Below are 115343 nucleotides of genomic sequence, written 5' to 3' on the forward strand. Positions count from 1 at the left end.
AGCCACTCCGGCATGGCATGGCCGGCGGCGGCCCGCAGCACCAGTACATCGCTGCCGCGCAGGCTGATCGAGGCATAGCCGCATTCGGCCAGCAAGGGTTGCAGGCGGGTATGCAGGGCCAGGACATCCTTGCTGCGGCGAGCGAGCAGGGCGCGCCAAGGCAAGTCGGCGGCTTCCACCCGCACGGCGGCGTGCTTGAGCTCCGGTTGGAAGGACTGCCGGTCCACCGTCGCCAGGCTGGTTTCGTTGATGCCGCCGCTGCCGAGGAAGCGGCCGTTCCAATGCATGGCGGCGAAAACGCTGCCGCTGCTCAGTTCGTCCGACAGCTGCAGCGGTAGCACCAGCTGTCCGCGCTTGCTGCTTACCTTGAGCAGGTCGCCAGCCTTGAATCCGCGCCGCTCGGCATCCAGCGGATGCATGCTCAGCGATGGCTCCGGTGCGTGTTCGAATAGTTGCGGCAGTCGGCCGGTACGGCTCATGCCGTGCCACTGGTCGCGCAGGCGGCCCGTCAGCAAGTGGAAGGGGTAGCGGGCATTGGTCGGTTCCGCCAGCGGCTGGAAAGCGGTGGGCTTGAACCGGGCCAAGCCGTCGGCGTGCGCGAATACGCCATCGGTGTAGCGGCGGGCCTGCCCCTGCGCCGCACCGGCCGGCAAGGGCCATTGCTGCGGCCCCGCCCGTTCCAGCATGGCGTAGGACAGACCGCCGATATCGAGGTCGCGCCCCTCCGTCAAGGCGCGATGTTCGGCAAAGATGGCTTCGGGCGTGGCATAGCCGAAACGGGAAAGTTGCGCCGGACGCAGCAGCACCTCCAAGCGGCGTGCCACTTCGCAGGCGATCCACCAGTCGGGACGGGTTTCCCCCGGTGCAGGCACCGCCTCGCGCACGCGCGAAATACGCCGTTCGGAGTTGGTGACCGTTCCGCTCTTTTCGCCCCAGGTGGTGGCCGGTAACAGCACGTCGGCGTAGGCGGCGGTATCGGTATCGGCGAAGGCTTCCTGCAAGACAACGAATTCGGCCTTGCCTAGCGCTTCGCGCACGCTGTTCAGATCCGGCATCGAGTGGGCGGGATTGGTACAGGCAATCCATATGGCCTTGATTTCGCCGCGCCGCAGCGCATCGAACATCGCCACCGCCGGGGTGCCCGGCCGCCCGGATAGTGCCGGTACGCCCCAGAAATGGGCGACCTCGGCGCGGTGCCCGGCATTGTCGATATCGCGGTGGGCGGCCAGCATGGTGGCCATGCCGCCCACTTCGCGCCCGCCCATGGCGTTCGGCTGGCCGGTCAGAGAAAAGGGGCCCGCACCGGGCCGGCCGATCTGCCCACAAGCGAGGTGCAGATTGATCAGGGCCAGGTTCTTGTCGGTACCGTGCGCCGACTGGTTCAAGCCCATGCAGTACAGCGACAAGCTGGCGGGGCTGCGGCCGAACCATTCGGCTGCCTGGATCAGGTCGGCTTCGAGGATGCCGCACATCTCTGCCGCGAGACGCGGCGTATAGTCCCGCACCACTTGCTTGAGCGCGGCAAAGCCGTCGGTATGGGCGGCGATATAGGCCGGTGCGGTCAGGCCTTCCCAGATCAGGTGGTGCAGCATGCCGTTGAACAGGGCGACATCGCTGCCGGGCGTGATCTGCAGATGCAGATCGGCCATGGCCGCCGTATCCGTGCGGCGCGGGTCGATCACGATCCAGCGGGTGGCGGGCCGGCGCGCCTTGGCGTCCTCCAGCCGGCGGAACAGCACCGGATGCGCATAAGCCATATTGCTGCCGGCGAACAGTACGCAGTCGGCCAGCTCCAGGTCCTCATAGCAGGTGGGAGGGCCGTCGGCGCCCAAGGCCTGCTTGTAGGCAGTGACCGAGCTGGACATGCATAGGCGGGAATTGGTATCGATATTATTGGTACCGATCACGCCCTTGGCCAGCTTGTTGAAGACGTAATAATCCTCGGTCAGCAATTGGCCGGACACATAGAAGGCCACCGCATCGGGACCGTGCTGCCGCACGATATCGGCGAACCGCTCGGCCGCGGTATCGAGCGCGCTATCCCAATCGGTACGCTGGCGGGGCGACTCGCGGCTTAGCCGCATCTCCGGGTAGAGCGCCCGGCCGGTAAGGCTTTGCGCGGTTTGCGCCAGGGTCAGGCCCTTGGTGCACAGGCGGCCGAAGTTGGCCGGGTGCGACGGGTCCCCCCGTACGCCGGTGATGCGATCGCCTTCGCTCTCGATCAGCACGCCGCAGCCCACGCCGCAATAGCAGCAGGTGGAGCGCGTCAGGGTTGGCTGGGTCCGCTCCGCGTCAGCCATCAGCACAGCCCCAGAAATACATCGCCGGCTTCCACCTTGACCGCGAAACGCCGGGCACAACCCTGATCGGGCGCTTTGGCGGTGCCGCTGGCCAGGTCGATGGCCCAGCCGTGCAGCGGGCAGGTCACCGTCTCGCCGTGCACGATGCCTTGCGATAGCGGTCCACCCTTGTGGGGGCATTGGTCGAGGAGGGCAAAGACGGCGTCGGTCTCGGTACGGAATACCGCCAGGTCACCGTTCGCCCGCTTCACCACGCGGCTGCCCAGGCGGGGGATGTCGTCCAGGGAGCAAAGGCGTATCCACGGTGCATTTATCGGCATATTCATGGTGGGTCTCTCAGGCAATGACGGTGAGGGGGATGAATTCCTGCTTTTGCGTGCCGGCGATACGCGCGGCCCAGGGGTCCGGCAAGCCGTCCAGCGAATACAGCAGCCGTTCGTACAGGGCGCGCCGGTTAGCCGCGTCCGTCACCACGCGTGCCTGTACATAGGGCAGGCCGACACGCGCCAGGTAGTGGACGGTACGGTCCAGGTAATAGGCTTCCTCGCGGTAGAGTTGCAGGAAGGCGCCGCTGTACTCCTTGACCTCTTCGGCGCTGGCGACCTTGGCGAAGAACTGCGCCACTTCGGTCTTGATTCCGCCGTTGCCGCCCACGTACAGCTCCCAGCCGCTCTCCACCGCGACGATGCCGACATCCTTGATGCCCGCTTCGGCGCAGTTGCGCGGGCAGCCCGAGACGGCCAGCTTGACCTTGTGGGGGCTCCACATATTCGCCAGCAGGGTTTCCAGCTCGATGCCCATGCGGGTGCTGTTCTGGGTACCGAAGCGGCAGAACTCGCTGCCTACGCAGGTCTTGACCGTACGGATGGACTTGCCGTAGGCATGCCCGGATTGCATGCCCAGGTCGCGCCAGACATCGACCAGGTCTTCTTTTTTTATGCCCAGCAGGTCGATGCGCTGGCCGCCGGTGACCTTGACCATGGGTACCGCATATTTGTCCGCCACATCGGCAATACGCCGCAGCTCGGCGGAGTTGGTCACGCCGCCCTTCATCTGCGGGATCACCGAAAAACTGCCGTCCTTCTGGATATTGGCGTGCACCCGTTCATTGACGAAACGGCTCTGCGGATCGTCGATCGCCTCATGGGGCCAGCTGGACAGCAGGTAGTAGTTCACCGCCGGCCGGCAGGTGGCGCAGCCGTTCGGCGTGCGCCAGGCCAGCAAATCGTAGACGGCGCGATGGCTGAGCGGCTTGTGTTCCCTGATCGCCTGCCGCAGCTCGCCATGGTTGAGATCGGTGCAGGCGCAAACGGCACGGGTCTTGGGGGCTTCCTGGTAGCCTGCGCCCAGGCAATTCATCAGCACCTGCTCGACCAGGCCGGTGCAAGACCCGCAGGAGCTGGAGGCCTTGGTATGCTGCTTGACCTCGTCCAGCGAAGTCAGGCCCTTTTCGCGGATCGCCTTGACGATGGCGCCCTTGCAAACACCATTGCAACCGCACACCTCGTCGCTGTCGGACAAGGCCGCGGCCCGGTCCTGGCCGCTCCCGCCCGACTCCGACAGGCTGGCTTCGCCGAACATCAACTGCTCGCGCACGGCCGCGATGGATTTACCTTCCCGCAGGAGTTTGAAGTACCAGGCGCCGTCGTCGGTATCGCCATATAGGCAGGCACCCACCAATTTGTCGTCGCGGATCACCAGCTTCTTGTAGACGCCGCCGGCCGGATCGGACAGCAGGATCTCCTCGCTGCCTTCACCGCCCATGAAATCGCCCGCGCTGAACAGCTCGATGCCGGTCACCTTGAGCTTGGTCGATAGCACCGAGCCCTGGTAGCGGCCAATGCCGAAGCGGGCCAGATGGTTGGCGCAGACCTTGGCTTGCTCGAACAGCGGTGCGACCAGGCCATAGGCGATGCCGCGATGGCTGACGCACTCGCCTACCGCGTAAATGCGGGGGTCGAAGGTCTGCATCGCATCGCTGACGACGATGCCGCGATTGCAGTGCAGGCCGGCCGCCTCGGCCAGCTCGGTATGCGGGCGGATGCCGACCGCCATGACCACCAGATCGGCGGGGATGGTCTCGCCGTCCTTGAAGCGCAGCGCCGCCACCCGGCCCGACTCGCCCGCCAGCAAGGCTTCGGTATGCTTGTTCAGCGCAAAGCGAAGCCCGCGCGCTTCCAGCGACTGCTGCAACAGGCGTCCGGCGGCTTCATCCAGTTGGCGCTCCAGCAGCCAGTCGCCGATATGGATCACGGTCACTTCCATGCCGCGCAGCATCAAGCCATTGGCCGCTTCCAGCCCCAGCAGGCCACCACCGATCACCACCGCATGCCGGTGCAGGCTGGCCGCCGCGATCATCTGCTCGGTATCGTGGATATCGCGATAGCTGATCACGCCGGGCAGATCCTTGCCGGGAATGGGCAGGATAAAGGGCTTGGAACCGGTGGCGACCAAGAGGCGGTCATACGGTGTTTCGGTCCCATCCTCGGCAATGACCCGGCGCCGGATCCGATCTATCCGCACTACCTTGTTGTGCAGGTGCAGGGTGATGCCATGCTCCCGATACCAAGCCAGCGGATTGAGGATGATCTCTTCGATGGTCCGCTCGCCGGCCAGCACCGGCGACAGCAGGATACGGTTGTAGTTCGGGTGCGGCTCTTCGCCGAATACGGTGATGTCGTAGAGATCGGGCTGCAGTTTCAGCAGTTCTTCCAGCGTGCGGATACCCGCCATGCCGTTGCCGATCACCACCAGTTTTTGCTTGTCCATGGCGTCTCTTCCTTAAACCTTGGCGCCGGCGATATGCAGCGCGCCCCAGGTGTTGCGCCAGCGATGCTTGACCGCCAGCAGGCCCAGCCAAGCGCACAGGCTTAGCGCGGCGAACAGGCTCAAGCCCGGACCGTAACCGCCGCTCAGCTGTTTGGAGTAGCCCAGCCCGGCGGCCAGGCAGAAACCGCCGATACCGCCTGCCATGCCGACCAGGCCGGTCATCACGCCCAGCTCCGCGCTGAAACGTTGCGGGACCAACTGGAAGACCGCGCCATTCCCCATTCCCAGCCACAGCATGCCGGTCACCAGGGCCACCAGCGCCATCCAGGCCCGCGGCGGCTCCAGCGACAGCAGCAACAGGCAGATGGACGCCAGCAGATAGATCACCGACAAGGAACGGATGCCGCCGACCCGATCGGCCACCATGCCGCCGATGGGACGCATCAGCGAGCCGGCAAACACGCATACGGCCGTATAGATACCGGCCTGGACCGGATCCAGCCCGTATTGGTCGTTGAAATAGACGGTGAGCGAGGAGGCCAGGCCGGAGAAGCCGCCGAAAGTGACCCCATAAAGAAACATGAACCACCAGGCATCACGCTCCTTCAATACTTTCAGGTATTCGGACAGGCGTTTTGGCGGCGGACAGGCCGGACTGTCCTTCGCGTAGGCCATATAGATCAGGAAGACCACCATCAAGGGCAGCAGCGCCAGGCCGAACACGGCATTCCAGCCATACAGCTTGGCCAGGCCTGGGGCGAACAAGGCCGCGATGGCCGTGCCGGAGTTGCCGGCGCCCGCGATGCCCATGGCCGCCCCCTGGTAGTGGGGCGGATACCAGCGCGAAGCCAGCGGAAGGGCCGCGGCGAACGAGGCGCCCGCCACGCCGAGAAAGACCGCCAGCAGCATCACCTGGCTAAAGCTATGCACACCCAGCAGCCAGGCGACGGCAAGCGCGGCCATCACCAGCAACTGGCCGATGGCGCCGGCCAGCTTGGGTTTGAGATGGTCGACCAATACGCCCATCACCAGCCGCAGCAGCGCGCCGGCCAGCAAGGGGGTAGCCACCATCAGGCCTTTCTCGGCCGGGCTCAGGCCCAGGTCCCTGGCGATATGGATGGCCAACGGACCCAGTAGCACCCAGACCATGAAGGCCAGGTCGAAATAGAGGAAGGCCGACAACAGGGTCGGGAGATGGCCTGCCCGCCAAAAGGATTTATCCATTGCATGACGCCCCGGTAAGTTGCGGTCTGCTCGCGCAGACCCAAAACAAAAACGGCGTCCGCACGCAATCATGCCGATTGCGTGCGGACGCCGTTGTCCGTGCCGGTAGGCCGCCGTCATTGGCGGCTCCGGCTGTGTAGGGGCCGCGCGCCGTTGCGCTGCCGTGCTACTTACCTAGCAGGGGCCATGCCAGCGTGGAATAAGGGGATAAAAGACCATGGCAGCAGGAGGGGCGGGGATGCACGACTTTATTTTGTGCACTGCAGCAGTGCGCAACCGCCTGACCCTGCACCGAACTGAAGCGCCTGGCGGCTAAGCCTGTATGGGGAATTGGGCCGCATAGCCGGCCGGATCGCTGCCATCCCAGGCAATCCCGTCGATCAGGATGCTGCGGCGCAAAGGACTAGCCGGTATGGCAATGCCCAAGCTATCGGCGGCCTCGCGGTACAGCGCCAGCTGGTTCACCTTGGCCGCCACCGCCTGCATATCCACCGCTTCCGGCAGCATGCCCCAGCGACGGTACTGGCTGAGAAACCAAAGTCCATCCGACAGATAGGGGAAATTCACTTCGCCCCCGCCATGAAAGCGCAGCGGCCGGGTCGCGGCGGACAGCGGCGTCCGGCCGTGATCGCCCAGCATGCGTGGTGCGATCACGGAACTGGGCAGATTGAGATAGGCCGGCTGAGCCAGTTCGACGGCGATACTGCGGCGTTGTTCGGGATCGTCCAGCCAGCGGCAGGCCGCCAGCAAGGTCGCGGTCAGGGCGCGCGCGGTATTGGGGTAGCGGCGGATAAAGTCGGCGCGGCAGGCCAGTACTTTCTCCGGATGGTCGGGCCAGATCTCGCCACTGCCCACCAGCGTACGGCCGCTGCCATCGGCCGCCACCACCGCATGCCAAGGCTCGCCCGCGCAAAAGCCATCCAATTCGGCGGCAGCCAGCGCAGCCGGCATCAGCGGCGGGGGCAGCGCCATGCTGCGCACGTCGCGCAAGGGATGCAGGCCCTGCGCGGCCAACCAGTAGTACAGCCACATGGCATGGGTCCCGGTCGGGAAGGTATGGGCGAAGTGCGCTGCCGCCGGCCGATCCGCCAGCGCGGCCTGCAAGGAGCCGCATCGCTGCACCTCGGCGGCCAGGCTATTCGACAGGCTGATGGCCTGGCCGTTCTGGTTCAAGTTCAGCAGGATGGCCATATCGGCTTGCGGGCCGCCCAACCCCAACTGTACGCCGTAGACCAGGCCGTATAAGGCCTGTGCGGCATGCAGCTCGCCGCTCAGCAGCTTGTCGCGGATGGCGGCCCAGGACGGTTGCCGGCGTAGGGTCAAATTGAGCCCGTAAGGCCGGCCCAGGTCCAGCCACTTGGCCGCCACCAGGGGCGCGCAATCGCTCAGCGGCATGAATCCAAGCTGCAGATGCGGCAGTTCCGGCGCATCGGAGCCGGCGATATGGGTATGGGACATAGGCTACTCCGCCTCGCCGAACAGATCGGCCAGGGCAATGATCTGGCGGGCCACCTGGCCCAGCCGGGCCCCCTGTTGCATGGCCTTGTTGCGCAAGGATTGGTAGGCCTGCTCCTCGCTCATCCCGCGTTTATCCATCAGCACGCCCTTGGCCCGGTCGATCAGCTTCCGCTCCGCCAGGCGTTGCTCCGCTTCGGCCAGCTTTCCCCGCAGCCTGGCCTCCTCGGCAAAGCGCGCCAGCGCCACATCGAGAATGGGCGCCAGGCGGGACGGCGCCAGGCCATCCACCACATAGGCGGTGACGCCGGCTGCAACGGCGGTGCGTATCAAGGCCTGGTCCGCGTCGGGCGTGAACATCACCACCGGGCGGGGGGCTGCGCTATTCATCACGGCAAGCTGTTCCAGCGTATCGCGCGAGGGAGATTCGGTATCGATGATGACTACATCGGGCCGGCCTTCCTCGACCGCTTTCAGCATAGCCCGGGGAGAGGCGACTGCCTGCAGCACCTGGTAGCCGTGTGCCTCCAGGCCCTGGCAGAGTTCGGCGATCGGTTTGGCGGTGTCGTTGACCAGCAGTATGCGGAGCATGGCGGCTAAGGGAGGGGGATGCCCTTACCAAGCACGAAGCGGACCAGCGCAATCATGCTAATCGACTAATAAATATATGAAACTAAATCTTTATATCGACCGCACTACCTGCTCTATTGCAAGCACACAATTACATGAAGAAGTGCCATGCGGGACAGACACCGCGACGGCAACTTCACGACACGTGGATATGGCGCGGTGGAAAGTTGCGCGAAAACGGTGTCCACGACTGCTAGGGGGGAGGAATGCAATGACAGATCCCGGCGAATGGGCCCAGATCGAGAATCCGGATGCCATCGTGCTGACCACGCTGGACGGTAAGGTCGTGCAATGGAATGCGGGTGCGCAGGCGGTATTTGGCTACACAGCAGACGAGGCAACTAGTGTGGTGTACCTGAAATAGCATTAATTAATAACTTTGCCTGCACGAGCAATGGCCTCAAGGATTGAATCTGCGCTTTTGCGCCATACAAAGGGCTTCGGGTTGGTGTTGTGGATGTCCAAGTAGTGGCGGATTGACTGCTCTAGATCGGCGACGCTGCTGTGGGCACTACGCTTGATCCACTTCTCACTGATTTGTGAGAAAAAACGCTCCACAAGGTTGAGCCAGGAGGCCGAAGTTGGCGTGAAGTGCAGATGGTAGCGTGGCCTGCTGGCGAACCAGGCACGCACCTTCTCCGTCTTGTGCGTCCCGTAATTGTCCATGATCAGGTGGATATCCAGGTCTGCCGGTACGCTTGCGTCGATGGTATTGAGGAACTGCAGAAATTCGACGCTCCGGTGGCGACGTTTGAGTTGGCCAATGACCTTGCCAGTGGCCACATCCAGAGCTGCGAACAGCGAAGTCGTCCCGTGCCGCTTGTAATCGTGTGTCCGGGTTTCTGCTTTGCCGAACGTAAGCGGAAGTGAAGGCTGCGTTCTATCCAGTGCCTGAATCTGGCTCTTCTCATCCACGCAGAGCACCAAGGCACGATCCGGCGGGGCGAGGTACAAGCCCACCACATCGCGGACCTTATCGACAAAATTCGGATCGGTGGAAAACTTGAACGTCTCCAGCCGATGGGGCTTGAGCCCGAACGCGTGCCAAATGCGCTGCACTGTGGACGCCGACACGCCTGTTGCCTTGCTCATCGTGCGCACGCTCCAGTGCGTCGCGTCAGTAGGCTTACTGTTCCGGACACGATCAATCACCGCCTGAACGTGTTCGTCTAGCACCGTGCGAGGCCGCCCCGACCTCGGTGCATCGGTCAGCCCTGCCAGACCATACGACTCGTACCGACGACGCCACCTTGAGACGGTCTGCGCAGTGGTATCCAGCCGCTTCGCGATCTCTTTGCCTCCTTCGCCGTCAGCACAACTGAGCACAATCTGAATTCGTAGCTTCTCATCGGCCGGCGCCTTGCGCAGCGCCAAACGTGCATTCAGCTCTCTGCGCTGCTCTTCGGATAGTTCCAGCTTCTTGATCGGGCGGCCCGTTCTGGTCATCGTCATAGTCTCCATGAGCTATTGAACTACGACAATTATACCAAATATTTAATTAATTCTACTTTTGAGACACCACACTAGCAGAAGCTATGTGGAGTTGATCGCCCCCGCCGACCAGCAAGCTACTGAGCATGCCGAGTTGGCGCTAGCCGTGGAGCGTGGCGCTACCATTCGCGAAGCGTTGCGGCGGAGAAAGGATGGCTCACTGGTGTATGTGGCCGTGACCGCTAAAACCATCGCCAACAGGCAGGGTGAATTGGCATTTATCCTCTTCAGCGAGAAGGACATTACCGAGCTGAAGGTCCTACGGATGTCCAAGCTCATTGAGTCGCGCTTTGGCGAACTGCTCGAATCCACCCCCGATGGCATCATCATGGCGGGCGCCACCGGGCGGGTGATCATTGCAAACGGTCAGGCGGAGCGCATGTTTGGCTATGAAGCGGGAGAATTGCGCGGGAAGCCGATCGAAATATTGCTGCCTGACCGCTACCGCGCTGCCCACATAAATCATCGATCCGGCTATTTCGGCCAACCGAAGACTCGTTCCATGGGGGCGGGCCTGGCATTGTTTGGCCGCAGAAAGGATAGTCTGGAGTTCCCCGTTGAAATCAGTCTAAGCCCACTGAAGACGGAAGAGGGGACACTGGTCATAAGCGCGATACGGGATATCAGTGAACGGCGCCACTTTGAACGTGTTTTGCAAGAGAAGAACATCGAGCTGGAAGCGGCAGCCGAAGCCAAGGATCATTTCCTGGCTAATATGTCGCACGAGTTGCGCACACCGCTTAATGCCATCATCGGCTTTACCGGCACCCTATTGATGCGCCTTGCTGGCCCCCTGACCGTTGATCAGGAAAAGCAACTGCAAACGGTTTCCGGTAGTGCCAAACACCTACTTTCACTGATCAACGATCTCCTGGACCTGGCCAAGATCGAGTCGGGCAAGGTCGAGTTGAGCTTTGTGCCTGTTGCCTGTGCGGAATTGATTGCAGAAGTGGCAGCCGTGCTACGTCCATTGGCCGAGAAGAAAGGCGTGCACTTCGTCACGGACGTTACCGACGAAACCTTGATAGTCCAGTCAGACCGGCGGGCTCTGAGTCAGATCGTCATCAATCTGGCCAACAATGCCATTAAATTTACCGACAGTGGCGGGCGAGTGACCGTCGTGCTGCGCCGCGCCCAACACAATGGCCAGCGCGCTACCGAAGTCAGCATCATCGATACGGGCTGCGGCATTCGGCCAGAGGATCTATCCAGCCTCTTTCAAGCATTCGCGCAGTTGGATTCATCCTCAACAAGACATCATGAGGGTACTGGCCTGGGCCTGCATCTGTCGCAGAAACTGGCTGCGCTCCTAGGGGGGCACATCAGCCTGCATAGCGAATTCGGCAAGGGCAGCACCTTTGTGCTTGTACTTCTCGAGCAAATTTCGTGAGCGTCCATGCGGTACCGTGGTGGCTGCGGCGAACGATGCGCCTATGCACTTCACAGACCGCGAGGTAACACCTGATGGCACGTGTACTCGTCATTGAAGACAACCCGGACAACCTGGAGTTGATGACCTATCTGCTCAAGGCGTTTGGCTACTCTGTATTGACCGCTGTGGATGGTGAAGCCGGCATCGCGCGGATTGCGCAAGAAAAGCCGGACCTGGTGGTGTGCGACATTCATCTTCCCAAGGCTGATGGCTACGAGGTCGCCCGACGCACCAAGGCCGACCCATCGCTGGCGGGCATCCCCATGGTGGCTGTCACCGCTTTGGCCATGGTTGGCGATCGAGACCGCGTGTTGGCGGCCGGGTTTGATGGCTACCTGACCAAGCCCATTGATCCCCAAACATTCATTGGCGATTTGGAAGGGTATTTTTTGCAGCCGTGCGCGCAGGTGGCAACCGTGGCTTGGACGGAGAACGTTGTCGCTGAGCAGCTGCCACGCTGCGATGCCAAGGTGCTGCTGGTGGACGACCTTCCGGTGAACCGCGAGCTACTACGAAGCATCCTGGAGCCATTGGGCTATCGGCTACGCATGGCTGCCGACGCCCACGAAGCTTACGCCCTGGCGTGCCAGGAAAAGCCGGACCTCATCCTCTCGGACCTTTTGATGCCGCGGCAGGATGGCCTTGCCTTCATTCGGCAAGTCAAGGGAGATCCTGGCCTGGCGGATGTGCCATTTGTCTTGCTGAGTTCGTCCGATTGGGGCGTCAAGGATCGCCATGCCGCGCTGGAGTTGGGGGCTGCCCGCTTTATCCAACGACCTATCGAACCGCGGCATTTGCTGGATGAAATTGCCGCTTGCCTCCAATCGGCCAAGGAATCAAAGCATGGCCACCATACTGATCGTTGACGACCGCGCCATCAATCGCCAGTTCCTCGGCAGCTTACTGGGCTATGGGGGGCATGTCATTGTGGAGGCGGCGGACGGCATCGAGGCGCTGGAGGTGGCTGACAAGCAGCCCCTCGACCTAGTGATTTCCGATGTCCTGATGCCCAATATGGATGGCGTAGAGTTGGCGAAACAGCTGCATGCCCATCCTTTGTTATCGAACGTTCCCATCCTCTTCTATACCGCCACCTACCGTGTCAACGACGCTCGCGATCTTGCCTCGACCTGCGGCGTCGTTGGTGTGCTACCCAAGCCGTCGGAGCCGCAGGTCATCGTCGATACGGTCACCAAAATCCTGAGAGGATCACGGCATGCCGGCACACGATCATTCCCGCACGCCGACCAGCCTGAAGAGGCAGGCCCTTTCGACCCGAACGCCGAGCAGCTCGCATCCGCCCTGCTAAGGACGGGCGACTTGCAGATGCACTTACGCCAGGCGTTGGAGCAGGGCTTGGTGCAAGTAGGTGAAGTACCGAAGGGTGGTGGCTGGTTGTCTGCATTCAACGATGTCCAAGACATAAGCCTTCGGCTGTCCGCACTCCTCGAAGTCGGCTTGGAGCTCAGTACGGAACACGAACCGCAAGATCTGATCAAGCTGTGTTGCCGTGCAGCGCAAGACATTCTCAGTGCGCGTTTTGCGGCGATCGGAATAATCGAGGACGACAAGCTTGTACTCAGTGCCACGCGGGGCTTGCCGGCGGAGGCAAGTGCCGAGATGCGCCACATGGATCCTTGCAGCGGCGTGCTCGGCGCCGCCCTATCGACTTCGAAGCTCTGCCGCGTATACGACTGGGATGGCACCGTCGTCGAACTCGGCTTGCCCCCCGCGCATCCACCGATCACGCACATGCTGGTCGTACCGCTGTCTACGGCGAGTCGAACGCTTGGATGGATCTACTTTGGCGATAAGCTCAATGGCGCACGTTTCAATGACTCCGACGAGCAACTTGCTACCACCTTGGCAGTACAGTTGACGCAAGCCTACAAAAATCTATCGATGCTGGAACAAGTTCGATGGAATGCCGCTCAGTTGCAGGCGGAAGTTGACGTACGCAAGGCAGCCCTGGCCGCGCTTGCCCAAAGCGAGCAGCGATTCAGGCAAATCGCGGAGAACTTGAAGGAAGTGCTGTTTCTGATCGATCCGGAGGAAGCGAATAATTTCTACGTCAGTCCTGCCTACGAGACAATCTGGCAGCAGTCCTGCCAGACCCTGCGCGAGCGCCCCCTCGCCTGGATGGACATCATCCATGAGGATGACCTCGAAGCAATCAAGCAAAGCAATGCCCGGCGCCAAATCACTGGCTTGATAGACATTGAATATCGCATCGTGCGCCCGGACGGCAGCATGCGTTGGATAGCAACCCACGGGTTTCCGATTTTCGACGGGGCGGGCAAGCTCCACCGCATTGCGGGTATTGCCGAGGACATCAGCGAACGTAAGCAGTATGAGCAACGGATCATCCGTCTTAGCCGTATCCAGAGTGTCCTGTCCGGAATCAACGCTGCCATTATCCGCATTCATGATAGGCAGGCATTGTTTGAAGAATCGTGCCGCATTGCGGTCGAATACGGCGGCTTCCAGATGTCGTGGATAGGTACGATGGATCCGGTCTCTCGCCACATGATCCCGCATGCGTCCGCCGGTATGTCCGAAGAAATTTTCGACATGCTTTGCCAATTCACCCGCAGTAAAACAATCGATAGCCTTACGCTATACAACCAGGCGCTACGCAGCGGCGAGGCAGTGCTGCTCAATCACCTTGCCGATGCCACGGATAATCCCGTTCATCAGGCGGCCTGGCTTGCTGGGTGCCGCTCGGTCGTCAAGTTACCGATCCGGCCTGGACGGGCCGACAGCGGCGTGCTGGCAATGCTGTCCACCGAGTCGGACTTTTATGATGTGGAGGAGCAGCGGCTGCTTAATGAGATGGCCGGCGATATCAGCTTTGGCCTGGAGTGCATCGAAAAAGAAGAGCGCCTGAGCTATCTGGCGTACTTCGATCCCTTGACGGACCTTCCCCACAGCGCCTTGTTCCAAGACCGTCTGAATCAGATGCTGCAAGGCTTCAACCCAAACGATGGGCATGTTGCCGTAATCGTTTTCGACCTGGATCATTTTACCTACATCAACGACACGTTTGGTCGCCACGTTGGCGATGCAGTACTTAAACACGTCGCTGATTGCTTGAGCATCATCCTGCCGGAATCGCAGCTGATTTCCCGCATCGGTGCCGACACCTTCGCCGTCGCCCTGAGCTGCCGCCAAGCGGGTGAGGAAGCGGGGCTATTGGCTAGAAGTCTTCTGCCTGCCCTGGCAACGCCCGTCTTACTGCTTGGTCAGGAGATCAATCTGACGGCCCACACGGGCATCGCACTCTATCCGGGAGATGGGGATAGCGCCGCCGACCTGTTCAAAAATGCCGAAGCCGCGCTGATGCGTGCGCGCGAGTCGAGCGTAGAATATTTGTATTACCGCCCGGAAATCAACGCCAGCGTGGCCCGCTCGATGGTAATGGAGCGCGAACTACGCGCGGCCGTGACGCAGCAGCAGTTCCTTGTCTACTACCAGCCTAAGCTGGACCTCAATACTGGCCGCATCATTGCGGCGGAAGCCTTGGTGCGTTGGAGCCATCCCGAGCGGGGCTTGGTGTCGCCAGCCACCTTTATCCCCTTGGCGGAAGAAACTGGCCTGATCGTGCAGATCGGCGAGTGGGTGTTACGTACGGTTTGCGCACAACAGGCCTTATGGCAGTCCTTGCATATCCCCATTGTGCCGGTGGCGGTCAATTTATCGGCATTGCAATGCCAACGTGGCGACATACAGGAAGTCATCAGGCAAACGCTGACTGAAAACAAATTAGAGGCAAAGTACCTGACACTGGAATTGACGGAGTCCGCGGTCATCCAAGACCCGACGGAAACCGTGCGGCTGATGACCGGTTTACGCAAACTGGGGCTCCATATTGCATTGGATGACTTTGGCACCGGCTATTCCTCGCTTGCTTATCTCAAACGCTTTCCATTCAGCCTGGTTAAGATTGACCACTCATTTATCGCGGATATCACCCGCAGTGCCGAGGATGCAGCCATTGCACGGACCGTTATCGCGATGGCGCATCAACTTAATATGAAGGTGATCGCCGAGGGCGTGGAAACCTTGGCCCAGCTCAACTACTTACGCGACCATGGCTGTGACGAAATACAAGGCTTTTATTTCAGTCCGCCGGTATCGGCCGCGGACTTCGAAACCATGTTGCGCGAAGGACGGCGCATGGAGCTGCCTTTGCCGTCTACCCCGGACGAGCGAACCTTACTGCTGGTAGACGATGAAATAGCACTTCTGTCGTCTTTGCAACGTATGCTGCGGCATGACGGATACCGCATTCTGACCGCACTGAGTGGTCCTGACGCACTCGAGCAACTTGCCCTGAACAAAGTACAGGTAATCGTCTCGGACCAGCGCATGCCCGATATGTCGGGCACGCAATTCCTCGAAATCGTGAAGGAGCTTTACCCGGATACGGTACGTATTATCTTGTCGGGTTACACGGACTTGCAGGTTGTCACCGATTCCGTCAATCGCGGTGCGGTATTCAAGTTCTTGACCAAGCCTTGGGATGACGATCTGCTGCGCGACCAAATACGCGATGCATTCAGGCGGCATCGTGCTGCCGTGAGCCACTAGCTCACCGCGCGCAAACCACGCAATTTTTTGGCATTGTCGGCTGCGATCCGCCGAAAGCCTTGGCTGATCAGACCACGCTGCTCGACTTCCCCCCAAAGCCGCAAGGCAAGATCGCGGGCCGCATCCCAGCATGCGCTGGTGCGCATCGTGGCGGGAGGCGGATCGAAGCGGTAATCGCGCAACTCGCCATTGAACGGTGCATAGGCCATGGGGAGCATGTCGTAGATCGGCGCAGCCTGGAAACGACAATTCGCCAGGCTGGCGTGGTTCACCGTGCCGTGGAAGGAAAGAATGCCCATATGGCGGTCCGTGTTGGCGATCAAGCCGCCGAACACGTCGAGCAATGCCACCAGCTCCCTGTCCCCACCGCTGATCAGCCGTGCCTGGCTCAATGCGTCCGCAAGCGCGGTCCAGCTTGGCGCGGAACCGAGATAATGCATCATCAGGGCATGCGCCGAATATAATGCCCGGCGACCGCGCGCGCCGACGCGGTCGAATCGATCCACTTCCAAAAATACCCGGCCATCGGCTTGCAGGATACGGCTGTTCGCAGCCAGGCCATTGCAGTATGTATTCAAGGTCCGCAGCGCCAGATGCTCCGCCACCAACAGATCCGCCCAACGCTCTCCGGCTTGGGTGTTACGCTTGGGTGAAAATTTCACCCACACCCAGCGATGGCGGAGCCCATCCTGAAGTAGGGCGGAGAATTTCGGTTGTGCGCCAGCAGCGCTTGAGCCAGGCGAGCCATTACTTATGACCGCCTCGGCCAACTTCGGGTACATCGCCGGACAGTCCGCTACCTGAATGGCGTGGGCCGACTCCTGCAGGTATCGGCCCACGGCTACGTCGCCGATAATCAGGTCGCCAATGACGTCCTCGCCGCGCATGGACAAGGCAAGCAGCGTCTGGTCGTCGTCCCAGTCCGACAGCCTATCCGGCAGGTCCAGTTCAGGAAAATTTCGTGGAAACGCACGGTCCATCAAGCCCTGTGGGCGCATGTCCCGGATAAAGAACGGCAAGCCATCGGTAACGACGGTATCGCCATTCGCGGCGGCGAACAACCATTGCTTATTTACCAAAGGGTAAAGGCACCCCGCCGGCACGGCAGCACCGGCCTCGTCGATGCGCATGACCGGCAAAGGACACGCAAGCCGCGCCGGCTGGCGCGTAGCGTGGTAACGACTGGCTCGGGCGTGACCACTGGGGAGCACGCTGCCTTCATCCTTCAAGCGCTGCAGCAAACGGGAAAGCGTGGGTTGGCTAATTGCAAGCGCATTGCACAGCGCAGGCGCGGTTTGCACGCCGTTGCGCAGGAGGTGGAGCAAGTGCGCGGCGATCAGTGGATGAGCAGGCATCTGCTGCAAGAATTGAATAGATACTGTATAGATACAGTACGAAATAAACACATCAATATCAATAACTTGATTTCAATATCCTGATGTTTGACGAATAGACTGATTACCGCATGCCAAGACGCTGGCACCATGATTCTTGCCAACCATACCGATGTAAAAAAGAAGTGTTATGCAATCCTTCGAAAGCAGCACCGTGTTCGGCGTGGAGTTCTTGGACATATCACGGGAAATAGGATGGAGGCCATTGTGGACAGTTCAAAAAAAGCGCGCAATTCAACGCTATCGATCTGCTCTTTTGCCGGTGTCGCGGTATGCTCCCGCCCGATCGATACATCCTTTAACCACCGGCCCACCTTGCCGGGCGCGATATTCGGGAGCCGACATGCTAGCTTTGCCATGGATAGCCATTTTCCTCGCTGCGCCGACCACCTCGCTTTTCAATCTTCGCTGGCTGGGGCTGGCCTTGCTAACCGTCGGCTATGGCGCCGCGTTGATAAACGGGCAGCTCGGCATCGTGGCCACGCTTCCCATCGCGCTACTGGCCTTGGCCGCATACGCCGTATCGCCGCAACGAAAAGCGTACTTCCGCTACCTGGGCCATGCGCTGTACCTGATCCTGGCCATCGCCCTGTGCCTGCACAAGCTGCCAGGCTTTCAAAACGTGCTGGTGATCGACGCACAGCGTTTTACCGCCGACGCCCAGCCGTTCACGATGTATCTGAACCTCGACAAGCCCTTGGCCGGCTTCTGGTTGCTGCTGGTACTGCCTTGGATACGCCCGGTTCACGACCTCCTGCGGGCACTGAAATGGGGCGCGGCCTGCTTGCTCGCTACGGCATCGATTGGATTCGCGACTGCCTTGCTGCTGGGCGTAGTTGCGTGGGCACCCAAACTACCGTCCGACAGCGGAATCTGGCTGCTGAACAATCTATTCCTGGTCACCTTGACCGAAGAGGCCTTGTTCCGTGGCTATATCCAGGGCGGCCTGGGACGGCTGCTCGAGCGGCATGCCCACGGTGCCACGCTTGCTCTGGTGATCGCTTCGCTCTTGTTCGGGCTGGCACATGCCGGGGGCGGCTGGCAGATGATCGTACTCGCCGGTATCGCAGGCCTAGGCTATGGTTTGGCATTTCAACGCGGTGGCCTGCTGGCCGCCTGGCTGACACACTTCGGCTTCAATGCCTTGCATTTCTTCCTGTTCACCTACCCGCTGCTTGAATTGGCGAAACACTAAGCCAGCTTGCCATTTTCTTGTCATTTTCCTCCTGAGTTCCTGCGAAATCGCTCGGTATTCTGCACTTCATCGCAACCGGCAAGCCGATCCGGCGATGAAAATCAGAACAACCCACTCAGGAGAAATCGCATGTCCAATACGATGCCTATCCCCACCAGACTCTCCGCAGCCGTGCTGGCGCTTGGCCTGCTGGGCGGCGCGCTGCCGGCCGCGGCGGTCAGCGTGAATCCCGGCCTGAACGATACGCAACTGGCCAATGCGCTTGCGCCGGTCATGCAGTTCGCCGGGGGTGAAACGCGCTTTCCGATTTCTATCGAATCGTTTTATCAACACTCGGTGCTGAAGGATAAATTCGGCAACATCCTGAAGTCCTATCCGAAAACCGTTACCGAAATGACCACGGTTACCGGCACGAACCTCGGCAACAAAGACGATTACTACCTGGATATCGACGCCAGCGCCGATGGCGCCAACTATGACGGCAATGCGCCCATCTATGCCCACGTGGTGAAATACAGCAAGAATGGCGTGAACTACCGCGAAGCGCAATTTGCGGCACTCTACGGCTACAACGACTGCGAAATGTTCCGCTCCCACTCCAAGAAATTTGTGTGGGACAAAATGAGCAAGTACAACTTTGCGTGGTGCAATTTCGGTCGCCACCCCGGCGATTGGGAACATATGAGCGTGCGCATCAATGCCGCTACCGGCGAAGTCACCGACGTCTATATGAACGCCCATGGCAAGCAGCAACGGCTGGCGCCCAAGGATGTCACCTGGGTAAACAATCGCCCCAAGGTCTATGTCGCGCAGAATTCCCACGGCACCCACCCCGGTACCGAGTTCTATTCCTCGTCGACCATCATCGATAGCGATTGGAGCTGGGCATCGTCCGGTTTCGCCACGCCGGCAGGGCTGTATAGCCTGAAGGTCGGCGACCTGACCGACAATAACGGCAAGACCTGGGATACTTCGGGCAAGGTTCGCATGCTGGCCACCGCGGACGGCAGCTCTCCCACGAACCCCATTACCGAGTTCCCCGGCCGCTGGGGCAGGATCAATGTGGACAATACCAACGTACAGAGCCCACGTGGCAATGTCCCGCACGTAAAAGACGGCGATATGGTGGGCTTGGCGACCTTTATCTTCAAGGCGTCGCCGTTGTTGAACGATTACAAGACCGGTACCGGCCCATCGGGCCCCTGGCAGACCGGCTGGTGGGATGGTGAAGACAACTGATCCACTGACTGGTTGACTGCAAAACTTGCTGAAGCACAAGGCGGCCTCCAAGGCCGCCTCTGTGGCGTGGCAATGCGCCTCGCATGGATGGAGATTTGGATGCATCACCCTGGATTGAGAACCAAACTGATGGTCTCGCTGGTCAGTTTTGGTTTGCTGATCGTCGCTACCATGTACTTCACCGTTCGGTGGGGCTTCGAGCAGGGTTTTACCGCCTTTATCGACCATAGCCAGCGCCAGATGGCCATTGGGCTGCAATATATGCTGCAGACCCGTTACGCCACGCCGGAGAAGTGGCGTCAAATCCTGGAGTCACCCCCCGCTTGGCGTAGCGCGATGGAGAGCATCGTGCCCAATATGCCCGAGCCCCCGCGCGGCAAGGAAAGGCCGCCCTCGGCGATGCCCAGCCAGCAAGCCGGCGGATCGCCGCCCCAGCTCCCCCACCGTCCACAAGTCCCCATCGTGTTGCTGGACGAACAGCAGCGGGTATTGATGGGACCGCGTTTTCCCATCGACAAGTTGGAGAAATTTCCCATCCGCGGCACCGACGGCCACTTGTACGGCTATCTCGGGCGCATGCCGGTACGCAGCGATGCCAAGTTCAATAGTGCGGACAATGTGTTTTTCAGCAGCTTGCAGCGGCTTTTGCTGGTGGGCTGCGGTGCTGCCGCCATGCTGGCGATCATTCTGTCCTGGCCGCTGTCCCGGCTGTTGCTGCGGCCGGTACAGCGGATAGACGAAGCCTTGGCGCGCCTGGCGGCACGCGACAACAGCGTACGCCTGCCTACCGGTTCAAATGACGAGCTCGGCCGGCTCGCCGTCAACGTCAACCGGCTTGCCGCGAGCTTGCAGGAGCATTCCGACGCCCAGCAACAGTGGCTGACCGACCTTGCCCATGAGCTGCGCACCCCGCTCAGTGTGCTGCAGGGCGAGTTGGAGGCCTTGCAGGAAGGGGTGCGCCATTACGACCAATCCATCAATCAACAGCTGGGCGGCCAGGTAGCACGTATGTCCAAGCTGGTGGACGAGTTGAAGGAGCTGCTGCTCAGCGACCGGGCGGCCATGCGCTATGAGTTCCGGCCCATCGACCTGTGCGAATTGCTGCGGGATGAGCTGGATGGTCTGCGCAGCCATTTCGAGCGCATCGGCATTCGCATCCAACTCGATGTCTCGCCCCATGCGCACATGCAGGGGGATGCCGACAAGCTCGCGCAAATGATCGTCAACCTGGGCCAGAATAGCCTGAGATATACCGACTCGCCGGGCGTGCTGGATATTCGCCTGCACCGTACCGCAACCGGTTGGCGGCTGCTTTGGCAAGACAGCGCGCCGGGTGTGCCGGAAGAGGCGCTGCCACATCTGTTCGAGCGCTTCTACCGCGTCGATGCCAGCCGCCACCGCGCGACCGGTGGCACCGGCCTGGGCCTGGCCATCGTGGCGAATATCGTCCACGCCCATGACGGCACGATCCATGCAGGCCATAGCCCCTTGGGCGGCCTGTGCCTGACCATCGACTTACCTTCTCTGGAAGCCTGATCTTGAACCGCGTACTGATAGTGGAAGACGAAGAACGGTTGGCGGGCCTATTGCAGGATTTTCTGCGCCAGGCGGGCTTCCAAACGCATTGGCTCGACGACGGCGGCGCGGTACTGCCTTGGGTCGCGGCGAATACGCCGGATGCCATCATCCTGGACTTGATGCTGCCCAATGTGGATGGCCTGAGCATCTGCCGCGAAATCCGCCGCCATAGCGATGTACCCATCCTGATCACCACCGCGCGCGTCGAGGAGATCGACCGCTTGCTGGGTCTTGAGCTGGGCGCCGACGACTATATCTGCAAGCCGTACAGCATGCGCGAGACCGTGGCGCGAATCAAAGCCGTACTGCGGCGGCGTACGCCCGGTCTGCCGGCAATCGATACGCCCCTGCAATTCGAAGACGAGAAGCTGCGCGCCACCCTCAAGGGGCAGGTGCTCGGCCTCACCCAGATCGAATACCAGTTGCTACGCTTGATGGCCCAATCCCCCGGCCGCATCTTTTCCCGCGACGCACTGATGGACAAGATCTACCACGATAATCGCGTGGTGGCGGATCGCACCGTGGATAGCCATGTAAAGAAGCTGCGCCGCAAAATGGCTGAAGGGGAGGCCGCACATGAGTACATTCAGTCGGTGTACGGGGTCGGTTATAAATTCGAACCGCCGGAAGGCTGAGAGGGTGGGCTAGCCACCCTGCGTGCAGCATCAATGTGCGATGGCGATCTTGCCGAAATGCCGCCCGCCCGCGCTGAGTTCGGCATACGCGCTGCTGGTTTCGGCGATGCCGAAAACCCGGTCGATGACCGGCACGATGCGGTGCGCGGCAATCGCCCGCGTCGCCTCGGCCAGATCGGCAACCGAACCGGTGTTGTTGCCGACGATCCGCAATGCCTTGACGATAATGGGCAGCATATCGATGGACGCTGCGGTGCCACCGATAAATCCGACCGTAAATACGGTGCCGCCAACGGTGGCAGCATTGAGCGAACGCGCAAAATTCGCCCCGCCGACCGTCTCCACGACCAAATCGGCGCCACGGCCTTCGGTAAGCTCGAGCACTTCCTCATCCCAAGCCGGCATAGCGCGATAATTGATGAGATGGTCGGCTCCCAACTGGCGCGCACGCGCCAATTTTTCGTCGGATGACGAGGCGAGAATGACGGTCGCGCCGGCAGCCTTGGCGAACTGCAGGGCAAAGATGCTGACCCCACCGGTTCCCAACAGCACAACCACCGATCCAGGCCGTACCTGAGCCGAGCGCACGCCATTCCAGGCGGTCGTGGCGGCAATGGGGAGCGCCGCGCCGTGAACAAAGTCGAGGTGCGCAGGCAGGGCGACCAGGCTGGCGACCGGTACGGCCACGTACTCGGCCAAGGAGCCGGGCAAGTTGACGCCACGTAGCGCGGCCACATTGTGTGGCGTGATGCCCCCACCTTGCCAGTTCGGCATGAAGTGCGGGATCACCCGGTCGCCAAGCGACAGCCCGCTGACTCCTTCGCCCAATACCGCTACTTCGCCCGCACCGTCGGCAACCGGAATCATCGGAAAACCCGACGCAGGAAAGTGCCCTGTCGCAACGGCCACATCCAGGAAGTTCAGGGTCGCGGCACGCAGGCGCACCAGCACCTCGCCGCGGCCGACCTTAGGCTCGGGCAACTCGGTCTGGCGGAAGGCATTCAGCGCGGGAGCGGTGAGTTCGATGGCTTTCATGTTTTTCTCCTCAAATTGGATAGGGAAGGGTGGCCGGCTGCTTTTTGTCATCCCCCGTGACGGCAGGAACAGCGTCAGTTTCATTTGGTATTGATGCGAGATAAACTGCGTTTCTATTGATACATTTGAAAGTCTGAGTGCTTAATGGACTTGCTGGACAGCATGAAGGTGTATGTTTTGGCGGTGGAAAGAGGCAGCCTGAGTGCCGCTGCCGTGGCTTGCGGCATCTCGGCAACGATGGCGGGCAACCACCTGCGGACGCTGGAGAAGCGGCTGGGTATGCAATTGCTCAACCGGACCACCCGACGCCAGCACCTGACCACGTTCGGCGAGGACTATTACACCCGCTGCAAGGAAATCCTCCGGCTGGTGGCCGAGACCGATGCGCAGGCGCAGAACCTGCAGCTGGCGCCTGCCGGCAAATTGCGCATCACCGCACCCGTTACCTTCGGCACGGAAGCGCTGATGCCGGCCTTGTCGGTGTATATGGCGCGCCACCCCGAGGTGAGCATCGATGCGGCCTTGTGCGACCGGGTGGTGGATCTGGTGGAGGAGGGCTTCGAAGCGGCCATCCGGATCGGCCAGCTACCGGACTCGTCGCTGATCGCGAAGCCCCTCTCGCCGTACCGTTTGATGATCTGCGCGTCGCCGGACTACCTGGCGCGCCGGGGGACGCCATGCCAGCCGCAGGACCTGAGCCGCCACGAGTGCATTTCCTTCAGCCATGTGGCCGTGGCACAGTGGCGCTTGATGGATAAGGATGACATCTGCAGCGTGCCCGTCTCGGGTAGGCTGCAAGTCAATCACGGCCAGGCGCTACGGGTGGCAGCCCTGCATGGCCTTGGCATCGTGCTGCAACCCGCGATTCTGATGGAAGCGGATATCCAGGCTGGCCACCTGGTCCAGCTCCTGCCATCCTACGAACTACCTAGCCGTCCCATGCATATTGTTTACCTGCCGGATCGCTACCGTTCCCCCAAGCTGCGTAGCTTTGTGGATTTCATGGTGGAGCGGTTTGGCTGAGAGGCACACGCGAGTTCCCTATGAGTACGATACCGCACGGACTTGGGTGCCGCTCGCGGCGACACTCCGCTATGGAATCACCATCGAAGCACACCCCCTCGACTGACGACATCGACGACCTTGCGCGGCTGCTCGGCGCAGACCTGGCGAATGGACTCACCGCAGGCGAAGCGCAGCGACGACTTGCGCAAAACGGACCCAACGAACTTCTTGCCACCCCCCGGATCGCCACTTGGCGCCGCGTGCTATCGCATTTCCAAGACCCCCTTATCTATCTCTTGCTGGGAGCGATCGTGATTTCGCTGACAGCTTGGGTATTCGAGGGACGGGAAGGTTGGCCCGTGGATGCAATCGTTATCGCTTTGATTGTCGTCCTGAACGGGGTGCTGGGCCATGTGCAGGAAGCCAAGGCGCACGACGCCGTGGCCGCATTGGCCCGAATGAACGCACCGGCCGCATCCGTCGTGCGCGATGGCCAGGTGCAGCGCGTACAGAGCGTGGAGTTGGTAAAGGGAGATATGCTGGTGCTGGCCGAGGGCGATGCCATCGCGGCCGATGCCCGCCTGGTCCAGGCCGCGTCCCTGCGCGTACAGGAGAGTTCACTGACCGGTGAGAGCGAGGCAGCGCTCAAGGACCCCGCGACGCTACCTGGTCCAGCGGCATTGGGCGACCAGCGCAATATGGTCTTCAACGGTACTTTTGTCGCACAGGGAAACGGTCGCGCCGTGGTCGTCGCCACGGGCATGTCCACGCAGATGGGTTCGATTGCAGGCATGCTCGCTGCCACGGTCCAGCAGCCTACACCGCTGGAAAAGGAGATCGCCCACATCGGCCGCATGCTCGGCATCGCGGTACTGGTCATCGCCGTCGTCGTGGTGGGCACGGTCCTGCTGATCGCCAAGCCGGCCAGTATCGGCGAAGTCATCGGCGTGCTACTGCTCGGTGTCGCCCTGGCGGTTGCGGCGGTGCCCGAAGGGCTCCCGGCCATCCTCTCCGTCGTATTGGCGCTGGGGGTTCAGCGCATGGCCCGGCACAACGCGATCATCAAGAACCTCTCGTCGGTCGAGACCCTGGGGGCCACCTCGGTCATCTGTTCGGACAAGACGGGAACGCTGACCCGCTCGGAAATGACTATCGTGCGCGTGATGACCGCCTCTGGCGAGACGGACATCACGGGTGGGGGATACGCACCGGAAGGCCAGGTGGAATACAAAGGTGCCCGCTTGCAATCCGGTCCCGTCCTTGCCGAGCATATCGCGCTGCTGAGCGGCGGCAGCCTGGCGGGCAATGCGTCACTGCGGCAGGTGGAAGGGGGGGCATGGGAAGCTCACGGCGACCCTACGGAGGCGGCGTTTCTGGTGGCGGAGCGCAAGCTGGGCATCACCGAACGGCGCGAGCGGCGGTTCCAGCGCATCGGCGAAATCCCGTTCACCTCCGAGCGCAAGATGATGTCGACGATAGAGCTGGACCATGAGCACGGCGACGAGCGGGTATTGATCTGCAAAGGCGCACCCGACGTCCTGCTGGGGCAATGCACGCGGGTGAGGGTAGGGGTGGAAGTTGTCGCGCTTGATGAAGCGCTGCGCGCGAAGTTCCTTGCGGACGTCGACACCCTCTCCAGCGCCGCATTGCGTACGCTCGCGGTCGCCTATCGCCCGCTCGCCGCGGACGAGGATGCGCAAGCAACGGAGTCACTGGAACGGGACCTTATCTTCGTGGGCACCGCGGGCATCATCGATCCGCCGCGCGAGGAAGCGGCGGTGGCGATTCGCGAAGCGCGTCGCGCCGGCATCCGGGTCATCATGATCACGGGCGATCACCCGCTTACCGCGACGCGCATCGCAGCCGACCTGGGGCTGGTGGACGCCGGGGCGGTGGCGCTAAGCGGAACCGAGCTTGACCGGCTCGACGACGCGGCCTTTGCCGAAGCGGTACGCCACACCTCGGTCTACGCCCGCGTCGCGCCGGCACACAAGCTGCGCATCGTGGATGCCCTGCAGGCCGACGGGAGCATCGTCGCCATGACGGGGGACGGCGTGAACGATGCGCCGGCCCTGAAGGCGGCCGATATCGGCGTGGCGATGGGTATCACCGGCACCGAAGTGGCAAAGGGCGCGGCCAGGATGATCCTGGCCGACGACAACTTTGCGACCATCGTCGAGGCGGTGCGCGAGGGGCGCGGCATCTTCGACAACATCCGCAAATTCCTGCGCTATCTTTTGTCCTCCAATATGGGCGAGGTGCTGACGGTTTTTCTGGGAGTGGTGGGCGCAGGCGTCATCGGCCTGACGACCGCGGACGGTGCGCTGGTGCTGCCATTGCTGGCAACCCAGATCCTCTGGCTCAACCTGATCACCGACTCATGGCCTGCGCTGGCGATGGGAATCGACCCTGCCGGCGACGACGTCATGGCGCGCAAGCCCCGCCAATCGGGCGAGCGGGTGATCGATGCCGACATGTGGTGGGGCGTGGTCGCGATCGGCGCGGTCGTGGCGGTGGTGACACTGCTCACGATGGACATGTATCTGCCGGGCGGATTGATCGAAGGCGAGCGAGACCTTGCCAACGCACGCACGGCTGGATTCACCGTGCTGGTATTCGCACATTTATTCAATTGCTTCAATGCCCGTTCGGAAACCGCCAGTGCATTCACCCATCCAACGACCAACCGCTGGCTCTGGGGCGCGGTTGCGCTTTCCGGCATATTGCAGGTGGGGGTGGTGCACCTCGATCTACTGAACCTGGCCTTCGGCACCGCACCGTTGACGCTGGACCAGTGGCTGGTCTGCGGCGCGATGGGGAGTGTCGTACTGTGGTTCAGTGAATTACGTAAGTTTTTGAGAAGACGCGCAAAAAAATAGCGTAGTCGTCCCATGCATATGGTTTACCTGCCGGATCGCTACCGTTAACCAAAAATGCGAAGCTTTGTGGATTTCATGGTGGAGCGATTTGGCTGGGAGGCTCAAACTGCGTCAATGGATTTCCAATGGAATGGAAGGATAAATGATGGCCATACACTTAATGGCGGATTTGGAAAGCGATAAGCAGCGATTTATCACCCGTGCTCGTCAGTCAGGAAAGGTTTGGGGTTTACGGTGGAAAGAAGACGGGGAGGATAAGTGGGCCTATTGCTTATCCAATAACACCGAAGGCGACGACGATTTGGAATCGGACATTAGCGTGTTCGTATTCTGGTCTGATCAAGCCTATGCGCGCCGTCACGCCGTGGCGGAATGGGCAAAGTACGTAGCCACATCAATCGAACTCGATGAATTCATTGAATACTGGCTAAGCAATATGCAAGAAGAGGGAGTATTGGTTGGTGTGAATTTCAATGCCGAGCTTGCGGGTATCGAACTTGAGCCTGCAGTGCTGGCCGAGGCTCTGGCGGGGTAACAAAACATTGAGCGCATCTGGCATTTGCCACATCTAAAATTTCTATTTAATTGAATTTACAAAACAAAACTGCCCATATGCGTTTATTCGATTACGTTGCAATGACGTGTCCATTACCTGCCGCACATCCATGCGTATCAGATTATTGCTGGCCAGATCAAACTCGGCAATATAAGTATTGACGGCGAGCGCCGTGGCCAATATCTGCGCTCCGCTGGTACCAATCGGATTATGATTCAAGTGGAGCGCGGTAAGGCCGGTGTTGATTCGCGTGGGTTGAGTTAGATACTTTTAATCCCGCTATGTTAACAACATGCATGGTATGTAAACTCTCAGGGAGGCCCGGTGAAATATAGATCAGCGAGTCTCTCGGATCGCTGAAAAAATCAATCCTCTCATTTTATATTCAGGCCCTCGCTGATAGCCGTCTTCTGTGTTTCATGCGATACTTTCTCATTTTTCTTACCAGGTTGACCTGTCCGGGGAATACATCCACCAGCCAGCCGGCATGCCAAGATATCAACATGTTAGTTCTTTAAGGTAAGCAAGTGAGCAACCTGCATATTGAAACGCCGTTATTGGAATCGCGCCCTTTAAGCGTCCTCTCAGGCCGAGCCATATGGCTCAAGCTCGATGCCTTGCAACCACCCGGATCTTTCAAGATTCGCGGCATCGGCCATGCCTGTACGGTATACCAGAGCCAAGGTGCCCAGCGCTTCGTCTCATCGTCCGGTGGTAACGCCGGTATTGCTGTCGCCTATGCCGGGCGTCGCCTCGGCATTCCCGTGACGGTAGTCGTGCCGGAGACGACCACGGAAAGAGCCAAGGAGTTGCTCCGGCTGGAGGGGGCGGAGGTCTTGGTACACGGCGGTTCATGGCAAGAGGCCAATCAGTTCGCACAAACCTTGCTTGGGCCGACCGACGCCTTTCTACATCCTTTTGATAATGCGTTGCTATGGCATGGCCATGCCACCATGATCGATGAAGTCGCCCGAACGCCATTCAAGCCGGATGCCGTAGTACTGGCAGTGGGAGGAGGGGCTTGCTTGCCGGTGTCGTCGAGGGGCTACAGCGCAATCAGTGGGGGGACGTTCCGGTACTGGCGGTAGAGACCGAAGGCGCCGCTTCATTTAATGCGGTGGTCCGCGCGGGCCGTACGGTGGAGTTGGAGCGTATCAATAGCGTTGCAACATCCCTAGCCGCGAAACGAGTGTGTGAGCAGGCATTGCTTTGTGCCAATTCACATCCCATCCATAGCCTCGTCGTAACGGATCATAGTGCCGTCACTGCCTGCGAGCGCTTTTTGGCGGATCATCGCGTTCTGGTTGAACCAGCTTGTGGGGCAGCGCTTGCTGCGGTCTATGACCAAGCGCCAGAACTGGCTAGATACAACAAAGTGTTGGTGATCGTGTGTGGTGGGGCTACGACTACCATTGATCAAATCCGTACTTGGGCAGCGCAGCTGGATAAACCGTAAAACCGCACCGATTATTGCATGCCAGGCTGAACGCATTTCCAGAAAGAAAAAGCGACGGCGAGACGGGTGCCAAGACTATTTGGTTCGGTATCTACAATTGACCACCTTGGCACCCATCATGCCCGATGCTTTGATGAGCTGCTTAATGAGGTAGCATTGCCGTTTTCTCCGACATTTTTTTCTCTTGTGTTAATCGATCGATTTCCGGTCGCAATTGCTCGTAGGATGCATATTCGGCGTTACTCAGCGTAAAGTAATTGAGCGCATACAAAGAACCTAAGCGTATTGAGGGGTCTTCGTTAGCGTTACGCAAAATATTGAACAGCGGCGCTTTGAAGCCTTCAGAGCGAATGTTGCCGCTGATGATCATATCGAGCGCCACCTGCCGTACTTGTGGTGCGCTATCGGCAAGCCCTTGATTGACATTGGGTGTTAAGGTTTCTCCTGACTTGTTCCATTGCAAGAGCGCCATGAGACTTGTAGCACGTATGTTCGGATCGGAATGTTGTGTCAGGTTACGTACGCGTTCAACCATTGCGCGCGACTCCGCAGGTTCAATTATCCCCGGTTGCATTAAGTTGAGTAGCGCACCAGACAGCACAGAGGGGTCTTGTTCCTGTTCAAGCGTTTGTGCAACCAGGCGATAGCTTTCCGCCGTATGGGGAAGCGAAGCCATGAGGCCGAAGCCTTCACGTCGCTGCGTAATATTGTTGCTGCTTGCAAGACGCACGGCGAACGCTTGTACATCTGGCGCAGCATTACCATTCAAGAGTGTTTGCAATCTGTCTCGCATTTCGGCGTCTGGTTCCTGTGTAAGGCGGCGCATCACCTGCATGCGTGCCGTAGCATCGGTCTGCAATGTCTGCATGAGTGTGTTCCATGCTTCTGGGTCTGGGTCGTCACGGTGGGCAGCAAGCGCACGGTTAAGCGCATCTTCAAAAGAAGTCGGCACGCCACGCGTAGCACGCACAACTGCGTGCTGTATGCGTTGTACGATCGGTTGAGCAACCGGGGCTTCAGGAAGAAAGGGGGGTACCGCCTTACTCTCGATAGTAAGCGGGGAAGGTGAACCATCTTTGACGGCCCAGGCCGTGCCAAAGCCCATGCTTGCAGCAAGCGCAGCAAAACTGGCTACATACGAAGTCGAATAAGTACGCATTGAATTACCCCCCAAATCGCACGCGTAGAGGTGCTGCGAGCAGCAAGTCCTTTCGCATGCGAGGCTGATTTTATAAGTTGAATCTGTCCATAAGACACCACCCTTTGGGACCACAATACTCTGATCCCAAAGGGTGAAGCGTGGTTTACAGCGAACGTCTATACCAGTGCTGGAAGTTACCGCCATTGCATCCGAGCGTATAAGTATTACCGGCAGCATTGCTGTCCAAACATCTCAATGTCGAGACGTTGGTCATGCGCCATGAGCCACCGCCGTTGCTGACATAGGTATGACGCCAGCGTTGATAGTTACCGCCATTGCATCCGAGCGTGTAAGTATGACCGGACGTATTGCTGTCCAGGCAGCGATTGGTTGCCACATTCCTCATCTCTATGCCATAAGAATTGAAATAAAGATTCCAGCGCTGATAATTACCTGAATTGCACCCCATCGTGTATACAGAGCCGCTCCAATTGCTGTCTAGGCAAAGAAGCGTGGCAACATTGGTGAATTCACTTGCCGCGTGGGCAGTGCCCGGAATCAATACCTGAATGGCTGCTGCCACCACTGTGCTGAAAAAAACTTTCCTCCTGATTGTTCGCATTTTTAGCTCCTTGGTTGATGCAGGTTAGCGCTTATGCGTCTTACAAGCGCGCAGCGGTACAAACACTCGTTACAGCACAAAAGCGGCAAACCGAGCATCCATTTGGCCTTTAAAGGCCAGGGGCCTCATTTCTTTGAGGCAAAGGATTTTGATGCAGGCTTCCGCTGCTAATTACCTTAGAACCTGTTTTCAAAGTGTCAACATCCATCGTGTCATGCAGTCTTGGCCGCGCATGGAAAATCTGGAATTTCATTTTATTGAGGCGATGCCGACGGCGTTGGCAGTAACGACTTGGTGCGCCGAATGATGCCGCCACAGAACGCCTCGGTAACGAAATTGGTTTTCAATCTACGCCAAGACAAAGATGGACGCATCCTCCAGATTGGGGAGTCGTCGCGGAGACGGAAGAGTAGGGGGGCTGGGTCACCATTTGGATCAGGCGCGGCCAACGGAAAGTCAAGGCGGCTGGTAAAAATGATAGGCGTGCTCCGCGAAGGTATGGATATAGATTCCGCCATCTCCCGGGTAATGGACTGATTGGTGGGCTTAAGTTAACTTATGAGTGAATGAGAATTATAAATTTATAAATGAATATAATAGAATACATATGCCCTCTTGTTGACATTGCCTTCCATTGTCTTCAATAAATTATTCGGTGCTGAAGATAATCCTGGCCCCGGCCCTGCCGTTTTCGTCAAGCCGCCTTGACCGGCATCGCCGACAAGCCCGGCGAAGTAGGCCGCGGCGACGAGGGCGGCATATGCGACAGGCTGTGCGCCTGCGTACCACGGGGAGAGGCCGCGGCAGGAGGGGAAGGTGGAGGGGGGTGGCGCGACTCGGACGACATATTGGAACCCCGCGTAGTGCGAGCCCCCTTGTGCACATGCACCTGGCTGTCCCCGCTGCCGGCTGCAGAGTTGCCCGAGCTATCCGCCCGGCCGCGTTTTCGGCCCACTACTTCTACGTTGGCGCTTGCCTTGGCCGCTGATTTGCCTCCTCGTCTGTCCACCGGTTTCCCCCAGTCATCCTTTGAACGCTGGCCGGCAGCTTTGCCACTTGTGCAAGCCGCTCAGCACCGCCGTGCCGTGCGCAAGAACCATGCCCTGAGGTATACGCGGCGAGGGCTTGATTTTGCTGGGGGTAGGCGGTGACATCGGTCGGCCAGGGGGTAGAAAAACACCCGAAGCGGGTGGGAAAACACTCGATTAGGGTAATGAAATATGACCATTACACAGACAGGGTGTTGCGGAGTACCAATTGTGTAGGCCAAGCTGAGATTGCCGGTCCCCAGCCATTTCAAAACTTCCGGTCTGCCTCGCGTCCTTGCGACACGATGCTGGCTTTCCAAGCACCAGGCCTGGCTCGTCTCGCCGCCGGTGGGAAAAGCTGGCAAGCACCCCGCCGGCCGGCTACTCTCGCTACAGATCTAGCTCATGCCGCTTGCACGCGCACTGGTCGTGGTCGGCGCCGGCACAGGACCAGGTGTTGTCGCTGGCTACTTCGCATTGTTCATCGACGGCTTCATCGCCAATGCCGCTGGACCGACGAAATGCGCTCACCCATGACACCCCTGAAGTGCTTCCGACAATGAAAGACGCCGTCGAATATTTTTACAGGCTGCGCTACCTTGCGAGAACCTTAGGTGAGGCTGCTAGCGCACCCTAGCCGGCGGCCGCTGGAACAAATGCAGCACGTGAGAGGGAAGGGGGCCTGTCAGTAATTTCGTGTTCAAGGCATGAAGAAAGCGTTGATTGAAAGGGCGCTCGGCGCCGAGATGAACCATCATCTTGGCTATCTACCCGGTGCCGCCAAGCCGATCACCTCTACCAATCAACGCAACGGCAGGGACGCCAAGACCATCCTGACCGAGGACGGCCCTGACTCCTCAAGAAGGTCTTTTACCCACCTCGGGTATCCACACCCTTTTCAAAACATAAATCAGTCTGTCCGCTTACTGCCTGCTGATCTGGTTATCATTACCCGAGCTCTGCACCTGCGGCTTTTGTCCATTCAATGCCTGTGCCCACCTGACCTGGTTATCGTTACCCACCACCTGCACCTTGCCCAGTTGCTCTATCGTAATCTGGTTTTCATTCCCGTTCACATTGACCTGGGGGCAAGCTCCGCTGAGGCTGATCTGGTTACCATTGCCCTGTATGCTCACAGGCTGACCATTGCATTGCGTAGATTTGCTCATGTCATTACCCATTATGTGTCCGCCATCAATGCGCCTAGCTTGCTTACCGGCGCCATTGCTCTGAACCGCATTCACGCTCGCCCCAGGCGCTTTGACATTCACATTTGCATTGGCACCGTTATCCTGCGTCTTGACACTGATGCCCGGCATCGTCACCGATACATCACCGGCATAAGCATTGTAGGCACTGCTGCTTGCCAATAGTAAAACCGCGAGTATATGTTTTTGGATTGTCATCGCTCTGCCTTATTGCATCTCAAAGAGTTCGGGTTGTCTGACTAAACTGATGCCAGTAGACAGGGTGCCTGCCGGCGACGCAAGGTGTAGTATTTACATTTTGAGTACCCGTGTTATCGGCAGCCGAAGCGGAAATCTCTATTTGGCCTGCAACAGTAGATCGCCCCTCCACTTAGAGCTGCTAACAAAACCTCGGGGAACAAAGCAACCAGCTGCCTTGCCTGATGGGGCATGAAGCGAGCTCTCATCAGCCAGCAATTATGGAAGTCACTGCAGCCGCTGCTGCCCGTCCAGCCACGTTCACGCCAATGAGGCCGTCCGCGCCTGGATGATCGAGCGGCCTTCAATGGCATTCTTTTCGTCCTGAGCACGGGCATTCCTTGGGAGGATTTACCTAAGGAGATGGGCTTCGGTAGCGGCATGACCTGTTGGCGGCGCCTGCGAGAGTGGCAAGCCCAAGGTTTATGGGAGCGCCTGCATCTAGCCTTACTCACCCAATTGCGACAGCACGACCAGATCGATTGGAGCCGTGCCAGTATTGATGGCGCCAGTGTCGCCAGCCCCCGGGGGGCGAACAGACTGGACCGAACCCAACAGATAGAGGCAAGCTAGGCAGCAAGCGCCATATCGTTGTGGATCGCCGAGGCGTTCCATTGGCAGTGCTGGTCACATGGGCAAACCGGCATGATTCGATAGCGTTCGAACCCTTGTTGGATTTGTTGCCCTCCGTTCCCGGGCTAGCTGGCCGACCTCGGCGCCGACCTGACAAGCTCCATGCCGATAATGGGTATGACTTCCCACGTTGTCGGGCCTATCTCCGCAAGCGGGGCACGCTGGCGCGAATTGCCAGGCGGGGCGTCGAAAGCAGCGAGCGGCTGGGCCAGCACCGCTGGGTGGTGGAGCGGACGCATGCCTGGTTCGCTGGCTTTGGGAAGCTACGCATCCGCTTTGAGCGAAGTCTCGATACGCATTACGCCTTGCTCAAGCTGGCGTGTTCGTTGATTTGTTTGCGTTTTGTGAATAGGTTTTGTTAGCGGCTCTTAACCCTTTATCCAGTTTTCGACGACCAGTCCGGGATAAGCTGCAAAGTCGCTCTCATTGTTCGTTACAAGCGTCGCACCCAACGACATCGCATGCGCAGCGATAAGTTTGTCCAAATGATCCGATTTCCTATCTCGCGTTGCCTTGCGGGCAGGGCCATAGAAACGAGCCGCATTGCCTTCAAACGGCTTCACCTCGATCAGTTCAATGAGTGCATCAAGGTTTTGTCGTTCCCGCTCGGAATCGGCGCACACTGATACACCAAACTCCAATTCTGCCAAGGTGATGGCAGAGATCACCACGTCGCCGACATAGCATTGAGCGAAACGTTGCGACACTGCCTCAGGCTGATTCTTCATCAGGTAGATGCACATATTGGTATCGAGCATGTAACGAGGCATCAAATCGTATCCCTTTCGTCTTGGTCATGCTCCCCTCGACCTTCGGCCATGAATTCCGGCGAAAATCTGGCAAACCGCTCCATGAGGCCTGCGAGAGATTGCCGCGCAGGGCGAATGCGCAACTCGTCGCCGACGCGCTCAATCTCCAACTCGATATCGGTGCGAGGGTAGGAGAGTTCAGCCGGGATGCGTACAGCCTGTGAGTTGCCGTTGCGGAAAATTTTCGTGGTGTGCAAAGCATCCTCACTGCAGTGTGTACATGGATGTACTGTAGCATCAAACCAAAGTGTGCGGATGGAAAGTCATTGAGTGCGGAAGTCGCTCGGCCTGTTTGACCGCATCCAGGTCGCGTATCCGGTCAAACAGACCGCGTTCGCCACGTGAATGCGGTTCTCGACTTCCTGCAGGTCCAGTCGTTCTACAGCAACGAGCCGGTACTTCAATGGCTCTCAGCTTGAGAAAGTGACACGCATGTCCTTGCGCCTGACCGCAAGCTCGTTACGCGTATTGGCGTTTTCCACGACCGCTCCCATATGTTGACCCGTTGTGCCGTTGCTCTTCTGAACCGTTAACGCGGCCTGGGTGGTGCTTGCCAAATAGCCGGAAGTCCAGCCTTTGAAACCCATGCTGTTGCGCAATTCTTTATGCAGCTTCGCAGCGAAACTGTTATGTACGTCCGAGACTTCGGCAAGGCTCCCTGCCCGGAAGCGGCTTTGCCAATCCGTGTTTTCACGCCCATAGTTTTTTCCGGCACCGCCCCAGCATGAGTTGACTCGTACATCGGCTTGGGGCGGTAGTTTCATCTTTGAAAGCATACGGCTTACGTCACCGACCCGAGCCTCTTCTCTTGTATCGCTCTGGAGCCTGGAAGATTCGCCGCCGGGTGCGCCGTGGGCCTGCACATAGACGCGCGGCTGTGTGGCACTTACTCCGCGAAAGTCGGCTAGCGCACGATTGGTTCGCTTACTAAGAGGAGTTCCGGCTTCGGCCCCACTGATACCCTGGCTGCCAAAGCGGCCGCCCCAGGATGCGTTGGCCAAGTGTTCCGCTGCGCGGTAGCGGTGAGATGCGGCGGAACTGAAGAACGACGGTATGTATAGGCTGCGCCGCTCGGCCACAGCCCGGTCATAGAAGCTGGCCCGCTGGGCATCATCTTTAAACACCGGGGTAATGCCAGCTTTCCCTCTGGAGAACTTATGCGCAGTCATGCCGACCGCGTTGGCGAAGAAATTTTCGGTATCGCGGTGAGGCGATACCATGAAGTACTGGGCCGGATGAGCGGGTGGCGGTTGTTTTTTGCGCTTCATGTTTCCTCCTTATGGCTTGCCTTGTTTGGACTTGTCCATTTCATCAGTCGCCCCTTCTTTTGATTGGGGGCTCTTGCGACTCTGCGCAAAAGGCATGCCAACACTCCCGCACCTCAAACCCTGAGTTGCACGGAGGGAGGACGGAGAAGCCTGGGCAAGAAATTGCCCAATTGGGGTAGGAAAGCACCCGACTTCCTGCAACGATGTCTCGGTGTGTCGCCGGCACCAATTGGGAACCGGACATGATTGACCAGACCGTCGCCCAGTAACGTGGTACATGACGATGATCCACCAGTACAGGACCGCGCAGCGTGGCAGGCACGACAGGATGGTTATAGGAAAGTTGGACTAAAACACGCAACACTCTAGAAACTACCGTACTTTCGCATAATGTTTATTATGTCAAGTTGACGACAGGATTGAGCTACACGACAGCCGGCAAGACGTTTTGCTGTTAGTGAACACAACCAAGTGTTCCACTAAAGGGTTTGCTATGCCGATGTCACTCGTCACCCTTCGACACCTATGGCCACTCGCCCTACTTTCCGTCTCGCATTCCGCTGTCGCGCAAAGCGTTGCGGCGAAGTGTGCCGACCCCGTCACACCCATGCCCCCGTCGGTGTTGTATGGCATGTTGTATCACGACGTCGAACTTTCCGGCCTTTACCCCGATAGCAAGGCATTCGCCGACATGGTGGCGATCCGTCCACCACAGCAGATCGCGGAGGAATATGCGAATAGGAAGAATACAGCTGACTTTGAGCTGAAGGAGTTTATCGAAACGCATTTCACCCCGTCGGCACGGCAATCCAATCACTATGTCCCCGTTGCAAAGCAAGGCATCACCGCGCATATCGACACGTTGTGGCAATTTCTTCGCCGCGATCCCGGCGTAAATACGCACCCCTGCTCATCATTGCTGCCGCTTTTCTACCCTTACCTCGTGGCGGGTGGCCGTTTTGATGAAATCTACTACTGGGACTCGTACTTCATCATGCTGGGTCTGGTACGGAGTGACCGTCGGGATTTAATGAAGGACGGGCTGCGCAACATTGCGGACTTGATCGATCGCTATGGACACGTCCCCAATGGAAATCGTTCCTACTACCTAAGCCGCTCGCAACCACCACTCTTTGCGCAAATGGTGCAACTCGCCGCGGTATACGAAGGCGATCGCGTATATCTGCAATATCTACCCGCCCTGAACAGAGAGTATGCATATTGGATGGATGGCCAGGGGCTGATCGCTCCCGGCGCCACTTGGCGTCATCTCGTGCGCCTTAGCAAAGGTACATGGTTGAACCGCCATTGGGACGATCTCGCGACACCTCGCGACGAGTCTTACCGGGAGGACCTGATCACCGCGCAGGAGGCACCCCGACGCAAGCAGGAAGATATGTGGCGTAATCTTCGCGCGGCAGCCGAAACTGGATGGGATTTCAGTTCACGTTGGTTTGCCGATGGCAAAACGCTTGCAACGATTGAGGTCGTCTCGCTGATTCCGGTGGATTTGAACTGTTTACTTGCCGATCACGAACGTACGCTTGCAAGGGCATACCGCCTACAGGGTGATTTCAAGCAGATGGCGAACTTCGAACGGCGTGCGGCGGTACGCATTCGTGCGATTCGCAGGCTACTGTGGGACCGCCAGCTTGGGGCGTACGGCGATTACAACTTCATAAGCAAGCGGCTCACGCATCGGCTGAGCGCCGCCACCGTCTATCCGCTCTACTTCGGCATAGCGACCAAGGCACAGGCGCGCGCCATCGCATCAACATTGCGCGCCCGGCTGCTGCGACCCGGCGGCCTTGCCACTACGACGGTCTGCACGGGACAGCAATGGGATGAACCCAATGGCTGGGCGCCATTGCAGTATCTTGCAGTAATGGGCCTCGCTGTATCCGGCAGCAGGCCGCCTCGCGGAACCCATTTTGCCCTCCACAGCCCAATTGCGGTAGGATTGTGACTATAGGCAATGACCATAGGAGCATGTACATGGAAGCAACAATTGGAGCCGGTGAATTCAAAGCGCGTTGCTTGAAACTCATTGATGATGTTGCAGCGACCAGAGAGCCTCTTGTCATCACCAAGCACGGGGTCGCAGTGGCGAAGCTGGTACCCATTCCCTCGGAAACCCGGCTGTTCGGCGCCTTGAAAGGCAGTGTCCGTGCTACGGACGATATCGTTTCGCCACTAGATAACGACTGGGAGGCGACGCTTTGACCGTTCTAATCGATACGCATGTGTTGGTTTGGTTATTGGAGGGCAACCGATGTCTATCACCAAATGCCCTCCAGCTCATCGATGAGGCCGCGGCAAGGAACACGCTCCGCGTCGCAGCGATCACACCATGGGAAATCGCGATGTTGGTCAGCAAAGGAAGACTTGCACTGGATCGTGATGTAGGCGAATGGATAGAACAAGCGATGGCATTGCCTGGCATCAAACTGACCCAGCTCGATCCTGCGATCGCGGTGGCAAGCACTCGACTACCGTGGAATTGCCACCCCGATCCAGCGGATCGGATGATTGTTGCAACGGCAAGGCATCTGGAGGCGCTATTGATAACGGAGGATAGCTTGCTGCTCGGCTATGCCGAACAGGGGCACTTCAATGCGAAGAGGGCCTGTAAGTGACGCCCGCACGGAACAATATTCTCCCTTTATCCCTACCCTACCCCGCATAGGAAACCTCGACCCATGGCTTGACTTGACCAAATTACCGAAAAGCCTGAGCCTTACGTCTCCGCACTGCCATCAGTGCAGCACGCGCACCACGCTCCCCCGCCAGCAGCGCTCCGGCACCGACTGCACTTCAGCGTAATTGCCATGGTGATCTCTGGCCACGCTTGCAATGAAAAACGGTGAGGCTACAGTTCGAGTACTACTGTTGTCCCGTCCGTGCGGAATCACTTTACGCCATGCTGCCAGGGAACCTCTCATCATTACCAAGCATGGAGTTGCAGTGGCAAAGCTTAGATGCTCCCTTGTGTATACTTCCATGAAATCCAGCCGAACCCATCCTGCCAGGGATATTAATAATGATAATGAAGCCAGAAGTTCCAGAAAAATCGCTTGGGAAAATTCTGGTTGACCCTGCCAAAGCCGTGCTTGGCAATGTTGCCGGAGCCGTTAGCGAAACCACAGAATTGCTGGATCAAAGCGGGCCCCTGAAGCCAGGTACGGGCCTCGCCAGTGGTGTGCTGGCGTTGACGCTGTCATTCCTATGCTTGCTGGGGGTGATTGCTTTCCACTTCCCACAGTATCTGACCACACCTGAATTGCGTAAAAACTACTCGCCCGATGTGATACGTCATATTCTGTTTGCGGCATTGGTCTTGTCTGGCGTGATCAGCACATTAAATGTGCTGCTAAATCGCCGGCGTGGTTTGAATGCGGTAGCGGCTACCCTGGTTATTGCTGCGGTGGCTTTGGGCGGATCGCATGTGCCGATTGCCGATTTTCCTGATCATACGCCATATATAGGTTTGGACTGGTTTATCCTTGACTTGCTGGGTTCCACCATCATTTTTGTAGTCATAGAGAAATTATTCCCGCTTTATAAAGGGCAGTTGATTTTCCGCCGTGAATGGCAAACCGATATGGTGCACTTTGCCGTCAATCATTTCATTGTCGGCTTGGCGTTGTTGACGGTAAATTTCGCTATTCACCGCCTGTTTGGCTGGATGGCGCACGACAGTGTGCGCGATTTTGTGCAGTCCATTTATTTCCTGCCGCAATTGTTGCTGTGTATTCTGGCAGCTGATCTAGTGCAGTATTGGACGCATCGTGCTTACCATGAGATTCCATTTTTGTGGCGCTTCCATGCCGTCCATCACTCGGTTAAAACCATGGACTGGCTAGCCGGTTCACGCCAGCATATCCTTGAATTGATCTGCACACGCGTCGGTGTCCTGGGTGCCTTGTATGTGCTGGGTTTTGACAAGGCCGTGATGGATGTCTACATCATTGTGGTTGGCTTCCAGGCTGTGTTCAATCATGCGAACGTGCATTTGCCGTGGGGGCCGTTCAAATACCTGATCGTCACGCCGGATTTTCATCACTGGCACCATTCATCGGATGATGTGGCAATTGACAAGAATTACGCAGCACACTATGCCTTCCTTGATCATTTTTTTGGTACGGCGATCAAGGGGCAAACGGGCTTCCCAGAGAAATACGGTGTCGTGGGCGATTATATGCCGGATGGCTTTGTGAGACAGCAGATGTCTCCATTCCGTTCGCAGAAGTAGCCGTCCGGGTTCCAGTTTCAACCACCAAGCGATGACGGAAAGAAATCCAATGCGGAATACTCTTACCCTTGCGGCAATCTTGCTTCTCGCGGGCAATCTCAGCGGTTGCGCCATCCAACACAGGATAGCGGACAATTACGTGAGTTTCCTGCAAACGCATCCCAGTTCGAACCCGCTGCCGAAAACCAATGCCGTCGTCGCCTATGACTTGACGGAAAGTACCCGCAATCATCACTATGAATTTCGCTCCGTCCTGGTTGGTTATGCCCATGTCTGGATCGTTGAAATAGCGAAAATGCTCGACGATACCTTGGCCTCCAAGGATGTGCAGCAGGCATTTGGCAAGCTGACCAGGTCCGCGGACCTGAAGAATGCCGATATAGCCGTCAAATTCGATCTCAAGCGCTACGAATTCACCGATTACAGCGCCCAAATGACCATGAACATCACCGCAACACGCGCTGGCAGGGAGATCGTCAACCGCGACTACATCGGCGTTGGCACTCCGCAGGGGGCAAAATTCGCCTTGGGCCCGATACTCACCGGCCCGCTGCTCGTCAGGGAAGCTTTTCAGCTCTCTACCCAATCCGCGCTGGATACTATCTTGGCGGCATTTGTGGCGGACTTGCAGAAGGTTCCCGGCTAAGACGGTTTAGAGTGTACGGAAAAAGCATACGATAGAAAATATTATGAGCTCATGGCTTGACTCTATAGCTACTCCAGGGTGTGAAATGGCGCTGGTCACCAAGTCTTGGCGGCCGCAATTAAAACGCAATTGCAAGAAAGCTGTTTTTCTCTCTATCCAACGCAACTACGAGGAATACGTTAGATGATTACCAAGCGAATGTTTGGCCGCGCCATGCTTGCCCTGGGCCTGGCGCTAGCAGGGGGCACTGCCTTCGCCGCTGGAGATCACAGCAGCGATGCGCCTATCATGCCCTTGGCCAATCCACAGCCGGTAGAAACACCAGGCAAGATCGAAGTGATCGAATTTTTCTGGTATGGCTGCCCTCATTGCTACCAGGTAGAACACACGGTCGGCGCATGGGAGAAGACGCTGCCCAAGGATGTGGTGTTCCGCCGCGAGCATGCATTGTGGGACGGCCGCAGTGATATGACAGGCCATGCCAAGCTCTTCATCACCTTGCGCTTGATGGGCCTGCTGCCCAAGTACAATCGCGCGGTATTCGATGCGGTTGCCTCCAAGATTGAGCTGCGTGACGAGCAAGTGCTGTTCGACTGGGTCGCCAAGCAAGGCATCAATCGCAGCCAGTTCGAAGCCGCCTACAAGTCATTCGGCATTGGTGCACAACTCGGTCGTGCCAAGCAATTGACCAAAACCTACCGAATCGAAGGCGTTCCGACCTTCATCATCAACGGCAAGTTTGTTACCTCGCCACACCAAGCCGGCAGCGAGCAGCGCATGTTCGCCTTAATCGACGAACTGATTGCCCGCGAGCGCAAGGCCGGCAAGGGACAGTAACGACAGGCGTGACCAGGGCTTTGAATTGGCCAAAATGCCTCCATCTGCTTGCGGTCCCCTCCCCGATCGCAAGGAAAACCATGCAACCCAAATTCCACTTGGCACAAGTCAATATCGGCAAGGCCAAAGCCCCGATGGACCAGCCGGTGATGAAAGGCTTCGCCGATCAGCTCGATAGCATCAATGCCTTGGCCGAGCGCAGCCCCGGTTTTGTCTGGCGGCTCAAGACCGAAGCTGGCGATGCCACCGATATCCAGCTGTTTGAAGATCCGCTGCTGCTGGTGAACATGTCGGTCTGGGAATCGCTCGAGGATCTCCAGAAATACGTCTACACCGGCGACCATCTGCAAGTGCTTAAGGATCGTAAGCAGTGGTTCGATAAGTTTGAAAGACCGGTGCTGGCATTATGGTGGATACCGGCCGGCTACACGCCCACGGGCCAAGAGGCTCGCGAGCGATTGGAACAGCTTTGGCGCGAAGGGCCCTCCCCCGCCGTGTTTTCCTTTGCGAAGCCTTTTCCGATGCCGACAAGCGACGTGACCGAGGTAGTATCGCTTTCCGTCTAACCAAATTGAATGAGGACTGGCGATGCTGATCCGACTTGCCAGCGGCGATGATGCCGCCCTCTGGCAGGCCATCCGCCTGGAAGCCCTGCAAAACCATCCGGAAGCCTTTGGCAGCAGCTATCAAGAAGAGCGCGATATGCCGCTAGCCACCGTTGCCGCGAAGCTGATCGATCCACTCAATCGCGTCTGGGTGGCGGAGGAAGGCGGGCAGTTGCTCGGTACCGCCACCGCCCGGCGCGAGAGTGCGGCAAAAGCACGGCATCGGACCAGCCTGTTCGCCATGTATGTCGTGCCCAGCGCCCGCCAGAGAGGCATTGGCCGGCAACTGGTCGAGGCGGTCATACGCAGCGCGCGGGACGAGCTGGAGGCAGACTGGCTGCAATTGGGCGTAGAACGCAACAACCAGGCGGCCTTCACGCTCTACCAGCGCCTGGGCTTTGTCAGTTGGGGTTGCGAGCCCGATTCGCTGCGGGTAAACGGCCAAAGCTACGACGAATACCATATGGCCTTGGATTTACGTGCAACCCGCACGCATGCAGGCGGAGCCTGAGCGACGCCTAGTCCGTAAGGCCAGCGAGGTTTTCCGATATGCCACACCCCTTGCTTTCCGAGCTGGCTGCCATGCTCCCCGCGAGCAGCCTGCTGACCGATCCGGAAAAGCTCGCGCCACGGCTGGTCGACGCGCGTAAGCGTTTACATGGCCAGGCGCTGGGCATGGCCTTGCCTGCCAGCACGGAACAGGCCGCGCAGATCATTGCGCGTTGCCATGCGCATGGTGTGGCAGTGGTGCCGCAGGCAGGCAATACCAGCCTGGTAGGCGGCGCTACGCCAATGAGCGGCAACGCGTTGATTCTCGGCTGTGACCGGCTTAATACTATCCGGCACGTCGACCCGCTGGGCTACACCCTGACCGCGGAGGCCGGCTGCGTGCTCGACGATTTGAAGCAGGCAGCCGAAGCGGCGGACAGGTTGTTTCCCTTGTGGCTCGGATCGTCGGGCAGCGCCCGGCTAGGCGGCTTGATCGGCAGCAACGCCGGCGGCATGCAGGTCCAACGCTACGGCAATATGCGCGAACTGAGGCTCGGGATTGAAGCCGTACTGCCGGACGGCCAGGTTTTTCGGGGGCTGCATGCGCTGCGCAAACGCAATGCGGGCTATGACCTGAAACAGTTATTCATCGGGGCTGAAGGCACGCTAGGTTTTGTCACCGCCGCGACCTTGCGCCTATTCCCGGCCGAAAGCGGTCACGCCACCGCCTTGGTTGCGATGGAAAGCGCCGAACAAGTACTGGATCTGTTTGCGCAGACCAAGACGGCACTAGGCGAGGTATTGACAGCCTACGAGATGATCAACGGGGCAGCCCTGGGCCTGATGGCCAAGCATTTCCCCAGCATCGCTCAACCATTCGAGACAACGCCGGCCTATGCCGTACTCATTGCCCTGAGCGGGGCCGACAACGATACCGCGCTGAAAGAACGGCTGATGGAGAGCTTGCTGGCGACCGGCTACTACGATGCGGTCATCGCGCAGGATGTCGATCAAAGTAAAGCGCTGTGGGGACTGCGCGAGCATATTCCTGCGGCGCAAAATCGCCAGGGGCCATCCATCAAGCATGACTTGGCTTTGCCGATCAGTGCCATCGCAACTTTTATCGACGCCGCAGCCGAAGCGCTGCAAAGGGAGTTGCCCTTCGCGCAGCCTGTCATTTTTGGCCATGTCGGCGATGGGAACCTGCACTACAACCTTGGCTTGCCCGCAGGTGCCGACCTTGTCGATCAAGAGCGGAAAGCCAATTCGCTGCTATTTGAATTGGTCGCGCGTCATGGTGGCGATATCAGTGCCGAGCATGGCATCGGCCGATTGCGCATTGCGGCGGCCGATGCGGGCCATGATCCGGTGGAACGCGCCTTGATGCGGCAGATCAAGGCGGTGTTCGACCCCGGCTCGTTATTCAATCCGGGTGTGTTGTTGTAGCGCCGGCTTGTCCCTCGGACAAAGCACCGTGATTGCCGTCTTATATATTACCCGGGTAAAATTGACTTCTATTTTTACCCGGGTAATATGCAGATTCCATCCAGCGGAATCTCGACATGACACTCCCCTCCTCTACCGTCTGCATCGCATTCTCCGGCAACAAGCGTATTGCCCAAGGCTCCGTGGCCGAGGTGGCGCGGACGCTGAAATGCGAGATCGATCACCAGCCGGATCAGACCTTGCTGGTATTCAATGCCCTGACGAGCGAACCGATAGAGCTTGATCTACAGGGCAGCTTGGCAACCGTGCAGGCTCGCTACCAAGCGGAGGCCGGCACATCGGATGGTGCAGCTGCCGATGAAGCTCCGGCCGAGGCGCCGCGTTCGGCCGGGCGCCCCAAGCTGGGTGTCGTTCCTCGTGAAGTCACCTTGCTACCACGGCATTGGGAATGGTTGTCCGGCCAGCCCGGTGGGGCATCGGTGGCATTGCGGAAATTGGTCGAGCAGGCATTGCGCTCGGCTGCGGCGGCTGATCGCGCCCGCCAATTACGCGACGCGGCCTACCGTTTCATGCACGCCATTGCCGGCAATGAAGTCGGCTTCGAAGCCGCCTCTCGAGCTTTGTTCTCTGCCAATAAGCCGGATTTCCATGCGGCGATCCACGATTGGCCAGCGGATATCCACGCGCATACCAAGCAGCTCGCGGATGCCCTGTTTGCGCTAACCGGCGAGCACGAAGCGGGAGCCGCGCAATGAAGGCGCTTGATTTGTCTCTTCTTACACCGGAAATCAGCCAGGCACTTGTTGCGGCATTCGGCAATCAAGCGGTGGACAAGCTCGCCGCCATGGCGGGCGGCCGTTCCGGCGCCCTGCTCCTATCCCTGTCGGTGGCTGGCTCCGATTATGTCTTGCGCAAGGTCGATCCGGCGCGCCCGCAGCATCAGGTCCGCCTGGAGCGGGAATTTGCCTGTATGGCCATTGCCGCGGAGCGGGAGCTCGCGCCTCGCTTGCTGTATAGCGATGTCGCGAACGGTATTGCGATCATGGCGCATATCCACGGCGGGGCGCTGGGCAGGACGCCGCAACATATCGAGCGTGCGGCGCGGACACTGCGGCACCTGCACGACGGTCCGGCATTCCCCGCAGGTGCTCGCTTAGCCGATATCGTGGCGTACTTCGATGGGCGTCTGCGCGAGAAAAATGGCGTAGGGCTCCCTGGGCGGCTTACGGACATCATGGCCGAGATCGAATTCGCCACCGCGCGCTTCGCCTGCTCCGCGCCTTGTCATAACGATCTGAATCCTACCAATATCCTCGAAACGGCGGATTCGATCTTTCTGATCGATTGGGAAACGGCCTGTATGGGCGATCCCTTTCTGGACCTGGCCCAATTGGGTGTTTTCAATTTCCCTGGTCGCGAGCAGCGCGAGGCTTTACTGGCAAGCTACCTGGCGCGTGCACCCATCGAATTGGAATGTGCGCGGATGGTTTTGGCGCGTGTGCAAGCGCTGGGCTTCTATGCGGCTGGTTTCGCCCTCTTCGCCGCTTTGAGCGGTGCGGCAAACGAAGTGGAAGTTGTCCCGTTGGTCATGTCCGATCTGCTCGCCTTGCTGGGCGCACAGCAGGGCCGCGTAGCGCCAGCACTCGTGGCGGCCAGTCTTGCCGCCGAAATGGAGAGAGAGTGGGCAAGCAACGAATGTAGTGTGGCGCGGCAGCTGATGTTGTCTTAGCAAGGAATAACGCGCGCCCACCCCTTTCAAGCCATGCCCGCCCGACAAGCGAAAGTTAATGCACAAGCGTCTGCTCCATCACCAACTAATCGGAAGTAAAGGCACAAAGTCAGCGTATTCCGACAGCTATGTCGGCTTTGCAGTGATTTAATGTAGTGTCTATCGCCGCCTACTTGAGCGATATTCTAGAAGCGAACGATGCGGCCTTATTGGCTGCAGCGCTCGGAGACATTGCCCGCGCTCGAGGTATGACGGAGATCGCCAAGTCGGCCGGAATCACCCGCGAAGCTCTCTATAAGGCGCTACGCCCAGATAGTTCCCCGCGTTTTGACACGGTGAGTCGAGTATGCGCGGCCCTTGGCGTGCGTCTGGTCGCGCAGGCCGTTCATGTCTGATCCACAGTGATCTTTGTAAAGCACGAGCGGCTAAGCTAGGTCGAGGTCCTCATGCAGGCACAGATAATTGCCCTCGGTGTCCTTGAACCACGCCGCTTTCTCCGCGCCTAGCACGCAGACATGGTTGACGGTCTTGAGCCCGGGGAAGTCGTAATCCTCGAATACCACCCCCTTGCCCTTCAATGCCTCGATGCTCGCGGCAATATCGTCTACGCGAAAACTGATCGCCGTATGGTCGGCCTTGGTCCCTTCCGCTTTAGGGAACAGCGCCAGCGTGCTGCCACCGACCATATAAGTGAACTTGCCGTCAGGTCGGAATCCGCCTGGATTGAGGCCCAATAAACCTTCGTAGAAGGCCCGCGCGCGATCCATATCCTTGACCGGCAGCATGGTGGTGACGGACGACTCGGACAACATGGTAGCTCCCCTCGTTCGAATCCGGCGCCACGGCCGGTAATGCAGTCTAGGCGCCAGAAAACCGCTGCGCCAGTAATTGCCGGCGAGCCCAACGCCAGGACGGGCGCGTGGTTGGCGGATGTTCAGCCAATGCTGCTTAAAAGACAAATATGCTGTATAATCATGCGCTTTTCGATTTACCGCTCGCAGTTCGGCTGCAAAAAGCGCTTCCTTTCGCCCAAGCCAATGACATTACATCCAGCATTGCGTAAAGGTCTACTCAAGACCTTCCTGTATTCACTCTTGTCCTTATTCCTTGTCCCCGTCATCACCCTTTTATTTGTGAAGCAATCGCAATTGGGCATAGATGCCGACTTCAGGCAGCATGTACTCCCCGCGATTGCACAGCTTGCCGGGGTGCCGGCACAGGTGAAGGCGGAACAGACGGCACTTTTCAACGACAATCCGCCATCCTCGACATGCGGCAACGAAGACCCAAAGGTCAAAGCCTACCGGGAAAGAGTATGTGCCCCTTACTCCATAGCCTGGCAACTCCACATCGCGCACGCGGTCTCGTTCTGGAGCATCGTCGCAGGTGTAATACTTTTGCTGCTGATGTTGGGCTTGAGCTACTCTGCGTTCTCCGATCGCCGCACGCAGTATCGGAGTTTCGTGACCGGCTGGCACCTGCTCAGGGTAGCCAGTGCGCTGGAAGTACTGGTGCAGGGTGCAATGCTGGTCTGGCTGTCTTTCTGGGTGACCGTCTATTTCTGGGACATCTATTCGATCAAGCTGGTCACGATAGCAGGCATAGCTGTCGGTCTGGCGGCGATACACACGGTAAGGTGCATCTTCCTGCGTTCACGCAATGACTGGACCTTGGAGGGAGAAGCAATCACCGAAGCCACGGCCCCTGCACTGTGGGCCCGGGTGCGGCATTTGGCTGGGCGGCTGCAAACCGCGGCGCCGACGCATATCGTAGCCGGTATAGACAGCAATTTCTTCGTTACCGAAGCGCCACTGAATCTAGCCGGTACGGTCCTTCACGGCCGCACCTTATTTATCAGCATTCCACTGTTGCGGCTGCTGGACCAGCACGAAGCCGACGCGGTGCTGTCGCATGAGCTAGCCCACTTGCAAGGTGGCGACGCAGCAAGTAGCGCATTGCTGGGCCCCAAGTTGGCGCAATATGACCTGTATTGCCGCTCGATGGCGGGCGGCGGTTTGACCATCATGGTCTACCACCTGATGGCAATGTATCGGGTGATCTTCGAGATCGCCCTGATGCGGGATAGCCGTGAACGTGAATTCCTGGCTGACCGTCTAGCCGCAAAGCTCACTTCCGGTAAAGCCATCGTGCAATCGCTGATCAAGGTTGCCGCTTATTCGCACTATCGCTCGCAGATAGAACACAAGCTGTTCGAACAAAACCAGCAGCACGGCGTTAGCCTGGGTATCGCCAACTATGTGGCTTCCGGCCTGGAGCCCTATGCGGCCTCGCCGCAGTTTATCGAGGAAATGAAGAGCGCCAGCGTACCGCATCCGTTCGACTCGCATCCGTTGCTGGAGGAGCGTATGCGCAATGTGCAGCATGAAGTAGCGGAGCAAGAGTACAGCGCTATCGTGACCCTGGCGCCGACCACCAGCTGGGCCAACGCAATCCGCAATGCGCACGATATAGAGCAACGTCTGTGGGCCGTCTACGAACAGCGCTTTGCCGCCAATCACGAAATGCACCTGGCTTACCGCTACGGGCCGGCCAATGAAGCGGAATTGGCGATCGTACTGAAGTACTTCCCGCCCATCGCCTTCAACCTGAAAAAGGGTCGACAGATCGTCATCAGCTACTCCGGCGTCACCCCGCCCGGACAGAAGGAAATTTCGTGGGACAGTGTCAGCAAGACTGATTACGCCGACGCCGTCCTAGGCAGTGACGCGCTAACCGTAAAACACCCAGAGAAAGGTTTTTTCGGCGCCAAGCAGACCAAGATCAAGCTGCCGGGCCTGGGTAAGCAGAAAGCGCACTTCAAGGCCGCGTTCGCGCATTACTGGACACGTCACCAAGCGATGCGGCAGGAACAAAGGCAGGAAGCGTTACTGACCAAACCTTAAGTCAGCCGCTCCGTTCTATCGCCAGCAAGCCGGCAGCCGCACCCTCGCATCATTGGCCAAACGGGCCAGTTCAACGAGGAAATCATGCCTGCCGTCCTGCTCAAGTTACTGCCCTACTTCTACGCCCCGGCCATGCTGCTGGGCTTTAACGCCGCTGCATTGCTGCTACTTGGCGCGCATCGATCCCATGCCTGGCTGGTGGCGCTGCTGCTCGCGGCGATTGCCGTCTCGCTTTTCGTCGAACGGCTGATCCCGTATCGGCGGGATTGGAATGGTCACCGCGGCGAAGCCTATCGTGACACCGCACATGCATTCGTCAACGAAGGCGCCAGCTTTGCTGCCTTGTTGTTGCTGCCCCAACTGACGACCGGACTACCTTGGCATGGTCCCTGGCCTGCAGGTTGGCCGCTGGCGATGCAGTGGCTGCTTGCTATCCTGATAGCCGACTGCGGCGTCACGCTGATGCACTACGCCAGCCATCGTTGGCCCTTGCTTTGGCGCTTTCATGCGGTCCATCACTCGGTGACGCGCTTCTATGGCTTCAACGGTCTGCTCAAACACCCCGTGCATCTGGCACTGGAAACGGCCGCCGGTATGTTGCCCTTGATATTGCTGGGCATTCCTGACGCAGTGGCTGCGCTACTGGCATTCTCCGTGGCGGTCCAACTGCTGCTGCAGCATGCCAATGTGGATATGCGCATCGGCCCTTTACGCCATCTACTGGCCTTGGCCCCCACCCATCGCTTTCATCACCAGAAGTGGGCTGGCGAGGGCGATGTGAACTTTGGGCTGTTCACCACATTATGGGATCGGCTATTGGGCAGCTATGTCTACGAGCCGGACCGTCGCTTTGGACCTGGAGATTTCGGCATCGGCGAGAAGCCCGGCTATCCAGCCGGTTATTGGGGCCAGCTGCTGGCACCTTTCAGGAAAACCAATCCGTCCGGGCAATCAGGGGGCGCAAAGCAAGCTGGCGTGAATGCCAAAGTTGGCTTTTAGCGTACGGCCGAAATGGGCGGCGTCGGCAAAGCCGGCGCTGTGTGCGCAGCGGGTGATATCCGCCCCTCCCTGCCTCAGTGTTACTGCCAATCTTAGGCGTCGCCAAAGCACGAAGCGCTTGAACGGCATGCCGAGGCGTTCGGCGAAAACATGGCGGAAGCGGTCCGTGGAGAGGTTAAAACGCCCGGCTACCCAGGCCAGTTCAAGCCGCCCCTTGTGCAGATCCGCATCGACGATATCGCGTACCGCCTGCTCCCATTCACAGTCTACTTCCGCGCAAGCGACGAGTGGGCTGGGCCAAAAAAACGCATCCGGATCGGCCGGAATGATCGCGTATGGCCCTTGCAATGCCGCGCATAAGGAAGCCTGCAACGCCGGTGGAAGGCGAACCAGGCCGTTGCGCCTGGGTTCGACAAAGATAAGCGTGACGGACTCGCCAGCGAGCAGGCGGTGCGGCGCCATGGGCTCGACCAATACGCAGGGCGCTTGCCGCTGCAGACCCGCGGCATCGACGATGCCGACGCCATGGCTGCTCCAGGCAGCCTGCGCGGCGAAATGGCTGTGCAGTCGGCTTTCGCCCACGCTGCCACACCAGAGCGCCCAGTCGTTGCCAATTTCAAGGCTGCCGCGCCATGCGGGCAGGTCCATTGGTGCCCTCCCCTTGCTTGCCATCACAATCCTTCCCGTCTTACTCTTGCCGCACTCAGCCAAATTGCCGGCTTAACCCCTCGCCGACGGAACGGTATGCCCTTACATATTCTCCAGCTAGGCACGCCACGCAGGCCTGACGAGGGCTTGCGCATCGGTACCGTGCGACGCCCGCCGCGCGGTGTGCCCAAGGCCGAATTCGCCAGCCGCGATTATTACGATACCTGGCTCCCCAATCTCTCCCCCAGCCCCGAGCTGATGGCGCTAGGCAAAGCCGCCGCCAACGACAAGGACTGGGAGACGTTCAAGCGCCGCTTCCGTTCGGAAATGAATGAAGCCGATGCTGCACGCGTACTGGACTTGCTGGCCGCCCTCTCACACCATAGCAATCTGGCTATCGGCTGCTATTGCGAAAACGCTGATCGCTGCCACCGGTCGGTACTGGCCGAATTGCTGAGGGAACGCGGCGCGGCATTGATCGGGGAACAACCATGACGACACAACGCACCATCGGCCTGCTCGGGGGTATGAGCTGGGAATCTACCGTACCGTATTACCAGCAGATCAATCAAACGGTTCGCGCGCGCCTGGGCGGCCTGCACTCTGCCCGCATCCTGCTGCATAGCGTGGATTTCCAGGAGATCGCTAGCCTGCAAAGCCAGGGTGACTGGGACGAAGCCGGCCGGCGGCTGGCCGCGATCGCCCGGCAATTGGAACAGGGCGGCGCGGACTTGCTGGTTTTGTGTACCAACACCATGCACAAGGTAGCCGATGCCATCACGGCGGCGGTGCAGATTCCGCTGCTGCATATCGCGGACCCGACCGCGAGCGCCATCAAGGCTGCGGGAATGAGCCAGATTGGTCTGTTGGGTACCCGCTTCACCATGGAACAGGATTTCTACCGCGCCCGTCTCGCGCTGCACGGCATAACGGCCCTGGTGCCCGAGGCCGAGGACCGGGACACCGTCCACGACATTATCTACCAGGAACTTTGCCAGGGTCAGATCAAGCCAGCCTCCCGCGAGACCTACCTTCGGATTATCGACAAGCTCGCCGCCCAGGGCGCACAGGGAATTATTCTGGGCTGCACCGAGATAGGATTGCTCATCGGGCCGCAAGACATCGAGCTGCCCTTGTTCGATACCACCAGGCTCCATGCCGTCGCGGCAGCGGAGAAGGCGTTGGAATAAAGGCTCCGCACATGGATTCGGCATATAGGGGGGAGCATCGAAAATCTTTATAGAATAAAGCTCAATGCCAATTAATTACTCAAGAAAACTTACCGGAAAAAACCGAAGCAAAGACGCCAACAGGCAGCTCGGATTTGTTCTGGCTTTTGTTGCTGGCGCCGTCAACGCAGGTGGTTTTCTGGCAGTTCAGCAATACACCTCGCATATGACAGGCATTGTTTCAGCAATGGCCGACCATATAGCCTTGGGCGCATTTGACCTTGCGTTGGCCGGAATTGGCGCGTTGGCTTCCTTTCTCATGGGGGCAGCATGTTCCGCCATAATGGTGAACTACTCTCGGCGTCACAATATGCACAGTGAGTACGCGTTTCCGCTTCTTGCTGAAGCAGGATTATTACTGTGCTTTGGGCTTCTTGGCGCCAGGCTTGCCGACATCAACGGCATATTTGCTTCCGTTACCGTGATGCTGCTGAGTTTTATCATGGGACTACAGAATGCGCTCATTACCAAGTTATCCAATGCAGAAATTCGCACGACTCATATCACAGGTATTGTCACCGATATTGGAATTGAGTTAGGAAAACTATTCTATTGGAATCGCTCACATCCAGATACCCTTCCAAAGGTAAGGGCAGACTGGTCACGGCTCAAGGTTTTTACCGCATTGGCGCTTTTCTTCTTTATTGGTGGCGTAACGGGGGCGTGGGGATTCAAACACGTCGGTTATGTCTCAACCGTCCCGTTAGCACTGATGCTCATGATCCTGGTTATCGTGCCAATCGCCGACGATATGAATGAATTTGTTCAAGGCCGAAAGAGCCGAAGGCGACTTTGACGTGTTTTAATTTCCACGCACATCTACATTGGCCTACCTCTCCTCGCGGGTATGCCATAGTCGTAGGACATATACGGTGTCTCCTTGAGCCTGATAGCGAAGCTCGTAGTGCCCAACAAAGAGGCGCCGTACTTCTTGCGGTTCGAATTGTTCAAGCCGCTCACCAAGTCGCGGGTGCTCATATAGAGCGGCAGGCGCAACCGTTAGCGATTGAACGGTTCGGGCTGCGGCCGCTTTGTTTACTGGTGCCAGGAACTCATAAAGCCGAGCCAAATCGGACAAAGCCTTTGAGGTCCATTTGATCTGCATCAGCGCCCCGTCGGCAATGGAAATGGTTGATCGGTGCCCAGGCTATCGGCCCATGCCTGCACCGCTTGGTGATCGATCACATTGCCGGCTTCGACGTCGGCGAGTCCTTCGCGGGTAAGCCGGTCCCGTTCTTCTTCCTGGTCGAGCCATGCCGTTAGCGCCTGTTTCATGATCCAGCCACGCGAGCGATCAAGGCGGGCCGCCACGGCGTCGATGCGCTCCGCAAGCGGTCGCGGCAAATGCGCTGTGACAACTTTGGTGTCTGCGTGTGACATGATGCTCTCTCCCTTTGTTCCATCAAATCAGAATGATTCGAAATGAATCATAGTGATTAAACTACCTCGATGTCAAAGTCGCGAGCGAAGAAAACTCGATGCATGCCGAATGCATAACAGTGTCGGCTTGAATATGCAGTAAAGTCCCCCTATCCCAACCACCCTCCCCCCTGCTGCACCACCAAAGTCCCGGTGGTATTGCGCGACACCACCCCCAATGCCGCATAGTGGTGGACGATGCCATGCGGCGCCTGTGCCAGCGGATGGTCCTTGCCGTCCGCGCCCTTCTCCCTGGGCCATTCGATATCGCCGCTGGCTACCCGGGCGGGTATCAGCCAATAGTCGCCGCAGCGATATTCCCCTTCCGGCGCGAATGCCACGCGGATGCCATCTTCGATGTCGAACCAGGCATTGGCCATGAGACGGGTTTGGCTTACCTGGATAAGGCCATCGGTCAGCGCCTGCGCCTCGTCGGCCTGCTGGTCCCAGCGGCGGATCTTGGGGTGGCGCTGCGCATCGGCTTCCAGCCAGGTATTCGGCAGGTCGTCGGGCAGCGTATCGGGGTCGGCGAACAGGGTGTGGCCTTCCACCATGCCGAGCTTGAATAGCCAGCCCGGCTGGCTCAGCAGATCGTGCTCGTCGAAACTGAACTCCACCCAGATGCCCGCTTCGAAACCCCGGCCATCGGCCACTTCGAAAGCGTTGCCCTCGAAGCCGACGACGGCCGTGGCGGTGCTGCCGTTGTCGCGTGACCACTTGAAGCTGAAGACACCGTTATTGCTGGAGGCATGGATTTCAACGCGGTAAAGCTGATTTTCCAGGCCTCGATAGCGAGAATCCGGCGCGATAATGCAGGCGCTCTTGGGGCCGGCCAGTGGGACCAGGTCGGCGATCAGGGTCGCGCCGGCACGCCTGTCCGATTCGGCGCCCGCCAACCGCAGCCGTTCCTCTTGGGTAAGCTTGACGATGCCGTCTCGGTCTTTTGGCAACCGTCCGGCGTACGCGGCGGCCCGCAGCTGCCAGACTACCTGGGCGCGGGTGCAGGTATCCGGGCCGCCCAGCGCCAGTTCGCGAATGGTACCTGCCTCTATCCAGCTCAGGTGTCGCTCCCATACATCCAGGTAGAGCAGGTATTGCCGTCTGGCGTCGCCATTGGCATCGAGGAAGTTAGCCAACTCGTCCGGATCATCGACCGGATAGGGCTGCCGTCGCCAGCTGGCGGCGGGCGCATCGTTCTCGACCAGTATCCCGTCCACATAGCAGCGGCCTGGGGAAATACCGAGATCATGTCCATCTCCTGCGGCTGACAGGGAAAATCCACCCTCCGCCGAGGCGGGAATGCCGAATGGACCGATCAAGTCCTTTGCCAGCGTACGCAGGTAGTGCAGGAGGATAGCGGTCTGCTCATTGTGGTCCGCGTCCAGGGTGACACGTCCTTGCTGCATCAGTACCCGGCTGAAGTGGCGGCGGGGATCGAAGGTATCGCGGGTGAAATCGCCTTTCATAGCGTGCTTCCTCATCTCTGACACATGATTGGTATGGGTGTAATGACCGGGAGCGGCTTCAGTTCACGAACAGCATGCCTACCTCGCAACCGACCGGGATGTATTCGTCCAGGCGCGCCCGCAGATTGGCTTCCCTTTGCGGTTGGAAAAGATCGTGGAAGGCGCCGATTTCCGCCTCGTCCTCGGCGCCGCGCCGGATCTCGGCCGCGCATTGCTCGCTCAGCCGGGCATAGTCCGGCCTGCCGTAGCGCTCGGTGTCGAAGCGGGGCCGGACCCGCTCCTGCTCGAGGACGATCAGGGCGGCCTGCTGGAGGGGGTCGGATACTGTTTCCTTGGCCGCCTGTACCGCCAGGTCGGGCTGGCAGTGGTAGCGGCGGGGGGTGCGGCAGCGTGGCGGTACATAGCAAAAGCGCATGCAGCCCAATTGCCGCCGCGCCACATTGAGGCAGCCGGTAAACAGCGTGTTTTCGGCCAGTACCACCGCGTGGACGTCCACGATGCCTAACACGGTGCTGTTGCGGATGGTGAGCAAGGCATGCGCGACCACGCTGCCCGGCGCGCCCAGCGCTTCCAGCTGCGAGCCGGTCGCATCGACGATGCTGTCGCTGATATGGACAGGTATCGGGTCCGTTCCCACTTCGTCTTCGTTGATATGGATGGTGCCCAGGATGCTGTGCTCGATATGCAGGGCGGCCTGCACATTGAAGAGTTCCAGGCTGGGTTCTTCCGGACGCATGGGCTCGCAATCGCAGCCGATTCCCCAGCCGGGTACCAAGGTGCAATGGCGAATGACCACCTTGGCAAGGCAATCCGTTCCAGCGGGGGTCTCGGCGGCGTCATCGGCTTGCCCGGCTTCGATGCGCAAGGGCCGGCCGACCACCAGTACGCCGTCCAGCGTGAAGCAGGCGCCCGGTTCCAGGCTGACCACCAGCGGATCGGGACGGTTGGTTTGGTAATCCAGCAGGCGAACGGCCGGCCGCATCCGATTGGCGGCGCGGAGTTGCAAGGTCTGCCTACTGGCGATATGCATGGCGAGGGGCTCGACATAGACATTGCTGTCGGCCAGTTCGATAACGGCGTCGGCCGGACTATCCTTCTCCCACTGAGCCAGGGCCGCAGCAATCGTTTGAAAGGTGTCGTCGGCGGGATCGCTGCCTGCCGAACCGCGTACCGTGTAGTGGCGGACTCGCTCCCGCGCCGAGGGCTCGAACAGCGTCCGCCGGTACTCGCCGCCCCCCATATCCGCGCTGAAGCCGTAGTGGTAGGACACCCGTACTCCGCGCTTGGGCAATTGCCGCTGCGGAAAGGCGAAGCGGCCCAGCACCGGATCGATGGCGACTTTGCCGCGTGGCACCGTATAGCGCCAGCCGCTCAAATCGGCGACCACGATGACATCCAGCGGCAAGGGCGCCTTACCGTCCGAGCCGGCCCAGCCCTCGGCCCAGATCAGCAGGCTCTTGCCAATGCCGTAGAAACGCTCTGGGTGGCGTGAAAATTCCAGCCGGCCGATGGCTGCCGGCACGCGCAGGCGCTGGCTGATCGCGCCGGCGCTGCTCTCCGGCCGGCTGAATAGCGGGGCATCCTGGCCGAGAAAGCTGAAGCTGTAGCATTGCGGCCCAGGCTTTTCCAGGCAGCAGGCAGGCGCCAGGCTGACCGGATACGACTTGAGCCGCCACAGGAACACGCCTACCGAGGGAATATTGTAGCGGCCCTGCCGGTAGCGTGAATCGACGCGCCGCACCTCCACCGTGTGCGCCAGCCTATCGAATGGGCTGGCCCGCCCGGCGCCGTCCAGCCTGGCCAGTGCAGCCATGCGCCGCACATCCACCGTGCGGGCGCGGTCCAGGTGCAGATGGTTGAGATGCTGGTTCCAGGCCAGCAGGCGATAGAACTCCACGGCCCGCGCCGGCCAGCCGGCAATATCGCCGGCCAGCTGTTCCAGCAGCGGCAGCGTGCCCTTGCGGCGCCGGTAGCGCAATACATTGGCGACTTCCCGGCGTGGTACCAGGACCCGGTTGAGTGCCCGCCCCTGCTCGCTGCCTGTATCTCCGGCCGCGCCGGTGGCATGGACCGGCCGGTAGCCGATCAGGTCGGCCACATAGGGAACGGCCCAGTCCGCGGCCGTTTCGATAAAGAAATTCTCGTACAACTGGCCGATATCGTCTTCGACCACGTTGACCTGCTCGGCCATCACGCGCAGCAGGGCCTGGAGGGGATAACCCTGTTCGGCGTCGCGCATCCGGTAGATGGCCGGCAGCAACCGGTACAGTCGATCGAGGCGGGGGGCGGCGTCCATGGCTATCCGATCTGATTAAGGATCAAGGTATCGGGAATGGCGGGCGTAAAGATCGCCAGCTGGGCGGGATGGGTGATGCCAAGCGCAATCTCCGCCGCTCTGGCTTCGACCCAGGAGATGGGTGGCCGGACCAGCTGTCCGCTGCCTTCGGCGCGATAAGCGCTTTCCGGCAGTCCATCGAAGGTATCCACGTCCACATAAGCCACCCCCTCCACCCCCTGGATCAGACCGATGATCTGCCCCAACGCCACCGACTGCGCCAAGGCCTGCCGATCGAAGCCGAAGCGCGCCAGCAGCGCGGCCCGGACAGCGGCGGCGACCGGCTCCCACAGATAGTCGGGCTGGAGTCGGATATTGGCGCTGAGCACCATGACGATCAATTCACGGACGGCCAAGCGGACCGGCACCGCCGGGTCGCCGAAGCGGCGCAGCGAAGCGAGCAGGTTGAGGTAGACGTCGGCGTGCGGGTTGATGGGGATATCGTCCGCGCCGGCGATGGTAAGGTGGATAAAGGCCCGGCCCCGGTCGTGCAGGCGGCAGGCCATCGCCTTGCCGATGCCGGCGAAGGTGCGGGCGAAATCCGCGTAATCCTGGACGGATACCAGCCGGTCCAGTGCCATCACCGCCATGGGCGCATTCTCGCGGGCCTGGTCCAGGCTCTCCCGGTCCGCGCCGCCGGCGGCGCGGTCGGGATTGATCACCTCCTTGACGCCCAGCGGCCGGGTTTGCAGCAAGGTGATCTGGCCGGCCCGGACATTGCCGGGGCGGCCGATACCGTTGCGGTAGACGGCCTTGATATTCTCCACCCCGGTCGGCGGACGGGCGCCCTGCTCGCCGTTGCCGAACTGCACCGTGGTGATATCGGCATTGTCGGTCTTGCCGACAAATACGCGGTCGCGCGGACCCAGCCCCGCGAGGGTGTCGGTCTCGTGCCAGGCCATATCATTGACGTAGATCCGCAAGGTACTTGCCACCCCGCTGGGGGTCGGCGCCGACACGAAGGTCAGCGGGGGCTGCTTGAGCGCAAAGGCGGACATGGGCTTGGCGCCGTCGCCGCTGCCCAGTGTCTCGTGGCGGGTCTCGCCATGGGTGGCCTTGACCACATTGCCGTAGATCCGCAGGGACGCGCGTTTGTAGCGGTAAGCCAGGCTGTTGGCCAGTTGCAGGGTGGTGCGGATCTGGTCGCCGGGCAAGGTGGCATCGAAGCTTTGGCTTACGCCGGCGATCATCACCCGCTCGGAGACCATTACCCCGCTAACCGTCTGCCCGCCGGTTTCGATATCGCTGCGCTCACCGGCAACGATGATCCAGCGTCCCGATTCGAGCCCGTCATAGAGCCGCGCCAGCTCGATGCTGCTGCCCGCCACATCGGCATCGATCGGTGCTTCGGCCAGTGCAAGCCCGTGGCTCTGGGCAAATACCGTGAGCGGTCTCGCACTCGCCAGGGTGGTGTCATGGGCACTGTCGCGCCAGGGCTTTTCCAAGTCCAGCAGGGTGGATTTGCCGGTCATGCCGAAGGCAGCCCGCGCCGTGGTCGCGACATCCAGCACCGTGGCGATGGTCGATAACTGGCCATCCCGCATCAGCAAGGCCAGGCTGCCGGGCACGATCTGCTCGAAGCCGCTCTCCAGCGCCATCTGGCTGCTCGACAGTAAGCGAGCGTCGAGTTCGATCTCCGTGGTACTGCGGAAAATGGCTCGCAGCCGTTCGGTCCGGTTGCCCGGTGCGGCTGCCGTGGCGCCAAGCCTGACGTCCACGACCAAACCATCGCAAGCAACATGCAGCGTCTGGGTGCCGCCGCCCTCTTCGATCCGCAAGGCCATTTCGCGTACCAAGCCATCCTTGAAGGTGAAGCGAACCCTGGCGCCCTGGTCGAGGTCGCCGGTGACCCGCACCGTGACGATATTCAGCGAAAACTCCCGTTCATTGAACACCGACTGATCGGACTGGAACAGCTGGCCGTTCCAGTTGCCGCTGACCTGGAAAATCCATTGCGTGCCACCGTCGCCGTCATCCCCCACCTGCAGCTGAAGCTTGATGTCCGTATCGCCGGGGAGCGGCCAATCCTCGTAGTGGCTGATCCGGCCAGCGGTATCGAGCATCGGCCTGAGCGGTGCCGTGCTGCCGAACGGCGCAGCCTTGACGCCAAAGCCGATGATACGGGCCGCTGTTTGCGCTGCCGTGGCCCCACTGGCCCAGGCCGTGTAGAGATGTTGTTTGATGGCCGGGTTGAAAAAGCCCAGCAACTGCGCTTGTACATCGCTCTCGCCGGACAGCATCTGGCTCAAGCTACGCCGCAATCCCGCGCTGGAACGGGCCGCCGGCAAGGCGGGTAATCTGGACAGGGGCTTCCCCAGCCGGCGCAGGATGCTCAAGGCGCTGGTGGATGTCGACGGCTGGCCCGTCGATATCGCGATGGGTGCGGCCGCCAAGGCGGACGGCAGCAGCTTGACGATCGTGCGCTGCCTTTCGAAATCGGCTTCGGCACTGGCCACCTGCCGCAGCATGGGCGCGCCCAGCCCCAGGAACAGCAAGGGATCGTTCGGTTTCAAGCCTGTTTCGGTGCCTGCCAAAACCAGGCTGTCCATACTCGGGATGCCGTTGGCGGTCAGCCGCTGCGGCCGGGTCAGGCGCACTTGCAGATTGCTCCACTCGGCACGGGCCAGCAGGGTTTCGCTGGTCTCGAACGATTGCGGCAGCTCGTCCGGCGCCGGGATGCTCTGCGAGCGGGCGCCGGCGGCGATTTCAACCGGAGTGGTCTGGTTGGCGTCCACGGTGTAGGCCAGATAGACGCTGGCGGCGACGCCGGGGCGCAGGGCATAGCCCACCAGCCGCGCCAGCTCCAGCACCGACCGCCGCTCGGTCGCGGTCCGCAGGTAGGCCTCATTGGCCAGCCGCTCCTGGTAGAAAGTCAGTACGTCGGCCACGCAGGCCCAGCCGTCGAGCAGGGCAATGGCGGCGTCGGCGGGATCGCGGGTAGTCAGGCCGGACAAGGGGGTATAGCGGGCGTCCAGTTGGCCGCCCGGACCCTTTGCTTCCAGCTTGAGGCTGCCTAAGCGGGCCTTCATCGAGTCGAGGAAGCGCCAATGGGTGCCTACCCGGTAGGCTATGGCGTCCAACCCGGGCCGGTTCGCTATCCTTGCCGGGGTGCGCAGCCGGACACCCTCGCAGCAGCCGCAACCGGTACATCCGCAGGTCTTGCTGCCCATATCAGCGTCCTCCATCCACGACAATATCCAGCACACCGTGCTCCGGGAAGCTGGGGTCATTGTCCAATTGCGCGATTTCGCCGTTGCCCAGCGGCAGGATGCCCTGCTCGATTTCCCGATTGGCCGCTTCGAATTGCCGTCGCAAAGCCGTCACGCTGGCGCATTGCACCCCCGGCACCGCCTGCGCGGCCGCCACGATGCTGCTGACCGTGATGCCTGCGCCGAAGCTCAGCTGGTCGGGATGGAAGAAGCCTCGCTTGCCGCCGGGCAGCGTTTTCTTGCCGAAGACCGTCAGCAATGCCGCTTTGACGGCAGCGCGTTCCATATGGGGCAAGGCGCAGACATGCAACTTCAAATACAGCGGGACATAGCGTGCCTGGACGACCGCCAGGTCATGGCCGATGCGGCGATACGGCGCCAGGCCCGCCGCGATGGCCTCTCTTTGCAGTGGTGCCAGTATCTCGCTACCCAAAGGATCGATCGCAAGCTGGGCTTCGTACCAACTACCGGTCCACGCCAGCTTGGCCGCTGCACGCTGGATGCCGCCCATGCGCTCGGCCAGCGTCTGGTAATCGGCCGCCGTGACGGCACGTTCGATCCACTTGCGGAACTGCCGAGGGGCATAGAGCTTGGCTTCCGCCAGCGGCTCGGCCGGCTTCCCGCCCCTGGCCGGCAGCGGGTTGCGAATACGCAGGCCATCCCCCGCTGAAAAACCATCCAGCAATAAATGGCGGATCGCCTCGGCGCCTACATTGCCGGCCGTGCCACCCCCGACCCGATATCGCGCCTGGAATCCGTCGCCCGCCACGGGTGCGCTGCCCAGTTCGCCGTCACCGAACCGTAGATGGGCGATCGCAGCGTTATCCATCTCCACCACGAAATGAAGGTCGTCCGGTCCGCTTGCCAGCAGATCGTACCGAGGCTGCCATGCTTGCTCGCCCTGCCCCGCCCTGCTGCTGGATAGCCAGATCTGCGGCAGCGCCTGGCGTACGTCCTGGTCCAGGCGGCTTGCCGCTGCCTGCCAGATTCCACCGACTGGATCGTCATCGGGCAGCGGCTGGCTGAAAACCAGCGGCCCACGGGCCAGGGTGGGCTGGTAGGGGCCGGCCGCGACGCGGACTTCGCCGGGCAGGCCGGCACAGCGGCAGCTCGCCGAGCTGCCGGCTGCCGGTACCGTTCCTAGCCCTTCCTGGCCTTGGGATGGCGTGGTCCGGCCATGGTCGACCAAGACGATATTGCCGCGCGCGACCGTGACCTTCTCCAGATAGGCGCAGTCGGGCGCCGGGCCGATGGCCGATAGGCAGAAGCTGAATGGCAGCGCATCGGCGATCGACCACTCGACGTCGAGACAGGGCGTCGGGCGACCGTGCTTGTCCAGCAGCACTTCATCCTGAACCGGTGTCACGCGGATCAGGCGCACCGCGTGGCGCCTGGCCGGATCGGCGTCTTCGGCCAGGCCGGTCCCCGGGCCGATGACCTCTTCCAGGACCAGCACATCGCCTGGTTTCAGCCGGAGCGCACGTTCGCCGCCACCGAGCGCGGGGGGCTCGTTCGGGGCCGGATCGACCGGCCAGGCATCCAGCAAGGTCGCCGAGGTGCTGCCCTGCTCCAGGCAGCAAGCGCGCTGCCCCCAGCCATGGAAATGGATCTCGCTGTGGGAGGCGTATATCGTGGCCGGCGCCATGGCTTCGAATAGCTCATGGTCGGCGGCAGGCAGGCTGGCCAGCAATTCGCTATCGATAATGGCTTTACCGTTGGCACGGGCATCTTGCAGGCTGGTGACAAAGGCCGTGCCGGCCGCAAGCGGGAAATCCACGGCGCTTTCTATCGCCACCCAGGCGCGCGCATTGCATCCCTCGTGCAGGCGGTAGTCGACCAGCCTGGCGTGCCGCCGCACCGAAATACGCTGCCGTGCGGTATCCAGATAGGCCTCGGTACCGACCGCATCCTGGTAGTAGCTGAGGTGGTCGCCGACATAGGCCAGCAGCTCCACCAGCGCCATGCCCACGTCGGCCGCATGGTGCTCTCGCCATTGCGGCATCAGCACCGCCCAGCGATCCAGGATCAATTGCCGGAAGCTCTGGTAATCCTTGGCCAGGTAATTCAGGTCGGGCTCGACGGGGAGCGCCTCCACGCAGCTGGGGGCTTGCCGGCAATCCAGGTCGGTGGGGCAGTCGATCTTGAAACTGAAAGCCAACCGGTCATAGCGCGGATCGATCCGCTCCACGCCAAGCAACCGCAGGGTGTAAGTCGAGAAATCGCCATAGCGGTCCAGAAACACCGTCAGGAAATCATCGCGCTCGGGGTCGGGGTCGATGGTGGGCTCCACGGCCACGACGCGTATGCCGGTCACCCGGCGACCGCCTTCGATACGCAGCCACGGCACCTCGCCGACGATCTTCTCGCTCAGCTGCGGCGGCAGCTTGCCGAGAAAATAGACCTGCAGCGATAGCTGGTCGCCGGCCACCTCGAGGTAATCGAGTCCGTTAAGGTCTTGCCGCTGCCGCACCGCTTGCCGGCGCGCGTCCCGTTCGCAACAGTCGCTCATGGCTGGGCCTCGTCAGATTTGCCGTTGGAAGCGTGCGTTTTGTGCCTGGCCGCTCGCGCGGATAAGGTAGTCGAGATCCACGCTCAAGCTCGCCTCGTCGGCCTGCACCTGCAGATCGCGCACTTCGACCACGTCGCCCAGCCAGCGCACCATGGCGGCTTGCACGGTAAGCTGCACCACCGCCGCCAACTCGGGGCTATTGGGCGCGAACACCAGCTGCAGCAAGCCGCAGCCGAAGTCGGGGCGATTGACCCGCTCACCGGGCTGGGTGAACAGCAGTTGCTCGATCATGTCGCGGATGTGGCCGGCCTCATCGGTGGTGGCGGTACAGCCACGGCCATTGAAGTGCAGCGGGAAGTCGATATGCATGGTCTGGGTTCCCTGTTCCGAAGCCGCCTTACAAAGCGGTGACGCGCGTTTGCGTCACGGCCGCCATCATCGGGGTGCCGGTTGGCGCGCACAGCGAAGCGCCCGCGTTCACCGCCAGCGGCTGGCCATTGGATAGCACCCGGGTGGTACCGCTCAGCCACTGCCCGGTCACGCAGGGACCGTTGCCGTTCGGCGGGGGCGGAAACGGGCAGCCCGCCACCAGATAAGTCGTACTCAGCAGCACCGTCGGCTGGCCACTGACCAGTACGCGTGGATTGGGCACGGCCGGCTGGGCCTGTCCGCCATGGGCGCAGAGCACTTGGGCACCGATATGAACCAAAAGTCCTGGCATGCCATTACCTCCTCCTGATCGGCGCAGGCTCTGGTCGGCCGCGCTCGCCTTGGATCTCAAATCACCGTCAAGGCACCGTTATTCATGGTGATGGCCGGGCCGATCAGGGTGATGGTCGCGCCCTTGCCGTTGGATAAATAGATGCCCGAGTCGTTGACCACGATCATGGCGCCGGTGGTGCTTTTCAGCATGATCCCGCCGGTGATGGGGCTGGGCGGCATATCGCTGAGCGAGATCGAATGCTGCAGCAATGTCTGCAGCACGATATTCGGATCGGCCGGATTGCCCAGCGTGGCCAGGGGCGGGACATCGGACGGCGCGCCGAAGCGGCAGCCGGTCCAGATCGGGTAGCCAGGATCGCCTTGTTCGAACTCCACCCACACCCCGGCGCCGATGGGCGGCACCAGGTACACCCCCATGGGTGGCCCGGTCGGTCCGGCCAGCGGTGCGCAGGCCTCGCACCAATTGGATGGCAGCAGGCCGAGTACGTCCGGCACCATGCAGATCATGCGGCCGCGTCGCTCCGGATCGACATTGATCAGTACCGTGCCTCTATATTTGCCGTAGAAGCGCCTGGCAGCTGGGGAATCGCTCATGCCGGCACCTTTGGCGTCAGGGAAATCAGCCCGTCGCGGCTTAGCTGGAAGTTCTGCTTGTATTCGCCCCGCTTGATGCTGTGGGTCACGCTATTGACGTAATACAAGCCGTCGTAAGCCAGCCCGGCCCCCCGCACCCCCACCAGCATGCGCGAGCGCAGGATGCGGCCATAGCGCACCACATCGAGCGACCCCGTGGCGCTCACCGCGTCGGCGGCGTTGAACACGATGCCGAGGATCTCCTGCGCGGCCTTGGCCGGATTGTTCTTGGCGGCTCCTTCCTGCTGCTCGATGCGCCAGGGCACCGGTAGCTTGACGCCCAGCGGCGGCCGCAGGACGGAGATATTCGGTACCGGGATTGGTATGGCGATGCGGCCCGTTACCGGGTCCATGATCTCGTACAGGACGATCTTCTTCTGCAAGCCGTCGAGGCTGAAACTCAAGGATTCGACATTGGTATGGGCGTCCATATTCACGCTCAGGGCCGGTTGCGGCACGGGAATGCGGATATCCGGTCCGAAATAGGCAATGCTTTGCCCGGGCGCGGGCCGGGCTCGACATAGAAGACATAGCCGGCCTGGCTGGCCAGGTAGCGGATATAGCTGCGATCGGTGCCGCGCTGGGTCGGGTTGCTATTGGTCGGAATTACCACATCGGGCGGGATGGGCGGGATGGCCAGCGGCACCACGCCAAACGCCGCATACTTGGCCAGGATCAGGTAGATCCGCGCGATTTCGGGCATGGCCGGGTACGGCAGGCCGGTCAGATCCACCAGGTCCATCAGGGCGCTGAGATCCTCGCCGGTGATGGTGAGGGTCGATTGGCCCGGTTCGCTGCTGGGGCTCAACTCCTGCCGCGTTACCACGCCATCCATCAAGACCTGCGGGCTGCCGTTCACGGTCATCAGAATGATGACCCGGGTGGATATGGGGTCGAAATAGCCGGTGGGCAGCAGGGTCGTCAGCAGCGGCGATTTCTTGCCCACCGTGAAGCTGAGCTGGAAGCCGCTGGTATCGCGCGCGCTGGTCACCTGGGCACTGACCAGGGCATCCATCAAGGCCTGGGGTGCCGGCACCGGCACGGCCGGACCGATCAGCAAGGTCAGGTGGCCCCCTTTAAGCATTCGATGCTCCAGGGATACCCTCGGGCAAGGTAATGCGCAGGATGCGTCCAATGCGTTCGGTCAGTTCGGCCGGCCGCATGGCCCGATTGGCATCCGCCAGGCGCCAGCAGGCTTCCGGATCGCCCAGGTAAGCCGAGGCCAGGTTATCCAGCCTATCGCCCTGCTGCACCTCATGCCGCTGCCAGTCGGCAAAGCGTTCCGGCTGGGGTATGAAGCGGCGCCGCAGGTAGACCACCTGGCGACCGTCGGCCAGCCGCAGGCTGCTGGTCTCTATACCGTAATAACGGCTGGTGGGAGGGAAGTTGTACTGAGTCGCCATACCACGCCTTCCTTAGATACCGGATATGCCCAAGGCGCCGAGGGAGCCGGCTTGATAGGCCGCCGCCATCTGTTCCTTGGCCCGCAGGTAGCTCATGAACAAGCCACCGCTCCTGTCGTTGAAGCCTACGTCGTCCACGCTCAAGACCCGCATGCCCAGGCTGATCTTGGCGCGGATAGGGTTAAGCGACGTGTCGAACGCTTCCTCGGTCACGCTGAATTCGGTCAAGCGGACCGGCGCGATACGTTTTGGGCCGAATACGAACACCGTCAGCGTCGCCTCCGCGGCCAGTATCTCCAGGCTACCGGCCGAGGCCGCCGCATGATTGGCCTGCAAGGTGGCGCTGCTCGGATAGACCAGGATCTCCAAGGCCGCCAGGATAGGATGCAGGCCCACCTGGGTCGCTTGCCGGTTCGCTTCGGCCAACTGGTCGGTGGCGTCGATTTCGGCTTCCAGCTTGAACGATTCGACCGGCGGCCCTTTCAGCCGCAGGGCCTCGCTACGGTCGCCCCCTTCCGGCCCTACGCCCTTGATCTGCAGGCTGCGCGTCAGGGTATCGGGGTTGTACTGCAGCGGAATCACCCGCTGCACCACCCCGCTGACGGGATGGACCAGCACGATGCCGCCCTTGAGCAGGCGGGGAGAGCCAGGGAAGGCGGTCATGGTGCGAATTGCCTTTCCGCCGACAGGGGCGGTTTGTGCTGCGATAAATCGGTTTGTCCGAGCTCATGCAAACAGCAGCGGCCCCAGGGTGCGGGCCAGCGAGGTGAAAAACGCAGCGATGGCGGTACCGATCTCCGCCAAGGTGGCACCGGCCGCGATCACGGCCGCGACCTCCCACAAGGCGATGGCCGCGATCACCACGCCCACGGCGATGGCCAGATACTTGAGTACCTCAAGCAGTGCCTCGCCGGCTGCGGCGGCGGCCTGCGCGACCACCGCGCCGACCATGGCAGCCACGGCCACGGGAATCGCCTCCCCGACCAGCCCGTTCATACGGCGCTCCAGTTCACGCATGACTTCTTGCGCGGTGACCTGGGCCGCCCCGACGCAAAGCGCGGTCAAGATATTTTGCAAAATTTGCCGAAGTTGGCGCTTGACGGTACGCCTTACCTCGGCGATCACCCGATCCTTCATCGTCTCGATGGCAATACGCACCGCCCGGTCCGCCTGGCCCTGTAACAGCCCGTCTAACTGGTCTATCAGGGGCCCGGCGCTGCCGAGCAGGTCGACCAGTCCGGCCGCGGGGCCCAGCAGGCCTTGCAGCTGGCCGCCGATCGCCGGCTCGGCCAATAGGCGTTCCAGTGCCTGGCGGATGGAGGTGGATTGGATGGCCTGGTCGATGGCCGGCACCAGATGGCCATCGATAAACCGATCGACCAGCAACTCCGCCCCGGAGACCAGCGGATCAATAAAGCTTTCCGGGCTGCGCAGGGTGGAGCCGCAGACGTAGATATTGGTGTCCTGCCCGCCGATGGCCTTGAAGGCAATCAGCCCGTCGCGGCACCAGGACACCGAAGTGGGTGTATTGCCCGGGCCTAGCCGTATGGGTGAAGGGATATTCAGCCGCGACGTCGGCATCGGCCGGACCGAAGTGATGACCGGAGGAGGGCCACGCCGCCGCATGCCCCAGCGCTCTTCCAGGAAGAGCAAGTTCTCATTGCCCTTCTGGACATAGTTCTCAAGTTGCAGTTCCGCATCGGTGATCAGCGTCCACGACCCTCGTTTGACCTCGATCACTTCCAATTCCGTACCATTCAGCATAGCCAAGTCCGCCGAGCCGACCCCGGCTCGGCCGGCCCGTCCCACACCGCCATATATAACCGAACGGGCCTGTCTGGGACGGCGGTAGTAGGAGTCGATGTAGGGTCTAAAGCTACTGTCGGGAATCGGCAGCTCGCGTTCGACCGGGCCCGCCGTGGCCAGCCGGGTGGCCAGATCCCTTTGCACGGTCGATTCGGCGATGACCTGTTCTTCGCGGGCATCCAGGATGGAACGGCACATGGGAAAAGCCATCAGCATCTGGGGCGCACGTAGCTTGACCCCAGCCGCCTTGCCGCGCACCGCGCGATCGGCGCCCAGATCTGCTTCGCGTTCCAGTGCATCGTGGTCCCGCCGCGCCGAGGCATCGAAGGCCTGCGCAGTCGGGGCGCCTTGTGCCTGCTGCACCACATGGGTCAGCTCATGCGCCAACAGCCAGCGGCCGCTGGGCATATGCGGCGTAAACGCGCCTTGGCGGAAATAGATATCGTCCCCGATGGTGAAGGCCAGCGCCCTCTCCTGCCGAGTCTGCCGGTCCGCCTCGCCATCGGTATGCACCCTGACCTGGGAGAAATCGTGGCCGAAACTGCGTTCCATATCGCGACGGATGGTGGCTTCCAGCGGTCTGCCCGCGCCGACGGCTAGCCGCCCCAGGTCCGGCGGGCCGGCGGCATCGGCCGCTTGGCGCTGTAGCTGTTGGTGGATCGAGCTGATCCGTCCCGGCTTGGTCCCGGCCAGGATGCGATCGGCCGAGCGGTCGGCCTCAAGTTCCAAGGGATCGTCACTGCTGCCACCGGTGCCCTTGCGCTGCTTCTTCTTGCCGCAAGCCTCGCACTCGCCGCCAGCCGTGGTGTGGTTGCCGCATTCGCACTTGCGCTGCAGCACGCCTGTCGCCGCCGGCTTGGCCGGCGGTACCTTGGCCGCGGTCTGTGCGCTTTGCTGGTCGCTCATGGTGTGTGCATCACGGGAAGGCCGCCGCGAAGTCGGCCGCCGGCATCACGATGGCGCCGGATTGCCACTGCCATTTTTCCAGCGGGGTCGCCTGGATCACGTTCGGATTGGTAGCCGGCATTTCCCAATGCACCTCATAGACCTGGCCATTGATCAGCAAGGTCATATGGGTACCGCCCCGAGCGGAAATCACCCCCAAAGGGACCTTCTTCAGCTGGTCCAGGGCGCTGAAGGTGGGCGCCTTGGTGGTGGATTTCGGCCGGTAGTCGATGATGGACTTGGTCTTCTCGACCGCGACGTCATCCTTGGTATACAAGCCTTTTTCCCGGACCCGCTTATAGGCCGAGGGATGCTCGGAAGTGCCATCCTCGGGATTGCGCGGACTGGGCGCCCAGAACACGCCTTTCCAGCCGGCCTTGGTTTCCAGCGCGGTCTGCAGGGCGGTACCGCGCAGGCCGCCGCTACCGCTGAGTTTGCTTGCCTCGGTCGCCACCGCCTTCCAGGTTGCGCCGTCGCCCTTGGCGCCAAACGCATACTTGAGGATGTCGTAGACATACTGCGTGCAGTCGGACTGCGCGACGCCCGGGGTGATGGTGCTGCACTTGTTGCCCTGCAAGGTGCCGACCCCGCCGCTCGCGATGGCGGCCTGGTGTTCCAGCATGGCATCCCGTGCCTTGGCTGCGCCTACTTCGCCCAGGCTGTGGCTGGCGGGCGCCGCGCCGATCTTGGCCAGGGCGGGCCTATCCATGACCGCCACGATATTGCTGGTATTGACGAAGAAGGTCTGGTCCGCGTAGGCCAGCGGCGAGCCATCCTTGCGGGCCACGCAGCGCAGGGTGCAACGGCCGTGGCCGAGCTGGCCCTTGACGTTCTGTTCCGACAGTTCGAATTGCGCGGTCAAGGCGCCGGGGCGGCCCGGCACGGTACTGAAACCATCGGCCAGCTTGTCGTTGGCATCATAGAGCTCCCAGCTTTGATGGTTCGCCCCGGTGGCGCTGATATTCGGCTTGATCGTTTGGGTGGCGACCTTGGCGCCGCCGGCCAGATTGATGTCGGCGATGGGGGTGATGCCGACCTGGGCCCGGTCATAGACCGCGGTGGCGCCCTTCCAGCTGGGCGCGGCAGGCGTGCGCTGCAGGACGCTCGCGCCGATGCTGGCGCCGACGGGCGGACGCACCTCCGCTTGCTCGCTGCTGCGCGCATCCGCTTCGTGGGCACGGCTCTCATCGAGGGGGATGGTACTGGGCCGGTCGTCGCTGGCCTGCTGGCCCACGTGGGTCAATTCATGCGCCAGCAGCCGCTGTCCTTCGCGGCTGTCCGGCCTGAACTGGCCATGGTTGAATACCACGTCCTGGCCCACGGTGTAGGCACGCGCGGCCACCGCATCGGCCGATTCCGCCGCCTTGGCATCGCCATGGATGCGAACTCCGCTGAAGTCCCGCCCCAGCTGCATTTCATAAGGGCGGCGGATTTCCTCGGCCAAGGGTGTCCCGGCGCCATGGATAACCTCGCCGACCACCGGCGGCGCAATTTGCGGCACATTGTCCGGCACCGGTGGGCGCGACAGGGTGGCGCCCTCCTGCTTGCCACGGCTTTCCAGCGTGGCTTTCATATGACCGTCACTCATCTTGGCCGCCTCCGGGCATCAGGTCGATGCGGGCCAGCACCGCTGCGGCGATCCGTGGCCCAAATTGCGCCGGCTGCAGGCTCTCTACCTGCATTGGCGCAACCGGCGCGTCGGCGCGTCCCTTTTCGGCCATGCCCGCCGCCGCGCGGCCTCGCAGCAAGCTGGCCAGCTCCGTTTCGACCGCCGCGCGCAAGTCGGCGGCTTGACCGGGGCGTATATCCAATCCCTCGATCACCAAACGTTCGATATGGAGTTCGACGTTCATCACGACCGCCCCCCGCTCTGTATGGCCCGGAATTCCGACTCATTGATCTGCTTGTCCAGCTTACGCAGTTCGGTGCGGGTGGCCGACAGCAGCAGCGGCATACTGACCGCGCCGGCTTCGACTGCCGCGGCGAAGGCGGCATTCAGGGCGATGCTCTGGATATTGCCGCCGGACAGGTTGAAACGTGCCAGGCGCTCGAAGTCCAAGCCCTCACTGGGCACGGTCGGCGCCAACGCCTTCTGCCACATCAATTTGCGCTCCGGCAGGCCGGGGAAAGGGAAATTGACGATAAAACGCAGGCGCCGCATAAAGGCGGCATCCAGGGCGCTTTTCATATTCGTGGCCAGGATGGCGATGCCGGAAAAGCTCTCCATGCGCTGCAGCAGATAGTTGACTTCGATATTGGCGTAGCGGTCGTGGCTGTCCTTGACCTCGCTGCGCTTGCCGAACAGTGCATCCGCCTCGTCGAAGAACAGGATGGCGCCGCCCTGTTCGGCCGCGTCGAACAGCTTGCGCAGGTTTTTCTCGGTCTCGCCGATGTATTTGCTGACGATGGCCGACAGGTCGATACGGTATAAGGCCAGTTGCAGCGCATTGGCCAATACTTCAGCCGCCATGGTCTTGCCGGTACCGCTCTCACCGGCAAACAGCGCGCTGATGCCCAGCCCTCGCGTCATCTTTTGCGCATAACCCCAGTCCTGGTAAACCCGGTAGCGGCCATGCACCTGGGTGACGATCTGCTTGAGCAGGCTGCTTGCCTCCGCCGGCAGGACCAGGTCATCCCAATCCGCCTTGGGCTCCAGCCGCTGCGCCAACAGGTCGAGGCGGGGGCGGGCCAGTTCGCAGCATTGCCGCCAAAGCTGCGGCGGCAGCGGTCCCGCCGTTTGCTCGGCCAGCCCGGCAACCTGGTCGATATCGCGCAGGCTTAAACAAAACTGGCCGGCCAGCAGGGCGGCGGTCTCGGCATGGTCGCCGGCGGCATCCCGTTCCGCCAACACGTCCAGCCAGGCATCGCGCTGCTCCGCCGGGGTCGGCTTGGACACGGTGGTGCCGTAGCTATTGGCCAGCGGCCATGCCGGCCGTTCGCGCACGCTGACGAACACCAGGCCCAGGTCGCGCGTCAATAGCCACTGCAAGGCGCTGGCCTGTTCATGCCCGGCACTCTCCCACTCGCCGGCATCGATATGAATCGCCACGCCCAGCAGCATGGTTTCGCGCTGCCAAAGACGGGCGAAGGTCTCCAGCTCGGTACGCGCGGTCGGGATATCCGCCAGGCTCAATCGATAGAGGCGGCGCTGCAGGCCTGCCGCAACCTGGTCGGCCACGGCGGCCTTGCTACCGTCGTCCACGCCTAGCAGCAATACCACGGGTACCCGTCCGGCGGCTGCCCCCAGATGCAACTGGGCGGCGATCTCGCTCGCCACCTGGCTTTGCGAGGCGGACAGGCTGCCGGAGTCGGCCAGCGGCGCGCCCAGCAGCAGGCCAAGACGCTCGTCCAGTACATTCAGTCCCTTGATGCAATTGACGATGCGCTCGTCCGCGCGCAGCCCTGCCGCGGTCAGGGGCGTGGTGCCGGGTTGATTGATCTCCAACAGGCGCAGGTAGCGCAAGGGACGGTGGGGCGACAGCGCCTCCCAGGCAGGGTCGCTGAAGGCTTGCATGGCCAGGGCAAAGCTCGGGTAGCCGCGGCAGCCTGGAATCGCCGCGCAGAGCGCGGCTTGGCTGGGATCCAATTCGGCGGCCACGCACAGCAGCAAGGTATCGCGCTCGAAATCGGACAATCCCATCCGATCGGCCAGTTGCAGCAAGGCCGGCAACGGCTCGCACCGCGCGGCCGCCTCACGCGCGGCACTCACCTGCTCCAGCAGATTGGCGCTGCTCGGCGCCGGCAGCGCGACCTGCCCTACCGGCGCGCCATTCGATTTGCCGCCCTTGAACCAATCCAGCAAGCCTGGCGTGGGGCCAACCGTGCCGACCGGCGGCGCATCGCCGACGTCGCCGGGAACCAGCGCGGTCAAGGTCAACCGCAACCATTGCAGCGAGGCGGCCAGGTAGCGGTTATTGGCGTCTAGCCAGCCGGTATCGCTCATGGCACGGTCACCTTTAACGCGGAATCGAAATCCAGGCGGCCGCTCTGCGGATCGACCGTGACCGGCAGGCTGTCTATGCCGTCCACCCGCAATCTCAGCAAATACTCGCCGGCCGGCACATTCGGCACTTCGAACGACACCGCCGTTGGCGCGAGCGGATCAAGCGGGGTATCGAGCAGGGTTGGAACCAGCGTCCGTGAACCGAATAGCAGCGAGCAAGCGGGTAATTGCCGCGCTTGCAACCGAGGTACGCAATCGAGCTGCACGATATCGCCTGGATTGCACACCGCGGGACTGGCCGGCGCCGCCAACGCCACGATGGGCGCCAGGGCGATGGGGACGGTATTCGAGCGGAAAATCGGCAGCGAGGCCTGGCTGACCCGCAGCGACAGGCTCAGGATGCCGCTGGCCCACTCATGAATGGCCTGCGGCCGCTCGGCCAGGCTGGGCAGCTGTACCAACAGCGATCCTTCACGTGGTCCGGCGCTTACCGGCAGGATCAGCGCCTGGCCGGCCTGGATGTTTTCCAAAACGGCGGCCACATCGGGCGACGCTTGCAAGTGGCTGCCCAGGATCACGATGCCGTCGCCCAAGCGCACCGCCGGCAAGGCATCGGCCAAGGCCGATCTGGCCATGGAGAGCGCCGGGTACGGCGTGGCGATGGCGGCCGGCCCCCGGTCGTCCTGGCCGCGCTTGAGCACCGGCAGCGGGGCGTGGGCGGCGCCGGTAGCCTGGATCAGGACCACCGACACGGTATAGGCCATGCTTAGCCGATAGCGGGCCTGCATGGCGGTCCATAGCTTCGACAACTCGTCCGGGTTGAGATAAAGCGGCGAGATCTTGACCATTTCCACCTGGTCGGCCAGGTCCACGGCGGACAGCGAACCGAATACGCCGGGAACGGCGATGCCATCGACCGGCGATGGCGCATCCAGGGCGATCCGCAGTTGTTCGCGGGTCAGTACCGGGTTTTCGTGCAGCAACTGCATGGCAAAGCCCAGCAGGATTTCGGCGTTCATATCCTGGCTGCCGTGCGCGCTGAGCAGATAGTGCAGGTCCAGTGCCAGCGGCGGATAGCCGACCCGGCCGCCCAGGCTGTCCCGCCCCGGCAGCCCCGCATTGCGCCAGCCGAGATTGGGCGAGACCTGGTAGAGAAATAGATTGAGCTGGTTGGGTTCGTCGCTGCCGGAAGCAATCCGGTCCGGTGGCGAAGCCGACACGGTATAGCTGCCTATCGCGGCCAGGTCGTGGTTGATCAAGCCATTGTTGAGCAGGTCCTTGAGCGCGACGGTGACGGCCGCAATGGCGAGGGGTCCGCTCATCGCCGGCCTCCATTGCGTGTCTTCAAATACGCCTCCAGGCTAAGCCTGGGGGCGGCGGGCTGGGTCGATTGCGTAGTCCTGGCCGGCGTGGCGCTGGCCTTGATCTCGATGCGGCCGATGTTGATATGTATCGTGGCCGGCGGCGGCGGCGCGAGCGGCGCGGCCGGCAGGCGTGGGCCGGCGGCGAGGGGCTTGGGCAACGGCGGAAACAGCGGCTGCAGATTGGGACGGGGCGGAACAGCCGGCGGGGCCGCGCCCGGATGCACCGCCATGCGCTGTTTCGTGCGGGTCGGTGGCGGCGACACCCCCTCTTCCGCCGGCTTGGCGCCGGCTATGGCCATGGCGTCCACTTGCTTCAATGGCGGCGCCGAAAGCGGCGTCCTGCGGATTGGCGTAGCGACGGGATCGTCGGTCAACGCCGCCACGCCCGCCCTTGTTGCGGCTACCGCAGCCGATGGGGTCTGGATTCGGGCATCGATGGCCGCTGCGATCCGCACCTCGCCCGCGTTGGCATGCGGGGGCCGGCTTGCCAAGGGCAGCTTCCCGCCCCGCTCGGCACGGTGATCCAATCCCACCGCGCCAGCCGGTACGTCCAGACTGGATTCGGACGAGCGTTGAAGCAATTCCGATTCGTCGCCTGCATCGCGCGGCCGAGCAAGGGGCTGTCGATCGCCTACATTTGGCAAATGGCGGCCCGGGTGGTCGCCGAATCGGCTAGCGGGCGCCGCATCGGGGAGTGGGCCGCCGGGCCATTCGTGCAGCGCGCTGTCTTGTAGCGCCGGCAGCGAAATATCCGGCGACGAGCGTACGGCTACCGATTCGTAGCGGCTCGCCTGCCGCCGTTGCAGCACCGCGCCCTGCCCCAGCGAGCGATCCAGCAGTCCGGCAAAAAAATCGCTCATGGCCTAAGCCCCGATCAGGTCAAGGTAAAGCCGCCGCCGCCGGGGCGACATGGCCAGGATGTCCCGTTCGGACCAGCCATAGGCCAGGGCCAGCGCGTGGATATCGCAAAGCAGGCGCTGCCCCCAGTCCTCGATCTCACCCCATAGGTAGGAAAGGATGTCGAAAGCCGTGACCCAGCAATGCGCGCAGGCCGGACAATCGAGAGACAGCTCCACCACGGCCTGCGGATCAAGCTGGGCCAAGCGGCTGGAGAGGGTAGCGATGACTTCCTCGGGCAGCTGTTGCGGCGGCACGGGGTCGCCGGCCAGGCTGGCCGATACCACGCAGCGCTGCATCAGCTCATGACGTTGCCGGTCCTGGCTGGCTTGCATTGCAATCAGCAGATCCTCGCTGTTCGGCGGGCGGCAGCGCAGTGCATAGCCCTGGGTCTCGATCAGTAGCGGCAGTTCGGCGCTTGGGCCGGGGGCGCGGATATCACGGGTCTCGAAGGTCAATTCGAGCTTTTCGGCACACTGCGGACAACTGGCCACGCCTTGCAATTGCTGGCCGAACAGCTGCTCCCGCAGGCGCAATAGATATTCGTCGCGCTCGCCTATGCTTGTCGCCGCCCACTGCGCCCAGGACCGTTCCGGCCAGCCGGCCGCCAGCAGGCAAAGCGCCCTTTGCACCGGGGCCTGGCCGCCCGCCTGATCCCAGACGGTGAACAGTGTCGAAGTATCCATTTCGGCCCGCGCCCGCGTCAGACCGGATTGGTAAAGGTCGGCTCTTGCGGTTCGGCCACTTCCACATCCCGCTCCCAGCCTTCGTTCTCGATCTTGATATGCTGGATGGCGATGGCATTGGCATTCGCATCCAGATCGGACAGGGCCTGGAATTCGCTTACCCAGCAGCGGTAGAGCTTATAAGCCAAGGCCACCTGGCCGGCCTCGTTGTAGACCTTGATGATCAGGTTCTTGCGGAAGTCCTTGAGCGAAACCTCCGCGCCCAGGCCGGCGCCGTAGTTCCAGACCTTGTTGGCCCACTGCTCGAACTCCTTGTCATGCGTCACGCCGCGTTCCAGCGTGATCGCCTCGTACTCGCTGCGGCCGGGCGACTTGCGGCTGCTGCTATGGTCGCCACCATCGCGGTGCTTGACCACCTCGGTCGTGCGTTTGAAGCTGCTGACCTTGCTGATCCCGGCGACCGGCGTGGTGCTCCCCTCGAAAAACACCTGGAATTTGAAGTTCTTGTAGGGATCGAAGCGCTGGGTATTTACAGTGAACTGTGCCATGGCGATTGTCCTCTGGAGGCCTAGACGGAGAGCTGGCCGGCGATCTGCTGCAGGCGGATGACCACGAATTCGGCCGGCTTGAGCGGGGCAAAGCCAACGACGACATTGACGATGCCGAGATCGATATCGTTCTGTGTGGTCGATTCGCCATCGCACTTCACGAAATAGGCATCCTTGGGCGATGCGCCCTGGAACGCCCCTTGCCGGAACAGGTTATGCATGAAGGCCCCGATCCCCAGCCGCAACTGGGCCCACAGCGGCTCGTCATTCGGCTCGAACACCGCCCATTGCGTACCCCGGTAGAGACTTTCCTCGATATACAGGGCGGTGCGCCGGACCGGAATGTACTTCCACTCCGAAGCCTGCCGGTCATCGCCCTGCAAGGTCCGTGCGCCCCACACCACCCGCCCGGCGGCGGGGAAGACCCGCAGGCAATTGATGCCCAAGGGATTCAATTCGCCGTTCTCGGCATCGTTGAGCGACACGCTCAGTTGCGGCACACCGACCAGGGTAGCCTCCAGGCCGGCCGGCGCTTTCCACACGCCACGGGCCGTATCGGTGCGCGCAAAGATGCCCGCCACGGCGCCGCATGGGGCGAAATCTTCCAATTGTCCATCGCGTTTGGGGTTGCTTTGCCGCAGGCGTGGGAAGAACAAAGCGGCGTTCTTGCTATTGGTGCCGACCGTACCAATGCCATCCCGCGCCGCTTCCTTGTCATGCCAGCCGCTGGGCGGATCGACCAGCAGCATCGCCCGCCGGACTTCGCAATAGGCCGCCGCCGCCGTGACGAGTTCGTCGTCGACATTGCCGTCCGCCTGGTAGGGCGGAATACACAGCAGATTGAACAGGTCCGCCTTCTTCAAGGCATACAAGCCGGTCTTGGCGTCTTCCTTGCCGGTGCCGGTGAAGTCGTCAAGATCGAGCAGGCCTCCATCGGCGGCCACGTTCGCATCGGCCACCTTGGTATTGGTGGGCGTGCTGTTTTCCGCCCAAACGTCATTCTCCTTTTTCGTCTTGTCGGGATCGGGATGCTTGGTGGGCCGCGTGCCGGGCAGCGATCCCGTCATGACCAGCAATTTCGATTCATTGACCAGAACCTTATCGACCTGCCGCACATGGCCGGCGACAAAGGAGACGTTCCGGAACATTTCCACCCGCCCGGTCATACCGTCCCGCACCGACAGATTGAACAGATTGGCGTCCCCGCCCGCCACATCATGGTCGATGCGGGCGCGCAGATAATTGCCCCAGCTGCCTTCGTACTTCGCTTCGAGATCGAGACCGTTGACGGACAAGGTGGCCTTGGTAATGGGGGCGGCCTTGGCCGCCGCCGCCGTGGCGGCGTTGCCGACCGAGGCCACGGTGGGACTACTCAAGGCTGCGGCCGCGACTGCCGCGTCGGCCACCACCTTGGCGGCGGCCTTCTCTCCCACCGTGGTATAGGTCGCCGCCTTGGCCACGGCCGCTGCCACGGCGGCCGCCACATCCGCGCCGGTCGCCGCCGCCGCCGTGGCAGTGGCGGCGGCCGCAGCGGCGGTCCGCTCGGCCGCGCTGGCGTACTTGGGGTGGTAAAGACGGACGACAACCGCCTGGCTACCGCCATTCAGGTAGAAATCGCGTACCGCGTAGCCCAGCGCGCTGTCGGCCCATAAACCGCCGAACACACGCTCGAAATCACCGTAGCTATTGATCGTCACCGGGGTATCGGTCGGCCCGCGCAAGGCTCGGCCGACAAAGGCGGTGATGGAGGTGGCCACGCCGGTAATGGTCCGTACGCCGCTGCTGATCTCTTCTACATAGACGCCTGGGTAAGTCAGGGCACTCGGCATGGCATTTCCTTTCAAAGAGGAAAACGAAACGCAGGCGCAAGCCCGAGCCGGCCTAGGGACGCGCGGATGCCCGGGCGAACCTGCCCGCATCGCGATCGACATACCGAGTGCTTGCCTACCTATCCATGACGTTTTAGGGGCCGCTACCTGGCAATACTTCATTCATCTGGAGGATGGGTATATTTCCCGCGCGTGATTCCGACGAACGCGATGTCACTTTTCCCGCCTGCCGGGATGGCGGTCCCTCCTTGAATAGCCGAATCACCCATGGCGCGGGGAATTTAAGTCCATAGCTGTTTTATGATTTTCAGGGCAAGGCCTTGCGATTTCTTTTTGGGACCTATGCAGCGATATAGCGTTCTGCTTAAAATCCGCTCTCCGTTAATAAAACGGCAATATATAAAACAAAATACCGAGCGCCTTGGAGTAAATAATGAAATATGAATTAAAGCCGCTTACCCAGCCGGATCGGGAAGCCATCCTGCGCGACATGGCGCCATTCCTGGAACAGTCCAGCATGCTTGCGACCCTGTCCCATGAAGATGCCATGCCACAAGCGCGGGCGATAGATCAGGAGAGGCATAGTTATTTACTCGGCCTCTCCCCTATTACCCGGCTGGATTCTTCAGCGGATTATTACTGCTTTTTCCTGGAGAAACGGCCCTATGTGTTCTTTACCGAGAACATGTTCTCGGACACGCTTTTCCAGGAAGCCGGCGAAGACGCCACGCCTCTGCCTGCACACGTCAAGGAAGCAATCCTCGAAGCTTTCCGGGTTTACGGCCGCTTTGGCAGGCCGGATGGTTTCTCGCCCATCTTCTTGGGGCAATAAGGAGACGCCATGGAACTTACTTATAATGCGGCGTTCAACAAATTATGTCAGCTGGTCGCCAACGACGAACAAAACATCGCCAACTTGACCGAGCTTGTGAAGCAAACATCCGGCATCGTGGAAGGTGCGCCCCCTAATGGCTTCCATATTTTATATTCCGGCGAGACACCGAAAAAGGAGCGTTGCACGGACGTGGTCAAGGCAGTGGGCAACGACCCCGATGCCGTCCATGTCATCCATGTCGGCCGTAGCGAAGTCGGGAAGTTGTGTAACAACGAATTATTCCGCGGTGCCTTGCAGAAGGCCATCGTGCGGGACGTGCTTGGTGACAGGCGACCGCAAGCTGGCGACTTCCCTGCCCTGAATCGCAGGATGCAAGAGGTAAGGAACGGCAGGAACGGTACTGTAGATAGCTCGCCGCGATTCGAACAGCCCGATAACGCCATTTGGGATATCGCTTCAAGGAAATATGTAGAGGCGGCACAGGGCGATTTCCGCGTGCTTGCGCCCGGCCCTATCGATCCGCTCAGCGTCTTCACCAAAAGCGAACTGCCTGCGTTGCTGAACAATGAAAGGGTCGGCCTGGTTGACGGGATGTCGAGAACCGGTCTGGCCAATATCCTTGACCGTAGCGACAGCGTCCAGGAAGGCATGGCGGTTCTCAACGCCGTTTTCAGCGCCAATTCTCTCCACCAGGTCAATCTTACGGGAATCGCCATAACCGATTTCAGGGACTACCTTGATCTCAGCGCGGACCGCCTCCAGGACGGTTTCAAGGCACATACCCAACAGGATCTGGCTGCGCTGAAGGAAACCTGTCTCAGCGAGAAGAAAGGCCGTCTTTTTTCGACGCAGGAGCGACCTGCTTCCGACCCTGCCCAAGGGTATAGCGGCAGGATCGTCGCGGCATCACCCCTGCACGTCGTCCAGGAAATCGGCGCCAATTGCCTGGTCGCCCACCAGAAGTTCAAACTGGGATCGCCCGTGCAGATCGGCGCAAAAGCGCAAATCGCTTATGACCGGGAAGGCGCGAAGGTGCTGCAGGACCAAAAGAAGCAACAGCAGTCGCGCTCCGCTACGCGTTAAAGTAGTACCGTGCCGGTATGTGCGAGGTGACAGGAATAAGCTGAGCTTGCGGCAGCTTCACTTTGCGGCAATGACATCCTCCAGGCCGAACATCCCGGTGTGATCGTCATACGAAAACACCTCCCCGCATACCGGCCCCATTCGATGACCGCCTCCAGCGCCTGCCCGGCCAGTTCATCGCTCAGGAAGTCTTCCAGCTTCTGCTCGAACCGGGCGCGTGGCGCACGCTGGCCTTTTCGCTCGGCAAGTGTCGTGCAGATGTAGCTAGCCAAACCCACCTGCTTGAGCAAGTGCGCCGCGAACAAGGCCTTGCGCGCTTGCATGCCATATTCATGGAATAGCATGCCTGCTTCGGTCAGAACGATATCCCCCTCGCGCAGTTCCGCGAAGCCCAAGTGGCCGAGCATTTCCGCCACCGGAAACAGATCGTCGACTTCCAGGTGCATCGTACCGGCGATCTCCGGCAGATCGGCCCGGCCGCCATAAGGGTCGGCCGCCACGGTCTCGATCAAGCCGGCCATCAGGTTGGTGGATACCCGCTCCAGCGGACTGCCGATATCCAGGCCGCTCTTATGGGCGGTGCCATTGACTGGGCGGGCCGTCATCCTGGCGTAGATGTCGTCGACCAGCTGGCGGAACGCAGGGTCCAGGCGATCGCGCCGATGCTTGAACGGCACCTTGAACTCGGCCACGACCCGACCGGGGTTCGACGACAGCAGCAGGATGCGGTCGCACATGAATACCGCTTCCTCGATGTTATGGGTCACGATCAGCATCGACTTGATCGGCAGTTGGCGCTCGGTCCATAGTTCCAGCAGATCGGTACGCAGTGTCTCCGCGGTCAACACATCCAGGGCGGAAAACGGCTCATCTATCAACAGCAGGGTCGGATTGACCACCAGTGCGCGCGCAAAGCCGACGCGCTGCCGCATACCGCCCGATAGCTCGCGCGGGAAAGCGCTCTCGAAGCCGTCCAGCCCGATCAGGTCGATGGCGGCAAGCGCACGCTCGCGCCGCGCCTTGGGCGGCACCCCCAGCGCTTCCAGGCCGGCCTCGACATTGTCCAGCACGGTCAGCCAGGGGAACAGCGCAAAGGTCTGGAACACCATGGCCACCCCCTCTGCCGGCCCGTTGACGGGTGAGCCACGGTATTCGAGATAGCCGGAGGTCGGCGGAATCAGCCCGGCCAGCATGCGCAGCAAGGTGGATTTGCCGGAGCCGGAGCGGCCCAGCAGACCGACGATCTCGCCCTCGCACAGCGCAAGATCGACGCCGTCGAGCACCAGGCGCTCGTCGCGCTCGCGGTCAAATCCACGGCAAAGATCGCGCGCGACCAGGATGTGCCGGCTTGGGGTCGGTAAGTCGTTGTGCATGGTGCTCGGCCTCTTAGTTCAGACGCAGTTTGTTTTCGGCGATGGCGTACAGCGGGCGCCATAGCAAGCGGTTGAAGCACACCACCATGGCGGCCATGACGGCGATGCCAAGCAATATCCTCGGGTGGTCTCCCGCCGCCGTGGCCTGCGCGATAAAGGCGCCCAGGCCATGGGCGGCCAGGCTGGTATTCCCCCAGGACACCGCCTCGGAGACGATGCTGGCGTTCCAGGCGCCACCCGAAGCGGCGATCGCGCCGGTGACGTAGTACGGAAAAATCGCTGGCAGCATGACCTTGCGCCACCGCTGCCAGCCACGGATGCGGAAATTGACGGCGGCCTCGCGGAGGTCGTTGGGGAAGGCGCTGGCGCCGGCTATCACGTTGAACAGGATGTACCACTGCACGCCTAGTACGATCAGCGGGCTCAGCCAGATATCCGGATCGAGCTTGAAGTGGACGATGCCGATCACGAAGACCGGGAACAGCAGATTGGCCGGGAAAGCCGCCAGGAATTGCGCCAGCGGCTGGATCTTCTCGGCCAGCCTAGGCCGTAGGCCGATCATTACCCCCAGCGGCACCCAGACCAGCGACGCCGCCACGATCAGGATCAATACCCGCAGCAGGGTCAGGAAACCCAAGCCGATCACCCTGAACAGCTCGTCCATGCCGACCTCGCTACCGATGTAGCCGGTCAGCCGCCACAGCGCGTAGCCGGCCGCGCCGGCCAGCAGCGCTCCCCAGATGGCACCGATCGCCTTCGACGCGCGGGGAGTCTCGGCAATGGCGGCAGCAGGCAAAGAGACCTCAATGCGCATCCGTGCCAATTTGCGCAGCCCGCGACCGAGGGGCCGAAGCGCCCGCTGGATCAGATGCGTGCGGCGGATCAGCTTCAGCACCCAGGAGTTGGGCGCCGACTGCGCATTGGTATCCTCCAGCCGGAAACGATCAGCCCAGGCCACCATGGGCCGGAACAGAAGTTGGTCGTAAAGGATGATCACCACCGCCATCGCGAGCACCACCCAGCCGATGGCGGACAGCTTGCTGCCGGCAATCGCGGCCGCCAGATAGCTGCCCACGCCGGGCAGGGCGATCGACTTGTCGCCGACGGTGATCGCCTCGGCCGCGACAATAAAGAACCAGCCGCCCGACATGCTCATCATCATGTTCCAGACCAGGCCCGGCATGGCGAACGGGACCTCCAGCTTCCAGAACGTCTGCCACGCCGTCAGGCGCATGCTGCTCGCCACTTCGACCAGATCGCGCGGCAAGGTGCGCAGCGACTGGTAGAAGCTGAACGTCATATTCCAGGCCTGGCTGGTGAAGATGGCGAAGATGGCCGCCAACTCCGCGCCCAGTATGCGACCGGGGAACAAGGCCAGGAAAAACACCACGGTGAACGAGATATAGCCGAGCACCGGCACCGATTGCAGGATATCAAGGACAGGAACCAGCACTTTTTCGGCGCGGCGGCTCTTGGCCGCCAAGGTGCCGCAGATAAAGGTGAACAGCAGCGATACCAGCAGTGCCGCCAGCATGCGCAGCGTGCTACGCAAGGCGTATTCCGGCAAGCCGGCCGGATCGAGGGAGATGGTTTCGGCGCCCGGCCCGGACAGTGGTGCCAGTGCCTCTTGCGCACCGGTGGCGGCCAGTGCCAGCAAGCCGATGATCAGCGGAAAGGCGATAAGGTCCCAGCGGTTGGGCAAGAGCCGGCGTGCCGAGCGGGGTAATTGCAGGATGAGTTCGTTAGCCATGGCGCAAACTTAGAGCCGGCCGGGTTGGCCGAGTTCGCTGCGCGGAAGATTGATTTTCCGTGCCGCTTCCTGCGGCAGGACATTGATCGACTTGCTCCTTTGAGCTAATCTTTACGCTCAAAGGAGCAAGCCATGACAAGCACCGTCAAGAAAGCCCCGTCCCCCGTGAAATTGCCGGGAGGCGGACCCGTTTCGGCATCGCGCGCGGCGGCCGCACCGGCGCTGGTCGTGCTGACGGACTTCGGCGAAATGTACCGCTCCACCCCGACCCGCCGCGTCGAGCTGATACGGCAAGGTGTGCGCGCCGTCGAGCTGAAGGATATGGTCCGCCTGATGGATACCTCGCAGGACAGGGTCTACAAGGTCCTGCGCCTGTCGCCCGCCACGGTAAACCGCAAGGCCAGCCGCGACGAAGCGCTATCCAGCGAGGACAGCGAGCGAGTGGTGGGGATGTCCAAGTTGATCGGGCAGGTGCAGACAATGGTGGAGCAGTCCGGCGATCCCGGCGGCTTCGATGCGGCGAAATGGCTGGCGCATTGGATCGAGGAACCGCTCCCTGCCCTGGGCGGGGCTTGCCCCGCGGACTATATGGACACCATGGAAGGCATCAAGCTGGTGTCCAACGTACTGTCGACCATGCAGAGCGGAGCCTACGTTTGAGCCGGCAGGCCTGGCGCATTGCCGCGGACACGCCGAACTACCTGGCGGACGATCTGAGCGGGACAGGGGCCAAAATCACCGGTGGACGATGGAATCGCGCCGGCATCCCCCTGCTCTATTGCGCCGAGAATATTGCCCTGGCCTGCATGGAGACGCTGGTACACACCAAGGCCAGCGGCCTGCCCCTGAATCGATACCTGGTCAGGCTGGAGATTCCCGACCCGCTCTGGCAGGCGGCGCAACGGCTGACGGCGGACAGCGCACCGGTAGGATGGGATGCGGTGCCGGTCGGCAAGGCCAGCCTGGATTTCGGCGACGCCTGGGCCAACAGCCTGGCCTCCGCCGTCTTGCTGGTGCCCTCGGTGATCGTGCCTGACGAGCACAATATCCTGATCAATCCGCTCCACCCCGATGCCGCACGGATCAGCGCGACCAAGTTGCGACGGTGGTTGTACGATTCGCGGCTGCTTTAGGGATGCACTGAAGTATTGCGCGTATTCAAGCGGCGGCTCACCACCCGGCAATACCCGCAAGGAGTAGGCCGTGGTTGTACGGTGCCTTCGGCACCTACAACCACGCACCCGCCGCGAGGGAGCCTCGCTTACGCTCGTTAGTGTGGTGTCTCAAAAGTAGAATTAATTAAATATTTGGTATAATTGTCGTAGTTCAATAGCTCATGGAGACTATGACGATGACCAGAACGGGCCGCCCGATCAAGAAGCTGGAACTATCCGAAGAGCAGCGCAGAGAGCTGAATGCACGTTTGGCGCTGCGCAAGGCGCCGGCCGATGAGAAGCTACGAATTCAGATTGTGCTCAGTTGTGCTGACGGCGAAGGAGGCAAAGAGATCGCGAAGCGGCTGGATACCACTGCGCAGACCGTCTCAAGGTGGCGTCGTCGGTACGAGTCGTATGGTCTGGCAGGGCTGACCGATGCACCGAGGTCGGGGCGGCCTCGCACGGTGCTAGACGAACACGTTCAGGCGGTGATTGATCGTGTCCGGAACAGTAAGCCTACTGACGCGACGCACTGGAGCGTGCGCACGATGAGCAAGGCAACAGGCGTGTCGGCGTCCACAGTGCAGCGCATTTGGCACGCGTTCGGGCTCAAGCCCCATCGGCTGGAGACGTTCAAGTTTTCCACCGATCCGAATTTTGTCGATAAGGTCCGCGATGTGGTGGGCTTGTACCTCGCCCCGCCGGATCGTGCCTTGGTGCTCTGCGTGGATGAGAAGAGCCAGATTCAGGCACTGGATAGAACGCAGCCTTCACTTCCGCTTACGTTCGGCAAAGCAGAAACCCGGACACACGATTACAAGCGGCACGGGACGACTTCGCTGTTCGCAGCTCTGGATGTGGCCACTGGCAAGGTCATTGGCCAACTCAAACGTCGCCACCGGAGCGTCGAATTTCTGCAGTTCCTCAATACCATCGACGCAAGCGTACCGGCAGACCTGGATATCCACCTGATCATGGACAATTACGGGACGCACAAGACGGAGAAGGTGCGTGCCTGGTTCGCCAGCAGGCCACGCTACCATCTGCACTTCACGCCAACTTCGGCCTCCTGGCTCAACCTTGTGGAGCGTTTTTTCTCACAAATCAGTGAGAAGTGGATCAAGCGTAGTGCCCACAGCAGCGTCGCCGATCTAGAGCAGTCAATCCGCCACTACTTGGACATCCACAACACCAACCCGAAGCCCTTTGTATGGCGCAAAAGCGCAGATTCAATCCTTGAGGCCATTGCTCGTGCAGGCAAAGTTATTAATTAATGCTATTTCAGGTACACCACATTAGCAGGCTGGTGAGAAACTCGTCGGAGTCCCACTGTACTGCAGGAAAACTGCGGAAATACAGGATTTTGTTCAAAAATCAGGCAATTTTCGCCTATTTCTTGAGCAAGCCTCCCTGATCTGGTCAGATTTTCCCACGCAGTCGCTGATGCCGGGAGTTTCTCACCAGCCTGTTAGCGCTTTAAATCAGTGTTTCCTCAGGGAAGCGCGGCGGGCTGCACGCAGCCGCGGCAGCCATCACCGTGGTAGTGATTTTTCCATACCAGATACGTGGAGCCCTCAGCATTGAATTACGGACGATATTTTTCATATAAATTTTAACCATTTACGAAAGATGGGGCAGCTATTCCTTTGTAAAATTTTCTCAGCGTATTTTATCGCCATTTTAAGAGGGCTGCTGATTACGCCCCCAATATTGATTGTACTGTTTTTAATAACTCATGAAAGAATCATATGGATTTGCGAGCATTTAGCAACAGCAATACGGGTTTTAATTCTTGCGACAACACGCAGGGAATAGAAAAATCTGGCCAGTCAATACGTTGCAATACGGAAAGTAAACCAGCCCCCTCTCGGGGAATCGGGTTGGTGATTGATTCTGTAAAAAAAACAGATGGCATCATGGATGGCCAGTTCGCACCCATGATCAAATATCTTCAAGATGCCCCTGTTCTTTCTTCTGCTCTTTCTCGCGATACTCCGGCCCCTACTGGCGCTCGTGCACTTTTCTTTGAACGTGCGCCTGCTCCGGCTCCAGTTCGTGCACCTACTTTTGCACCTACTTTTGCTCTTGCACCCGCTCCTGCTCGTGCCTCTACCCTTTCCTCTGCCTCCACCCTTTCCTCTGCCTCTACCCTTTTTCCTACTCCCTTCCTTTCTCGTAATGCTCCTACCCTTGATTCTGCTAAAGAAACTTTAGTCAAGCGTGGCCTTGTTAAATCAGTGTCTTTCGCTAAAACAGACCAACTATTTGACTCGAATGGAAATCAACCCGAAGAGAGGCCGGCCAAAACTTAGGATGCTGACTCCCTTCAGGCGCAAGAACAGGATGACATAGATAGCGGAATCGATGGCGGATCCACTTCACTTAACCAGCGCCTGCGAATAAATTGCGGCGACGGCTGTACGATTCGCACCTGCTTCAGAGAAGCGCCGGTAATGAAAACACCCCAAAAGTCGTCTCCAACTTTTGGGGTGCGTTTGCAAGCTACCTGCTTACTGACTGCGGTAGACCGATAGCCGGCTAGTGGCCGACAGCCAGAATGGGCCGATGCAACTCATCCACGGCGTAGCCATGCTGCAACTGCGCAGCATTCGTGGGCGCAAAGGCGGCCATGGCGTTGACCAGTCCTGCAAGCTGCTGGTCGGCCGAGACCGAGGCAACCATGGCAGGGCGCTGCATTGCGGTTTCGCCCAGGCCTGCACCGGCCTGCATGCCGGCAACCGTCACCGCCTTGATCTGGATATGGTTGTCATACCAGGTGGCCCCGTCGCTGAACTTGAACCGTTCGATCCGGAAGGCCGCGGCATTGGTGGCGTCGAAGTAGTTCTCGACCGTCACCTTGTCGCTGGCACCGTACTTGAGCACCAGATTGCTGCCGACCCGTTGGACCGCACTGATCTCGGTCGCTTTCACATCGTTGAACTGGATGGTATCGACATTGTTCGCCGTGCCGTCGAAGTCACGGATCACGTCGGCGCCGCCGCCCTTGGCCAGGACATAGGTATCGCTACCCACACCGGCGTCCATGCGGTTGGCGCCGCTGTTGCCGGTCATCAGGTTGTTCAGGGCGTTGCCGGTGCCGTTGATGGCGGCGGTGCCGGCTACCAGGGTCAGGTTTTCGACGTTGTCGGCCAGGGTGTAGCTGGCGCCGGTGATGACCGTGTCGCTGCCTTCGCCGGCCTTCTCCACGATCACGTCGCGGCCGTTGTTGACGATATAGAAGTCGTGGCCCAAGCCACCGGTGAGTGTGTTGTCGCCTGAGCCGCCGTCGATCAGGTCATTGCCGGTTTCACCCAACAAGCGATCGTTGCCGGCGCCGCCGCGCAGGGTGTCGTCGCCGTCGCCGCCATACAGCCAGTCGTCGCCTTCCTCGCCGAATAGCGTATCGATGCCGCCATTCCCGCGCAGCGTATCGTTCCCCAAGCCGCCTTTGAGCTGGTCGTTAGCGGCAGCGCCGACGAGCACATCGTTGTCGGGCCCGCCTTCGAGCTGGCTGGACTCCGGGCTCGCCTGGATGGAATTCTCCGGGGCATTGCCGGTATTGAGGCCCAATTCGTTCAACAAGGCCGGCAGGCTGGCTTGGTTGCCGTCGGCAAACTGGACCGCGGACAAGCCGGTGTAGTTGTTCCAAGCGCTCTGGCGATTGAAGAAGTCGATAATGGTGACTTGGTCGCCGCGCCCAAAGTCGAGTACCAGGGAGCGCAGTCCACCCTCGTTGACATCACGCAGTCGCAGCTCGCTGCGATTGAGCTGCTGCAATTTCAGCACATTCGATTCGCCCGCCTGTTCCGCGACATTGTCGACGCGATCCGCACCGTCACCACGGGCGAACAGGTAGGTATTGCTACCGGCGGCGCCATACAGGTAATCATTGCCGAGCCCGCCTTGCAAGGTATCGTCGCCACTGCCGGCATTGAACTGATCGTCGCCCAGGCCGCCTTCCAGCACGTCATTGCCGGCATTGCCGGTAATGGAATCGTTGCCGGCTTCGCCGTTGATCCTGATCGCGAAAGGCAATATATGGCGATAGCTATTATTGGTATCGCCCAGCTTGACGCCGATTTCGCGGAGCAGGGTCGTGATGCTGGTTTCGCTACCGTCGGCAAAGCGCACGGCCGAAATGCCGGTGTCGCCGTTGCGGTTTTCCAGGCGGCCAAAGAAGTCGATCACGGTGATCCGGTCACCCTGGCCGAAGTCCAGCGCCAGGGAGCCGTCCGGCAGATAGACCAGGCTGAGGTCGGCACGGTTGAGATCGACCAGTTGCACGATATTCTTGGCGCCGTACTGCGTGCCGATGTCTTCGATCCGGTCGGAACCGTCACCGCGGGCGAACAGATAGGTATCGTCACCGGAATGGCCATAGAGGTAGTCATTGCCGACGCCGCCTTGCAAGGTGTCATCGCCATTGCCGGCATTGAACTGATCGTCGCCCAGGCCGCCTTCCAGAATATCATTGCCGTCGTTGCCGGTAATGGAGTCGTTGCCGGCTTCGCCCTTTACCCGAATACCGTTGGCAATGGTCAGCCTGAAGCTATCGCCATCGGCTGTCAGTTTCATGCCAAGTTCCGTCAGCAAGGTGGGCAAGCTTGCCTCGCTGCCGTCGGCAAAGCGTACGGCCGAGATGCCGGTGTCGCCGCCGCGGTCGGCGTAGCGGCCGAAGAAGTCGATCACGGTGATCCGGTCACCCTGGCCGAAGTCCAGGGCCAGGGAGCCGTCCGGCTGATAGACCAGGCTGAGGTCGGAACGGTTGAGATCGACCAGTTGCACGACATTCTTGGCACCGAACGACGTGCCGAAGTCGTCGATCCGGTCGGCGCCGTCGCCGCGGGCGAACAGATAGGTATCGTCACCGTTATAGCCGTAGAGATAGTCGTCGCCGGTTCCGCCTTGTAGCGTGTCGTTACCTTGGCCGGCATTGAACTGGTCGTTGCCTTGCCCGCCTTCGAGGCTATCGTCTCCGTCATTACCGGTGATGGAATCATCGCCGCCCTGACCACGGACTTTGATGCGCATGCCAAAGGTCTGGACAAAGCGATCGCTGGTTTCGCCCAGATCGAGACCAAGGTCCCACAACAGGTCCAATACCTTGGCCTCCCTGCCGTCGGCAAAGCGGATGGCGGTCAAGCCCGTATCGCCAGGCCGATAGGCTGCGCGCTCGAAGAAATCGGGCAAGGTGATTCGGTCGCCTTGGCCAAAGTCGAGCACCAAGGCGCCTTGTTTGCCGTTGTGGGCGTCAAAGACCAGCTTCAGGTCGCTGAGGTGGAGATTGCTCAAGCGCAGCATATTCATGGCACCCGTATGGGCATCCAGGTCGTCGATGATATCGGCGCCGTCACCGCGCGCGTACAGATAGGTATCGTTACCGGAATAGCCATGGAGGTAGTCGTCACCCTTGCCACCCTGCATCGTGTCGTCGCCGCCGCCGCCATTGAATTGATCATTGCCGAGCCCGCCGTCCATCAGGTCGTTGCCGTCATAGCCGGTCAGCGAGTCATCGCCGTCTTCGCCGTAAAGCTTGTCGTTACCCTCGCCACTGCTCAGATTGTCATTGCCGGCACCGCCGTTCAAGGTGTCCTGACCTTCCGCGCCGCCCAGTACATCGTCGCCGTCACCGCCGCTGATGGCGTCATTGCCGGCAAGGCCCATCAACACATCATTGCCACCCTGGCCAAACAGGTAGTCGTTGCCGCTGGCGCCGGTCAGCCAATCCTGCCGATCTGCGCTGCTGCCGACGAGCATGTAATCCATCCCCGTTTCGTTCCTGGCTTCCAGCGCCTTATCGGGTTGTGCGAAATCCAACGTCAGGTTGGATGGCATGGCAATAAAGATCTGCTTGGCTTGCTTACCGCTCAGCACATTCAGATCAAATCGCTCCGCCAAGTCCATGGCGAAGGAATGGTAATCCCAGCCGCTTGCCGCCAATTTGTCAGCAGGAACGGTATTGATAAAGGACATGAAGTCCAGGAATGTTTCCTTGGGTGCGTCGGCGGCATCTTTCAATAGCTGCGATTGCAAGCGGCTGAAATCGTAGACGATGCCATTCTCGTTGATCGCCAATTGAAGGCTATCTTGCCAGGAAGCCAGACGGGTCTGGACCGTGAGCGCCTCGAAAACGGAGTCGGTGAGGGTGCGATAGGATTCAAGCAGCGAATTTACCGCTCTCTCGGTCAGCGGGATATTCACGGTGGGTATGCTGGTAGTGCCGGTAGTGCCGCTTCCCCCGCCTGTACCGCTGGTGCGCCCTTGAAGGGGTTGGCGTGTGCCTGCCGCGATTTGGCTAAATGCAAGCGTGGCAGTGTCTATGCCATTGAAACGTTCCAGGACGTCCAATTTTTCCAATACCCAGCTAATTTCCGAAACCGGTGTCACGACGTTGACCACATAACCGTTTCGGGTGCCGTAGTTGACCACCGCATAAGTCGGTTCGCTGAGATCGATAGTGGGCGGCGCGACATGATAGTTGCCGGTCATGATATTCGGCGTAGCGGTCTCGGACCAAGCTTCCAGCACGGCCGGTAATAGTGCCTGTTGCTCGGACCGCGAGCCTGCGGCAGCGAAACGCTTGACCAGCGCCAGCAATGCGGGAGATTGCGTCATTGCCTCACGCAGGCTGCGCACGCCGCCGGATCCGGCAACATCCGGCAGCTTGGCGGCTTCCTCGCTGACTTCCAACTTGGTGGTGAACTCGCCATGAAAAAAATCCGCACCTAAATTGAGTGCGTTGGTAATGCCGGTGCTGCCGTCGGTCTTGGTGAACTCGCCGGTGATCAGCACGGAATTGCCGTTGTCCAACCGTGTATTCGTGAACTCGCCCCGCGTGTTGATGCTGGCAATGCTGAATTGCGACAGGCTGAACAGCTCGCCCGCTTGCGAGGTACCGTCTTGATTCAGGTCGCGCCACACTTGCAGCTCGCGCCAAGCCGCATCCTCGGCATTGAGCTTGCCGTCCCGGTTGAGATCGAGGTGATGGATGGCATCGAAGCCATCGCCTGCTCTCCCTCGAATACCGCCGACCTCGGTGGCTTCGCCAAACAGCTCACGGCCGCTGTCGATCATGCCATTGCCGTTCAAATCGCGTACCAACCAGCCATCGTCGCTATTGAGCCAGCCGGTGCCGGCTTTGATACCGTCGCCGTCATGGTCGAACAAGACCTTGCCGTCGGCCCCATTCGTTTCCACGCCGTCGCCATCCAGGTCCAGGGCAAAGGGGTCGGCGGTGGGGGAAAGCGCGCGATTGAAGTGGATGCCGACTTTGCCGCTGATATATTGATTGCCGAACAGCTTCGCAAGCAGGGACGAGGGCACCGAAGTCGATTCCAGGAAGTCCTCGTCTATTATGCCGTTGCCGTCCTTGTCCCAGTCGGGCGCGCCTGGCATGCGTTCCAAGGGAGCATGACCATGCATCTTGCGGACGAGATTGATGTCTTCCAGCGTGACTTGCATTGGCGGATGGTTCGTATCCATCAGGTAGTCAGTCAGCAATTGCTGCAGTGTCTTCCCGTCATACTGATCACACGGCGTATTCATGAACGCGTCGGTCATGGAATACGCTGTGAAAAACACCCCGAGGGCGGCGGCAATTTCCGCGGCGGAAGCTGCCACGGCGGCTTCGGCCAGTCCGGCGGGCACAACTGCGGTCCCTTGGCTAAACTTAAGCACTTCGGAGACCGTCCCTACAATCCCCCCAGCCACGCCCATCCAATCGTTGGCCGAAGGCATCGTACCGTCCTCCTTGTACGCCGCGTACATTTTCCCCAGGGAGATACCCGTACCAATCAAGCTAAGGTGTGCATTGATGGGCGCAAAAAGCTGTTCGACGGTTTTAGCGTTTTCGGCGACAGAGACGGCCACTGTCGAGGTGGCAAGAATGACAGCTAAATAATCTTCTTTATAGTAATTACCCAGGCTATCCATTAAGACGGCGCGGATGGGTTCCACGTAGCCGACCCAGGCGGGTGCATCGCCTTTTAAGATCCCACCACTGAGATTCCAGTTTGAATTCGGCATTTTTTATCCCTGTTTGGTAAATGTAATTGTGCTTGCGCTGATCTGGCGCGCGGTGCGCATCAGCGAAGTCATGGCGAAGAGGCGACGCTGTTAGAAAGCGTCCAACCGGAAGGCTTTAAGGGGCACGGCTTGATCGCGTGCAGGCGGAAGATCGGCAGTTCCGCGCGTGGTGATAAACACCAGGGGAGTCATGATTGCCGATCAGGCTGTGGGTAGCTGCCTATACTGGTAAATAAACATAATTCCGCATGGCATTTTTTTGTTGATCTCGTCAAAATTTTCTTGATTCCTAACAAGCTGCTCATGAAGTATTAGTCGAAACCTGGCAAGGCAATGCCTTGCAATTCAGGCGCACGCCCGCGCCCTCACGCACATGTGCGGCGGGGAGCCCGCGTGAAGGATTGCTTATTTTGCTCGACTTGGGACGGCCGGAATATACGGAACTTCCCTATAAAAATCAACACCATTAAGATTGAGCGGCACACGTGGACACCGCACCGATCCCAGGCCATCACCCGCCAGCGCCAGGAGCAGGCCAGCGCCCGCGCGCCACGCAGTGCATGCGAATCGGCTAAACTAGCGACTTGCGGCCTTTCGCCATCCTCCTTCCATGGTCAAGACTTTCCATCACGTAGATCCCCCCCGCTCCGCCGATACGCCACCCGGCAAGGCCGACGGCAAGGTGAAGACATTTCATCACCTGCCCTCGAAGAAGGCGGCCGCCGGCATGTCCGTGGTCGGCACGCCGACCGCCACGGCATCGGAAGGGCCTACGCCGACCGCGCTGGTGCTGAAAGCTGCTACGCCGCCCCCTCTCCCTCCCGCCGAAGCACCGATCCGAACCTTCCACGGCGTCAGTTCGCAAAACCAGCCGGTGGCGCCGCTGGTTTTGCCCCAGGTGCTCTTTGCCGGGCGGGCCGTCACGGCCGAGCAGGTGGATGCAGCCTGGCGCGATACCGTGGCAAGCGCCTTACCGGCCTGCGACTGCGACGACTTCGTGCTGGAGGATCGCGATGTGCAGCGCATCCGCAATCTCCTCGGTGAAATACATTTCGACGATGCGCACTATCAGAGCCGCTATGCCGCCGAAGTGACCGAATTGATGCGGCAGCTGCAGGACCAATTGGCCTTGTTGGTGGCCGACCAGACCGTGGCGCAGCTGCACCAGTCCGCCGCGCTTATCCTGGCGGCCGCCAAACGGGTGGATGTAACGGCGCTGGATCCCGGCACGTTTGCCTCCCGCCTCAGCGATTGGTGGCGCGGACGCGAAGCCAGGCGCGGCAAGCTGCGCCAGCAGTTCGATACCGCCAGCCGCGACATTACCGCGCAGATCAAGGCGATCCAGCCCGTGCTCGCCAAGCTGAAGCTGCGTTTACGCGAGTTCGGCGAGCTGTTCGAGCGTAATGAACTGCTGTTCGGCCAGCTTACCGTGCATGTCGTCGCCGCCCATCTCAAGCTGGGCGATGTGATTGGCCGCGACGTGCCGGCCCGCGAGGCCGAATTGAAGGCCAAGTCGGTGACCGACCCATTTGTCTGGCAAGACCTGCACGCACTGCGCGATGCCGGCGAGCAATGGCAGCGCAAACTGCACAACCTTAAACTGCTGCGCCATACGGCGCTGCTTACCCTGCCCCAGCTCAGGCTCAGCCAGCGCAACCTGCTTGCGATGGTAGGGCGCTTCGACGATATTAGTGAAATCGTCATGCCGACCTGGAAACAGCAATTCATCACCGCGCTCGCCATGGCCGACACCGACGACAGTCGGCTCTATGGCGAATTGGCCGACTTGCAAGCCGGCTTGCGCGAGCAACTGGAGCGACTTTCATCGTGACTTTCAAACCTGTTTCAGCCCATCAGCTCGACCAGGCCCAGCCGGCCCGCAGCCCGCCGCGGCCGTCCCGCCGCCCTTGCCCGTGGTGGTGGCGCCGGCAACGATGCCGGTCAGCGAAGGCGTATTGATTCCGACCGGCCTGGCCCATCCCGCGCCTGCCATCAACAGCGGCGCGGCCATGCCGCCGGCTTCGTACGCCGCCCCCGCCGCCAGCGCCCCCATGGCCGATCCGGTGACGGCGGAAATCGAACGGCGCCGCACCGAGCTGCTGCAGTCGGGCGCCGATCCGGTCGAGGTGGAACGCCAGGTGCGGCAGATCCTGGCTGGTTTCGACCCGCGCCAACCCAACGCGGTACTGGATTTCGGCCGCCATGCCGGCGACAAGGTCGCGCAGTATTCCAACGATATGCTGGGCCAGGTCAAGAGCGGCCAAATGAACGAGGTGGGCGGCAAGCTGACCGAGATCGTCGTCTTGGCCAAGGGCATCAATCTATCCGACCTGAAGGAACAAGGCTCGAAGATGCCGCTGATCGGCGGCTTGATCGACCGTTTCAAGCTGGGCAAGGAAAAGGTACTGGGCCGCTTCGAGACTTTGTCCCGCCAGATCGATACCATCGTTGCCGAACTGGATGTGCAGCAGCAGAGGCTGAACCAGCGCACCCAGGACCTGGAGCAGGTCTACAAGCTGAATGTGCAGGAGTACTACGGCTTGTCCAATCACATCATCGCCGGCGATATCAAGCTGGGCGAGATGCGCAATATCCTGGCCGAGATGAAGCTCAGCCCCGCCGCATCCGACCCGATCAAGGCGCAGGAGATCAATGACTACCAGGCGGTGTTGCAGCGCCTGGAAAAGCGTGTGCACGATCTGAAGGTGATGCAGACCATCGCGGTGCAGACCGCGCCGATGATACGCATGGTGCAGTCGAACAATCAGGCCCTGGTGGAGAAATTCCACAATATCAAGGCGCTGACCATCCCCGCCTGGAAGAAGCAGTTCACCTTGGCCATCGCCCTGATGGAGCAGCAGAAGTCGGTTGCGCTGGCCACCAAGATCGACGATGCCACCAATGACTTCCTTAAGAAGAACGCCGAGCTGCTACACCAGAACTCGGTCGGGACGGCCCGCGCCAACCAGCGCGCCATTGTCGATATCGAAACCCTGGAGGCCGTGCAGCAATCGCTGATCTCCACCTTCGAGGAAGTCGCCCAGATCCAGCAGGATGGCGAACGCAAGCGCGCCGAGGCGGCCGGCAAGATGGAGCAGATCAAACAAGAGCTGGTCACCAAGCTAGCCGGCAAGATGTAGTCTGGGCAAGGACGGCGCTTATGCCGAGCCCAGCCCGCTTATAACGATAAATTTCAACCTTTTCAGGGAGGCCCATGGCCACGCTGTTCAAATATTTCAAGGGTTCCATCTTCGCCACCGTGGCGGGACTGGTGCTCGCTTTCTACGTCGGCGGTCCCAAGGCGGCCTTTATCGCCGCCATCCTGTCGGTACTGGAAGTCTCGCTGTCCTTCGACAATGCCGTGGTCAACGCCACCGTGCTGAAGGACATGGATGACAAATGGCGCCATCGCTTCATGACCTGGGGCATGCTGATCGCGGTATTCGGGATGCGGGTGGTATTTCCGGTATTGATCGTTGCCGTGATCGCCCATCTCAGCCCCTGGGCCGCCTTGATGATGGCAGTGAGCCAACCGGACAAGTACGCAGCCGCGCTGACCTCGGCGCATGTGGTGGTGGCGGGTTTCGGCGGCGCCTTTCTGCTGATGGTGTTCCTCAAGTTCTTCCTGGACAAGGAAAAGGATGTGCATTGGGTGCGCCTGATCGAGGCGCCGCTCAGCAAGCTGGGCAAGATGGAATCGATCCAGATCGCGGTCTGCCTGGCCGCCATCTATGGCATCTCCACCCTGGTGCATGCGCACGAGCAGCTGCCCTTCGTGCTGTCGGCCGTGGCCGGACTGGTCACCTATATCGTGGTGGACGGCTTTGCCGCGCTACTGGAAACCGAACAGCCGGGCGATGCCGGCGTGGTGGCCCGCACCGGCTTGTCGGCCTTCCTCTACCTGGAAGTGCTGGACGCCAGCTTCAGTTTCGACGGCGTGATCGGCGCCTTCGCGCTTTCCAATAATATCTTCATCATCGCCATCGGCCTGGGCATCGGCGCCATGTTCGTGCGCTCGCTCACCATCATGTTCGTCGAGAAAGGCACGCTGGACCAATTCCGCTATCTGGAACACGGTGCCTTCTATGCCATCGGCGCGCTGGCCACCATTATGTTCATCGGCACCTTCCACGAGATTTCGGAGGTCGTGACGGGCCTGATTGGCGCCGGTTTCATTGGCCTGGCCATGTGGTCCTCCATTCGTCACAACCGGCTCACCCCCGCTTGAGGAGTACGGCAATGTCCATCAATCTGACCAAAAAGCAGACCATCAACCTCACCAAGGAAAACAAATCCGCGCTGACGGCCGTCACCATGGGACTGGGCTGGGATACCAAGGGCGGCCTGCTCAGCGTGTTCTCCGGCGATATCGACCTGGATGCGTCCTGCCTGATGTTCGACGACCGGCAGCAATGCGAGGCGATCTGGTTCCGTAGGCTGAATACGGTGGACGGCTCGATCCGCCATTCCGGCGACAACCGTACCGGCGCGGGTGGCGGGGATGACGAGACCATCCAGGTCCAGTTCGACAAGCTGTCTCCCAGCGTGCAGCACCTGGTATTTACCGTGAATAGCTTCACCGGCCAGAAATTCGACCGTATCAAGAACGCTTACTGCCGGGTCGTGAACGACCGCGGCGTGGAAGTGGCGCGCTATGCCCTCGGCGACGATGCCAGCGGCAGCCACACCGGCTTGATCCTGATGAAGGTCAGCCGCGGCGCGGATGGCGACTGGCATTGCACCGCCGTCGGCCAGCCTGCCAATGGCCGCACCTGGCAGGACATGCGCGGCGATATCGAAAAACTGTTTTGAACCGGAGAACTCAGCAATGGCGATCAATCTGACCAAGGGCCAGGGCATCAACCTGACCAAAACCGCACCTACCCTCAGCCGTATCCGCATGGGCCTGGGCTGGGACCGCAAATCCAATAGCGGTCCGGAATTCGATATCGACTGTTCGGTTTTCGTCTGCGCACTCAACGGCGCCGGCGAACCCAAGCTGATGTCCGACAGCCACCTGATTTTCTTCAACAATCTCAGCACCCCCAATGGCGCTGTCCAGCACAAGGGCGACAACCGCACCGGCGCCGGTGAAGGCGATGACGAAACCGTGCTGGTCGACCTGGGCAAGATCGAGGCGGACGCGGCCGAGATCTCCTTTATCGTCACCATCCACGAAGGTGCCGAGCGGGGCCAGAATTTCGGCCAGATCCAGAACGCCTATATCAAGCTGTATGACGATGCCACCGGCGTCGAAGTGGCGGGCTACGACCTGGACGCCACCTTCTCCAGCGAGACGGCCGTGCAGTTCGGTTCGCTCTACCGCAAGGAAGGGCAGTGGCATTTCAAGGCGGTCGGCGCGGGCTACCGCCTCACCCTGGGCGATTTCGTCGCCGGCTACCAGTAAGCGGCGGGGCGCCCCATGGCTATCTCGCTTTCCAAGGGCCAGGGCATCAACCTAGCCAAGTCCGCCCCTGCCCTCAAACGGGTGCGGGTCGGACTGGGTTGGGATACGCCCGAACTGGTTAACGGCCACCCCTTCGACCTGGACGTATCGGCCTTTGTTTGCGGTTTGAACGGCGCCGGCGAGCCCAAGCTGCTGTCCGACGAGCACCTGGTGTTTTACAACAACCTGAAAACACCCAATGGCTCGGTGGCGCACACCGGCGACAACCGTACCGGCAAGGGCAACGGCGACGATGAAGTGCTCACCGTCGATTTCGGCTTGCTGGAAGGAACGGCCATGGAGATCTCCTTTGTGGTCACCCTCCATGAGGCGCCGGAGCGACGGCAGAACTTCGGGCTGGTACGCAATGCCTTTATCCGCCTCTACGACGACGTCACCGGCGCCCTGGTGGCAGGCTACGATCTGGATGCCACCTTCGCCAGTGAAACCGCCGTGCAGTTCGGCTCGCTATATCGCAAGGATGGCGAGTGGCACTTCAAGGCGGTGGGCGCCGGCTATCGCCTGACCTTGGGGGATTTCGTGGCGGGATATCAGTGACGTGGGGAAATCGATAGTGCAAGTCAAATAGAGAAGCTCGTTGCAGCTATCCCTGCACAGGTACCCATGCAGGCTGCAGAGCAGCGATCCCGCATCTGCCGTTTGCCAGCATGGCGTAAATGCTCCGGGAGAAGCGGGATGCAGCGAGCCGATCTGTTCAGCCTGATACTTTTTCACCCGCGCCGCCGTGCCGAAACCACTCGGCAAAGCTCTCGTCCTCCAGCGCATAGGCGCCCCGGCCCGATTGCCAGATAAACCCGCGCTCGCGCAGGCCGGCAATGGCCGTTTGCACCGAGGCGGTCGAAACTTCCTTCTGCCTGGTGATTTCGGCATAGCGCGTCATGGAGTCCTCATTGAAGGGAGACCAGGCCCGGCCTTTTTCCACCAGGGCGGTCAACACCGCCTTTTGCAGTTCGGTGAGGGTATTGAATTCGCTCTCGAACTCGTCCCATATCCGCCCATGCCACAGCTCGGCGTTCTGCTCCAGCAGCCCGGAAAAATTGGCGGCCTCGCCGCCCAGGGCGATGCGGCCCGCCATCTCGTTGAGGATTTCCGGACGGTGCCCCACCAGCTTGAACGCGCTCCAGACGCCATCCTTGCCAAACTGGTTGTCGGCGGCCAGGCTGGCATTGGCCCAGTCGGTAAAGGCATCGGTATAGGCACGGTTCAGCAGGGGGAAAGGCGTGACATCGCTACCAAAGAAGGGTTGGTCCTTTTTCAGGACGAGATGCGCCAATTTGTCGCGGTTCGAGCCGGTAAACACCAGCATCAGTGCCGGCGCAAGGTCGTTCGAATTCAGCTGGTCCCGCGCCGACTTCAGGCCGAACATGGCATTGAGCCCGGCCGGGGTGGTCAGTGCGTGCTGCGCCTCATCCACGATCAGCAACACCGGCTGGTCGGCCAGGCTATGCAGCACCTTGATGGCATCGGCCAGGGTCATGCTGGGCGGCAGGCCGGGGCGATTGAAATCCAGCACCAGGGTGCCCATCAACATGATCTTGTCGAGCTTGACGGCCTTGGCCAGCTTGGTGATCTTGCCTTGGTAATCGGCGATGCGGGTCTTGATCGCCTCGGCGATCAGCTCGGCGGGGTCGGCCTCGCGGTTGGCCCATAGATCGACATAGACGGTCACCCACTGACGTGCGTTGCCGGCAGGCACCAGCTCGCCCTTCAGGAAGGTGCTCTTGCCTACTCGGCGCGGTGCCGCCAGGAACAAGCCGGAACGGCTATTGGCGATGCCCTTCCCTTCCAGGCTGTCGCAGAGTGCCGCAGCGAGTTGCGGCCGCTTGAATGAGAATGAGGCATGGGTCATGGCGCGTCCTTTTATGTTCGATTATGTTACGCCACATAAATTATGTAGCGCCAGATAATTCAACATAAAAGCCGATAAAAAAGCGTCCGAACCACGCAATTTCAATCCGGATAGATAGGCATGACGGGGCCAGGCTTGACCGGCTTGGGCGGTAGATGCGGGCCATTCAGGCGGCTATAGCCGGAAAACAGCAGCAGGCAAGTGATCGCCACGGCCACCAACAGCGTGATGGCCAAGCTCGCCGGCGCCGGTTCGGGACCGAAACGATTCTCCCGGCGCTGTCCCGGCCAGACCCATAGCAGCAAGTTCAGCAGGTGCAGCAGCTTCAGCGCCCCACCCCACACGGCCAACTGCGGCGCCAGCCAGCCGAAGGCCAGCAGAAGCACGGCGCTCCAGCCCGGCCAACCCATATCATGCACCCGCTCGATGGACCAGAACAGCAAACCGGCCGGCAGTACCACGCCGAATAGCACGATACGCGCCAAATTAAGAATAGGCAGCCCCACTGGCGGACTCGTGCTGGCGATCAAAAAAGTGGCCAGCAGGGAAAACAGCGTGGCGCAGAGTATGGTCAGGCCCAGGGCGCGGGCAATATAGCGGATACGGCCGACACGGCCGCTGGGCCAAGGTAGCCGGCGCCGCTGCGGGCGGTCGGCCAAAAGCGGGTCGGCCAGGCTTTCGCTCACGTCGGCGCCACCCACTTGCCCGGGTGCTTGAAGGGCGACTGCATACGCATCACGGCTTCGGACTCGATCGGCAGGTAGTAATCGCTGGTGGACGGCCTGTCCGTGCAGGGCCGGGTGGTGGACCCGCCGCCCAGGCTGCGCAGCATGCCGGGCGCATCGCTGCTGACGGCCGGCGTGCCGCCGGGCGGATCGACGGCCATGTTGTAGATCAACTTGTTGATGATGGGTACGAACAAGCGGTAGCAAATACGCACATGCACCTTGAGCAGATTGGCATCCTGCACGCTCAGTCCGCCTTTGGCGCCCTCATCGCGATACATCAGGTTGTCGTTGGGGATGGCGTCGCCGGCCTCCGAATCGCCGCTGTGGGCAGTAAAGACCGCCTGGCTGGGGTTGACGATGGTGACCCGTGCCAGGCGCTTGTCCGCCAGCAGGGTGTGGGCGGCTCGGCGGGCATTCTTCAGCATCTCCATATCGCGCGGCGCACCCAGGCTATGCGCGAACAGCGGTGTCAGGCCTGCTTCCAAGCCATCCAGTACCGCATTCATGCTGCCATTGCGCAGGATACCTTCGCGCGCACCGACGCCGGCGGCGTAGTTGAGGGTGAGTTTGGCTTGGTAGATAAAACCCAGCTGCACCGCGCCCATGCTCAGCAGCAACAGGATGGGCAAGGCGTAGAGAAACTCCGGCATGGCCTGCCCATGCGGGAGCGCCCGCCGCGGCAACGCCCGCCGTGGGGGCCTCAACCGACAGGGATGGCCAGGCCCGCTCATGGCTTATCCGCTTTCTGCGCCTGTTGCAGCAATTCCAGCATACGGGCGGTCTTGCCGCGCAGCGCCTCGTCGTCACCCGCCAGTGCATGCGCCTGTGCCAGCGCGGCCGAGGTTTGCCGCAACCGGACCACGCCCAGGTTGTGCCAGGCGCGCGAATCGCCCGGCTGCAGCATCAGGCAGCGCTGGTAGGCATCCAGCGCCTGCTCGGGACGGTCCGAGCGGGCATAGAGGTTGCCGAGGCGGAACCAGCTTTCGGCATCGTTGGGCGCAAGCCGCAGCACGCCTTGCAGCAAGCGCTCGCCCTGGCTGTCGTCGCCGCTACGATAGGCCGCGTCGGCCTCGCGCTGCATCGAATAGACATCGCCCTGCCCCGTGATGGGCGAAGTGGCGCAACCGGCCAATGCCAGCAGGCCGAGCAAGGGCCGGAAGGAGAAAGTCATGCCGGCCTCAATTCGATGACATCGCCCAGCACCAGCCCCAGCGCGGCGATCCGGCCGGCGGCGAGTTCAAGGGTGGATTGGGCCGCCAGGCAACCGGCCAGCCGTGCCGGCCGCAGCGCCTGGACCAGCTTGCGCACCCTGCCGTGCCGATCCAGGAAAACCAGGTCGAGCGGGTAAGCCATACCCAGGGTATGCACCAAGCGACAGGGTTTAAGCAACATCGCTTCATTCTCGCCAAGCGGCGGCCGACCCAGCAGGCCCTGCATGCGCTCGGTGGCTGTCTCGGCCAGCCAGACCCGCTCGATACGGCGTTGCGCGCCCGACCAGGCGCTGTGGCAGCGCATCAGAGCATGCCTTCCTGCATGAATTTCATGACGATGGGAAAGGCCAGCACGATAAAGGTGACCGGGAAGATAAACATGATCAGCGGCAGGATCAGTTTGACCGGCGCTTCCATGGCCAGCTTCTCGGCACGCTGAAAGCGTTCGATGCGGCGCTGTTCGGCCTGCGCGCGCAGGACCTGGCCCAGCCGTGCCCCCATCTTCTCGGCCTGGATCACCGCGCCGACGAAGGCGGTGATCTCCTGCATATCGAGCCTCGCCTCCATGCGCCGCAAAGCATCGGCGCGCGGCACCCCGGCGCGCAGATCGCGCACCACCATATAGAACTCATGCCGCAACGCACCCAAGGGCCCCTTTTCCATCGATTGCTTGATGGCACCCGTCAGATTGAGACCGGCTTCCACCCCCAGGGTGATGAAATCCAGATAGACCGGCAAGGACTTGAGCACTTCCTTGCGCCGTTTCTTGCGTACATCGGACAGCCACAGCAGCGGATAGAAATAGCCCACCACGCCGACGATCAAGGCCCAGTGGTAGGCCGTGGCATGCAGGGCGGCAATGCAGAACAAGGTCAGCCCGGCCGCGGCACCCGCCGAAAACAGGCGCAAGGCATAGTACTGTTCGGCGCTCATCAGGTAACCCACGCCGGTTTCACGCAGCGATTTGTGCGCCCGTTCCAGCAGGTCGGGCGGGAAGCGCGCGGTAAAGTGGTACTCGATGAAATTGATCACCGGCCAGATCAGCTTGAGCATGGGCGGCAAGGAGTCCATATAGGCTCTATCCTCGTCCGGCACCTCGCGCTTGAGCTGCGACATGCTGTAGAACAGCAGCAGGATGCTGACGCCTACCAGCGAGCCGATCAGGAGTCCGATTAGGGTCGTCATACGTCTATGGTCGTGATCTTGCGGATAAACCAGTAGCCGACCGCTTCCATCAGGAAGATCACCGTCAGCGTGCCATAGCCTATCCAGGTGTTGAACAAAGGGGCCATCGCGGTGGGCTCGATGGCCCGTAGCGCGACTATCATCAGCAGCGGCAGGCCGGTCATGATCACGCCCTGCGCCTTGCCCTGCGCGGTCAGGCTGCGGATCTTGCCCTCCATGATGGCTTTCTGCCGCAGCGTGGAGGCCAGCGACTCCAGGATCTCGGCCAGATTGCCGCCCACCTCCTTGGAGATGCGCATGGCCGACACCACCAGCTGGAAATCCTGCTGCGGATTACGCTTTTCCATGTTCTGCAGCGCCGTGTCGAAATCCACACCCAAGCGCTGTTCCCGCATCATCAGATCGAACTCCTGGCTGACCGGCGGCTTGGATTCCTTGACCATGGACTCCAGGGACACATTCAGGCTGGCGCCGGCCCGCATGGCGCCCGACACCATCAGCAAGGCATCCGGCAACTGCTGCTCCAGCCGCTTGAGCCGGCGGCGCGCCAGAAATCCGACATACCATTTGGGCAGGAACACCGAACCCACCAGGGTAAAGATGGCGAAGATGGGATTGTCGGTCAGCAGCCACACCAGCGGCGGCAGGATGCAGGTGACCGCCACGTTGTAGCGGAACATCTTCTGCGGATCGAGGAAGATGAACATATCGGCCAGCGTGGTGGCGGCCGTACGCTCGTAGCTGGCCCGCTGGCGGCTAAGATAGTTCTGCAAGGCCTTGAAGATCAGCCAGGCAGTGATCAGGGCGAACAGGAAGATCAGCCCGAGCAGCAGTCCGTAGGTCACCGTCGTCCCTCCGAGCCCTGAAAGATGCTGAGATCGACATCCAGGCCGCGTGCCGCCAGGTCCTGGTAGAAGTCCGGTACCGCGCCGGTGGCGATATGGCGGCCCTTGACCTTGCCGTCGGCGCCGAAGCCCTCCTGCTTGTACAGGAAGATATCCTGCAACTGGATCATATCGCCCTCCATGCCGGTGATCTCGGTGACATGGGTGACCTTGCGCGAGCCGCAGGAGAAACGGTTCTGCTGCACGATAAAGCGGACCGCCGAGGAGATCTGCTCGCGTATGGCCCGGATGGGCAAGTCCAGCCCGGCCATCATCACCATCACTTCGACCCGGGCCAGGCAATCGCGGGGCGTATTGGCGTGGGCGGTGGTGAGCGAACCGTCGTGGCCGGTGTTCATGGCGGTCAGCATATCCAGCGCCTCGCCGCCCCGGCACTCGCCCACCACGATGCGGTCGGGCCGCATGCGCAGGCAGTTCTTCACCAGGTCGCGGATCGGTACGGCGCCCTTCCCTTCCGCATTGGCCGGCCGCGACTCCAGTCCGACCAGGTTCGGTTGGGATAATTTCAGCTCGGCGGCGTCCTCGACCGTGACGATGCGTTCATCGTCGGGGATATAGTTCGATAGCACATTGAGCAAGGTGGTCTTGCCCGAACCGGTACCGCCGGAAATGATGATATTGGACTTCTGCTCCACGATGGTCCGCAGAAAGGCCAGCATGGTGGCCGTCATGGAGCCGAACTTGATCAGGTCCTCGCCGTGCAGCTTGCTCTTGGCGAATTTGCGAATGGTGATATTGGCGCCCTTGAGCGCCAGCGGCGGAATCACCGCATTGACCCGCGAACCGTCCTTGAGGCGGGCGTCCACCATGGGCGACGATTCATCGATGCGCCGTCCCAAGGGCGTCACGATGCGCTCGATGGCGCTGATCACGGCCTGGTCCGAGGTAAAGGTAATGCCCGACTTCATCAAGCGGCCGCGCCGCTCGATAAAGATCTCGTCAAAGCGGTTGACCATGATTTCGGTCACCGCATCGTCGGCCAGCAGATCTTCCAGCGGCCCCAATCCCACTACCTCGTCCTGCACCTGCTTGACCAGGAGGGCGCGGTCGAAATCGGCCGGGATGGTCTTGTCGTGGCGAACGATCTCTTCCAGCATCACCCCGGTGTTGCGGCGCAGCTCGTCCTCGCTTTGACTGGCGACATCGATACGGCGCAGGTCCATCTGTTTGATCAGCTCGGTATGGGTGCGTTTGAGCAAGCCTATCCATACCTGTTGGCGGGCCACGTCGACCGGCACCGCCACCTCGCTTTCGGACGCCGTCGCGACCGCCACGGCCGCTTCGACCGGTGCCGTAGCGACTGGCTCGGCAGCGGCCGGCGCGGCATCGACCGGCGCGGCATATACCGGTGCCGGGGGCGGCGGGCTGGCGGCCTCCAGATCCAGCACCTGCAATTGGTAGCCGCAGATATGGATGCGCTCGCCCGGCTTGAGCGGGCCATACAGGCTCACCGGCCGGCCTTCGACCTCGGTGGCGCCCTTGGGGTCCAGATTCTCCACATGCACGCCATCGGCGCGGCGATGGATGGCGGCGTGCCGCTTGGCGATCGACCAACCCTGCAAAATGATCAGGTTCTCGTCGCTCTTGCCGATGGTGCAACTGTCTATCGTGCATTCGACGATAGTTTCAGCCCCGCGGGGGGTGGTTACCGAAACGCTCAGCATGGGAACACTCTGCCTGGAAAAGTATCGTGGGCTGCCAACAAGTCCAACCTATGGATACACTGACTCTAATGCGCTAACGAGCGAAAGCGAGGCTCCCTCGCGGCGGCGAGGGCGGGGGGAGTGGGATAAAACAGCGAGGGAATCGTTGATTTATCACGGTCCGCCCGCACCCGGCTGTGCGTAGTTGTTGGCGCGTTAGCGCCGTACAACTACGGCCTACCCTTTACGGGTATTGCCGGGTGATGAGCCGCAGCTTGAGTACGCGCAATATTTCAGTGCGTCCCTATGCTCCCCCACCCTTCAATCCAAAATATCCGACTTGCCCAGGCTGCGTTCGAACCGCTCCCGGATACCGTCGCTTTTTTCTATCCGCTCGCGGTTGATGGTGGAGTTGGGGTCCACCACCGTCGGCGTGACCAGGATCACCAGGTCGGTGCGGTTGTTACGGAAACCCTCGGAACGGAACAACGATCCCAGTATAGGCAGCGATCCCAGCCCCGGCACCCGGGTCAGGTCCTTGGACATCTCGCTGTTGACCAATCCCGACATGGCCATGGTCTGGCCGGTCTTGACATTGATATCGGTGCTGCTGTGGCGCACCAGCAAGCCGGGCACGCCGTCCACCGCCGATGAGCTGTCCAGCGTGCTGATCTCGGTATCGATGGCGGCCGAGACATTGCCCGCATCGTCGGCGACCGGCTTGATATTAAGCTTGATGCCGTAGTCCTTGAATTCGATCGAGGCCACCCCTTGCGAGGACATCAGCTTGACCGGGAACTGGCCGCCGGCCAGGAACTTGGCTTCGCCGCCGGATCGGGCCGATAGCTCCGGCTCGGCGATCACGAAGGCGTCGCCGTTGTTCTTGGCGATATTGATGGTGGTATTGATCAGCGAGGAAATTCCCAGGTAGGTACGCAAGCCCCGATTGCCGGTGGCGATTGGCAGCACGCCCTTGATGGGCGCCTGCAGGCCGGTGGTGTTCTCCGAACCCCAGTTGCCGAGAAAACCCACTGAGGGACCGGCGATGGAACCGGGCCACTGCACGCCGAGCGTCTCCAGCAGCGAGCGCTTCATCTCGATGACCTGCACCTTCATATAGATCATCTTCTTCATCGCCACGTCTTCCGGCGCCACCAGGCTCACCACCTGGGGATAGAGCTTGGCCACCATGGCGATGCGGTCCAGATCCAGCTTGCTGGCGGTGCCGGATACCACCACATTGCCGCCCACGCGGGTCAGCTTGATGCCGGCGACGTCCTTGAGCATGGTGCCGGCGGCGGCGAACGCCCCTTCGGCATCGTGCGGACTGACCCGTACGATGTACTGGCGGCGCGGCCCCTTGGCCGACCACAGCATCAGCGAGGTATCGCCGATCTGCTCGGCCAACAGCAGCAGTTCGCCGCCTTCCAGGGCCTTGGTGCTGATGATGCTGCCATTGCCGATGGCGATACGGTCGAGCTTGCCGGCGGGAATGGTCTTCAATTCGCCGACGAACATCTTGATTTCCACCGTCGCGGGCGCCGCTACGGCGGTTTCGCCCAGCGGGGCGGGGGCCGCCGGCTTTGTCACGGTCGGGGCAGCCTGGCCAAACAGGCTAGCCAGGCTGAGGATAAGGGTAGGGGTAAGGGCGGGCTTGACTAGCGGCTTGAGCATGGCTGGGCTTTCCGTCCTATTTCGGTGCAGGCGTACTGAGCGGCACACCGGCCGCGGCGGCATAGGGCATGACATTGGCGGGCACGCTGAGCGGCGCACCCAGCGGCGAGGGCGCACCGGCCGGCGGCGCGGTGAGCCCCCCATACCCGGGCGGCAAGGCCACATTCAGGCTGGGTGTAACGCCGCCGCTGCCTTTGCCGCCGATGATGTACTCGATATAAGCGTTCACATCGCCCGGATCGACCGGTTCCTTGACAATGCTGGCCTTGGCCGCCATGGCATTGGCCTTGGCGGCCGCCTGGCTGCGCGCGGCGATACTACGCATCAGGCTGCCGGCGCTGTCGGTATCGTATTCCGCGGCAGGATCGTTGCGGGCCACCGCATCCTTCTCGTTACGCAATACCACTCTGAGCTTGCCCATTTCCTGCGCCATCACCAGGCTCATGGCCTGGCCCGGATTGACTTCCAGGGTGTAGGTGCTATAGGTCGAGCGCTGTACCGGACCGTCGCCGGCCGGCGCGTCGTGCACCACTTTCTGGCCGGTCGCCAGGATCTTGACCCCCAGCATAAAGGGCACCACCACTTTGCTATCCTTGGCGGCCGCCGCCGGATTGTTCGGTTCGCTGGGAGCGACCTGGTTCATGACCAGCATCAGGTCGATCTGGTTGCCTGGTTGCACCATGTGGGCGATCGAGTTGAGTTCGTCGGTTTCTATCGTCATGGCGCGGGTGCCGGGCTTGAGCGAGCCGGCGAAGTCGGCGTAGATGGGCCGTAGATCACCACGCAGCAATGGCCGACCCTGGCGAACCGGCCGTATCAGCGCCTGGCCTTGGTAGCTATCGAATTGCTCGACCGTGATGGTGTCGTCGTAGATCAGCTCGCCCGATACCTGGCGCTCGGCCACCATTTCCATATCGATGGCCGTGCCTGGCGGCAGGTTTTCGCGCGGCACCACCACGGCGACGGTCGGGCCCTTGCCGCGGACTTTCGCCTCGATCTCGCTCTGCAGGCTACGTTCCTGCAATTTCAGGTACTGGACCGTGAGGAACATGGCGAACAGGCCGAGCACGATGGCAGCGGCCAGCATTGCCCAGGTGCGGTTGACGTTGCCGAATTTGAGCTTCATGACGGGAAGGCATCCTGGTCAGGCGGATTGATCGAATAAGGCCGTTTTTCTTTGAATCGGTGCGTCCCTTTACTGCGTCCAACTGACACTGACTTCCGACACCGGCCATTTCGGATTGGTCAGATTAGGGCATTTATCGAGCGTGACCGAGCCGGCCACCGGTCCGACCGACTCACCGTAGGTATTGATGCAATCGGGTACCTGGGCGATCGCCATGGCGTAGCTGTAATCGGTGAAATAGTCGCGGATCGCCTTGTTCAGGGTATCCACATTGCCGGCGAGGGCGAACGCGCCGGTAAAGGCCGCGATGACCACCAGATACTCGACGCTGGACTGCCCGTGGCAGCGCGAGCACTCAAATAGGCGCATCTTCATCTCCTTGCATCTCTCCCTTGCCCTGTGCCGTGCCAGGCTGGCCGCTGCGTTCACGGCTTGTCCATGTAATTGAATAGCACATAGGTACGCCCCTCGCTGCGGCTAATGGTCAGCATGGCCAGATTGGGCGGGCGTTGCAGGTCAAAAACGATGCCCGGGCCCCGCTTTGTGTTGAGCCGCCGTTCGGTCGCGATATTCCAACCCTGTGCCATCAGGTTGTTGCGGTAGAAAATGGCATTGCTCTCCATGGTCAGGGCATTGCTGAGAAATACGGTCCGGCCATTGCGGATTGCATCTTCATGCTGGATATCGTTGATCAGCTGGCTACCGCCCGGCATGGGAAAAGCCGAGGGCTGGCGCACCGACCCATTATCGGCATCGCTGATGCTGAGAAAGCCGCTGGCGCCCCGGCCGGCCGGCTTGACCTGGAAGGTGTAGAAGCAATGGGCACGCGCGGTGGCAATGGCCTGCCAGGCGCCGACGGGGTACTCCGTCACCTCGCCGCCCGCCGACCACACCCGCCGGTAATGCGCCAGCAAAGCGGCCGGCGCCTGGGGACTGTCGATCTGCATCACGGCCATCGGTACGCCATTGATCAGCATGCGCTGGGCGACCAGGCTCAGGCGCGCCTCGGGCGGCGCGGCGAATTCCGGGCACTCGGATGCGAGTGGCAGCAGCGGGCAGCAAAGCAGGGACAGCGCTGCGAGGCGTCTCATTGCAACCTATCCGGCGGGACTTCATCCGGCACGATCTTGCCGACTTCCAACTTGCGCGGCGACAGCTCGGGCGCCCAGATGGAGAACACCGTCTGCACTACTTCGATAATGGAAATCGTGCCGATGGTGGGAATGCTGACTTCGGTTGCCAGCAGGGAAAGCGGCGTCAGGCCCTTTACCTGTTGCAACACGCTGGTCTTGTCGTCGGCATTCGGCCCGTCCGCCGACCAACCGTTGCCCAGCACGACCAGCTTCTCGCGCATCGGCTGGCTCGCCAGGGCGGTGTCGACCAGATAGGACTGCCGGCTGAAATTACTGGGGCTCAGCGTCACCGTCGCGGTGTACTTGCCGCCCATCTCCAGGGTAAAGGGACCCAGGATGGAGGCCAGCGTGGCCACCGGCATCAACACTCGATTGATGGTGCCGGGCGCGCAGTCATAGCCCAGCATGGCCGAGCTGAAATCACCGGCCGGATCGCAGGTCTGGCCGGCCGTCCCTTGCACCTGGCCATAGGCGATCAAGCTTTGCCCCTTGCGGTCCTGCCACAGCAGCTTGCGCTTGCCGGCGCGGAAATCCCCGGCGTTCTTGTCGCTGCTGCTGAAGTTGCTGGTGGCACTATTGCTGGACAAGATGCGGGTGGCCACCTCGGCCTTGATCTGATTGTCGTTCTTCTCGTTCGCCACCCAGGCATTGGTGAAGGAACCCCAGCCGATTTCACTGGCGGACGGACCGCCGAAATAGATGGTCCGCTCCCATGCCGCGTAACGGGCGGCTTGGACGGCGTGGCTGCGGATGTCCAGATATTTGGCAAGGGTGGGCAGGGCCAGGAATAAGGGCACCAGGACCATGCTGGCGGCGATCATGGTTTCCAACATGGCCTGGCCGTGTTGACGGCGCATCGGAAGGCGTTTCATAGCAGTTGCAACATCATCGAGGCATACTTTTCCAGGAAGCTGTTCGGGGCCAGCCGTGTCTGCCAGTAAGGGTTGTACAGGCTACCCAGTTCGACCTTGTTGTCCTCGCGCTTCCAATCGGCGCGCAATTTGTTGGGCCGTGCGAAATAGGCCTGCGCACTGGCCAGCGCCCGCATGCTGTCATCCCCGCCGGGATTGCCGTTCACCATGCTGAAGCGGCCTCCGCTGAACTTGTTGGAACTGGGCACCGTGCTGGCCTTGCGCTCCACTTCGATCAACAGGGTGGGGCCGACCAGATTGTCCTTGGAGGGGTCGCGGATATCGAAATAGGGCCGCAAGCCCTGCCCGCCCAGCGTGGTTCCTGCCCCCTGCGGCCGCTGGCGCTGTGCCGGCATGGCGGTCATAAAGCCGTTGTAGACACCGCCATAGGCTTCGTCGGCCGGCGTGCTGAAATTATTATTGGTCGCCAGCGCGCCCGCACCGCTGATCTGCACCCCCGCCTGGGCGGACCCCCAGCCCATGGGCATGGTGGGGATCACGATGGGAATGGGGATGGGGATCCCCAGGATCGAAATCCAGAAAATGGCCGCGCCGGTGAAGCCGGTGGCATCCAGGGCCGTCCAGGTCTTCTTGGAATGGCCCTTGGTACTGCCGCCGGCCGTCACCGATTTCAATTCCGTGCCGCCGCGATGCCATAGCCACATCAGAAAGGCGCCGTTCTGGTACGGAATAAAGCGGGTCGGATCGATGACGAACGGGTTCGGCGTAATGTAGAAGACCTCGGGCGCGCCGTCGTACCAGCCGTTGCGGGTACTGCGGTCGCGCGAGAAGTCGTCCAGCGAATTCATGGTGACCTGGGCAAACCGGTCGGGCGTCGCATCGGTGGCGCTGCCGCAGCCTTTCTCGGCACAGTCGCCAAACTTGCTGGCGGCGGGCTTGGTATTGGGGTCCTTGCGCTCGGTAAAGCGCAGCCAGTTGTAGAGCGATACCGCCGTGGCGGCCCAGCCACCCACGGTCAGGCTGGCTTCGGGATCATTCATCTGCAGGATATTATGGCGCGGGTCCAGGGTGAGCATATCGCCCACCGCCGTACCGGCCATGAAACTGGTGTCCATGCCCAGCTTGTCCAGCAGGCCGGTGCCGCCACCGGGATCGACCAGGTTCATACCCAGCGTTTGCGCCATGGTCAGGGCGGTACCGTAGTGGTAGACCAGCTGTGCGGTATCGAGGGCCAGGTTGATGCCATCCAGCAGTTTGGCCAAAACCGGCCCGCTGGCATTCATCGCGCTCTGGAAACCCTTGGAGATATTCTTGTTGAGGTTCCAGGGCGTATTCCACATCCAATTGGCCAAGGGGCCACCCAAGGCCGTCAGCATACGCGGCACCCAGGTGAATTCGCTGGTGTAGGTCTTGTTGAAATTGCGCGACCACGAGGTCAGGCCAACCACCTGGGCGGTGGCGACTTCATTGGCGACCATGGCGCGATTGGTATAGGCGGAGAAATTGTAGTCGCGTGCCTGGGCCTGCACGGCACTGTACACAGCCGCGTCCGCGGCGTTCTGCAAACGCATCTTGCCGAGGGTCTGCTGTCCCACATTGAAGGTGGACAGCAGGACCAGGATAACGACGGCCAGCGTAATCAGGGAGAAGACCAGCGCCTGGCCGCTCTGCCCTTTCGCTGGCCTAAAACCGGATTGCGCCTGCCAGTCCATTCCGAGCGCTCCGGATTCGCTGTTTGGGAGGGTGGCTAGTTACCGTAGCTGCCCATGCCCTTGGCCTTGGTGCCCTGGCTGCGGGCGCTGCTGGCCGACGCGGTCGCCGCGCTGCGGGCCGCGGCCGCGCCCGAGGTATCGCCCGATACTTCGCTGGCCAGGCCGGACACCTGGTTACGGATGGTCTGGCCGAAGAAACTGTAGACCCCAATGGCCGCCACCGCGATCAGCGCCACGATGATGATGTATTCCGTCATGCCTTGGCCGGACTGGCGGCGGGGTAGCTGCCGCATGGCTTGGCGCAGCGTGTCGATCTTTTTCATGACTGGCTCCTGGATTCATAAATAGGCGGCAATCCTTGCGGATAATGGGCTGCGCAATACTGTTCAACCGATCTCGGCAATTCCGCCACGCTGAGGGATAGACCCCGCCCAGGGGAAAGTCAAATGCCGGCCGCCTTGACTGTGGCGTCCCGCCACCTAGTCTGTATAGACGATTAATCCATTCCGCACCAAGGGACCGCCATGCGCTTTGCCCCGCTATTGCTTCTGATAACCGCCCTCTACAGCCAGGCCGACTTCCAGGCTGCCCGCGAAGCCTATCAAGCGGGCGAATTCGCCAAGGCGGCCAAAGGCTTTACCGAAGCGGCCAACCAAGGCGATGTGCGCGCCCAGGCCGAACTGGGCCAGATGTACGAACGGGGCGAAGGGGTTCAGGCCGACTATGGCCGTGCCCTGTCCTGGTATCGCAAGGCTGCCGACAAGGCTTATCTGCCGGCGCAGGTCTCGCTCGGTTACCTGTATGAGCGGGGACTGGGCATCGCACGGGACTATGGCCAGGCGATGCAGTGGTATCGCAAGGCCGCCGACAAGGGCTCGGCCTTGGGGCAGAACAATATCGGCTACCTGTACGAAAACGGCTGGGGTGTTAAACAGGATTTTGCCCAGGCGGTCGAGTGGTACCGCAAGGCCGTGGACCAGGGCTTGCCCTTGGCGCAGACCAATCTGGGCTTTCTCTACGCCGAAGGGCGCGGGGTGCCGAAGGATGACGCCCAGGCGGTACTGCTGTACCGCAAGGCCGCCGACACCGGCTTTGCCCAGGCCGAGAACAATCTGGGCTATATGTACGCCAGCGGACGCGGCCTGAAGCAGGATCTACAGGAAGCCCGCAGCTGGTACGGCAAAGCGGCGGCCGACGGCAATGGCCAGGCCATGGTCAACCTGGCCCTGCTCTACCAGAATGGCCGTGGCGTGCCGCAGGACAGCGGCAAGGCGGTCGAATGGCTGAACAAGGCCGCCACCGCCAATTACCGCCCGGCCATTCAACGCCTGGCCAAGCTTTACCGCGAAGGTGCTTGGGGATTGAAGGTCGATGAAGTGGCGGCGGCGGGCTGGGAAAGCAAGCTTAATTGAGTGAATTGACGGTCCTGGCGGGGCCAGGACCGTCATCCGCTGTGCCTGGATCCTTACTGTAGCGCGCAACTCGGAGTTTGAGCCGGGGGCAAGACAACTTCGGGAGCGCGTTCTTCTATCGCCGGTATGACTTCCCGCGGTGACTGCGCCATCCATTGTGCTTTGATCTTCCCAACCGTTGCGGCAAGGTGATCCTTGCAAATCTCCAAGGCTTGCCCGTAAGCCTGCCCAGCTTCTTCCCACTCAGCTTTTTCAGCATGGCGACGGGCTTGATCGACAAGCTCGTCGGCGGCCTGGATTTTCACATCTGCCTCGGCGAGGCAAGCCATGATTTCCTCGCTTTGTCCTTCGTACCGCGCCAGCTCCGATGCTTGCCGGAACAACTCGCCAGCCTCTTTGCATTGACCTTCTTCGAGCCGCTTCTTCCCCTCTTCGAAGGGATGGCTGGTGCGGTGTAGCCTCTGCAGCAGCATTTCTTGTTCGCAAGCAACGAGGTCAAGCAGTTCATTTGTGTCTCGGTCGGGCAGCGGATCGGCAATCCGCATATCCGCTTCTTCCACACCTGGCAGGTCTGCATCCAATTTGAGTTTTTCCAAAGGGCAAGGACGTTTTTTCACCATTTCGCATAAAGCCTTGCAGCCGACCGCGCCCATGGTCTGGTTGCCGGTCAGATCCAGGATCTTGATATTGCGGTTAAGTGCTAGCCCGGCCAGCAAGTCGCGAACATCATCGGGCCCAAGATTGCAATTCCTCAAATCCAATGACACAACCGAATCGTTTTCCGCCAGTCTTTTGCCCAGCTCCAGCGCTTCTCCCGCTCGAAAGTGATAAGCACTGAGATCGAGACAGCTGGAATCGGCATTATTTTGCTTCAATTGCGCGATCGCCAGATTTAACCGGGAGGGCTTGCCAGCCAGCGGCGGCGGTGGGGGAAGGGAAGACCATATTTCGCACGCATTGGATAGATGCATATTTCTCTTCCTTTTACTTTATCGAAAGTTTATTAACGTACAATTTATTAAATAAATAGCGCTTACGGCTTTGCCGCATGATGAATTAACGGTCCGGGTGAAGCCCGGACCGCCAGACCGTTACGCGGTGATTCCTACTGTACAGCGCAAGGCGAAGCCAGGGTTTGGCGTGATACCATTTCGAGCGCGGCGGCTTCTCTCTGCGCCGCGGCTTCCTTTGCTGCTTCGCTTGCTGCTTGTTCAACCGCAAATGCCGCCAGGTTTGCCTTCAACGCCACCTCCCTTTCTGCCCTGATATTCCCTTTCCTCGCCTCGGGGTGATCCTTGCAAATCGCCAAGGCCTGCTTATAGGCCTGCGTCGCTTCTTCCCAATTTGCCTGCTCAACATGGTGGCGAGCATCTTCAACATGCACATCGGCAGCCTGTATCTTCCGCTCTGCCGCTTCGCGCAAAACCGGGATTCCTTCGAACCGCTCACCGCCCATGTCGTCTGCCTGCCGGAACAAATCGCTAGCCTCTACACATCGCCCTGCCTTGAGTCGAGCTACCCCCACCTGTAAGGGATCATCGGTACTATGCAGCCTTTGCAGTACCTCCTCCTGCTCCTTGTCAAAGTATTTCCGCATACTCTCCACTTCGTCTTCGCATTGGGCACGGAGTACTTCTTCGACGGAGGAGGACTTTCCAGATCCTGCGTACACTTGATCGTCGATCCGCGTCGCGGTCACACCTGAATTAGCTGGATACGTATTATATAATTGCATATTTCTTTTCTTTACGAGGATTGAAAATTAATTAACATTGCATTAAACAATGCACTTGTCGCTTCACCATATGCCATTATCCAGGCACAAAATGATTAGGCCGGAATAACTGTACGGCAGCGCTTGGCGCAGCGCTGTCGTATTGATGCATGATTTATGGGAACCACTCACAAGCCATCCTCGATGGGACGGCACGGCGACGATCTAGCTTCGTACGGATGCCTCCAGGCAACGCTGCCGCCACATCTCCCGCAAGCGCGCTTCCAGGGCGCGGGTAAAGGGTTCGGCCTGCATCAGCGGCGAATGCGCCATCCGTTCGCGCAGATCCTGCCGCAGTGCCGCCAACCGAGCCGGTGCCGCCGCCATCCGCCGGCCGATGGCGATATAGTCTTCTTCCGATGCCGCGATCCAATCGTCCAGCGCCAGGCAATGCAAGGCGCTGGCGCCTCCCCTGCCCATCACCGAGGGACAGGCCAGGGTCAGTACCGGAACGCCCATCCAGAGCGAATGGCAGGTGGTGGTACCGCCGGTATAGGGAAAGACGTCCAGATTGATATCGATTTCGCCGTGCATCGATAGATAGTCGGCAAAGGTTTGGCGGTCGCGGATCACGATCCGCTCCTCGGCCACCCCCAGTGCGGCGAAGCGGGCGCGGGTTTCGGCGGCGATCCGGGAAAAACCCCGCGCCGCGATCAGCAGCCGCGCATCGGGCACCGCGCGCAGCAGCCCGGCCCACAGGGCGATCACGGCCGGGCCCACCTTGGCGGGATTATGCAAGGCGCCAAAGGTAGTGCCAGGCTGGCTTAGACAAGGCGCCGGCGCCACCGGCGGACTATCGGCCGGCGCTTGGTAGCACCACTGCGAATGCGGCATATGGATCAGTTGCTCGCTATGCAGCGGCTGCGCGAACGCAGTCGGACAAGCGGTGGCGTCGGTCAAGCGGTAGTCCATGGCTGCCAGGCCGGTGGTATTGAGATAACCCAGCCAGCTCACCTGCACGGGTGCGAGGCGCTTGGCCAGCAAGGGCAGGCTGTTGTTGCCGGTATGGCCCGCCAGGTCGATCAGGATATCGATGCGGTCCGCCAGGATGGCTGCCTCCAGGGCCTCGTCTTCCGCATCGTCGAATTCGCGCCAATCCGCGCAGCTGGCCTTCAGACGCAG

The 115343-nt window shown here is 60.9% G+C and carries 101 protein-coding genes and 4 pseudogenes (2 of these 105 running past the window's edge); 44 read left to right on the forward strand and 61 right to left on the reverse strand.

Annotated features, from left to right (window positions below):
* The 6 genes from FNU76_RS22800 to FNU76_RS22825 all read right to left on the reverse strand — a co-directional run.
* Positions 1 to 2300, reverse strand: the 5' portion of a protein-coding gene (locus FNU76_RS22800) for a nitrate reductase (RefSeq protein WP_144280334.1). Its footprint begins 430 nt before the window's first position; only the first 2300 of its 2730 coding nucleotides appear in the window; the start codon lies at positions 2298 to 2300; its stop codon lies off the left edge, out of view.
* The gene (gene nirD, locus FNU76_RS22805) at positions 2300 to 2626 is read right to left on the reverse strand and encodes a nitrite reductase small subunit NirD (RefSeq protein ID WP_223879149.1); all 327 of its coding nucleotides are present in this window, start codon (positions 2624 to 2626) and stop codon (positions 2300 to 2302) included. Before nirD ends, FNU76_RS22800 begins: the two co-directional genes overlap by 1 nt.
* A gap of 10 nt (positions 2627 to 2636) precedes the next feature.
* On the reverse strand, positions 2637 to 5069 hold the full coding sequence (nirB, locus tag FNU76_RS22810) for a nitrite reductase large subunit NirB (protein WP_144280335.1): 2433 nt from the start codon (positions 5067 to 5069) through the stop codon (positions 2637 to 2639).
* Positions 5070 to 5081: 12 nt separating this feature from the next.
* Entirely contained in the window at positions 5082 to 6293 is a 1212-nt protein-coding gene (locus tag FNU76_RS22815) for a nitrate/nitrite transporter (RefSeq protein WP_144280336.1), read from the reverse strand.
* A 312-nt stretch (positions 6294 to 6605) separates the two neighbouring features.
* Positions 6606 to 7751, reverse strand: a complete 1146-nt coding sequence (locus tag FNU76_RS22820) for a CmpA/NrtA family ABC transporter substrate-binding protein (RefSeq protein WP_144280337.1) — start codon at positions 7749 to 7751, stop codon at positions 6606 to 6608.
* Positions 7752 to 7754: 3 nt separating this feature from the next.
* Positions 7755 to 8339, reverse strand: coding sequence for an ANTAR domain-containing response regulator (locus tag FNU76_RS22825; protein WP_144280338.1), 585 nt, complete (start codon positions 8337 to 8339; stop codon positions 7755 to 7757).
* Between the two features lie 250 nt (positions 8340 to 8589).
* Here FNU76_RS22825 and FNU76_RS22830 point away from each other — a divergent pair, with 250 nt between their 5' ends.
* Positions 8590 to 8742 carry a PAS domain S-box protein gene (locus tag FNU76_RS22830; RefSeq protein WP_144280339.1) on the forward strand — a complete coding sequence of 51 codons (153 nt, stop codon included), beginning with the start codon at positions 8590 to 8592 and terminating at the stop codon, positions 8740 to 8742.
* A 2-nt stretch (positions 8743 to 8744) separates the two neighbouring features.
* On the opposite strand, the gene FNU76_RS22835 is transcribed toward FNU76_RS22830, so the two are convergent.
* On the reverse strand, positions 8745 to 9824 hold the full coding sequence (locus FNU76_RS22835; RefSeq protein WP_144280546.1) for an IS630 family transposase: 1080 nt from the start codon (positions 9822 to 9824) through the stop codon (positions 8745 to 8747).
* A 91-nt stretch (positions 9825 to 9915) separates the two neighbouring features.
* Here FNU76_RS22835 and FNU76_RS22840 point away from each other — a divergent pair, with 91 nt between their 5' ends.
* From FNU76_RS22840 to FNU76_RS22850, 3 genes are all read left to right on the forward strand, one after another.
* The gene (locus FNU76_RS22840; RefSeq protein WP_223879150.1) at positions 9916 to 11259 is read left to right on the forward strand and encodes a PAS domain-containing sensor histidine kinase; all 1344 of its coding nucleotides are present in this window, start codon (positions 9916 to 9918) and stop codon (positions 11257 to 11259) included.
* A 74-nt stretch (positions 11260 to 11333) separates the two neighbouring features.
* Positions 11334 to 12167, forward strand: a complete 834-nt coding sequence (locus tag FNU76_RS24225) for a response regulator (protein WP_179958253.1) — start codon at positions 11334 to 11336, stop codon at positions 12165 to 12167.
* Positions 12145 to 15891 carry an EAL domain-containing protein gene (locus FNU76_RS22850; RefSeq protein WP_179958254.1) on the forward strand — a complete coding sequence of 1249 codons (3747 nt, stop codon included), beginning with the start codon at positions 12145 to 12147 and terminating at the stop codon, positions 15889 to 15891. The genes FNU76_RS24225 and FNU76_RS22850 overlap by 23 nt, the downstream gene beginning before the upstream one ends.
* Here the strand turns inward: FNU76_RS22850 and yjjJ are convergent.
* A complete protein-coding gene (gene yjjJ, locus FNU76_RS22855; protein WP_144280342.1) occupies positions 15888 to 17246 on the reverse strand; it encodes a type II toxin-antitoxin system HipA family toxin YjjJ in 1359 nt (452 codons plus the stop codon). The genes FNU76_RS22850 and yjjJ overlap by 4 nt on opposite strands.
* Positions 17247 to 17628: 382 nt before the next feature.
* Between yjjJ and FNU76_RS22860 the strand changes: the two genes are divergently transcribed.
* The 4 genes from FNU76_RS22860 (at position 17629) to FNU76_RS22875 (ending at position 21932) form a co-directional block, all read left to right on the forward strand.
* Positions 17629 to 18480, forward strand: coding sequence for a CPBP family intramembrane glutamic endopeptidase (locus tag FNU76_RS22860; protein ID WP_144280343.1), 852 nt, complete (start codon positions 17629 to 17631; stop codon positions 18478 to 18480).
* Positions 18481 to 18609: 129 nt separating this feature from the next.
* Entirely contained in the window at positions 18610 to 19719 is a 1110-nt protein-coding gene (locus FNU76_RS22865; RefSeq protein WP_144280344.1) for a Vps62-related protein, read from the forward strand.
* A gap of 114 nt (positions 19720 to 19833) precedes the next feature.
* Positions 19834 to 21255, forward strand: a complete 1422-nt coding sequence (locus FNU76_RS22870) for an ATP-binding protein (RefSeq protein ID WP_223879151.1) — start codon at positions 19834 to 19836, stop codon at positions 21253 to 21255.
* Between the two features lie 2 nt (positions 21256 to 21257).
* Positions 21258 to 21932: a response regulator gene (locus tag FNU76_RS22875; protein WP_308418584.1), complete on the forward strand. Its 675-nt coding sequence runs from the start codon at positions 21258 to 21260 to the stop codon at positions 21930 to 21932.
* 30 nt (positions 21933 to 21962) lie between these two features.
* Here FNU76_RS22875 and FNU76_RS22880 read toward each other — a convergent pair whose 3' ends face one another.
* A complete protein-coding gene (locus FNU76_RS22880; RefSeq protein WP_144280346.1) occupies positions 21963 to 22967 on the reverse strand; it encodes a zinc-dependent alcohol dehydrogenase family protein in 1005 nt (334 codons plus the stop codon).
* A gap of 144 nt (positions 22968 to 23111) precedes the next feature.
* Between FNU76_RS22880 and FNU76_RS22885 the strand changes: the two genes are divergently transcribed.
* The 3 genes from FNU76_RS22885 (at position 23112) to FNU76_RS22895 (ending at position 27386) form a co-directional block, all read left to right on the forward strand.
* Entirely contained in the window at positions 23112 to 23990 is an 879-nt protein-coding gene (locus FNU76_RS22885; RefSeq protein WP_144280347.1) for a LysR family transcriptional regulator, read from the forward strand.
* A 71-nt stretch (positions 23991 to 24061) separates the two neighbouring features.
* Entirely contained in the window at positions 24062 to 26851 is a 2790-nt protein-coding gene (locus FNU76_RS22890) for a cation-translocating P-type ATPase (RefSeq protein ID WP_144280348.1), read from the forward strand.
* 142 nt (positions 26852 to 26993) lie between these two features.
* The gene (locus tag FNU76_RS22895) at positions 26994 to 27386 is read left to right on the forward strand and encodes a DUF2750 domain-containing protein (RefSeq protein ID WP_144280349.1); all 393 of its coding nucleotides are present in this window, start codon (positions 26994 to 26996) and stop codon (positions 27384 to 27386) included.
* 42 nt (positions 27387 to 27428) lie between these two features.
* On the opposite strand, the gene FNU76_RS25355 is transcribed toward FNU76_RS22895, so the two are convergent.
* Positions 27429 to 27653, reverse strand: a complete 225-nt coding sequence (locus FNU76_RS25355) for a leucine-rich repeat domain-containing protein (protein WP_144280796.1) — start codon at positions 27651 to 27653, stop codon at positions 27429 to 27431.
* A gap of 281 nt (positions 27654 to 27934) precedes the next feature.
* On the opposite strand from FNU76_RS25355, the pseudogene FNU76_RS22905 reads away from it, so the two are divergent.
* Positions 27935 to 28863, forward strand: a pseudogene (locus tag FNU76_RS22905) (pyridoxal-phosphate dependent enzyme).
* Between the two features lie 142 nt (positions 28864 to 29005).
* On the opposite strand, the gene FNU76_RS22910 reads toward FNU76_RS22905, so the two are convergent.
* The gene (locus tag FNU76_RS22910; protein ID WP_144280350.1) at positions 29006 to 30022 is read right to left on the reverse strand and encodes a hypothetical protein; all 1017 of its coding nucleotides are present in this window, start codon (positions 30020 to 30022) and stop codon (positions 29006 to 29008) included.
* 145 nt (positions 30023 to 30167) lie between these two features.
* Complete coding sequence (locus tag FNU76_RS22915; protein ID WP_144280351.1) at positions 30168 to 30626, reverse strand: RICIN domain-containing protein; 459 nt, start codon at positions 30624 to 30626, stop codon at positions 30168 to 30170.
* A gap of 1738 nt (positions 30627 to 32364) precedes the next feature.
* Between FNU76_RS22915 and FNU76_RS22920 the strand changes: the two are divergent.
* Positions 32365 to 32505 (forward strand): annotated as a pseudogene (locus FNU76_RS22920) (IS256 family transposase); the annotation flags it as partial.
* A gap of 72 nt (positions 32506 to 32577) precedes the next feature.
* Here the strand turns inward: FNU76_RS22920 and FNU76_RS22925 are convergent.
* Entirely contained in the window at positions 32578 to 33060 is a 483-nt protein-coding gene (locus tag FNU76_RS22925; RefSeq protein WP_144280797.1) for a DUF3060 domain-containing protein, read from the reverse strand.
* 231 nt (positions 33061 to 33291) lie between these two features.
* Between FNU76_RS22925 and FNU76_RS22930 the strand changes: the two are divergent.
* A pseudogene (locus FNU76_RS22930) lies at positions 33292 to 34094 on the forward strand (IS5 family transposase).
* 6 nt (positions 34095 to 34100) lie between these two features.
* Here the strand turns inward: FNU76_RS22930 and FNU76_RS22935 are convergent.
* From FNU76_RS22935 to FNU76_RS22945, 3 genes are all read right to left on the reverse strand, one after another.
* Complete coding sequence (locus FNU76_RS22935; RefSeq protein ID WP_144280352.1) at positions 34101 to 34502, reverse strand: type II toxin-antitoxin system VapC family toxin; 402 nt, start codon at positions 34500 to 34502, stop codon at positions 34101 to 34103.
* Complete coding sequence (locus FNU76_RS22940) at positions 34502 to 34738, reverse strand: antitoxin (RefSeq protein ID WP_144280353.1); 237 nt, start codon at positions 34736 to 34738, stop codon at positions 34502 to 34504. The genes FNU76_RS22935 and FNU76_RS22940 overlap by 1 nt, the downstream gene beginning before the upstream one ends.
* Before the next feature lie 213 nt (positions 34739 to 34951).
* Positions 34952 to 35809, reverse strand: a complete 858-nt coding sequence (locus FNU76_RS22945) for a hypothetical protein (protein WP_144280354.1) — start codon at positions 35807 to 35809, stop codon at positions 34952 to 34954.
* A 631-nt stretch (positions 35810 to 36440) separates the two neighbouring features.
* On the opposite strand from FNU76_RS22945, the gene FNU76_RS22950 reads away from it, so the two are divergent.
* The 12 genes from FNU76_RS22950 (at position 36441) to FNU76_RS23005 (ending at position 46208) form a co-directional block, all read left to right on the forward strand.
* Entirely contained in the window at positions 36441 to 37775 is a 1335-nt protein-coding gene (locus tag FNU76_RS22950) for a trehalase family glycosidase (protein ID WP_308418585.1), read from the forward strand.
* Between the two features lie 29 nt (positions 37776 to 37804).
* Complete coding sequence (locus FNU76_RS22955; RefSeq protein WP_144280356.1) at positions 37805 to 38032, forward strand: type II toxin-antitoxin system Phd/YefM family antitoxin; 228 nt, start codon at positions 37805 to 37807, stop codon at positions 38030 to 38032.
* The gene (locus FNU76_RS22960; protein ID WP_223879152.1) at positions 38029 to 38445 is read left to right on the forward strand and encodes a type II toxin-antitoxin system VapC family toxin; all 417 of its coding nucleotides are present in this window, start codon (positions 38029 to 38031) and stop codon (positions 38443 to 38445) included. The genes FNU76_RS22955 and FNU76_RS22960 overlap by 4 nt, the downstream gene beginning before the upstream one ends.
* A 404-nt stretch (positions 38446 to 38849) precedes the next feature.
* Positions 38850 to 40061 (forward strand): sterol desaturase family protein, encoded by a 1212-nt coding sequence (locus FNU76_RS22965; protein WP_223879153.1) that lies wholly within the window; start codon positions 38850 to 38852, stop codon positions 40059 to 40061.
* A 49-nt stretch (positions 40062 to 40110) separates the two neighbouring features.
* A complete protein-coding gene (locus FNU76_RS22970; RefSeq protein ID WP_144280358.1) occupies positions 40111 to 40707 on the forward strand; it encodes a hypothetical protein in 597 nt (198 codons plus the stop codon).
* Between the two features lie 183 nt (positions 40708 to 40890).
* Complete coding sequence (locus tag FNU76_RS22975; protein WP_144280359.1) at positions 40891 to 41544, forward strand: thiol:disulfide interchange protein DsbA/DsbL; 654 nt, start codon at positions 40891 to 40893, stop codon at positions 41542 to 41544.
* 80 nt (positions 41545 to 41624) lie between these two features.
* Positions 41625 to 42110 (forward strand): DUF3291 domain-containing protein, encoded by a 486-nt coding sequence (locus FNU76_RS22980; protein ID WP_144280360.1) that lies wholly within the window; start codon positions 41625 to 41627, stop codon positions 42108 to 42110.
* 22 nt (positions 42111 to 42132) lie between these two features.
* Complete coding sequence (locus FNU76_RS22985) at positions 42133 to 42660, forward strand: GNAT family N-acetyltransferase (protein WP_144280361.1); 528 nt, start codon at positions 42133 to 42135, stop codon at positions 42658 to 42660.
* 38 nt (positions 42661 to 42698) lie between these two features.
* The gene (locus FNU76_RS22990) at positions 42699 to 44084 is read left to right on the forward strand and encodes an FAD-binding oxidoreductase (protein ID WP_144280362.1); all 1386 of its coding nucleotides are present in this window, start codon (positions 42699 to 42701) and stop codon (positions 44082 to 44084) included.
* A gap of 116 nt (positions 44085 to 44200) precedes the next feature.
* Positions 44201 to 44839, forward strand: a complete 639-nt coding sequence (locus FNU76_RS22995) for a DUF2239 family protein (RefSeq protein ID WP_144280363.1) — start codon at positions 44201 to 44203, stop codon at positions 44837 to 44839.
* 11 nt (positions 44840 to 44850) lie between these two features.
* Positions 44851 to 45813, forward strand: coding sequence for a phosphotransferase (locus FNU76_RS23000; protein WP_179958258.1), 963 nt, complete (start codon positions 44851 to 44853; stop codon positions 45811 to 45813).
* 155 nt (positions 45814 to 45968) lie between these two features.
* On the forward strand, positions 45969 to 46208 hold the full coding sequence (locus FNU76_RS23005) for an addiction module antidote protein (protein ID WP_223879154.1): 240 nt from the start codon (positions 45969 to 45971) through the stop codon (positions 46206 to 46208).
* A gap of 30 nt (positions 46209 to 46238) precedes the next feature.
* Here the strand turns inward: FNU76_RS23005 and FNU76_RS23010 are convergent, their stop codons facing one another.
* Positions 46239 to 46625, reverse strand: coding sequence for a VOC family protein (locus FNU76_RS23010; protein WP_144280365.1), 387 nt, complete (start codon positions 46623 to 46625; stop codon positions 46239 to 46241).
* A 594-nt stretch (positions 46626 to 47219) separates the two neighbouring features.
* Here FNU76_RS23010 and FNU76_RS23015 point away from each other — a divergent pair.
* Both FNU76_RS23015 and FNU76_RS23020 read left to right on the forward strand, forming a co-directional pair.
* A complete protein-coding gene (locus FNU76_RS23015; protein WP_308418654.1) occupies positions 47220 to 48716 on the forward strand; it encodes a M48 family metallopeptidase in 1497 nt (498 codons plus the stop codon).
* Positions 48717 to 48800: 84 nt separating this feature from the next.
* On the forward strand, positions 48801 to 49715 hold the full coding sequence (locus tag FNU76_RS23020; protein ID WP_144280367.1) for a sterol desaturase family protein: 915 nt from the start codon (positions 48801 to 48803) through the stop codon (positions 49713 to 49715).
* Here the strand turns inward: FNU76_RS23020 and FNU76_RS23025 are convergent.
* Entirely contained in the window at positions 49668 to 50363 is a 696-nt protein-coding gene (locus tag FNU76_RS23025) for a helix-turn-helix domain-containing protein (RefSeq protein WP_179958259.1), read from the reverse strand. The genes FNU76_RS23020 and FNU76_RS23025 overlap by 48 nt on opposite strands.
* A 96-nt stretch (positions 50364 to 50459) precedes the next feature.
* On the opposite strand from FNU76_RS23025, the gene FNU76_RS23030 reads away from it, so the two are divergent.
* From FNU76_RS23030 to FNU76_RS23040, 3 genes and pseudogenes are all read left to right on the forward strand, one after another.
* Positions 50460 to 50858 (forward strand): DUF488 domain-containing protein, encoded by a 399-nt coding sequence (locus FNU76_RS23030; RefSeq protein ID WP_144280369.1) that lies wholly within the window; start codon positions 50460 to 50462, stop codon positions 50856 to 50858.
* Positions 50855 to 51553, forward strand: a complete 699-nt coding sequence (locus tag FNU76_RS23035) for an aspartate/glutamate racemase family protein (protein WP_144280370.1) — start codon at positions 50855 to 50857, stop codon at positions 51551 to 51553. The genes FNU76_RS23030 and FNU76_RS23035 overlap by 4 nt, the downstream gene beginning before the upstream one ends.
* A 64-nt stretch (positions 51554 to 51617) precedes the next feature.
* Positions 51618 to 52346, forward strand: a pseudogene (locus FNU76_RS23040) (YoaK family protein); the annotation flags it as partial.
* A gap of 75 nt (positions 52347 to 52421) precedes the next feature.
* Here the strand turns inward: FNU76_RS23040 and FNU76_RS23045 are convergent.
* From FNU76_RS23045 to FNU76_RS23145, 22 genes are all read right to left on the reverse strand, one after another.
* Positions 52422 to 52697, reverse strand: coding sequence for a type II toxin-antitoxin system RelE/ParE family toxin (locus tag FNU76_RS23045; protein ID WP_144280372.1), 276 nt, complete (start codon positions 52695 to 52697; stop codon positions 52422 to 52424).
* Entirely contained in the window at positions 52697 to 52972 is a 276-nt protein-coding gene (locus tag FNU76_RS23050; RefSeq protein WP_144280373.1) for a CopG family ribbon-helix-helix protein, read from the reverse strand. Before FNU76_RS23050 ends, FNU76_RS23045 begins: the two co-directional genes overlap by 1 nt.
* A 149-nt stretch (positions 52973 to 53121) precedes the next feature.
* Complete coding sequence (locus FNU76_RS23055; protein ID WP_144280374.1) at positions 53122 to 54477, reverse strand: DUF6519 domain-containing protein; 1356 nt, start codon at positions 54475 to 54477, stop codon at positions 53122 to 53124.
* A gap of 58 nt (positions 54478 to 54535) precedes the next feature.
* Positions 54536 to 56773 (reverse strand): hypothetical protein, encoded by a 2238-nt coding sequence (locus tag FNU76_RS23060; protein ID WP_144280375.1) that lies wholly within the window; start codon positions 56771 to 56773, stop codon positions 54536 to 54538.
* A 2-nt stretch (positions 56774 to 56775) separates the two neighbouring features.
* Positions 56776 to 59982 carry a putative baseplate assembly protein gene (locus tag FNU76_RS23065; RefSeq protein WP_223879155.1) on the reverse strand — a complete coding sequence of 1069 codons (3207 nt, stop codon included), beginning with the start codon at positions 59980 to 59982 and terminating at the stop codon, positions 56776 to 56778.
* A gap of 1 nt (position 59983) precedes the next feature.
* Positions 59984 to 62530, reverse strand: coding sequence for a putative baseplate assembly protein (locus FNU76_RS23070; protein WP_144280377.1), 2547 nt, complete (start codon positions 62528 to 62530; stop codon positions 59984 to 59986).
* A 12-nt stretch (positions 62531 to 62542) separates the two neighbouring features.
* Complete coding sequence (locus FNU76_RS23075) at positions 62543 to 62899, reverse strand: GPW/gp25 family protein (protein WP_144280378.1); 357 nt, start codon at positions 62897 to 62899, stop codon at positions 62543 to 62545.
* A 28-nt stretch (positions 62900 to 62927) separates the two neighbouring features.
* Positions 62928 to 63251 carry a hypothetical protein gene (locus FNU76_RS23080; RefSeq protein ID WP_144280379.1) on the reverse strand — a complete coding sequence of 108 codons (324 nt, stop codon included), beginning with the start codon at positions 63249 to 63251 and terminating at the stop codon, positions 62928 to 62930.
* Between the two features lie 56 nt (positions 63252 to 63307).
* Positions 63308 to 63847: a phage baseplate assembly protein V gene (locus FNU76_RS23085; RefSeq protein WP_144280380.1), complete on the reverse strand. Its 540-nt coding sequence runs from the start codon at positions 63845 to 63847 to the stop codon at positions 63308 to 63310.
* Entirely contained in the window at positions 63844 to 64344 is a 501-nt protein-coding gene (locus FNU76_RS24795) for a hypothetical protein (RefSeq protein ID WP_223879156.1), read from the reverse strand. The genes FNU76_RS23085 and FNU76_RS24795 overlap by 4 nt, the downstream gene beginning before the upstream one ends.
* Positions 64326 to 64970 carry a hypothetical protein gene (locus FNU76_RS24800; protein WP_223879157.1) on the reverse strand — a complete coding sequence of 215 codons (645 nt, stop codon included), beginning with the start codon at positions 64968 to 64970 and terminating at the stop codon, positions 64326 to 64328. The genes FNU76_RS24795 and FNU76_RS24800 overlap by 19 nt, the downstream gene beginning before the upstream one ends.
* Positions 64963 to 65289 carry a LysM peptidoglycan-binding domain-containing protein gene (locus FNU76_RS23095; protein WP_144280381.1) on the reverse strand — a complete coding sequence of 109 codons (327 nt, stop codon included), beginning with the start codon at positions 65287 to 65289 and terminating at the stop codon, positions 64963 to 64965. The genes FNU76_RS24800 and FNU76_RS23095 overlap by 8 nt, the downstream gene beginning before the upstream one ends.
* Before the next feature lie 12 nt (positions 65290 to 65301).
* The gene (locus tag FNU76_RS23100; protein ID WP_144280382.1) at positions 65302 to 65952 is read right to left on the reverse strand and encodes a hypothetical protein; all 651 of its coding nucleotides are present in this window, start codon (positions 65950 to 65952) and stop codon (positions 65302 to 65304) included.
* A gap of 63 nt (positions 65953 to 66015) precedes the next feature.
* Entirely contained in the window at positions 66016 to 68001 is a 1986-nt protein-coding gene (locus FNU76_RS23105) for an eCIS core domain-containing protein (protein ID WP_144280383.1), read from the reverse strand.
* Positions 68002 to 68011: 10 nt separating this feature from the next.
* A complete protein-coding gene (locus FNU76_RS23110) occupies positions 68012 to 69628 on the reverse strand; it encodes an eCIS core domain-containing protein (RefSeq protein ID WP_144280384.1) in 1617 nt (538 codons plus the stop codon).
* Positions 69621 to 69893: a hypothetical protein gene (locus tag FNU76_RS23115; protein ID WP_144280385.1), complete on the reverse strand. Its 273-nt coding sequence runs from the start codon at positions 69891 to 69893 to the stop codon at positions 69621 to 69623. The genes FNU76_RS23110 and FNU76_RS23115 overlap by 8 nt, the downstream gene beginning before the upstream one ends.
* Complete coding sequence (locus FNU76_RS23120; protein WP_144280386.1) at positions 69893 to 71983, reverse strand: ATP-binding protein; 2091 nt, start codon at positions 71981 to 71983, stop codon at positions 69893 to 69895. Before FNU76_RS23120 ends, FNU76_RS23115 begins: the two co-directional genes overlap by 1 nt.
* Entirely contained in the window at positions 71980 to 73305 is a 1326-nt protein-coding gene (locus FNU76_RS23125; RefSeq protein ID WP_144280387.1) for a Pvc16 family protein, read from the reverse strand. Before FNU76_RS23125 ends, FNU76_RS23120 begins: the two co-directional genes overlap by 4 nt.
* On the reverse strand, positions 73302 to 74207 hold the full coding sequence (locus FNU76_RS23130; RefSeq protein WP_144280388.1) for a hypothetical protein: 906 nt from the start codon (positions 74205 to 74207) through the stop codon (positions 73302 to 73304). The genes FNU76_RS23125 and FNU76_RS23130 overlap by 4 nt, the downstream gene beginning before the upstream one ends.
* Before the next feature lie 3 nt (positions 74208 to 74210).
* Positions 74211 to 74930, reverse strand: a complete 720-nt coding sequence (locus tag FNU76_RS23135) for a T4 family baseplate hub assembly chaperone (protein WP_144280389.1) — start codon at positions 74928 to 74930, stop codon at positions 74211 to 74213.
* Between the two features lie 17 nt (positions 74931 to 74947).
* Complete coding sequence (locus FNU76_RS23140; protein WP_144280390.1) at positions 74948 to 75478, reverse strand: phage tail protein; 531 nt, start codon at positions 75476 to 75478, stop codon at positions 74948 to 74950.
* A 20-nt stretch (positions 75479 to 75498) separates the two neighbouring features.
* Complete coding sequence (locus FNU76_RS23145; RefSeq protein ID WP_144280391.1) at positions 75499 to 77307, reverse strand: phage tail sheath family protein; 1809 nt, start codon at positions 77305 to 77307, stop codon at positions 75499 to 75501.
* 433 nt (positions 77308 to 77740) lie between these two features.
* Between FNU76_RS23145 and FNU76_RS23150 the strand changes: the two genes are divergently transcribed.
* Both FNU76_RS23150 and FNU76_RS23155 read left to right on the forward strand, forming a co-directional pair.
* A complete protein-coding gene (locus FNU76_RS23150; RefSeq protein WP_144280392.1) occupies positions 77741 to 78139 on the forward strand; it encodes a hypothetical protein in 399 nt (132 codons plus the stop codon).
* A gap of 9 nt (positions 78140 to 78148) precedes the next feature.
* Positions 78149 to 79225, forward strand: a complete 1077-nt coding sequence (locus FNU76_RS23155; protein WP_144280393.1) for a KfrB domain-containing protein — start codon at positions 78149 to 78151, stop codon at positions 79223 to 79225.
* Here FNU76_RS23155 and FNU76_RS23160 read toward each other — a convergent pair.
* Complete coding sequence (locus tag FNU76_RS23160) at positions 79222 to 80598, reverse strand: ABC transporter ATP-binding protein (protein ID WP_308418586.1); 1377 nt, start codon at positions 80596 to 80598, stop codon at positions 79222 to 79224. The genes FNU76_RS23155 and FNU76_RS23160 overlap by 4 nt on opposite strands.
* A 13-nt stretch (positions 80599 to 80611) precedes the next feature.
* Complete coding sequence (locus FNU76_RS23165) at positions 80612 to 82348, reverse strand: ABC transporter permease (RefSeq protein WP_144280394.1); 1737 nt, start codon at positions 82346 to 82348, stop codon at positions 80612 to 80614.
* Positions 82349 to 82480: 132 nt separating this feature from the next.
* Here FNU76_RS23165 and FNU76_RS23170 point away from each other — a divergent pair, with 132 nt between their 5' ends.
* From FNU76_RS23170 to FNU76_RS23185, 4 genes are all read left to right on the forward strand, one after another.
* Positions 82481 to 83008, forward strand: coding sequence for an Xre family toxin-antitoxin system antitoxin (locus FNU76_RS23170; protein WP_144280395.1), 528 nt, complete (start codon positions 82481 to 82483; stop codon positions 83006 to 83008).
* Positions 83005 to 83481, forward strand: a complete 477-nt coding sequence (locus FNU76_RS23175; protein WP_144280396.1) for an RES family NAD+ phosphorylase — start codon at positions 83005 to 83007, stop codon at positions 83479 to 83481. The genes FNU76_RS23170 and FNU76_RS23175 overlap by 4 nt, the downstream gene beginning before the upstream one ends.
* 218 nt (positions 83482 to 83699) lie before the next feature.
* Positions 83700 to 84779 (forward strand): IS630 family transposase, encoded by a 1080-nt coding sequence (locus FNU76_RS23180; RefSeq protein ID WP_144280546.1) that lies wholly within the window; start codon positions 83700 to 83702, stop codon positions 84777 to 84779.
* Positions 84780 to 85253: 474 nt separating this feature from the next.
* The gene (locus FNU76_RS23185; RefSeq protein ID WP_144280397.1) at positions 85254 to 85817 is read left to right on the forward strand and encodes a hypothetical protein; all 564 of its coding nucleotides are present in this window, start codon (positions 85254 to 85256) and stop codon (positions 85815 to 85817) included.
* Between the two features lie 226 nt (positions 85818 to 86043).
* Here FNU76_RS23185 and FNU76_RS23190 read toward each other — a convergent pair whose 3' ends face one another.
* Positions 86044 to 91152 (reverse strand): calcium-binding protein, encoded by a 5109-nt coding sequence (locus FNU76_RS23190; protein WP_223879158.1) that lies wholly within the window; start codon positions 91150 to 91152, stop codon positions 86044 to 86046.
* A gap of 988 nt (positions 91153 to 92140) precedes the next feature.
* Here FNU76_RS23190 and FNU76_RS23195 point away from each other — a divergent pair.
* The 6 genes from FNU76_RS23195 to FNU76_RS23220 all read left to right on the forward strand — a co-directional run bounded on the left by FNU76_RS23195 (position 92141) and on the right by FNU76_RS23220 (position 97534).
* The gene (locus FNU76_RS23195) at positions 92141 to 93361 is read left to right on the forward strand and encodes a toxic anion resistance protein (RefSeq protein WP_144280399.1); all 1221 of its coding nucleotides are present in this window, start codon (positions 92141 to 92143) and stop codon (positions 93359 to 93361) included.
* A gap of 103 nt (positions 93362 to 93464) precedes the next feature.
* Positions 93465 to 94670, forward strand: coding sequence for a toxic anion resistance protein (locus FNU76_RS23200; RefSeq protein ID WP_179958261.1), 1206 nt, complete (start codon positions 93465 to 93467; stop codon positions 94668 to 94670).
* Positions 94671 to 94744: 74 nt separating this feature from the next.
* Positions 94745 to 95758 (forward strand): DUF475 domain-containing protein, encoded by a 1014-nt coding sequence (locus FNU76_RS23205; RefSeq protein ID WP_144280401.1) that lies wholly within the window; start codon positions 94745 to 94747, stop codon positions 95756 to 95758.
* A gap of 11 nt (positions 95759 to 95769) precedes the next feature.
* Entirely contained in the window at positions 95770 to 96342 is a 573-nt protein-coding gene (locus tag FNU76_RS23210) for a TerD family protein (protein WP_144280402.1), read from the forward strand.
* 16 nt (positions 96343 to 96358) lie between these two features.
* Entirely contained in the window at positions 96359 to 96937 is a 579-nt protein-coding gene (locus FNU76_RS23215; RefSeq protein WP_144280403.1) for a TerD family protein, read from the forward strand.
* A 15-nt stretch (positions 96938 to 96952) separates the two neighbouring features.
* Positions 96953 to 97534 (forward strand): TerD family protein, encoded by a 582-nt coding sequence (locus tag FNU76_RS23220; protein WP_144280404.1) that lies wholly within the window; start codon positions 96953 to 96955, stop codon positions 97532 to 97534.
* Positions 97535 to 97691: 157 nt separating this feature from the next.
* Here FNU76_RS23220 and FNU76_RS23225 read toward each other — a convergent pair whose 3' ends face one another.
* From FNU76_RS23225 to FNU76_RS23295, 15 genes are all read right to left on the reverse strand, one after another.
* Positions 97692 to 98846: a hypothetical protein gene (locus FNU76_RS23225; protein ID WP_144280405.1), complete on the reverse strand. Its 1155-nt coding sequence runs from the start codon at positions 98844 to 98846 to the stop codon at positions 97692 to 97694.
* Between the two features lie 101 nt (positions 98847 to 98947).
* Positions 98948 to 99532, reverse strand: coding sequence for a DUF805 domain-containing protein (locus FNU76_RS23230; protein ID WP_179958262.1), 585 nt, complete (start codon positions 99530 to 99532; stop codon positions 98948 to 98950).
* Positions 99529 to 100224, reverse strand: coding sequence for a TadE/TadG family type IV pilus assembly protein (locus tag FNU76_RS23235; RefSeq protein ID WP_179958263.1), 696 nt, complete (start codon positions 100222 to 100224; stop codon positions 99529 to 99531). Before FNU76_RS23235 ends, FNU76_RS23230 begins: the two co-directional genes overlap by 4 nt.
* Before the next feature lie 77 nt (positions 100225 to 100301).
* Positions 100302 to 100745, reverse strand: a complete 444-nt coding sequence (locus FNU76_RS23240; protein WP_144280408.1) for a tetratricopeptide repeat protein — start codon at positions 100743 to 100745, stop codon at positions 100302 to 100304.
* Entirely contained in the window at positions 100742 to 101089 is a 348-nt protein-coding gene (locus tag FNU76_RS23245; protein WP_144280409.1) for a DUF192 domain-containing protein, read from the reverse strand. The genes FNU76_RS23240 and FNU76_RS23245 overlap by 4 nt, the downstream gene beginning before the upstream one ends.
* A complete protein-coding gene (locus FNU76_RS23250; protein ID WP_144280410.1) occupies positions 101089 to 101970 on the reverse strand; it encodes a type II secretion system F family protein in 882 nt (293 codons plus the stop codon). Before FNU76_RS23250 ends, FNU76_RS23245 begins: the two co-directional genes overlap by 1 nt.
* Positions 101967 to 102815: a type II secretion system F family protein gene (locus FNU76_RS23255; protein ID WP_144280411.1), complete on the reverse strand. Its 849-nt coding sequence runs from the start codon at positions 102813 to 102815 to the stop codon at positions 101967 to 101969. The genes FNU76_RS23250 and FNU76_RS23255 overlap by 4 nt, the downstream gene beginning before the upstream one ends.
* Positions 102812 to 104539 carry a TadA family conjugal transfer-associated ATPase gene (locus FNU76_RS23260; protein WP_144280412.1) on the reverse strand — a complete coding sequence of 576 codons (1728 nt, stop codon included), beginning with the start codon at positions 104537 to 104539 and terminating at the stop codon, positions 102812 to 102814. Before FNU76_RS23260 ends, FNU76_RS23255 begins: the two co-directional genes overlap by 4 nt.
* 300 nt (positions 104540 to 104839) lie before the next feature.
* Positions 104840 to 106192 carry a type II and III secretion system protein family protein gene (locus FNU76_RS23265; protein WP_179958264.1) on the reverse strand — a complete coding sequence of 451 codons (1353 nt, stop codon included), beginning with the start codon at positions 106190 to 106192 and terminating at the stop codon, positions 104840 to 104842.
* A gap of 16 nt (positions 106193 to 106208) precedes the next feature.
* The gene (gene cpaB / locus FNU76_RS23270; protein WP_144280414.1) at positions 106209 to 107318 is read right to left on the reverse strand and encodes a Flp pilus assembly protein CpaB; all 1110 of its coding nucleotides are present in this window, start codon (positions 107316 to 107318) and stop codon (positions 106209 to 106211) included.
* A gap of 69 nt (positions 107319 to 107387) precedes the next feature.
* Positions 107388 to 107687 carry a hypothetical protein gene (locus tag FNU76_RS23275; protein ID WP_144280415.1) on the reverse strand — a complete coding sequence of 100 codons (300 nt, stop codon included), beginning with the start codon at positions 107685 to 107687 and terminating at the stop codon, positions 107388 to 107390.
* A gap of 56 nt (positions 107688 to 107743) precedes the next feature.
* Positions 107744 to 108409 (reverse strand): hypothetical protein, encoded by a 666-nt coding sequence (locus tag FNU76_RS23280; RefSeq protein WP_144280416.1) that lies wholly within the window; start codon positions 108407 to 108409, stop codon positions 107744 to 107746.
* Positions 108406 to 109323 (reverse strand): hypothetical protein, encoded by a 918-nt coding sequence (locus tag FNU76_RS23285; RefSeq protein ID WP_144280417.1) that lies wholly within the window; start codon positions 109321 to 109323, stop codon positions 108406 to 108408. Before FNU76_RS23285 ends, FNU76_RS23280 begins: the two co-directional genes overlap by 4 nt.
* Positions 109320 to 111035, reverse strand: coding sequence for a Tad domain-containing protein (locus FNU76_RS23290; protein WP_144280418.1), 1716 nt, complete (start codon positions 111033 to 111035; stop codon positions 109320 to 109322). The genes FNU76_RS23285 and FNU76_RS23290 overlap by 4 nt, the downstream gene beginning before the upstream one ends.
* A 35-nt stretch (positions 111036 to 111070) precedes the next feature.
* Positions 111071 to 111358: a Flp family type IVb pilin gene (locus FNU76_RS23295; protein WP_144280419.1), complete on the reverse strand. Its 288-nt coding sequence runs from the start codon at positions 111356 to 111358 to the stop codon at positions 111071 to 111073.
* A 201-nt stretch (positions 111359 to 111559) separates the two neighbouring features.
* On the opposite strand from FNU76_RS23295, the gene FNU76_RS23300 reads away from it, so the two are divergent.
* A complete protein-coding gene (locus FNU76_RS23300; RefSeq protein WP_144280420.1) occupies positions 111560 to 112447 on the forward strand; it encodes a tetratricopeptide repeat protein in 888 nt (295 codons plus the stop codon).
* A 53-nt stretch (positions 112448 to 112500) separates the two neighbouring features.
* Here FNU76_RS23300 and FNU76_RS23305 read toward each other — a convergent pair whose 3' ends face one another.
* The 3 genes from FNU76_RS23305 to FNU76_RS23315 all read right to left on the reverse strand — a co-directional run.
* The gene (locus FNU76_RS23305; protein WP_144280421.1) at positions 112501 to 113418 is read right to left on the reverse strand and encodes a leucine-rich repeat domain-containing protein; all 918 of its coding nucleotides are present in this window, start codon (positions 113416 to 113418) and stop codon (positions 112501 to 112503) included.
* 134 nt (positions 113419 to 113552) lie between these two features.
* Positions 113553 to 114182, reverse strand: a complete 630-nt coding sequence (locus FNU76_RS23310) for a tetratricopeptide repeat protein (RefSeq protein ID WP_144280422.1) — start codon at positions 114180 to 114182, stop codon at positions 113553 to 113555.
* A gap of 204 nt (positions 114183 to 114386) precedes the next feature.
* Positions 114387 to 115343: the 3' portion of an O-linked N-acetylglucosamine transferase, SPINDLY family protein gene (locus FNU76_RS23315; RefSeq protein WP_179958265.1), read on the reverse strand. Its footprint extends 816 nt past the window's final position; 957 of the gene's 1773 nt are visible here — the last part of the coding sequence; its start codon lies off the right edge, out of view; the stop codon is at positions 114387 to 114389.

This window comes from Chitinimonas arctica (assembly GCF_007431345.1).
GTDB lineage: Bacteria > Pseudomonadota > Gammaproteobacteria > Burkholderiales > Chitinimonadaceae > Chitinimonas > Chitinimonas arctica.

Coding starts and splice junctions, on each gene's coding strand:
- nirD (WP_223879149.1), bottom strand. CDS start 2,626: ATGAATATGCCGATAAATGCACCGTGGATACGCCTTTGCTCCCTGGAC.
- nirB (WP_144280335.1), bottom strand. CDS start 5,069: ATGGACAAGCAAAAACTGGTGGTGATCGGCAACGGCATGGCGGGTATC.
- FNU76_RS22815 (WP_144280336.1), bottom strand. CDS start 6,293: ATGGATAAATCCTTTTGGCGGGCAGGCCATCTCCCGACCCTGTTGTCG.
- FNU76_RS22820 (WP_144280337.1), bottom strand. CDS start 7,751: ATGTCCCATACCCATATCGCCGGCTCCGATGCGCCGGAACTGCCGCAT.
- FNU76_RS22825 (WP_144280338.1), bottom strand. CDS start 8,339: ATGCTCCGCATACTGCTGGTCAACGACACCGCCAAACCGATCGCCGAA.
- FNU76_RS22830 (WP_144280339.1), top strand. CDS start 8,590: ATGACAGATCCCGGCGAATGGGCCCAGATCGAGAATCCGGATGCCATC.
- FNU76_RS22835 (WP_144280546.1), bottom strand. CDS start 9,824: ATGACCAGAACGGGCCGCCCGATCAAGAAGCTGGAACTATCCGAAGAG.
- FNU76_RS24225 (WP_179958253.1), top strand. CDS start 11,334: ATGGCACGTGTACTCGTCATTGAAGACAACCCGGACAACCTGGAGTTG.
- FNU76_RS22850 (WP_179958254.1), top strand. CDS start 12,145: ATGGCCACCATACTGATCGTTGACGACCGCGCCATCAATCGCCAGTTC.
- yjjJ (WP_144280342.1), bottom strand. CDS start 17,246: ATGCCTGCTCATCCACTGATCGCCGCGCACTTGCTCCACCTCCTGCGC.
- FNU76_RS22860 (WP_144280343.1), top strand. CDS start 17,629: ATGCTAGCTTTGCCATGGATAGCCATTTTCCTCGCTGCGCCGACCACC.
- FNU76_RS22865 (WP_144280344.1), top strand. CDS start 18,610: ATGTCCAATACGATGCCTATCCCCACCAGACTCTCCGCAGCCGTGCTG.
- FNU76_RS22880 (WP_144280346.1), bottom strand. CDS start 22,967: ATGAAAGCCATCGAACTCACCGCTCCCGCGCTGAATGCCTTCCGCCAG.
- FNU76_RS22885 (WP_144280347.1), top strand. CDS start 23,112: ATGGACTTGCTGGACAGCATGAAGGTGTATGTTTTGGCGGTGGAAAGA.
- FNU76_RS22890 (WP_144280348.1), top strand. CDS start 24,062: ATGGAATCACCATCGAAGCACACCCCCTCGACTGACGACATCGACGAC.
- FNU76_RS22895 (WP_144280349.1), top strand. CDS start 26,994: ATGATGGCCATACACTTAATGGCGGATTTGGAAAGCGATAAGCAGCGA.
- FNU76_RS22910 (WP_144280350.1), bottom strand. CDS start 30,022: ATGCGTACTTATTCGACTTCGTATGTAGCCAGTTTTGCTGCGCTTGCT.
- FNU76_RS22915 (WP_144280351.1), bottom strand. CDS start 30,626: ATGCGAACAATCAGGAGGAAAGTTTTTTTCAGCACAGTGGTGGCAGCA.
- FNU76_RS22925 (WP_144280797.1), bottom strand. CDS start 33,060: ATGACAATCCAAAAACATATACTCGCGGTTTTACTATTGGCAAGCAGC.
- FNU76_RS22935 (WP_144280352.1), bottom strand. CDS start 34,502: ATGCCTCGTTACATGCTCGATACCAATATGTGCATCTACCTGATGAAG.
- FNU76_RS22945 (WP_144280354.1), bottom strand. CDS start 35,809: ATGAAGCGCAAAAAACAACCGCCACCCGCTCATCCGGCCCAGTACTTC.
- FNU76_RS22950 (WP_308418585.1), top strand. CDS start 36,441: ATGTTGTATCACGACGTCGAACTTTCCGGCCTTTACCCCGATAGCAAG.
- FNU76_RS22955 (WP_144280356.1), top strand. CDS start 37,805: ATGGAAGCAACAATTGGAGCCGGTGAATTCAAAGCGCGTTGCTTGAAA.
- FNU76_RS22965 (WP_223879153.1), top strand. CDS start 38,850: ATGATAATGAAGCCAGAAGTTCCAGAAAAATCGCTTGGGAAAATTCTG.
- FNU76_RS22970 (WP_144280358.1), top strand. CDS start 40,111: ATGCGGAATACTCTTACCCTTGCGGCAATCTTGCTTCTCGCGGGCAAT.
- FNU76_RS22975 (WP_144280359.1), top strand. CDS start 40,891: ATGATTACCAAGCGAATGTTTGGCCGCGCCATGCTTGCCCTGGGCCTG.
- FNU76_RS22980 (WP_144280360.1), top strand. CDS start 41,625: ATGCAACCCAAATTCCACTTGGCACAAGTCAATATCGGCAAGGCCAAA.
- FNU76_RS22985 (WP_144280361.1), top strand. CDS start 42,133: ATGCTGATCCGACTTGCCAGCGGCGATGATGCCGCCCTCTGGCAGGCC.
- FNU76_RS22990 (WP_144280362.1), top strand. CDS start 42,699: ATGCCACACCCCTTGCTTTCCGAGCTGGCTGCCATGCTCCCCGCGAGC.
- FNU76_RS22995 (WP_144280363.1), top strand. CDS start 44,201: ATGACACTCCCCTCCTCTACCGTCTGCATCGCATTCTCCGGCAACAAG.
- FNU76_RS23010 (WP_144280365.1), bottom strand. CDS start 46,625: ATGTTGTCCGAGTCGTCCGTCACCACCATGCTGCCGGTCAAGGATATG.
- FNU76_RS23015 (WP_308418654.1), top strand. CDS start 47,220: ATGTTGGGCTTGAGCTACTCTGCGTTCTCCGATCGCCGCACGCAGTAT.
- FNU76_RS23020 (WP_144280367.1), top strand. CDS start 48,801: ATGCCTGCCGTCCTGCTCAAGTTACTGCCCTACTTCTACGCCCCGGCC.
- FNU76_RS23025 (WP_179958259.1), bottom strand. CDS start 50,363: ATGGACCTGCCCGCATGGCGCGGCAGCCTTGAAATTGGCAACGACTGG.
- FNU76_RS23030 (WP_144280369.1), top strand. CDS start 50,460: ATGCCCTTACATATTCTCCAGCTAGGCACGCCACGCAGGCCTGACGAG.
- FNU76_RS23035 (WP_144280370.1), top strand. CDS start 50,855: ATGACGACACAACGCACCATCGGCCTGCTCGGGGGTATGAGCTGGGAA.
- FNU76_RS23045 (WP_144280372.1), bottom strand. CDS start 52,697: ATGCAGATCAAATGGACCTCAAAGGCTTTGTCCGATTTGGCTCGGCTT.
- FNU76_RS23050 (WP_144280373.1), bottom strand. CDS start 52,972: ATGTCACACGCAGACACCAAAGTTGTCACAGCGCATTTGCCGCGACCG.
- FNU76_RS23055 (WP_144280374.1), bottom strand. CDS start 54,477: ATGAAAGGCGATTTCACCCGCGATACCTTCGATCCCCGCCGCCACTTC.
- FNU76_RS23060 (WP_144280375.1), bottom strand. CDS start 56,773: ATGGACGCCGCCCCCCGCCTCGATCGACTGTACCGGTTGCTGCCGGCC.
- FNU76_RS23065 (WP_223879155.1), bottom strand. CDS start 59,982: ATGGGCAGCAAGACCTGCGGATGTACCGGTTGCGGCTGCTGCGAGGGT.
- FNU76_RS23070 (WP_144280377.1), bottom strand. CDS start 62,530: ATGAGCGACTGTTGCGAACGGGACGCGCGCCGGCAAGCGGTGCGGCAG.
- FNU76_RS23075 (WP_144280378.1), bottom strand. CDS start 62,899: ATGCATATCGACTTCCCGCTGCACTTCAATGGCCGTGGCTGTACCGCC.
- FNU76_RS23080 (WP_144280379.1), bottom strand. CDS start 63,251: ATGCCAGGACTTTTGGTTCATATCGGTGCCCAAGTGCTCTGCGCCCAT.
- FNU76_RS23085 (WP_144280380.1), bottom strand. CDS start 63,847: ATGAGCGATTCCCCAGCTGCCAGGCGCTTCTACGGCAAATATAGAGGC.
- FNU76_RS24800 (WP_223879157.1), bottom strand. CDS start 64,970: ATGCTTAAAGGGGGCCACCTGACCTTGCTGATCGGTCCGGCCGTGCCG.
- FNU76_RS23095 (WP_144280381.1), bottom strand. CDS start 65,289: ATGGCGACTCAGTACAACTTCCCTCCCACCAGCCGTTATTACGGTATA.
- FNU76_RS23100 (WP_144280382.1), bottom strand. CDS start 65,952: ATGACCGCCTTCCCTGGCTCTCCCCGCCTGCTCAAGGGCGGCATCGTG.
- FNU76_RS23105 (WP_144280383.1), bottom strand. CDS start 68,001: ATGAGCGACCAGCAAAGCGCACAGACCGCGGCCAAGGTACCGCCGGCC.
- FNU76_RS23110 (WP_144280384.1), bottom strand. CDS start 69,628: ATGAGTGACGGTCATATGAAAGCCACGCTGGAAAGCCGTGGCAAGCAG.
- FNU76_RS23115 (WP_144280385.1), bottom strand. CDS start 69,893: ATGAACGTCGAACTCCATATCGAACGTTTGGTGATCGAGGGATTGGAT.
- FNU76_RS23120 (WP_144280386.1), bottom strand. CDS start 71,983: ATGAGCGATACCGGCTGGCTAGACGCCAATAACCGCTACCTGGCCGCC.
- FNU76_RS23125 (WP_144280387.1), bottom strand. CDS start 73,305: ATGAGCGGACCCCTCGCCATTGCGGCCGTCACCGTCGCGCTCAAGGAC.
- FNU76_RS23130 (WP_144280388.1), bottom strand. CDS start 74,207: ATGAGCGATTTTTTTGCCGGACTGCTGGATCGCTCGCTGGGGCAGGGC.
- FNU76_RS23135 (WP_144280389.1), bottom strand. CDS start 74,930: ATGGATACTTCGACACTGTTCACCGTCTGGGATCAGGCGGGCGGCCAG.
- FNU76_RS23140 (WP_144280390.1), bottom strand. CDS start 75,478: ATGGCACAGTTCACTGTAAATACCCAGCGCTTCGATCCCTACAAGAAC.
- FNU76_RS23145 (WP_144280391.1), bottom strand. CDS start 77,307: ATGCCGAGTGCCCTGACTTACCCAGGCGTCTATGTAGAAGAGATCAGC.
- FNU76_RS23150 (WP_144280392.1), top strand. CDS start 77,741: ATGAAATATGAATTAAAGCCGCTTACCCAGCCGGATCGGGAAGCCATC.
- FNU76_RS23155 (WP_144280393.1), top strand. CDS start 78,149: ATGGAACTTACTTATAATGCGGCGTTCAACAAATTATGTCAGCTGGTC.
- FNU76_RS23160 (WP_308418586.1), bottom strand. CDS start 80,598: ATGCACAACGACTTACCGACCCCAAGCCGGCACATCCTGGTCGCGCGC.
- FNU76_RS23165 (WP_144280394.1), bottom strand. CDS start 82,348: ATGGCTAACGAACTCATCCTGCAATTACCCCGCTCGGCACGCCGGCTC.
- FNU76_RS23170 (WP_144280395.1), top strand. CDS start 82,481: ATGACAAGCACCGTCAAGAAAGCCCCGTCCCCCGTGAAATTGCCGGGA.
- FNU76_RS23180 (WP_144280546.1), top strand. CDS start 83,700: ATGACCAGAACGGGCCGCCCGATCAAGAAGCTGGAACTATCCGAAGAG.
- FNU76_RS23185 (WP_144280397.1), top strand. CDS start 85,254: ATGGATTTGCGAGCATTTAGCAACAGCAATACGGGTTTTAATTCTTGC.
- FNU76_RS23195 (WP_144280399.1), top strand. CDS start 92,141: ATGGTCAAGACTTTCCATCACGTAGATCCCCCCCGCTCCGCCGATACG.
- FNU76_RS23200 (WP_179958261.1), top strand. CDS start 93,465: ATGCCGGTCAGCGAAGGCGTATTGATTCCGACCGGCCTGGCCCATCCC.
- FNU76_RS23205 (WP_144280401.1), top strand. CDS start 94,745: ATGGCCACGCTGTTCAAATATTTCAAGGGTTCCATCTTCGCCACCGTG.
- FNU76_RS23210 (WP_144280402.1), top strand. CDS start 95,770: ATGTCCATCAATCTGACCAAAAAGCAGACCATCAACCTCACCAAGGAA.
- FNU76_RS23215 (WP_144280403.1), top strand. CDS start 96,359: ATGGCGATCAATCTGACCAAGGGCCAGGGCATCAACCTGACCAAAACC.
- FNU76_RS23220 (WP_144280404.1), top strand. CDS start 96,953: ATGGCTATCTCGCTTTCCAAGGGCCAGGGCATCAACCTAGCCAAGTCC.
- FNU76_RS23225 (WP_144280405.1), bottom strand. CDS start 98,846: ATGACCCATGCCTCATTCTCATTCAAGCGGCCGCAACTCGCTGCGGCA.
- FNU76_RS23235 (WP_179958263.1), bottom strand. CDS start 100,224: ATGCCGGAGTTTCTCTACGCCTTGCCCATCCTGTTGCTGCTGAGCATG.
- FNU76_RS23240 (WP_144280408.1), bottom strand. CDS start 100,745: ATGACTTTCTCCTTCCGGCCCTTGCTCGGCCTGCTGGCATTGGCCGGT.
- FNU76_RS23245 (WP_144280409.1), bottom strand. CDS start 101,089: ATGCGCTGCCACAGCGCCTGGTCGGGCGCGCAACGCCGTATCGAGCGG.
- FNU76_RS23250 (WP_144280410.1), bottom strand. CDS start 101,970: ATGACGACCCTAATCGGACTCCTGATCGGCTCGCTGGTAGGCGTCAGC.
- FNU76_RS23260 (WP_144280412.1), bottom strand. CDS start 104,539: ATGCTGAGCGTTTCGGTAACCACCCCCCGCGGGGCTGAAACTATCGTC.
- FNU76_RS23265 (WP_179958264.1), bottom strand. CDS start 106,192: ATGCTCAAGCCGCTAGTCAAGCCCGCCCTTACCCCTACCCTTATCCTC.
- cpaB (WP_144280414.1), bottom strand. CDS start 107,318: ATGAAGCTCAAATTCGGCAACGTCAACCGCACCTGGGCAATGCTGGCC.
- FNU76_RS23275 (WP_144280415.1), bottom strand. CDS start 107,687: ATGCGCCTATTTGAGTGCTCGCGCTGCCACGGGCAGTCCAGCGTCGAG.
- FNU76_RS23280 (WP_144280416.1), bottom strand. CDS start 108,409: ATGAGACGCCTCGCAGCGCTGTCCCTGCTTTGCTGCCCGCTGCTGCCA.
- FNU76_RS23285 (WP_144280417.1), bottom strand. CDS start 109,323: ATGAAACGCCTTCCGATGCGCCGTCAACACGGCCAGGCCATGTTGGAA.
- FNU76_RS23290 (WP_144280418.1), bottom strand. CDS start 111,035: ATGGACTGGCAGGCGCAATCCGGTTTTAGGCCAGCGAAAGGGCAGAGC.
- FNU76_RS23295 (WP_144280419.1), bottom strand. CDS start 111,358: ATGAAAAAGATCGACACGCTGCGCCAAGCCATGCGGCAGCTACCCCGC.
- FNU76_RS23300 (WP_144280420.1), top strand. CDS start 111,560: ATGCGCTTTGCCCCGCTATTGCTTCTGATAACCGCCCTCTACAGCCAG.
- FNU76_RS23305 (WP_144280421.1), bottom strand. CDS start 113,418: ATGCATCTATCCAATGCGTGCGAAATATGGTCTTCCCTTCCCCCACCG.
- FNU76_RS23310 (WP_144280422.1), bottom strand. CDS start 114,182: ATGCAATTATATAATACGTATCCAGCTAATTCAGGTGTGACCGCGACG.